The organism is Pseudomonas sp. SWRI81, assembly GCF_014268545.1.
In the GTDB taxonomy this organism is placed as follows: Bacteria; Pseudomonadota; Gammaproteobacteria; order Pseudomonadales; family Pseudomonadaceae; genus Aquipseudomonas; species Aquipseudomonas hamedanensis.
Genome location: NZ_JABWQS010000005.1, coordinates 1 through 113,619 on the forward strand (window position 1 = coordinate 1; position 113,619 = coordinate 113,619).

At 59.9% G+C, this 113,619-nt stretch carries 107 protein-coding genes and 1 pseudogene; 42 read left to right on the forward strand and 66 right to left on the reverse strand.

The window, feature by feature from the left end; all coding sequences use genetic code 11:
- Positions 1-627: transposase (locus HU765_RS04680; protein WP_186619223.1), on the forward strand; the 627-nt coding region annotated here is incomplete at its 5' end.
- A gap of 102 nt (positions 628-729) precedes the next feature.
- Here HU765_RS04680 and HU765_RS04685 read toward each other — a convergent pair.
- Both HU765_RS04685 and HU765_RS04690 read right to left on the reverse strand, forming a co-directional pair.
- The gene (locus HU765_RS04685; RefSeq protein ID WP_186549640.1) at positions 730-1,311 is read right to left on the reverse strand and encodes a mechanosensitive ion channel family protein; all 582 of its coding nucleotides are present in this window, start codon (positions 1,309-1,311) and stop codon (positions 730-732) included.
- The gene (locus tag HU765_RS04690) at positions 1,311-3,221 is read right to left on the reverse strand and encodes an ATP-binding cassette domain-containing protein (protein WP_186619224.1); all 1,911 of its coding nucleotides are present in this window, start codon (positions 3,219-3,221) and stop codon (positions 1,311-1,313) included. The genes HU765_RS04685 and HU765_RS04690 overlap by 1 nt, the downstream gene beginning before the upstream one ends.
- A 50-nt stretch (positions 3,222-3,271) precedes the next feature.
- On the opposite strand from HU765_RS04690, the gene HU765_RS04695 reads away from it, so the two are divergent.
- Entirely contained in the window at positions 3,272-3,733 is a 462-nt protein-coding gene (locus HU765_RS04695; RefSeq protein WP_186619225.1) for a TIGR02444 family protein, read from the forward strand.
- Here the strand turns inward: HU765_RS04695 and HU765_RS04700 are convergent.
- Positions 3,730-4,875 carry an AlgP family protein gene (locus HU765_RS04700; protein ID WP_186619226.1) on the reverse strand — a complete coding sequence of 382 codons (1,146 nt, stop codon included), beginning with the start codon at positions 4,873-4,875 and terminating at the stop codon, positions 3,730-3,732. The two genes, HU765_RS04695 and HU765_RS04700, sit on opposite strands and share 4 nt — an antisense overlap.
- Before the next feature lie 192 nt (positions 4,876-5,067).
- Here HU765_RS04700 and HU765_RS04705 point away from each other — a divergent pair, with 192 nt between their 5' ends.
- Positions 5,068-5,733 carry an FKBP-type peptidyl-prolyl cis-trans isomerase gene (locus HU765_RS04705; RefSeq protein ID WP_186549648.1) on the forward strand — a complete coding sequence of 222 codons (666 nt, stop codon included), beginning with the start codon at positions 5,068-5,070 and terminating at the stop codon, positions 5,731-5,733.
- A gap of 57 nt (positions 5,734-5,790) precedes the next feature.
- On the opposite strand, the gene rsd is transcribed toward HU765_RS04705, so the two are convergent.
- The 7 genes from rsd to HU765_RS04740 all read right to left on the reverse strand — a co-directional run bounded on the left by rsd (position 5,791) and on the right by HU765_RS04740 (position 12,177).
- Complete coding sequence (gene rsd, locus HU765_RS04710; protein ID WP_186549650.1) at positions 5,791-6,249, reverse strand: sigma D regulator; 459 nt, start codon at positions 6,247-6,249, stop codon at positions 5,791-5,793.
- Positions 6,250-6,433: 184 nt separating this feature from the next.
- The gene (locus HU765_RS04715; RefSeq protein ID WP_186549652.1) at positions 6,434-6,985 is read right to left on the reverse strand and encodes a disulfide bond formation protein B; all 552 of its coding nucleotides are present in this window, start codon (positions 6,983-6,985) and stop codon (positions 6,434-6,436) included.
- A gap of 206 nt (positions 6,986-7,191) precedes the next feature.
- Positions 7,192-8,430 carry a heme biosynthesis protein HemY gene (locus tag HU765_RS04720; protein ID WP_186549654.1) on the reverse strand — a complete coding sequence of 413 codons (1,239 nt, stop codon included), beginning with the start codon at positions 8,428-8,430 and terminating at the stop codon, positions 7,192-7,194.
- Positions 8,427-9,569, reverse strand: a complete 1,143-nt coding sequence (locus HU765_RS04725; RefSeq protein WP_186619227.1) for a uroporphyrinogen-III C-methyltransferase — start codon at positions 9,567-9,569, stop codon at positions 8,427-8,429. The genes HU765_RS04720 and HU765_RS04725 overlap by 4 nt, the downstream gene beginning before the upstream one ends.
- A 16-nt stretch (positions 9,570-9,585) precedes the next feature.
- Positions 9,586-10,353, reverse strand: coding sequence for a uroporphyrinogen-III synthase (locus tag HU765_RS04730; RefSeq protein ID WP_186619228.1), 768 nt, complete (start codon positions 10,351-10,353; stop codon positions 9,586-9,588).
- Positions 10,350-11,291, reverse strand: a complete 942-nt coding sequence (gene hemC / locus HU765_RS04735; protein ID WP_186619229.1) for a hydroxymethylbilane synthase — start codon at positions 11,289-11,291, stop codon at positions 10,350-10,352. The genes HU765_RS04730 and hemC overlap by 4 nt, the downstream gene beginning before the upstream one ends.
- 139 nt (positions 11,292-11,430) lie before the next feature.
- Complete coding sequence (locus tag HU765_RS04740; RefSeq protein WP_186549662.1) at positions 11,431-12,177, reverse strand: LytTR family DNA-binding domain-containing protein; 747 nt, start codon at positions 12,175-12,177, stop codon at positions 11,431-11,433.
- A 468-nt stretch (positions 12,178-12,645) separates the two neighbouring features.
- On the opposite strand from HU765_RS04740, the gene argH reads away from it, so the two are divergent.
- The gene (gene argH, locus HU765_RS04745; protein WP_186619230.1) at positions 12,646-14,040 is read left to right on the forward strand and encodes an argininosuccinate lyase; all 1,395 of its coding nucleotides are present in this window, start codon (positions 12,646-12,648) and stop codon (positions 14,038-14,040) included.
- 128 nt (positions 14,041-14,168) lie between these two features.
- On the opposite strand, the gene HU765_RS04750 is transcribed toward argH, so the two are convergent.
- Entirely contained in the window at positions 14,169-14,828 is a 660-nt protein-coding gene (locus tag HU765_RS04750; RefSeq protein WP_186619231.1) for a glutathione S-transferase, read from the reverse strand.
- Between the two features lie 124 nt (positions 14,829-14,952).
- Between HU765_RS04750 and HU765_RS04755 the strand changes: the two genes are divergently transcribed.
- From HU765_RS04755 to HU765_RS04765, 3 genes are all read left to right on the forward strand, one after another.
- The gene (locus HU765_RS04755; RefSeq protein ID WP_186619232.1) at positions 14,953-15,252 is read left to right on the forward strand and encodes a hypothetical protein; all 300 of its coding nucleotides are present in this window, start codon (positions 14,953-14,955) and stop codon (positions 15,250-15,252) included.
- Between the two features lie 256 nt (positions 15,253-15,508).
- Entirely contained in the window at positions 15,509-15,754 is a 246-nt protein-coding gene (locus HU765_RS04760) for a TIGR02647 family protein (RefSeq protein WP_186549670.1), read from the forward strand.
- Positions 15,755-15,935: 181 nt separating this feature from the next.
- Positions 15,936-18,779 carry a class I adenylate cyclase gene (locus tag HU765_RS04765; protein ID WP_186619233.1) on the forward strand — a complete coding sequence of 948 codons (2,844 nt, stop codon included), beginning with the start codon at positions 15,936-15,938 and terminating at the stop codon, positions 18,777-18,779.
- A 9-nt stretch (positions 18,780-18,788) separates the two neighbouring features.
- Here HU765_RS04765 and rnk read toward each other — a convergent pair whose 3' ends face one another.
- The 3 genes from rnk to cyaY all read right to left on the reverse strand — a co-directional run bounded on the left by rnk (position 18,789) and on the right by cyaY (position 20,016).
- The gene (gene rnk / locus HU765_RS04770) at positions 18,789-19,199 is read right to left on the reverse strand and encodes a nucleoside diphosphate kinase regulator (RefSeq protein ID WP_186619234.1); all 411 of its coding nucleotides are present in this window, start codon (positions 19,197-19,199) and stop codon (positions 18,789-18,791) included.
- Between the two features lie 261 nt (positions 19,200-19,460).
- Positions 19,461-19,679, reverse strand: a complete 219-nt coding sequence (locus HU765_RS04775; RefSeq protein WP_186549753.1) for a DUF1289 domain-containing protein — start codon at positions 19,677-19,679, stop codon at positions 19,461-19,463.
- A 4-nt stretch (positions 19,680-19,683) separates the two neighbouring features.
- Positions 19,684-20,016 carry an iron donor protein CyaY gene (gene cyaY, locus HU765_RS04780; protein WP_047596732.1) on the reverse strand — a complete coding sequence of 111 codons (333 nt, stop codon included), beginning with the start codon at positions 20,014-20,016 and terminating at the stop codon, positions 19,684-19,686.
- A 318-nt stretch (positions 20,017-20,334) separates the two neighbouring features.
- On the opposite strand from cyaY, the gene HU765_RS04785 reads away from it, so the two are divergent.
- Genes HU765_RS04785 through HU765_RS04810 form a run of 6 tightly spaced genes read left to right on the forward strand, consistent with a single transcriptional unit; the run spans position 20,335 to position 24,941 of the window.
- On the forward strand, positions 20,335-20,505 hold the full coding sequence (locus HU765_RS04785) for a lipoprotein (protein WP_186549676.1): 171 nt from the start codon (positions 20,335-20,337) through the stop codon (positions 20,503-20,505).
- A 9-nt stretch (positions 20,506-20,514) separates the two neighbouring features.
- Positions 20,515-21,762: a diaminopimelate decarboxylase gene (gene lysA / locus HU765_RS04790; protein WP_186549678.1), complete on the forward strand. Its 1,248-nt coding sequence runs from the start codon at positions 20,515-20,517 to the stop codon at positions 21,760-21,762.
- 3 nt (positions 21,763-21,765) lie between these two features.
- Positions 21,766-22,596 (forward strand): diaminopimelate epimerase, encoded by an 831-nt coding sequence (gene dapF, locus HU765_RS04795; protein ID WP_186549680.1) that lies wholly within the window; start codon positions 21,766-21,768, stop codon positions 22,594-22,596.
- A 13-nt stretch (positions 22,597-22,609) separates the two neighbouring features.
- On the forward strand, positions 22,610-23,335 hold the full coding sequence (locus HU765_RS04800; RefSeq protein ID WP_186549682.1) for a DUF484 family protein: 726 nt from the start codon (positions 22,610-22,612) through the stop codon (positions 23,333-23,335).
- Positions 23,336-23,337: 2 nt separating this feature from the next.
- A complete protein-coding gene (gene xerC, locus HU765_RS04805) occupies positions 23,338-24,237 on the forward strand; it encodes a tyrosine recombinase XerC (RefSeq protein WP_186619235.1) in 900 nt (299 codons plus the stop codon).
- The gene (locus HU765_RS04810) at positions 24,234-24,941 is read left to right on the forward strand and encodes an HAD-IA family hydrolase (RefSeq protein ID WP_186619236.1); all 708 of its coding nucleotides are present in this window, start codon (positions 24,234-24,236) and stop codon (positions 24,939-24,941) included. Before xerC ends, HU765_RS04810 begins: the two co-directional genes overlap by 4 nt.
- 176 nt (positions 24,942-25,117) lie before the next feature.
- On the opposite strand, the gene sutA is transcribed toward HU765_RS04810, so the two are convergent.
- From sutA to glnK, 4 genes are all read right to left on the reverse strand, one after another.
- Positions 25,118-25,444 carry a transcriptional regulator SutA gene (sutA, locus tag HU765_RS04815; protein WP_186619237.1) on the reverse strand — a complete coding sequence of 109 codons (327 nt, stop codon included), beginning with the start codon at positions 25,442-25,444 and terminating at the stop codon, positions 25,118-25,120.
- Between the two features lie 103 nt (positions 25,445-25,547).
- Positions 25,548-25,973 carry a secondary thiamine-phosphate synthase enzyme YjbQ gene (locus HU765_RS04820; RefSeq protein WP_186549690.1) on the reverse strand — a complete coding sequence of 142 codons (426 nt, stop codon included), beginning with the start codon at positions 25,971-25,973 and terminating at the stop codon, positions 25,548-25,550.
- A gap of 215 nt (positions 25,974-26,188) precedes the next feature.
- A complete protein-coding gene (locus tag HU765_RS04825; RefSeq protein WP_186549692.1) occupies positions 26,189-27,526 on the reverse strand; it encodes an ammonium transporter in 1,338 nt (445 codons plus the stop codon).
- A 37-nt stretch (positions 27,527-27,563) separates the two neighbouring features.
- Positions 27,564-27,902, reverse strand: coding sequence for a P-II family nitrogen regulator (glnK, locus tag HU765_RS04830; protein WP_002555808.1), 339 nt, complete (start codon positions 27,900-27,902; stop codon positions 27,564-27,566).
- Between the two features lie 393 nt (positions 27,903-28,295).
- On the opposite strand from glnK, the gene HU765_RS04835 reads away from it, so the two are divergent.
- Complete coding sequence (locus HU765_RS04835) at positions 28,296-28,556, forward strand: accessory factor UbiK family protein (protein WP_186549694.1); 261 nt, start codon at positions 28,296-28,298, stop codon at positions 28,554-28,556.
- Positions 28,557-28,669: 113 nt separating this feature from the next.
- On the opposite strand, the gene HU765_RS04840 is transcribed toward HU765_RS04835, so the two are convergent.
- Both HU765_RS04840 and HU765_RS04845 read right to left on the reverse strand, forming a co-directional pair.
- Positions 28,670-28,975, reverse strand: coding sequence for a HigA family addiction module antitoxin (locus tag HU765_RS04840; RefSeq protein ID WP_186549696.1), 306 nt, complete (start codon positions 28,973-28,975; stop codon positions 28,670-28,672).
- A 7-nt stretch (positions 28,976-28,982) separates the two neighbouring features.
- Positions 28,983-29,261 carry a type II toxin-antitoxin system RelE/ParE family toxin gene (locus HU765_RS04845; RefSeq protein WP_186619238.1) on the reverse strand — a complete coding sequence of 93 codons (279 nt, stop codon included), beginning with the start codon at positions 29,259-29,261 and terminating at the stop codon, positions 28,983-28,985.
- A gap of 323 nt (positions 29,262-29,584) precedes the next feature.
- Here HU765_RS04845 and HU765_RS04850 point away from each other — a divergent pair, with 323 nt between their 5' ends.
- Positions 29,585-31,078, forward strand: a complete 1,494-nt coding sequence (locus HU765_RS04850; RefSeq protein WP_186619239.1) for a YifB family Mg chelatase-like AAA ATPase — start codon at positions 29,585-29,587, stop codon at positions 31,076-31,078.
- Here the strand turns inward: HU765_RS04850 and HU765_RS04855 are convergent.
- The 3 genes from HU765_RS04855 to HU765_RS04865 all read right to left on the reverse strand — a co-directional run bounded on the left by HU765_RS04855 (position 31,075) and on the right by HU765_RS04865 (position 35,566).
- Positions 31,075-32,289, reverse strand: coding sequence for an aldose 1-epimerase family protein (locus HU765_RS04855; RefSeq protein ID WP_186619240.1), 1,215 nt, complete (start codon positions 32,287-32,289; stop codon positions 31,075-31,077). The two genes, HU765_RS04850 and HU765_RS04855, sit on opposite strands and share 4 nt — an antisense overlap.
- Positions 32,290-32,484: 195 nt before the next feature.
- Positions 32,485-34,461: a methyl-accepting chemotaxis protein gene (locus tag HU765_RS04860; RefSeq protein ID WP_186619241.1), complete on the reverse strand. Its 1,977-nt coding sequence runs from the start codon at positions 34,459-34,461 to the stop codon at positions 32,485-32,487.
- Between the two features lie 184 nt (positions 34,462-34,645).
- The gene (locus HU765_RS04865) at positions 34,646-35,566 is read right to left on the reverse strand and encodes a LysR substrate-binding domain-containing protein (protein ID WP_186619242.1); all 921 of its coding nucleotides are present in this window, start codon (positions 35,564-35,566) and stop codon (positions 34,646-34,648) included.
- Positions 35,567-35,724: 158 nt separating this feature from the next.
- Between HU765_RS04865 and HU765_RS04870 the strand changes: the two genes are divergently transcribed.
- Positions 35,725-37,119, forward strand: a complete 1,395-nt coding sequence (locus HU765_RS04870; protein WP_186619335.1) for a NorM family multidrug efflux MATE transporter — start codon at positions 35,725-35,727, stop codon at positions 37,117-37,119.
- A gap of 109 nt (positions 37,120-37,228) precedes the next feature.
- Here HU765_RS04870 and HU765_RS04875 read toward each other — a convergent pair whose 3' ends face one another.
- The gene (locus tag HU765_RS04875) at positions 37,229-38,902 is read right to left on the reverse strand and encodes a bifunctional diguanylate cyclase/phosphodiesterase (RefSeq protein WP_186549706.1); all 1,674 of its coding nucleotides are present in this window, start codon (positions 38,900-38,902) and stop codon (positions 37,229-37,231) included.
- A 263-nt stretch (positions 38,903-39,165) separates the two neighbouring features.
- Here HU765_RS04875 and rep point away from each other — a divergent pair, with 263 nt between their 5' ends.
- Both rep and HU765_RS04885 read left to right on the forward strand, forming a co-directional pair.
- Complete coding sequence (gene rep / locus HU765_RS04880; RefSeq protein WP_186619243.1) at positions 39,166-41,175, forward strand: DNA helicase Rep; 2,010 nt, start codon at positions 39,166-39,168, stop codon at positions 41,173-41,175.
- 58 nt (positions 41,176-41,233) lie between these two features.
- Positions 41,234-41,806: a xanthine phosphoribosyltransferase gene (locus tag HU765_RS04885; protein WP_186549710.1), complete on the forward strand. Its 573-nt coding sequence runs from the start codon at positions 41,234-41,236 to the stop codon at positions 41,804-41,806.
- Positions 41,807-41,936: 130 nt separating this feature from the next.
- Here HU765_RS04885 and HU765_RS04890 read toward each other — a convergent pair whose 3' ends face one another.
- From HU765_RS04890 to dadA, 6 genes are all read right to left on the reverse strand, one after another.
- Entirely contained in the window at positions 41,937-43,859 is a 1,923-nt protein-coding gene (locus HU765_RS04890) for an acetyl-CoA hydrolase/transferase family protein (RefSeq protein ID WP_186619244.1), read from the reverse strand.
- 136 nt (positions 43,860-43,995) lie between these two features.
- On the reverse strand, positions 43,996-44,409 hold the full coding sequence (locus HU765_RS04895; RefSeq protein ID WP_186619336.1) for a c-type cytochrome: 414 nt from the start codon (positions 44,407-44,409) through the stop codon (positions 43,996-43,998).
- Between the two features lie 181 nt (positions 44,410-44,590).
- A complete protein-coding gene (locus HU765_RS04900) occupies positions 44,591-45,139 on the reverse strand; it encodes a cupin domain-containing protein (protein WP_166221791.1) in 549 nt (182 codons plus the stop codon).
- Positions 45,140-45,227: 88 nt separating this feature from the next.
- Entirely contained in the window at positions 45,228-46,301 is a 1,074-nt protein-coding gene (gene alr, locus HU765_RS04905) for an alanine racemase (RefSeq protein ID WP_186619245.1), read from the reverse strand.
- 94 nt (positions 46,302-46,395) lie between these two features.
- A complete protein-coding gene (locus tag HU765_RS04910) occupies positions 46,396-46,749 on the reverse strand; it encodes a RidA family protein (RefSeq protein ID WP_016772564.1) in 354 nt (117 codons plus the stop codon).
- On the reverse strand, positions 46,721-48,025 hold the full coding sequence (gene dadA, locus HU765_RS04915) for a D-amino acid dehydrogenase (RefSeq protein ID WP_186619246.1): 1,305 nt from the start codon (positions 48,023-48,025) through the stop codon (positions 46,721-46,723). The genes HU765_RS04910 and dadA overlap by 29 nt, the downstream gene beginning before the upstream one ends.
- 154 nt (positions 48,026-48,179) lie before the next feature.
- Here dadA and HU765_RS04920 point away from each other — a divergent pair, with 154 nt between their 5' ends.
- A complete protein-coding gene (locus HU765_RS04920) occupies positions 48,180-48,668 on the forward strand; it encodes an Lrp/AsnC ligand binding domain-containing protein (RefSeq protein ID WP_010465173.1) in 489 nt (162 codons plus the stop codon).
- Positions 48,669-48,780: 112 nt separating this feature from the next.
- Here HU765_RS04920 and HU765_RS04925 read toward each other — a convergent pair whose 3' ends face one another.
- Positions 48,781-49,134 (reverse strand): YkgJ family cysteine cluster protein, encoded by a 354-nt coding sequence (locus HU765_RS04925; RefSeq protein WP_186549723.1) that lies wholly within the window; start codon positions 49,132-49,134, stop codon positions 48,781-48,783.
- A 146-nt stretch (positions 49,135-49,280) separates the two neighbouring features.
- Here HU765_RS04925 and HU765_RS04930 point away from each other — a divergent pair, with 146 nt between their 5' ends.
- The gene (locus HU765_RS04930; protein ID WP_186619247.1) at positions 49,281-50,591 is read left to right on the forward strand and encodes an FAD-binding oxidoreductase; all 1,311 of its coding nucleotides are present in this window, start codon (positions 49,281-49,283) and stop codon (positions 50,589-50,591) included.
- A 119-nt stretch (positions 50,592-50,710) separates the two neighbouring features.
- Here HU765_RS04930 and HU765_RS04935 read toward each other — a convergent pair whose 3' ends face one another.
- On the reverse strand, positions 50,711-50,953 hold the full coding sequence (locus tag HU765_RS04935) for a DUF1127 domain-containing protein (RefSeq protein WP_186619248.1): 243 nt from the start codon (positions 50,951-50,953) through the stop codon (positions 50,711-50,713).
- Positions 50,954-51,129: 176 nt separating this feature from the next.
- Between HU765_RS04935 and HU765_RS04940 the strand changes: the two genes are divergently transcribed.
- Entirely contained in the window at positions 51,130-52,557 is a 1,428-nt protein-coding gene (locus HU765_RS04940; protein WP_186549729.1) for a PLP-dependent aminotransferase family protein, read from the forward strand.
- 12 nt (positions 52,558-52,569) lie between these two features.
- Here the strand turns inward: HU765_RS04940 and HU765_RS04945 are convergent, their stop codons facing one another.
- From HU765_RS04945 to HU765_RS04960, 4 genes are all read right to left on the reverse strand, one after another.
- Complete coding sequence (locus HU765_RS04945) at positions 52,570-53,112, reverse strand: hypothetical protein (RefSeq protein WP_186619249.1); 543 nt, start codon at positions 53,110-53,112, stop codon at positions 52,570-52,572.
- Between the two features lie 15 nt (positions 53,113-53,127).
- Positions 53,128-55,548, reverse strand: a complete 2,421-nt coding sequence (locus HU765_RS04950) for a fimbria/pilus outer membrane usher protein (RefSeq protein ID WP_186619250.1) — start codon at positions 55,546-55,548, stop codon at positions 53,128-53,130.
- Positions 55,548-56,255 carry a fimbria/pilus chaperone family protein gene (locus HU765_RS04955; RefSeq protein ID WP_186619251.1) on the reverse strand — a complete coding sequence of 236 codons (708 nt, stop codon included), beginning with the start codon at positions 56,253-56,255 and terminating at the stop codon, positions 55,548-55,550. The genes HU765_RS04950 and HU765_RS04955 overlap by 1 nt, the downstream gene beginning before the upstream one ends.
- Before the next feature lie 164 nt (positions 56,256-56,419).
- Positions 56,420-57,082: a DUF1120 domain-containing protein gene (locus HU765_RS04960; RefSeq protein ID WP_186619252.1), complete on the reverse strand. Its 663-nt coding sequence runs from the start codon at positions 57,080-57,082 to the stop codon at positions 56,420-56,422.
- A 342-nt stretch (positions 57,083-57,424) separates the two neighbouring features.
- Here HU765_RS04960 and HU765_RS04965 point away from each other — a divergent pair, with 342 nt between their 5' ends.
- Positions 57,425-58,987 carry a phospholipase D-like domain-containing protein gene (locus tag HU765_RS04965; RefSeq protein WP_186619337.1) on the forward strand — a complete coding sequence of 521 codons (1,563 nt, stop codon included), beginning with the start codon at positions 57,425-57,427 and terminating at the stop codon, positions 58,985-58,987.
- 119 nt (positions 58,988-59,106) lie between these two features.
- Here the strand turns inward: HU765_RS04965 and HU765_RS04970 are convergent, their stop codons facing one another.
- Both HU765_RS04970 and HU765_RS04975 read right to left on the reverse strand, forming a co-directional pair.
- Entirely contained in the window at positions 59,107-60,252 is a 1,146-nt protein-coding gene (locus tag HU765_RS04970; protein WP_186619253.1) for an MFS transporter, read from the reverse strand.
- 260 nt (positions 60,253-60,512) lie between these two features.
- Positions 60,513-62,006, reverse strand: coding sequence for an aldehyde dehydrogenase (locus HU765_RS04975; protein ID WP_186549742.1), 1,494 nt, complete (start codon positions 62,004-62,006; stop codon positions 60,513-60,515).
- Positions 62,007-62,233: 227 nt separating this feature from the next.
- Here HU765_RS04975 and HU765_RS04980 point away from each other — a divergent pair, with 227 nt between their 5' ends.
- Positions 62,234-62,596 (forward strand): cupin domain-containing protein, encoded by a 363-nt coding sequence (locus tag HU765_RS04980; protein WP_186619254.1) that lies wholly within the window; start codon positions 62,234-62,236, stop codon positions 62,594-62,596.
- Between the two features lie 180 nt (positions 62,597-62,776).
- On the opposite strand, the gene rpmG is transcribed toward HU765_RS04980, so the two are convergent.
- Together rpmG and rpmB are read right to left on the reverse strand one after the other, a co-directional pair.
- Positions 62,777-62,932, reverse strand: a complete 156-nt coding sequence (gene rpmG / locus HU765_RS04985; RefSeq protein WP_016772554.1) for a 50S ribosomal protein L33 — start codon at positions 62,930-62,932, stop codon at positions 62,777-62,779.
- 11 nt (positions 62,933-62,943) lie between these two features.
- Entirely contained in the window at positions 62,944-63,177 is a 234-nt protein-coding gene (gene rpmB / locus HU765_RS04990; RefSeq protein ID WP_007920377.1) for a 50S ribosomal protein L28, read from the reverse strand.
- A 446-nt stretch (positions 63,178-63,623) separates the two neighbouring features.
- Here rpmB and HU765_RS04995 point away from each other — a divergent pair, with 446 nt between their 5' ends.
- Positions 63,624-65,210 carry an ABC transporter substrate-binding protein gene (locus tag HU765_RS04995; RefSeq protein WP_186619255.1) on the forward strand — a complete coding sequence of 529 codons (1,587 nt, stop codon included), beginning with the start codon at positions 63,624-63,626 and terminating at the stop codon, positions 65,208-65,210.
- Between the two features lie 131 nt (positions 65,211-65,341).
- Here HU765_RS04995 and radC read toward each other — a convergent pair whose 3' ends face one another.
- Entirely contained in the window at positions 65,342-66,016 is a 675-nt protein-coding gene (radC, locus tag HU765_RS05000) for a DNA repair protein RadC (protein ID WP_186619256.1), read from the reverse strand.
- 133 nt (positions 66,017-66,149) lie between these two features.
- On the opposite strand from radC, the gene coaBC reads away from it, so the two are divergent.
- From coaBC to argB, 4 genes and pseudogenes are all read left to right on the forward strand, one after another.
- Positions 66,150-67,358 carry a bifunctional phosphopantothenoylcysteine decarboxylase/phosphopantothenate--cysteine ligase CoaBC gene (gene coaBC / locus HU765_RS05005; protein WP_186619338.1) on the forward strand — a complete coding sequence of 403 codons (1,209 nt, stop codon included), beginning with the start codon at positions 66,150-66,152 and terminating at the stop codon, positions 67,356-67,358.
- Between the two features lie 5 nt (positions 67,359-67,363).
- Complete coding sequence (dut, locus tag HU765_RS05010; RefSeq protein ID WP_186619257.1) at positions 67,364-67,819, forward strand: dUTP diphosphatase; 456 nt, start codon at positions 67,364-67,366, stop codon at positions 67,817-67,819.
- A gap of 302 nt (positions 67,820-68,121) precedes the next feature.
- A pseudogene (locus HU765_RS05015) lies at positions 68,122-69,525 on the forward strand (phosphomannomutase/phosphoglucomutase); the annotation flags it as partial.
- 17 nt (positions 69,526-69,542) lie between these two features.
- A complete protein-coding gene (gene argB / locus HU765_RS05020; RefSeq protein ID WP_150593448.1) occupies positions 69,543-70,448 on the forward strand; it encodes an acetylglutamate kinase in 906 nt (301 codons plus the stop codon).
- Positions 70,449-70,644: 196 nt separating this feature from the next.
- Here the strand turns inward: argB and pyrE are convergent, their stop codons facing one another.
- A complete protein-coding gene (gene pyrE / locus HU765_RS05025; RefSeq protein ID WP_186619259.1) occupies positions 70,645-71,289 on the reverse strand; it encodes an orotate phosphoribosyltransferase in 645 nt (214 codons plus the stop codon).
- Between the two features lie 81 nt (positions 71,290-71,370).
- Here pyrE and HU765_RS05030 point away from each other — a divergent pair, with 81 nt between their 5' ends.
- Positions 71,371-72,150: an exodeoxyribonuclease III gene (locus HU765_RS05030; protein WP_186619260.1), complete on the forward strand. Its 780-nt coding sequence runs from the start codon at positions 71,371-71,373 to the stop codon at positions 72,148-72,150.
- 63 nt (positions 72,151-72,213) lie between these two features.
- Here the strand turns inward: HU765_RS05030 and gltS are convergent, their stop codons facing one another.
- From gltS to rph, 3 genes are all read right to left on the reverse strand, one after another.
- Positions 72,214-73,422, reverse strand: a complete 1,209-nt coding sequence (gene gltS, locus HU765_RS05035; protein ID WP_186619261.1) for a sodium/glutamate symporter — start codon at positions 73,420-73,422, stop codon at positions 72,214-72,216.
- A gap of 372 nt (positions 73,423-73,794) precedes the next feature.
- Entirely contained in the window at positions 73,795-74,163 is a 369-nt protein-coding gene (locus tag HU765_RS05040) for a DUF4870 domain-containing protein (RefSeq protein ID WP_016772541.1), read from the reverse strand.
- Between the two features lie 29 nt (positions 74,164-74,192).
- Complete coding sequence (gene rph, locus HU765_RS05045; protein WP_122594509.1) at positions 74,193-74,915, reverse strand: ribonuclease PH; 723 nt, start codon at positions 74,913-74,915, stop codon at positions 74,193-74,195.
- 268 nt (positions 74,916-75,183) lie between these two features.
- On the opposite strand from rph, the gene HU765_RS05050 reads away from it, so the two are divergent.
- The 6 genes from HU765_RS05050 to HU765_RS05075 all read left to right on the forward strand — a co-directional run bounded on the left by HU765_RS05050 (position 75,184) and on the right by HU765_RS05075 (position 80,487).
- Positions 75,184-76,047 (forward strand): YicC/YloC family endoribonuclease, encoded by an 864-nt coding sequence (locus HU765_RS05050; protein WP_186546019.1) that lies wholly within the window; start codon positions 75,184-75,186, stop codon positions 76,045-76,047.
- Positions 76,048-76,058: 11 nt separating this feature from the next.
- Positions 76,059-76,679 (forward strand): guanylate kinase, encoded by a 621-nt coding sequence (gmk, locus tag HU765_RS05055; RefSeq protein ID WP_186619262.1) that lies wholly within the window; start codon positions 76,059-76,061, stop codon positions 76,677-76,679.
- A 168-nt stretch (positions 76,680-76,847) separates the two neighbouring features.
- Positions 76,848-77,111, forward strand: a complete 264-nt coding sequence (rpoZ, locus tag HU765_RS05060) for a DNA-directed RNA polymerase subunit omega (RefSeq protein ID WP_008030604.1) — start codon at positions 76,848-76,850, stop codon at positions 77,109-77,111.
- 57 nt (positions 77,112-77,168) lie between these two features.
- The gene (gene spoT / locus HU765_RS05065; protein ID WP_007954439.1) at positions 77,169-79,274 is read left to right on the forward strand and encodes a bifunctional GTP diphosphokinase/guanosine-3',5'-bis pyrophosphate 3'-pyrophosphohydrolase; all 2,106 of its coding nucleotides are present in this window, start codon (positions 77,169-77,171) and stop codon (positions 79,272-79,274) included.
- Positions 79,275-79,298: 24 nt separating this feature from the next.
- Positions 79,299-79,679, forward strand: coding sequence for a RidA family protein (locus tag HU765_RS05070; protein WP_014340863.1), 381 nt, complete (start codon positions 79,299-79,301; stop codon positions 79,677-79,679).
- Between the two features lie 67 nt (positions 79,680-79,746).
- Positions 79,747-80,487, forward strand: a complete 741-nt coding sequence (locus HU765_RS05075) for a hypothetical protein (protein WP_186546024.1) — start codon at positions 79,747-79,749, stop codon at positions 80,485-80,487.
- Positions 80,488-80,625: 138 nt separating this feature from the next.
- On the opposite strand, the gene HU765_RS05080 is transcribed toward HU765_RS05075, so the two are convergent.
- The gene (locus HU765_RS05080; RefSeq protein ID WP_186619263.1) at positions 80,626-81,483 is read right to left on the reverse strand and encodes an SDR family oxidoreductase; all 858 of its coding nucleotides are present in this window, start codon (positions 81,481-81,483) and stop codon (positions 80,626-80,628) included.
- Between the two features lie 188 nt (positions 81,484-81,671).
- Here HU765_RS05080 and exbB point away from each other — a divergent pair, with 188 nt between their 5' ends.
- From exbB to HU765_RS05110, 6 genes are all read left to right on the forward strand, one after another.
- Complete coding sequence (exbB, locus tag HU765_RS05085) at positions 81,672-82,616, forward strand: tonB-system energizer ExbB (RefSeq protein WP_186619264.1); 945 nt, start codon at positions 81,672-81,674, stop codon at positions 82,614-82,616.
- A 6-nt stretch (positions 82,617-82,622) separates the two neighbouring features.
- Positions 82,623-83,051, forward strand: a complete 429-nt coding sequence (gene exbD, locus HU765_RS05090) for a TonB system transport protein ExbD (RefSeq protein ID WP_007920333.1) — start codon at positions 82,623-82,625, stop codon at positions 83,049-83,051.
- Positions 83,048-83,794, forward strand: a complete 747-nt coding sequence (locus tag HU765_RS05095) for an energy transducer TonB (RefSeq protein WP_186619265.1) — start codon at positions 83,048-83,050, stop codon at positions 83,792-83,794. Before exbD ends, HU765_RS05095 begins: the two co-directional genes overlap by 4 nt.
- 278 nt (positions 83,795-84,072) lie before the next feature.
- Complete coding sequence (locus tag HU765_RS05100; RefSeq protein WP_186546032.1) at positions 84,073-85,002, forward strand: hydrogen peroxide-inducible genes activator; 930 nt, start codon at positions 84,073-84,075, stop codon at positions 85,000-85,002.
- Positions 85,003-85,011: 9 nt separating this feature from the next.
- Positions 85,012-87,087: an ATP-dependent DNA helicase RecG gene (gene recG / locus HU765_RS05105; RefSeq protein ID WP_186619266.1), complete on the forward strand. Its 2,076-nt coding sequence runs from the start codon at positions 85,012-85,014 to the stop codon at positions 87,085-87,087.
- Between the two features lie 79 nt (positions 87,088-87,166).
- Entirely contained in the window at positions 87,167-88,567 is a 1,401-nt protein-coding gene (locus HU765_RS05110; RefSeq protein WP_186619267.1) for an aminoacyl-tRNA deacylase and HDOD domain-containing protein, read from the forward strand.
- A gap of 65 nt (positions 88,568-88,632) precedes the next feature.
- Here HU765_RS05110 and HU765_RS05115 read toward each other — a convergent pair whose 3' ends face one another.
- Both HU765_RS05115 and HU765_RS05120 read right to left on the reverse strand, forming a co-directional pair.
- Positions 88,633-91,251: a hypothetical protein gene (locus HU765_RS05115; protein ID WP_186619268.1), complete on the reverse strand. Its 2,619-nt coding sequence runs from the start codon at positions 91,249-91,251 to the stop codon at positions 88,633-88,635.
- Between the two features lie 187 nt (positions 91,252-91,438).
- On the reverse strand, positions 91,439-91,816 hold the full coding sequence (locus tag HU765_RS05120; RefSeq protein WP_186619269.1) for a helicase: 378 nt from the start codon (positions 91,814-91,816) through the stop codon (positions 91,439-91,441).
- A gap of 431 nt (positions 91,817-92,247) precedes the next feature.
- On the opposite strand from HU765_RS05120, the gene HU765_RS05125 reads away from it, so the two are divergent.
- A complete protein-coding gene (locus HU765_RS05125) occupies positions 92,248-92,520 on the forward strand; it encodes a hypothetical protein (protein WP_186619270.1) in 273 nt (90 codons plus the stop codon).
- Positions 92,521-92,635: 115 nt separating this feature from the next.
- Here HU765_RS05125 and HU765_RS05130 read toward each other — a convergent pair whose 3' ends face one another.
- The 18 genes from HU765_RS05130 to HU765_RS05215 form a co-directional block, all read right to left on the reverse strand.
- Complete coding sequence (locus HU765_RS05130) at positions 92,636-92,797, reverse strand: hypothetical protein (RefSeq protein WP_186619271.1); 162 nt, start codon at positions 92,795-92,797, stop codon at positions 92,636-92,638.
- 37 nt (positions 92,798-92,834) lie between these two features.
- Entirely contained in the window at positions 92,835-93,470 is a 636-nt protein-coding gene (locus HU765_RS05135; RefSeq protein ID WP_238344648.1) for an N-acetyltransferase, read from the reverse strand.
- A gap of 200 nt (positions 93,471-93,670) precedes the next feature.
- The gene (locus HU765_RS05140) at positions 93,671-94,258 is read right to left on the reverse strand and encodes a lysozyme inhibitor LprI family protein (RefSeq protein WP_346727510.1); all 588 of its coding nucleotides are present in this window, start codon (positions 94,256-94,258) and stop codon (positions 93,671-93,673) included.
- A 4-nt stretch (positions 94,259-94,262) separates the two neighbouring features.
- Positions 94,263-94,718 carry a cell division protein gene (locus HU765_RS05145; RefSeq protein WP_186619273.1) on the reverse strand — a complete coding sequence of 152 codons (456 nt, stop codon included), beginning with the start codon at positions 94,716-94,718 and terminating at the stop codon, positions 94,263-94,265.
- A 137-nt stretch (positions 94,719-94,855) separates the two neighbouring features.
- The gene (locus tag HU765_RS05150; RefSeq protein WP_186619274.1) at positions 94,856-96,220 is read right to left on the reverse strand and encodes a lysozyme inhibitor LprI family protein; all 1,365 of its coding nucleotides are present in this window, start codon (positions 96,218-96,220) and stop codon (positions 94,856-94,858) included.
- Between the two features lie 99 nt (positions 96,221-96,319).
- A complete protein-coding gene (locus tag HU765_RS05155) occupies positions 96,320-97,159 on the reverse strand; it encodes a tetratricopeptide repeat protein (RefSeq protein ID WP_186619275.1) in 840 nt (279 codons plus the stop codon).
- Positions 97,160-97,382: 223 nt separating this feature from the next.
- Positions 97,383-98,117: a hypothetical protein gene (locus HU765_RS05160; RefSeq protein ID WP_186619276.1), complete on the reverse strand. Its 735-nt coding sequence runs from the start codon at positions 98,115-98,117 to the stop codon at positions 97,383-97,385.
- Positions 98,114-101,149, reverse strand: coding sequence for a hypothetical protein (locus tag HU765_RS05165; protein WP_186619277.1), 3,036 nt, complete (start codon positions 101,147-101,149; stop codon positions 98,114-98,116). The genes HU765_RS05160 and HU765_RS05165 overlap by 4 nt, the downstream gene beginning before the upstream one ends.
- Entirely contained in the window at positions 101,149-102,150 is a 1,002-nt protein-coding gene (locus HU765_RS05170) for a sel1 repeat family protein (RefSeq protein ID WP_186619278.1), read from the reverse strand. Before HU765_RS05170 ends, HU765_RS05165 begins: the two co-directional genes overlap by 1 nt.
- A 38-nt stretch (positions 102,151-102,188) precedes the next feature.
- The gene (locus tag HU765_RS05175; RefSeq protein ID WP_186619279.1) at positions 102,189-104,225 is read right to left on the reverse strand and encodes a type VI secretion system tip protein VgrG; all 2,037 of its coding nucleotides are present in this window, start codon (positions 104,223-104,225) and stop codon (positions 102,189-102,191) included.
- A gap of 28 nt (positions 104,226-104,253) precedes the next feature.
- The gene (locus tag HU765_RS05180) at positions 104,254-105,255 is read right to left on the reverse strand and encodes a serine/threonine-protein kinase (protein WP_186619280.1); all 1,002 of its coding nucleotides are present in this window, start codon (positions 105,253-105,255) and stop codon (positions 104,254-104,256) included.
- Complete coding sequence (locus HU765_RS05185) at positions 105,252-105,980, reverse strand: PP2C family serine/threonine-protein phosphatase (RefSeq protein ID WP_186619281.1); 729 nt, start codon at positions 105,978-105,980, stop codon at positions 105,252-105,254. Before HU765_RS05185 ends, HU765_RS05180 begins: the two co-directional genes overlap by 4 nt.
- Complete coding sequence (tssM, locus tag HU765_RS05190) at positions 105,980-109,519, reverse strand: type VI secretion system membrane subunit TssM (RefSeq protein WP_186619282.1); 3,540 nt, start codon at positions 109,517-109,519, stop codon at positions 105,980-105,982. Before tssM ends, HU765_RS05185 begins: the two co-directional genes overlap by 1 nt.
- A gap of 14 nt (positions 109,520-109,533) precedes the next feature.
- Entirely contained in the window at positions 109,534-110,409 is an 876-nt protein-coding gene (gene icmH, locus HU765_RS05195) for a type IVB secretion system protein IcmH/DotU (RefSeq protein ID WP_186546071.1), read from the reverse strand.
- Positions 110,410-110,414: 5 nt separating this feature from the next.
- Complete coding sequence (gene tssK, locus HU765_RS05200) at positions 110,415-111,746, reverse strand: type VI secretion system baseplate subunit TssK (protein ID WP_186546073.1); 1,332 nt, start codon at positions 111,744-111,746, stop codon at positions 110,415-110,417.
- A 2-nt stretch (positions 111,747-111,748) separates the two neighbouring features.
- Positions 111,749-112,249, reverse strand: coding sequence for a type VI secretion system lipoprotein TssJ (gene tssJ / locus HU765_RS05205; protein WP_186619283.1), 501 nt, complete (start codon positions 112,247-112,249; stop codon positions 111,749-111,751).
- 5 nt (positions 112,250-112,254) lie between these two features.
- Complete coding sequence (gene tagH, locus HU765_RS05210) at positions 112,255-113,451, reverse strand: type VI secretion system-associated FHA domain protein TagH (RefSeq protein WP_186546077.1); 1,197 nt, start codon at positions 113,449-113,451, stop codon at positions 112,255-112,257.
- A gap of 18 nt (positions 113,452-113,469) precedes the next feature.
- Positions 113,470-113,610: a hypothetical protein gene (locus HU765_RS05215; protein WP_042561788.1), complete on the reverse strand. Its 141-nt coding sequence runs from the start codon at positions 113,608-113,610 to the stop codon at positions 113,470-113,472.
- Positions 113,611-113,619 lie beyond the last annotated feature (9 nt).

The window sequence follows — 113,619 nt, forward strand, 5'->3', positions numbered from 1 at the left end:
AAAAACGAAGGCGAAGATTTACGCCCTTGGACCCCACCTCCGGCAGTCTACGGCAAGCTGCAAAGCCTTTTACGACGCAGAGCTTCGCTGATACGGGCCAAAACCAGCCTGACCCAGAGCTGGGCAAATGACGCCAGTTTGAAAGGCGTGTTCGCAACTTTCATAAAGTCTATAGATCGGCTGGACTTGCTAGTTCAGAAGCAGCTCAAGGATGTCTTGCGTGAAGCTGGTTTACTGGAAGAGGTTGCCAGATGCCAAGCCATCGAAGGTATAGGTTTTCTAACTGCAACTGCTTTGGTCATGGCATACAACCGAGGCGACTTTACCAGCGGGGACTCTTATATAGCGTTCTTAGGCATGGACCTGAGAGTGAGTGACTCGGGTCAAAAAAATGGCCGTAGATATTTAACCAAGCGAGGATGCTCGGAGGTACGTCGATTACTGCATAACGCCGCCATGTCAGCCTGCCGATCAAATGCCTGGAAAGAGTTCTACAACCATCATCTCAGTTGCGGAAAAGCGACTACACAGGTGCTGGTGATGCTCGGCCGTAAACTTGCTCGAATAGCGTTCGCCCTGATGAAAAACCAGAGCGAATACCAATCGAAAGGGGGAGTTATGGCTTGATGACAACCATAGAATCTCCCACAGGAAAACGCATTTCAAATGTGGGAGCGAGCCTGCTCCGGGCGGCGTTCCGACGAAGGCGTCGGAACTGACGCCACGAAATTACTTCTCGAAGCCACTCGACGGAAACACATCCGTCCCGCGCCAGCGCCGCACCGAACGCTGGAAGAACAAGCTGTTCGGCACCTGCACCATCGCGCTACCCGTGCCCAGCTCTTCCGCCTCGATCAACGTGGTGTAGAGCAGATTGATCGCCACCACTCGCCCTTTCACGCCCGGCTTGTCCGTGGTGTCCACCAGTTCGACCACGTCGCCCAGGCGAAACGGCCCGACGGTGAAGATCAGAACCGCACAGAGCAGGTTCGACAGCACGCTCCACATCGCGAAGAACGCCACCGCCGCCACCGCGACGAACCCCGACAAGGCAGTCCACAGCACCGTCGCCGACACCCCGAGACGTTCCAGCACGAAGATCAGCGCGCTGCCCATGATCAACCAGCGCAGCACGCCACGCAGCGGCATCAGCAGCTGCGGCGGGAACGAATAGCGCTGGCCCAGGCCGGTCAGGACTCTGGCGACGAAGCGCTGGGCGAGGTAGCCCGCCAGCAGGATCAACAAAATCTGCACACCGAGCCAGATCGGCTCGACCCACATCGCTGGCAGCGGCAGCTTGAAGGCTTCCATCAGGACAACGCCTCCAGCTCCGCCTGCATGCTTTCCAGCGTCTCCAGCGCTTGCATCCACGCCTCTTCCAGCTCGGCTTCACGAATCTTCAGCCTGGCCTGCTCGGCCAGCAGATCACGCAATTCGTTCTTGCGCGCCGGTTCGTAGATATCGCTGTCGCCAAGGCTGGCATCGACCTTGGCGAGTTTTTCGTGGAGCTTGCCCAGTTCGGCTTCAAGCTTGTCGGCCTCGCGTTTATGCGGGGCGAGTTGTTGGCGCAACGCTGCTGCTGCCTGACGCTGAGCTTTCTTGTCGGTCTTGTCCGGGTTGACCGGCGTGTTGCTGACCGGCGCATTGCGCTGACGGTATTCCACCAGCCAGCGTGCGTAGTCTTCCAGATCGCCATCGAATTCTTCGACCTTGCCATCGGCGACCAGATAGAAGTTATCGGTGGTGCTCTTGAGCAAATGCCGATCGTGGGACACCACCAGCACCGCGCCGCTGAATTCCTGCAACGCCATGGTCAGCGCCAGGCGCATTTCCAGGTCAAGGTGGTTGGTCGGTTCGTCGAGCAGCAGCAGGTTCGGCCGTTCCCAGGCGATCAACGCAAGGGCCAGACGCGCCTTCTCGCCACCGGAGAAATTCAGCACCGGCTCATCGATGCGCGCGCCACGGAAGTCAAAGCCACCGAGAAAATCGCGCAGGGTCTGCTCACGCTCGCCCGGCGCCAGACGCTGCAAGTGCAGCAACGGGCTGGCCTTGGAATCGAGCGAGTCGAGTTGATGCTGGGCGAAATAGCCGACCACGGTGTTCTCGCCACGGGTCAGGCGCCCGGCCAGCGGTTCCAGCTCGCCGGCGAGGTTCTTGATCAGCGTCGACTTACCCGCACCGTTCGGCCCGAGCAGGCCAATCCGTGCACCCGGGGTCAGTTGCAGCTTGACCTTCTCCAGGATGGTTTTGTCGCCGTAGCCCAGGCGCGCATCGGACAGATCGATCAGCGGACTGGAGATTTTCGTCGACTCGCGGAAGACGAAATCGAACGGCGAATCGACGTGGGCCGCCGACAGCTCTTCCATGCGCTCAAGTGCCTTGATCCGGCTCTGCGCCTGACGGGCCTTGGTCGCCTGAGCCTTGAAGCGGGCGATGTAACTTTCCATGTGCGCACGTTGCGCCTGCTGCTTCTCGTAGGCCTGTTGCTGCTGGGCCAGACGCTCGGCACGGGCGCGTTCGAACGCGGTGTAGCCGCCACGGTAGAGCGTCAGTTTGCGTTGATCGACATGCGCCACGTGGTCGACGACTTCGTCGAGGAAGTCGCGGTCGTGGGAAATCAGCAGCAAGGTGCCCGGATAGTTTTTCAGCCAGTCTTCGAGCCAGATGATCGCATCGAGGTCGAGGTGGTTGGTCGGTTCGTCGAGCAGCAACAGGTCCGAGGGGCACATCAAGGCTTGCGCCAGGTTCAGACGCATCCGCCAGCCACCGGAGAAATCGCCGACCTGACGGTCCATCTGCTCGTTGGTGAATCCAAGCCCGGCGAGCAGCTTGCGCGCTCGCGCGTCGGCGGTGTAGCCGTCGGCGCTGTCGAGTTCGGCGTGCAGACGGGCCAGTGCGGTGCCGTCGTGGGCCTGCTCGGCGGCAGCGAGGTCGCGTTGCACCTCGCGCAGTCGCAGGTCGCCATCGAGCACATAGTCGACCGCCAGGCGCTCGAGGGTGTCAACCTCCTGGCGCATGTGCGCAATGCGCCAGTCGGCCGGCAGCAGGCAGTCGCCCGAATCCGGATGCAACTCGCCGCGCAGCAAGGCGAACAGGCTGGATTTGCCGGCACCGTTGGCGCCGATGAGGCCGGCTTTGTGGCCGGCGTGCAGGGTCAGCTCGGCGTCTTCTAGCAGACGTTGCGGGCCACGCTGTAAAGTCAGGTTCTGAAGTCGGATCATAATGGCGGCGGAGTCTACCAGCTTCGCTCACAACTGGCGCGAGTAGCACGATGTCCTCTGACCTGTGGAGCTTTGCCCTGAATGTCTACGCCCGACCGGGCGTCGAAAATGCCTGCCTGCAACTGCAAACGGCGGGGGCCAACGTCTGCCTGCTGTTGTGCGGCTTGTGGCTGGAACACCGTGGGGTCGCTTGCGATGAACAACGCGTGCGCCAGCTTCAGGCGCTGACCGAGCCCTGGGATCGCGACGTCGTGCAGCCACTGCGTGCAGTGCGCCTGCAATGGAAAGCCGCAGCCTTGGAAGATGCGCTGTTGCAAGGCATGCGCGAGCAAATCAAATCACTCGAACTTGAGGCAGAACGCGCGCTGCTGTCGCGGCTTGAGGGGATGGCGCAGGGGTGGGCGCGAAACGCCAGTGGTTCAGTGACCTGGATTGAAGGCCTGGCCGGCGCTGCGGCCAGCCCGAACCGCGACGCGCTGCAAGTGCTGCGCGTCGCGGCGACCGGCACTTAGGAAGCGCTGGCCGGGGTGCTGCTGACGCCCGACACAGCGGCTGGCGCTGGCGCCGGGGCAGTAGTCGAGTTGGCGGCGGGAGCCGGTGCTGCGGTCGAAGCCGAAGGCGCCGCAGTGGCTGGCTTCCCGGCTGGAGCCGGTTTGGCGGCTGCTGGCTTGGCAACCGCCGGCTTTTTCACGGCAGGCTTCGCGGCGGGCTTGGCTGCTGGCTTGGCGGCAGGTTTTGCCGCAACAGGCTTGGCGGCAGTCGCTGGTTTAGCCGCGGCGGCCGGTTTCGCGGCGGGCTTGGTTGCCGGTTTCGCGGCTGCTTTCACGGCGGGTTTTGCGGCTGGCTTGGCAGCAGGTTTTGCCGCTGCTTTTGCGGCCGGTTTGGCGGCAGCAGGTTTCGCAGCGGGCTTGGCCGCAGCGGTTTTCGCAGCAGGTTTTGCGGCGGGTTTGGCGACCGCTTTGGCGGCGGGTTTGGCGGCTGCGGCTTTCGCCGGGGCTGCTTTGGTAGCAGCGGGTTTAGCCGCTGGCTTGGCCGCGACAGTTTTGCTGGCCGGCTTGGCGGCAGCGGGTTTTGCAGCGCTTGTAGCAGCCGGTTTTTTCGCCGCCGGTTTGGCCACGGTTTTAGCCGTCGGTTTTGCCGCCACTTTCACCGGTGCCTTGGCAGCAGGCTTGGCCGCAGCCGTCTTCGCTACAGGTTTGGCAGCAGCCGGTTTGGCCACGGCTTTCTTCGCCGGTGCCGCCGCCGGTTTGGCCGAACGGGCGGACAATACTTTGCCCACGGCTTCTTGCACGCGGCCAACACCCTGGGCCAGTTTCAGGCTTTCCTGGGCATCGCGCTTGAGTTGCAGAATGTAGCTGCGCGTGTCGGACTGACGATCCTTCAGGGCATCGAGCAGCTCTTCCAACTCCTGCACGGCGGCCTTGGCTTTGTTCTGTGCCTTGGCTTTACCGGCGGTGGCTGCATCCTGCAATTTGGTGCGCGACTTGTGCAGTTTTTCTTGCGCCTTGCCGCGTTGCTTTTCCAGTTTGGCGAGCAGTTTTTCAGCATCAGCCAAGGCTTGGGAGCAAGCGTTTTCCAAATGCTCGAGCAGGCTGCCCGAGAGTTGTTGGAGTAAGTGCAACGGAGTATTTACAGGCTTCTTGGTGGCCGACATGGTTTACCTCCTGGCTGACGTGGGTGCGGCTCATACTAGACCTCTGCTGATACCGCCGCTAGGGCATCTTGACAGTATCGAAACCGTTGCGTTGCACCGAAGCGAAAATGTCATGCGCGAAAACAAAAGCAGTTCACCGTTGCAGCCGTTCGCGCTGGCATAATCCAGCGCATCTCAGGACGGAGAGTGCCGATGTCGCGCTACTTTTTTTTAACCCTCTGCCTGGTTTTTTCGGCGGCCCACGCCACTGAAAAAACCACGGCCAACGATGCTCACGACCTGGCTTACAGCCTCGGGGCCAGCCTCGGTGAGCGCCTGCGCCAAGAGGTCCCGCAGCTGCAGATCCAGGCGCTGATCGAAGGCCTGCAACAGGCTTATCAGGGTAAGCCACTGGCATTGAGTGAAGCGCGCATCGAACAGATTCTGGCCGAACATGAATCGCAAAATGCCGAACAGTCATCGCGCTCTTCAAGCGATGCGGCGATGGCAAACGAGCAACGTTTTCTCAGCGCGGAAAAAGCCAGACCCGGCGTGAAGGAACTGGCCGATGGCATCCTGCTGACTGAGCTCGCTCCGGGCACCGGCGCCAAGGCCGGCCCCGACGGAAAAGTGCAGGTGCTGTATATCGGCAGGCTGCCGGACGGCACTGTCTTCGATCAGAACACTCAGCCACAGTGGTTCAATCTAGACAGTGTGATCGCCGGCTGGCGCACCGCATTGCAGAACATGCCGGTGGGCGCCAAATGGCGACTGGTGATTCCTTCGGATCAGGCGTATGGCGCCGACGGTGCCGGCGACTTGATCGCGCCGTTCACGCCTTTGGTGTTCGAAGTGGAATTGCGCGGCGCGACCCATTGAGCAGGCAATAAAAAACGGTGCGCCTGGGGCGCACCGTTTTTTTGATCAGGGTTCGGATCAGGCCTGAACCGCCGCTTCTTCCTTGTGCGCGTTATGCAGCACTTCAATCAGGCAGTCTTCGAGCTCGAAGCGCTCGTGCAGCAGTCCGCCCAGCTCCTTGAACTTCTCGGCAACGCATTTGCCTTCTTCGCACAGATCGTTGAAGGCGAGCAGCTTCTCGGTAATCACATCGATACGTGGATAAATCGTATCGGCGAGTTCCAGGCCGCGCTTGTCATTGAACGCCTTGGCTTCGCCGGTGAGCTGTTCGTAGATTTCGAAGTGGCCGGCCGAGACGTAATCGACCAGCACACCGCAGAATTCCAGCAAAGGCTTGCGGCTCTCCGACAGTGCCTCAGGCTTGTCACCGAGCAGGTCATAGACCCTGATCAGTTCTTCACGCTCCTGTAACCAGCGGTCGATCAGCAGATGAACTCCACCCCAACGTTCCTGAGCATTCTGACAACTTTCGAGCATGGCGATCTCTCTTCCCTTGTGGGTCATGCTGCTCTACACCCGCGTCCCGCTTCTGATTTTGGCTTGTGGGGATGGTCGGGCAGAGCGTCATCGAGCAACATAATTCCAATGACACGTGCCGGCCAGATTATGCCCGCACGCCTATGGCTTCAAGGTACGCAGGAGATAAAGTTCATACAAGTGTTTAATCCCTCAGCAGCACCGGGTGCGACGCTTCGCCGCTGAACGGGCGTTGTAGAGCATTCCAGGCCAGCCGCAACAATTGGTACACCGCGAGTATCGAGACCGCGACAAAGAACAACAGGCTCCACTCCGGAATGCTCAGGTCAAACAATGTCCAGGAAATTTCCGCGCAGTCGGCACCGCCGTTAAACATCCGTTGCAAGGCGCACACCCACGGCAGGGCACTGAACAGCGGCTCGGCGGCGGGTGTGCATTTGACCATCTGCAACAGCGGATCACTCTGAATCAACACTTGCCGCCAGGCTGCCGTGGTCCCGCCAAGGCTGGCGCCCAGCGCACACAGCCAGTAGAGCCCAAGACCGGCACGCCGGGGGCCGTGCACCGCCGCCACACCACAGCAAATGCACAGCAGCGTAAGGAACAGGCGCTGCACCAGGCACAGGCTGCACGGCGTCAGACCGACCGTGTATTCAAGGTAATAAGAAGCTCCCAGAGCAAAGGCTCCTGCAATGAAAGCCATGAAGAACAAGGAGCGTGAGCAGGCCAACGACATGGCTTTTCCGTAACAGTAGAGACAGAGGGTTACGGTAGAGGAAAGCGTGTCAGCCTTTCAAGGCGAGGCCCTGCCGACAGTTCACCAGAGGTGTAGGGAAAACCCGACAGGTTCAAGAGGAATATGGGTAACGCACCGTAGGACTTTTTACCGAGCGCGCGACGAAGTTAAAAAGAATGTACGAGGGAGCCGCCTCCCTCGTCACTTCAGATGCGCGCGGAAACCGGCAGTGGCGCGGCCAGCAGGCGCTCATCCAGCAGACCCAGACCTTCCTGGAACAACTGATTGCTGCGTTCGGTATCGCCCAGCTGCGCCAGCAAGCGCGCCAGCTCCGCACAGGTCTCAGGATTGCGCTGCAACTGCAAGCTGCTCTCCAGATAGTCTCTCGCCTTGCCCCACAGACTGGCTTGCAGACACAGGCGTCCCAGGGTCAGCAGCAGACTCGGATCGGCCGGGTGTTCCTTGAGCCAGCCTTCGGCGGTTTGCAGTTGGCGTACCGGGTCGCTGCCACGGACCAAGCCGTAGAGACGCGCCAAATGGCTGTCGTACTTGCGTTTGAGGGCCGTACGCAGCACTTCTTGCGCCTCGACCTGAGCACCCAGCTGACGCAATTGTTCAGCATAGGCCAACACCAGCGGCGGCTCTTGACGCTGCGCCGCGGTGAGCTGCTCCCAGGCGCGTTTCAGCGATTGCAGACCCACCGTGCCATCGTCTTCACGCTGCGCCGCCAACGACAGGTTTTCACCCCAGGCGCGACGCTCCAGCTCGGCCAGTTCAGCCGGTGGCAGCACTTTGTCCTTGCGCAGTTCCGGCAGCAAGCGAATCACCGCCGACCACTCACCCCGCTGCTGATACAGCCGCTGCAACTGGCGCAAGGTCTGTGCGCTGCGCGGGTGCCGCTCATGCATGGCTTGCAGCGTCACCAGTGCGCCATCGGTATCGCCGCGATCGGTCTGCAATTGTGCATGGCTCAAGGCAATCGCCAGTTCAGCCTGAGGCTGACGCTCCAGTGCGCGTTCGAGCAGGCGGTCGCATTCTTCGTAATGACCTTGCTCGTTGGCCGCACGGGCCGCACCGAGGTAAAACAACAGCGGCTGCCGCTCGGCTTCCGCTGCACGGGTCAGATGCCGCTGCGCACTGGCCCAGCGCCCTTCCGCCAGATCCAGTTGACCGTGCTCGATTGCCACCTGCACGCGACGACTGCGGTTGCGCCGCGACCATGGATTGACCACGCCGGTGGAAGTCATGATCAGCTCGACCAGCGCCTTGATCCCCCAGAACAGCAGCCACAGCACCGCGACCACCGCCAGTGTCGCCCACAGGCTCGACTCGTAGCGGAAACTCTTGTACGCCACCAGCACGTAACCGGAATGCTCGGCAATCGCCAGGCCCAGCGCCGCGGTGGCGGCGATCACCAGAAACACGATCACATACAGGCGTTTCATGGCGTCGCCTCCTGCGCGGTATTGCCGGCAGGTCTGGCAAACGGTTTCACCGATTCTTCGGCGTTGACGTTACGTCGCTCCAAATACGCTTGCACCGCACTCAGGGTGCCGGCCAGATCGGGGGTGACGACTGTGACCGGCTCCTTGCTCAGCTCGCCGACCTGCTCAAGCATCACTTTGCTTTGCGCATTGTCCGGATTGAAGTTGCCCTTGAGCACATCACGCGCCTCGGCCAGCGCCTGGGTGTAGACCGCCGCCTGACCGTTGAGCGCCGCCCACTGCGCCTGCTCCAGCGCCAGACTCAGGGCCAGGCGGACCTGGCTCAGGCTCTGCCCGGCCAGCAGCGGCCGTACATTCTTGTCCGCGTTGAAGTCGATACGGATGTAGCGCGAAACCTGATCCCACCACTGCGCCCAGCGACTGGCGCCATCACCGTCAGCGGTCAAGCCCAGCAGCGACTCACCGCGGTCCTTGTACTCCGGAGCCAGTTCGGTGAGGTCGATAACCTGATCGCGCAGCGCACCGAGGCGCAGGAATAATCCGGTCCGGTCCGGCTGCTCAGTGCTGCGCAACGCGACAAGGGTTTTCGCCACTTGCTCACGAGCGGCGAAGGCGCCCGGATCGTTCTGTTCGCGGAGAATTTCGTCGGCGCCCTGCACCAGCGCCTGAGCGCTGCTGATGTCCTGCAACGCCGACAGACGCAGACTGGCGAGGCGCAACAGGTGCTCGGCCTCGGCCAGGCGCCAGTCCTTGCGACTGGCCCCCAGGACCGTTTCCAGACGCTGATTGAGGCGCTGCTGATCACCTTGCAGTTGCGTCACCAGACGTTGGCGCTCGGCAAGCTCGTCGGCGCCGGGCAACTGCGCGAGGCGCTCGGTCAGGCGCTGCTCGTTGAGCTTCAGACTCTGCGCCTGATCGTTCAAGGCCTGCACCTGAGCGGACTGCTGTTGGGTATTGGTTTGCAGGTGGCGTACCTGCCACACACCCCAGCCGCCGATCGCCACGCCAGCGGCGCCGAGCAGCACGGCGACTATGGCCAGTCCATTGCCCCGGCGCGGTTCTTTGGCCGGCGCTGGCGTTTCAACCTGGGCATCGGTCACAGGTTGCACATCATCTTTAGGCAAGGCTGTTTCGCTCACGTATCCATCCTTTGCATCAGAAAACGGGCGCGGGATGTTCCCGCAACGCCGTCAGCAAAGCCGCGGCACTGGCGCCACGACAATCCACAACTGTCTGGGCCCCGGCGGCACATGCCAGCTCGGCCACCCTGGGGCTTGGTACAAACAACGGCAACCGCGCAATCGTCGGCCAGACCTCCCCGGCCATTTCGCGCAGGTGCTCGAAACCCTGTCCACTGCTGACCACCAGCCCGTTCAAGCGTTCCGCTTCGATCCGCCGTGGCAGCTCGTTCGGGGCGTAGGCTGGCAGGTCGCGCCGGTACAACTCCAGATACTCGACACTAGCACCAAGCGCGCGCAGGCGCTCGGCGAGCAGTTCACGCCCGCCCTCACCGCGCAGGATCAACACCTGCGCACCGGGCTGGCTGATCGCCTCGCGCAGACGCGGCAGTTGCAGCAAGGCTTCGCTGTCGTCGCCGTCCGCCGGGAAGCTCACATCGAGACCGTACTCGCGAAGAATTTCTGCGGTCGCCGCGCCGACACTGAACCACGGCATCGCCAATGACGACGTGCCTGCGGACTTAAGCAGATCCACCGCGATCCGCGCCGCCGGTTTGCTGACCACAATCACTGCGCCGCAAGCCGGCAGCCGCGCAATCGCCTGGCGCATTGTGGCAGAGACCGGCAAAGGAGCAATTTCCAAAAGCGGCAGGCAACTGCTGAAAATCCCTTCTGCGGCCAACGTCGCGGCCAGCGCCGCACAGTCATCCGCAGGGCGCGTCAGCAGCAGGCGCCAGCCTTTCACTCGTGACCTGCCTCGCCGTAAACCGCTTTGAGGATGTCGTCGGCACCCTGGCTGAGCAAGGCTTCGGCAACCTTCACGCCCAACGCTTGGGCTTCGACCCGCGGCGCCCGGGCTTCGGCGCTGAGCAGCTTGCCGCCGCTGGGCTCGCCGACCAGACCACGCAACCACAACTGCTCGCCCTCAAGCACGGCGTAGCAGGCGATCGGCACTTGGCAGCCGCCATTTAAATGTTTGTTGAGGGCACGCTCGGCAGTGACGCGCGAGGCGGTATCGGCGTGATGCAGCGGTGCAAGCAAGGCGTGGATGTCTGTATCGGCGCTGCGGCACTCGATGCCGACCGCGCCCTGACCACCGGCCGGCAAGCTGTCATCGACACTGATTGCCGAGGTGATGCGGTCTTCGAACCCCAGGCGAATCAGCCCCGCCGCGGCAAGAATGATCGCGTCGTATTCGCCAGCATCGAGTTTGGCCAGGCGGGTGTTGACGTTGCCGCGCAGAAAGCGGATTTGCAGGTCCGGACGGCGCGTCAGCAATTGCGCCTGACGACGCAAACTGGAAGTGCCGACGATGGCGCCGGCCGGCAACGCGTCGAGGCTTTCGTAAGTATTGGAAACGAAGGCATCGCGCGGGTCTTCTCGCTCGCAGATGCAAAAAAGGCCGAGGCCTTCAGGGAAGTCCATCGGCACATCTTTCATCGAGTGCACGGCAATATCCGCTTCATTTTCCAGCAGCGCGGTTTCCAGCTCCTTGACGAACAGCCCCTTGCCACCAATCTTCGACAGCGGTGAGTCGAGCAGCTTGTCGCCGCGACTGACCATGGGCACCAGTGTCACCAGCAAACCCGGATGGGCTGCCTCAAGACGGGCTTTGACGTATTCGGCCTGCCAGAGGGCCAGCGCACTTTTACGGGTGGCGATGCGGATTTCGCGAGAGGACATGGATCAATCCGTACTGAATAGATACGGCGGATAATAACAGCTCAGCCAAATCCACTTTGACTTGAATCAGAAATGGCGTGGCCTCCCTGGCCTTAAATGCCTGATGAACAGTCGCAAGCGCCCCCGGCAATGACCGGAGTTACAGGCCCTGCATCATTTTGCGCACACCGGCCACATGCCGACGGCTGACGATCAGCGCATCGCCATTGAGGCCTTTGAGGAATAACTGGAAATGGCCCAGCGGTGTGCGTTGCAGGCGCTCGATACGGTCGCGGGCGACCAGCGCATTACGATGGATACGCACGAAGCGTTCGCCAAACTCGTCCTCCAGCGCCTTGAGCGGTTCATCCAGCAGCACTTCACCGGCTTCGTGGCGCAAGGTCACGTATTTGTGGTCGGCGATGAAGTAGACCACCTGATCCAGCGGGATCAGTTCAATACCTTTGCGGGTGCGGGCGCTGATATGGCTGCGCGGACCGTTGCCACTTTCGGCAGCGGGCCGGGTCAGGGCGGAGAGTTGCGCCCGGTTGGGACGGTCGGCCCGTTTCAGGGCGTCCTGCAAGTGTTCGGTTCGCACGGGTTTCACCACATAGCCCACGGCGCTGGCCTGCAGGGCTTCCACGGCAAATTCATCGGGACTGGTGCAAAACACCACGGCGGGCGGCGTTTCTCGTTCGCACAGTCGGGCAGCCACCTGCAGGCCATCGAGGCCCGGCATGCGGATATCGAGCAAGACGATATCCGGCTTGTGGCTGTCAATCAGCGCTAACGCCTCCTCGCCATTCGTGGCGCCGGGCTCCAGGACTGTATAACCCTCAAGTTCGCTCACCATTCGGCTGAGGCGCTCGCGAGCCAGGGGTTCGTCATCAACGATCAGGACATTCATATTGCGCTGGATTCCTGCGTGAGTCTCGCACAAGGATAGCGTAGACAGGTGAAGTGACGTCCGTCACCGCGATCCACGCTAAGACTAGCCCGAGCGCCAAAAAGTGCCGTACGTCGGCCAGCAATATTTGCCAGTGTCCGGGTCGTACTGCTCAGAGCCCGCTGTTTCCTGCGTTTCTCACGGGGTTGACGCAAGGACAACTCACCCGCCCCCTCTTTTTATAGTCAGTGGCAGACCTTCACATGATCCGCATTCGCACCGACCCTTCTGTCCACTGTAGACGTTCGTCGGAACGATATTGCTCAATCGAAAAATATCCTTTCGTAAATTCTTCGCAGGCAGCGCCGGACATGCCTGACACATCGCGAAAAAACCTGTCGACCGGTGTCAGCGACAGGATTGGCAACCCTGTTATTATCCGCGCCAGCGTTTCACGCCTTCTTTCTTCAAGCCGATACGAGCGAATTCATGAGCACTGACAAGACCAATCAGTCCTGGGGCGGCCGCTTCAGTGAACCCGTCGACGCCTTCGTCGCCCGCTTCACCGCCTCCGTCACTTTCGACCAGCGCCTGTATCGCCACGACATCATGGGTTCGATCGCCCACGCCTCCATGCTGGCCAAGGTCGGCGTGCTGACCGATGCCGAGCGCGACAGCATCATCGATGGCCTGAACACGATTCAGGGCGAAATCGAGGCGGGCCAATTCGACTGGCGTGTCGATCTCGAAGACGTGCACATGAACATCGAAGCGCGCCTGACCGATCGCATCGGCGTCACCGGCAAAAAGCTGCACACCGGGCGCAGCCGCAACGACCAGGTCGCTACCGATATCCGTCTGTGGCTGCGTGACGAAATCGACCTGATCCTCGCGGAAATTACCCGCCTGCAAAAAGGCCTGCTGGAACAGGCCGAGCGTGAAGCGGCGAGCATCATGCCGGGCTTCACTCACCTGCAGACCGCGCAACCGGTGACCTTCGGCCACCACATGCTGGCCTGGTTCGAAATGCTCAGTCGTGACTATGAACGTCTGGTCGACTGCCGCAAACGCACCAACCGCATGCCGCTGGGCAGCGCCGCACTGGCCGGCACCACCTACCCGATCGATCGCGAATACACCGCGCAATTGCTGGGGTTCGACGCCGTTGGCGGCAACTCGCTGGATAACGTCTCCGATCGCGATTTCGCCATTGAATTCTGTTCTGCCGCGAGCATCGCCATGATGCACCTGTCGCGCTTCTCCGAAGAACTGGTGCTGTGGACCAGCGCGCAGTTCCAGTTCATCGACCTACCCGACCGCTTCTGCACCGGCAGCTCGATCATGCCGCAGAAGAAAAACCCTGACGTGCCCGAGCTGGTGCGCGGCAAGACCGGCCGGGTGTTCGGTGCACTGATGGGCCTGCTGACCCTGATGAAAGGCCAGCCGCTGGCCTACAACAAGGACAATCAGGAAGACAAGGAACCGCTGTTCGACGCCGCCGATACCCTGCGTGACTCGTTGCGCGCCTTTGCCGACATGATCCCGGCGATCAAGCCTAAACACGCGATCATGCGTGAAGCGGCCCTGCGCGGTTTCTCCACCGCGACCGATCTGGCGGACTACCTGGTACGCCGTGGCCTACCGTTCCGCGACTGCCACGAAATTGTTGGCCATGCGGTGAAATACGGCGTCGACACCGGCAAGGACCTGGCGGAGATGAGCCTGGAAGAACTGCGTCAGTTCAGCGATCAGATCGAGCAGGACGTGTTTGCCGTGTTGACCCTGGAAGGCTCGGTGAATGCCCGCGACCATATCGGCGGGACTGCGCCGGCGCAGGTCAAAGCTGCTGTGGCGCGCGGTCAGGCGTTGCTCGCCAGCCGCTAAAAGCAAAAGCTTCGCGAGCAAGCCCGCTCCCACAGGGTATTTCTGTTGGTCACACATGTTGTGTTCAACAGAAAACTCCTGTGGGAGCGAGCCTGCTCGCGAAGGCTGACTTCAGAGCGCTATAAATTTCACTTCTTGGCAGCAACCATCGCCAAAAACGCCGGCATCGCCGCATCCTTGTCCGCGGCAATCTTCTGCACATGCGCGCTCTGCTCAAGCCGTTCCAGCAGTGCCTTCGCCCCTGGCATCTCGGCGAGCAAATCAATCCCGAACAGCTTCTGCCCGACCGCACACGCCAGCGGCACGCTGTAGAGGAAATACAAGTCGGCAATGCTCAGGCTGTCGCCCGCCACGTACGGGGCAAACTTGCCGTGACGGCCCAGCGCAGCAAAGCCCAGCAGCAACTCGGTTCTGGTCTTTTCCTTGATTGCCTCTGGCAGGGTCATGCCGAAGAATGCCTCGCCGTAACAGGCACGGCCCGGCAGTTCGATGTACAGCTCGATCTCCTTGGCGATCGCCAGCACTTGGGCACGAGCGAACGGATCGCTCGGCAACAATGGCGTGCCTCGCTGGGTCTGTTCCAGGTATTCAAGGATGATCGCCGTCTCGTTGATGAAGCCGGCATCGACGCCCAGCACCGGGACCTTGCCGCGCGGGCTGATGGCCAGTGATTCCAGGGTTTGCGTCGGGTAGAAGGTCACCTCTTCGAAGGGCAGGCCTTTTTCCAGCAGCGCCAGTTTGACCATGTTGTAGTAATTGCTGACAGCGAATCCGTAGAGCTTGAACATCACAGAGCCTCCAGGCCGTGCGGGGTGGGCAGCGCCTGTTTATAGATCGCGGCGGCGTTTCTCGCCAGCAGCATCACGCCGCTGAATGCAGGTAAACTGGCGCCCTTACCTAAAGGAGCCTGCCATGAGCGAGCCGACAGATATCGTCAATGATGATGACGAAGAAGCATTCACCGAGGCGACCCTGATCGAAGCCATCGAGAACCAGATCGAGAGCGGCAACCCGCCAGCGGCCAAAGCGACTTTTAACAAACTGACGCTGGTGGGCACGGAGCGCGACAAGATCCTTGAACTGATGGCGCATGTGTTGGCTTACGAGATTGACGCGATGCTGGATGAAGACCGTCCGTTCGACACTCAATGGTACGAAGCGGCGCTGCGTGCGCTGCCTGAGCTGCCTGAGCTGCCACCGGAAAAGCAGTAACGCCCCCGATCCTGTAGGAGTGAGCCTGCTCGCGATTGCATTCTTCCAGTCGACGGTGATGTGATTGAAAGAACGTAATCGCGAGCAGGCTCACTCCTACAAGGTTTGTTACGCATCCCTCCAGCCATCTCCTGCCGCCGGACTACACTGGAATCCGCCTCAAGACAAAATCCCTGAGCTGAGCACTGGACATGCCGCACCAGCGGGTTCACCTTAGGGGCGCTGTCGTCCAATTCCTAGAAAGTCTGGAGTCCTTATGTCGCTTACCCCTGAGTTGGTTGCCGAACTGGAAGTCCTTGCACTCTTTCCCCTGGACAGTTCCCAGGAAGGTCTGAAAATTCATCAGACCGCTGCCCCCAAACACATCGCCGCTGCCCAGCGCCTGTTTGATAAAGACCTCACTGATCAGCCCGATGGCGGCTATCTGACCAGCCTCGGTCGCGATGCCGCGCAAAACGTGCAGACCGTGCTGACGATTCTGAAAGAGCAAGAAACCGCCTGATCCCCCTGACTTTGCCCACGGGAACTCCTGCCACGGGATTTCCGCGGGCCCGCTTGGTCTGTGCGGGAAAAATCTGACAGCAAAAACCAAATTCAGCTTAAACGTCCCGCTGTGCTAAGGCTAAACTGCCTTCCATTCCGAGACCCTCTACGTCCGAGCCTGCGAGCCGGTTTGAGCTGACATGACGCGCACCCACGAAATCCGCCCCGACCTGGACGAGGGAATCGACCGCAAGGTACTCAGCCAGCTGCGCGCGCGTTTTCTCAAACTCAATGAAGGTCGCCTGGGCCGCGCGCTTGAAGGCTTGTCGACGCGCCAGCAAAGCGTGCTGACGCTGCTGCCGCTGTTCTTCCACGTCAATCATCCGCTGCTGCCGGGCTATGTCTCGGGCAGTACGCCGGCCGGCCTGTCGAATTACGAGCCGGACGCCGACACGCTGGCCGAAGCCCAACGCCTGACCCGTTCATTCGCCTACAAACCACGCCATGGCAGTAATCCGCCGCGGCCGATTCACGGCCTGTTCCTGATGGGCAGCCTCGGCACTCTCGCCCAAGCGGATCAGAGCGACATGGACGTGTGGGTGTGCCACGCGCCGGACCTGAGCGACAGCGAACTCGCCGAGCTGAGCAAGAAATGCCAATTGCTCGAAAGCTGGGCCGCGAGCCAGGGCGCCGAAGCCCACTTCTTCCTGATCGATCCGGCGCGCTTCGTCAAAGGCGAACGCGACACCCAGCTCAGTTCGGAAAACTGCGGCAGCACTCAACACTATCTGCTGCTGGACGAGTTCTATCGCACGGCGATCTGGCTGGCCGGGCGCACACCGATCTGGTGGCTGGTGCCGGTTTATGAAGAAACCGCCTACGACGCCTACACCCACACCCTGCTGTCCAAACGCTTTATTCGCGCTGACGAAACCCTCGACCTCGGGCCGATGGCGACGATTCCGCCGGGGGAGTTTATCGGTGCCGGTTTATGGCAGCTGTTCAAGGGCATCGAGTCGCCCTACAAGTCGGTGCTCAAGCTGCTGCTGACCGAGGTCTACGCCAGCGAGCATCCGCACGTGCAATGCCTGAGCCTGCGCTTCAAAAAAGCCGTGTTTGCCAATCAGCTCGATCTCGATGAGCTGGACCCGTACATGGTCGTGTACCGGCGTATCGAGGAATACCTGATTGTCCGCAACGAGCCGGAACGCCTGGAGCTGGTGCGCCGCGCGCTGTATCTGAAGGTCAACCGCAAGCTCACCGGCAATAGCCGCAGCCAGGGTTGGCAACGCGTGTTGCTCGAGCGTTTAGCCAGCGAATGGCATTGGGATCAGCGGCAACTGGCGCTGCTCGACAGTCGCAGCCAGTGGAAAGTCCGCCAGGTCAGTGCCGAGCGCCGTGCGCTGGTCAACGAACTCAACTACAGCTATCGCTTTTTGACCCAGTTCGCGCGCAGCGAGCAGACCGTCAGCCTGATCAACAAGCGCGACCTCAACGTCCTCGGCCGTCGCCTCTATGCGGCCTTCGAGCGCAAGGCCGACAAGGTCGAGTTCATCAACCCGGGCATTGCCCCGGACCTTGCCGAAGACACCCTGACCCTGGTGCAGTCGCGCAACAAAAAGGAACCGGGGCAAACCCAGTGGGGCCTGTACAACGGCAGCCTCACCGCGCTGGAGTGGGAACACTTCGCGCCGATCAAGCGCAGCCGCGAGTTGCTCGAACTGCTGACCTGGTGTCACCGCAACGGCGTCATCGACAGCAGCACGCGCCTGGCCCTGCACCCCGGCACCAGTGACCTGAGCGAATTCGAACTGTTCAACCTGCTGGGCAGCCTGCAACAGTGCATCGCCCTGCCCTTGCCGACTGTTGCCGAAGAGGCACTGCTGCGGGCGGCCGTGCCCAGCGAGGTGCTGATGCTGATCAATGTTGGCGTCGACCCGCTCAAGCATCACCGCGACCTGAACATTTTGATGACCACCGAGCGCACCGACTCGCTGAGCTATGCCGGCGTGCGCGAGAATCTTGTACTGACGCTGGATCAGGTCACGCTCAACAGCTGGAACGAAGTGCTGGTCAATCGTTTTGACGGCCCGCACGCCTTGCTCGACTGTCTGCGCGACTACCTCAACAACTTGCCGCGCGGGCCGTTGCAACCGTCACTGAAGGTGCGTTGCTTTTGCCACAACCGCGCGCAGTTCATTGCGCGCCGCGTCGAAGAAATCGTCGACACCGCCCAGACCCTGTTGCTCAGTAACTTGAATCACCGCTACTTGATCCAGGTGCAGCAGCACTATCACGTGCTGGAACTGGTGCCGGGCCAAGTCAACCATGTCGCCCTCGCCACCCTGCCGGCGCTACTCGATTATCTGGGCGAAGAACAGCCGCGCTACAGCCCGCTGCACCTGGACCCGATGGCGCTGGAAGATCAAGACATTGCGCTGATCCTGCCGATGGGCCAGCCGGAATGCATTCAGGTGTTCTTCCGGACGACCGAGCAGCAGGCCGAGCTGTACGTGCTGGATGAGTTCAATGCGCTGTGGCAACAGCGGCTGCCCTACCACGACGAGCAGAGTCTGCTGGTGCCACTGCAGCGCTTCCTGCAATCGATACAGTTCCGCCGCGAAGCCGTGCTGCCGATGGAGGCCGGCCCGGAGGCGAGGCTGGAGACTTTGTATTACCAGTTATTGCCATCCGGCCCGGGCCGGGCACGGCGGGTCGAAGCGCGACCGGCGCCGCAGACACCGGTGAACAAGCCGTTCTATGACGTGCAGGCAATCATCGGTAAAGCCGCACCGGGAACCGTGCAGGTCACCTTGTATTGCAATCAGCGGGAATTCAGCGAGCTGGAGCATGGCGACCAGCTGTTCAGCGTGGTCGCCCGCGAGATCGTCGAACAGCGCCGTGAAGCCGAACGGTATCGCTGCTACATCACCGATCTCGACCTGTCGGGCCTGCTCGGCGACGGGCAAAGTTCGAGCAATCTGTATCTGCGCTACAAGGCAGACCTGGAGCGCTCGTTGAATGAAGCGCTCGAACAGGTGTGAGGCAGGGGTTTACTCGGGAAAGGCGCCGCCGTTGACCGGTTGCGATTCCACTTCCAGCAAGGTCAGTTTCAACGACTTGCCGCCCGGAGCCGGCCAGTCGATGTGCTGACCGACCTTCAGGCCCAGCAACGCGCTGCCGACCGGCGCCAGAATCGAAATCTTGCCTGCGTCGGCGTTGGCGTCTTTTGGATAAACCAGCGTCAGGTGGTAATCCTTGCCACTGCCTTCTTCACGGCAATGCACGCGAGAATTCATGGTCACGACATCAGCGGGCACTTCATCGTGGCCGACCACGGTATCGGCGCGGTCCAGCTCGGTTTGCAGCGCAATCACGCCCGGCAACGTCTCATCGAGGCTGTCAATCAGGCGCTCCAGACGTTGCACGTCCAGACGGGTAAGGGTGATGGAAGGTGCGGTCATGATCCGGGCAGACTCCTTTCTTCTGCACAAAAAAAGCAAAACCCCGCCAAAAAAGACGGGGTTTTCACCGTGCCTCGGTGGTTTGAGGCGTCTGCGGACACTATCACAGCTCAAAAAATATACAAGCCACGCACTTTCAGGCTGTAGATATAACCCCCGTGGCGAGGGGATTTATCCCTGTTGAGTCGCGTAGCGGCTCCAAAAATCCTGACGACTGCTGCGCAGCCGAACGGGGATAAATCCCCTCACCACAGGATAGAGTCAGGCTTGAGATTTTCGTTGCGCAGCCTGCTGGCAGATCACGCGCCGGCGCTGGTCGTCCGCCGAACGCCATTCACGAATGTCTTCGACATGACGGAAACAGCCCTGGCAAACCTTCTGCTCATCCAGCCGGCATACACCGCTGCACGGCGACGGCACCGCCGGGCTGACGTTGCTGTAGAGCGGCTTGGGTGGCCGAACAGGAGCGGCGTCAGTCAGCAACTCACAGGCCCTCGAAATCGAATTCGACACCGGCCTGCTGTTTGACGATGCGCTCAAGCATCTCGCCCAATTGCTCCTCGCTCTTGTCGCACATCCAGCGCTCGCTTTCTTCGTCGTAGTCGAAGTGAAAACCACCGGACACCGCCGCCAGCCACAGCTGCCGCAGCGGCTCCTGGCGACTGAAGATCAACTGGCTGCCGTTTTCGAATTTGACGGTCAGCACACCGGCCGAGCTTTCCAGATCAATGTCCAGATCGCTTTCATCAAAGATGTCTTCCAGTTTTTCCTGGGTTTCATCGACCAGATCGTGGAAACGGGCTTCGGACAAACTCATTGCGGCAACCTCAAAAAATGTCTGATCAGGCTCAAGCAGCCGAAAGATACGGACGCTGCCGGCCGATTGCAAAGGATTACGACCGGGTGCCTGCCCCTCCATCGGCAACACCGTCCTGTGGGAGCGAGCCTGCTCGCGAAGGGGTCGGCAGACTCGCCGACTTCATCGCCTGACACTCCGCCTTCGCGAGCAGGCTCGCTCCCACAAGGGTTACGAGTATCTCGGCGAGCCCCGCCGGACGGGAGGGCCATCACATAGGCAAGCTGCCGGGTGGCCGGTATACTCCGGCGCAATTAACGCATTTTCAAGGATTTCGCCATGAAGCGCCTGATCTCGTCCCTTGCTGCGCTCGTCGCGGTTGCCTGCCTTGTATCGGCCTGCGGTCAAAAAGGCCCGCTGTACCTGCCCGACGACAGTCAAGACCCGGCCGAACAAGCCCAGTCTTCGCAGAAACAACCGTCCAAAGCACACAAGCACGACGTTTATTAAGGGATCGCCATGGACGCTTTTAACTACCGTGGCGGCGAGCTGTTTGCGGAAGGCGTGGCACTGTCCGCCATCGCCGACCGCTTCGGCACGCCCACCTATGTTTACTCGCGCGCACACATCGAAGCGCAATACCTGGCCTATGCCGATGCGCTGGCCGGCATGCCACACCTGGTGTGCTTCGCGGTCAAAGCCAACTCCAACCTCGGCGTATTGAATGTCCTGGCCCGTCTCGGCGCCGGTTTCGACATTGTTTCCCGTGGCGAGCTGGAACGTGTTCTGGCCGCTGGCGGCAGTGCCGACAAGATCGTCTTCTCCGGTGTCGGCAAGACCCGTGACGATATGCGCCGTGCGCTGGAAGTCGGCGTGCACTGCTTCAACGTCGAATCCACCGACGAGCTCGAGCGCCTGCAAGTGGTCGCCGCCGAGCTGGGCGTTCGCGCCCCGGTTTCGCTGCGCGTGAACCCGGACGTCGATGCCGGCACCCACCCGTACATTTCCACCGGTCTCAAAGAAAACAAGTTCGGCATCGCCATCGCTGACGCCGAAGACGTGTACGTACGTGCCGCGCATCTGCCGAACCTGGAAGTGGTCGGTGTCGATTGCCACATCGGTTCGCAACTGACCACGCTGCCGCCGTTCATTGATGCACTGGATCGCTTGCTCGACCTCGTCGATCGCCTCGGCGACTGCGGCATCCACCTGCGCCACATCGATCTCGGTGGTGGCCTGGGCGTGCGTTATCGCGATGAAGAGCCGCCATTGGCCGCCGACTACATCAAAGCCGTGCGCGAGCGCCTGAACGGTCGCGATCTGGCGCTGGTGTTCGAACCGGGCCGCTTCATTGTCGCCAACGGCGGCGTGCTGCTGACACAGGTCGAGTACCTCAAGCACACCGAACACAAGGATTTCGCCATCGTCGACGCGGCGATGAATGATCTGATCCGCCCGGCGCTGTATCAGGCCTGGATGGACGTCACGGCGGTCAAACCGCGCGACAGCGCTGCGCGCCACTACGACATCGTCGGCCCGATCTGCGAAACCGGCGACTTCCTTGCCAAGGACCGCGAACTGGCGCTGGAAGAAGGCGACTTGCTGGCGGTGCATTCGGCCGGTGCGTACGGTTTCGTCATGAGCTCCAACTACAACACTCGCGGCCGTGCCGCCGAAGTGCTGGTGGATGGTGATCAGGTTTTTGAAGTGCGTCGCCGCGAAACCGTGGCCGAGCTGTTTGCCGGCGAAAGCCTGCTGCCGGAGTAACCCATGCTGCTGCGTTTTACCAAAATGCACGGCCTGGGCAACGATTTCATGGTCCTCGACCTGGTCAGCCAGCACGCGCACATTCAGCCCAAGCACGCCAAACAATGGGGCGACCGGCACACCGGTATCGGTTTCGACCAGTTGCTGATTGTCGAAGCACCGAGCAACCCGGACGTGGATTTCCGCTATCGGATCTTCAACTCCGACGGTTCCGAAGTGGAACAGTGCGGCAACGGCGCGCGTTGCTTTGCCCGTTTCGTGCTCGACAAACGCCTGACCGCCAAACGTCAGATGCGCGTCGAGACCAAGGGCGGCATCATCGAACTGGACGTGCGTAACGACGGCCAGATCGGCGTGAACATGGGCGCACCGCGTCTGGTGCCGGCGGATATCCCGTTCGAAGCGCCAGCCCAGGCCAGCAGCTATCAGCTGGAAGTCGATGGCACCACGGTCGAACTGGCCGCCGTGTCGATGGGCAATCCCCATGCGGTCATTCGCGTGGACGACATCAACAGTGCACCGGTGCATGAACTGGGGCCGAAGATCGAACACCATCCGCGCTTCCCGGCGCGGGTCAATGTCGGTTTTCTTCAGGTCATCGATCGGCACCGTGCGCAATTGCGCGTCTGGGAACGCGGCGCCGGGGAAACCCAGGCCTGCGGCACCGGCGCCTGTGCCGCCGCGGTTGCCGCCATCACTCAGGGGTGGATGGATTCGCCGCTGTTGATCGACCTGCCCGGCGGGCGTCTGTCCATCGAGTGGGCAGGCCCGGGCCAACCGGTGTTGATGACCGGTCCGGCAGTGCGTGTATACGAAGGACAAGTGCGTCTTTGAGCGAGCGAAAATCATGACCGACAAGCCTCAGGTACCCGCCCGACAGACCGACGAATCAGCGTCCGAAAGCCTGGAAGCGGCAGCGGTTGCCGCCTACCTGGAGGCTCATCCGGACTTTTTCGTCGAACACGAAGAACTGCTGCCATCCCTGCGCATTCCGCATCGGCGCGGCGACACCGTGTCGCTGGTCGAGCGACAGATGACCCTGCTGCGCGACCGTAACATCGAGATGCGCCATCGCCTTTCGCACCTGATGGACGTCGCCCGTGACAATGATCGCCTGTTCGAAAAAACCCGCCGCCTGATTCTCGCGCTGATGGATGCGTCGAGCCTGGAGGACGTGGTGATCAGTGTCGAAGACAGCCTGCGCCAGGATTTCCAGGTGCCTTTTGTCAGCCTGATCCTGCTCGGCGACAACCCGGCTCCGGTCGGCCGCTGGGTGACCCACGCCGACGCGCAAACCGCCATCGGCGGCCTGCTCGCCGAAGGCAAAAGCGTCAGCGGCAGCCTGCGCGAGCATGAGCTGGATTTCCTCTTTGGCGAAGAACAGCGCCAGCAGATCGGCTCGACGGCGGTCGTTGCCGTCAGCCATCAGGGCATCCACGGCATTCTGGCCATCGCCAGCCGTGATCCGCAGCACTACAAGAGCTCGGTCGGCACCCTGTTCCTCAGCTACATCGCCGAGGTCATGGGCCGCGTGCTGCCACGGGTCAACAGCTCCCTGCGCTCGGTGCGCTGAGCATGGAACGGCAACTGGACGCTTACTGCGAACACCTGCGCAGTGAGCGCCAGGTGTCGCCGCACACGCTGTCGGCGTATCGCCGCGACCTCGACAAGGTTCTCGGCTGGTGCATCAAGCAGAACATCGGCAGTTGGGCTGCGCTGGACATCCAGCGTCTGCGCAGCCTGATCGCTCGGCTGCACGCACAAGGCCAGTCCTCGCGCAGCCTCGCCCGCCTGCTCTCAGCGGTGCGCGGGCTTTATCACTATCTGAACCGCGAAGGCCTTTGCGACCATGATCCGGCCACGGGTCTGGCGCCGCCGAAAGGCGAACGTCGCCTGCCGAAAACCCTAGACACCGACCGCGCGCTGCAACTGCTCGAAGGTGCGGTCGAGGATGATTTTCTTGCCCGGCGCGATCAGGCGATTCTGGAGTTGTTCTATTCTTCGGGGCTACGCCTGTCCGAGCTGACCGGACTCAATCTGGATCAACTGGACCTGGCCGACGGCATGGTCCAGGTACTTGGCAAAGGCAGCAAAACCCGGCTGTTGCCCGTTGGCAAAAAAGCCCGGGAAGCGCTTGAGCACTGGCTGCCGTTGCGCGCGCTGACCAACCCGGCCGACGACGCCGTGTTCGTCAGCCAGCAAGGCCGGCGTCTGGGTCCACGGGCGATCCAGGTGCGGGTCAAACTCGCCGGCGAGCGCGAACTGGGGCAGAACCTGCACCCACACATGCTCAGGCACTCCTTTGCCAGCCATTTGCTCGAGTCGTCCCAAGACCTGCGCGCGGTGCAGGAGTTGCTCGGCCACTCCGATATCAAGACCACGCAGATTTACACCCACCTCGATTTCCAACATCTGGCGGCGGTCTATGACAGCGCCCACCCAAGGGCCAAACGCATGAAAGGCGACGATTCATGAGCATTCAGTTGATCACCTTCGACCTTGACGACACCCTCTGGGACACCGCCCCGGTGATCGCCAGCGCCGAAACCGTGCTGCGCGAATGGCTGAGCGACCACGCGCCGAATCTGGGCGCGGTGCCGGTGGAACATTTGTGGGCGATTCGCGAGCGCGTGCTGGCGGGCGAGCCGGGCCTGAAGCACCGCATCAGTGCACTGCGCCGACGCGTGCTGTTTCATGCATTGGAAGACGCCGGGTATGAGCGCGACGAGGCGTCGGCCTTGGCGGACAAGGGTTTTGACGTGTTTTTGCATGCACGGCATCAGATCGAAGTGTTCCCCGAGGTCGAGCCGCTGCTGGAGGGTCTCGCCAATCACTACGCCCTCGGCGTTGTCACCAACGGCAATGCCGATGTGCGCCGGCTGGGGCTGGCGGATTATTTCAAATTTACCTTGTGCGCCGAAGACATCGGCATCGCCAAGCCGGATGCGCGACTGTTTCACGAGGCCTTGCAGCGTGGCGGCGTAAGCGCCGAAGCGGCGGTGCATGTCGGCGATCATCCCGGCGATGACATCGCCGGCGCGCAGCAGGCAGGCTTGCGTGCGGTGTGGTTCAACCCGGCGGGCAAGGTCTGGGAGGCAGAGCGCTTGCCGGATGCCGAGATTCGCAGCCTCACCGAATTGCCAGCGGTATTGGCGCGCTGGAATGCCACCTCGAATTAACACGCGCCCCCTGTAGGAGTGAGCCTGCTCGCGATAGCGGTGTGTCATTCAATTCGATGTATCTGACAAACCGCTATCGCGAGCAGGCTCACTCCTACAGGGAGATTGCGCTGGCTTTGCGGGCATGAAAAAGCCCGCAGCGACGGCGGGCTTTTTCAGCAAGCGAGCGACACGCCTCAGATAGGGCGGCTGCCGTACTTGTTGTCCGGCTTCTTGGGCGGATCGGCGACCACGTTGGCCTCCACTTCCTGCACCTTGCCACCGCGCGCAAGGAATTCTTCCATGGCCTTGGCCAGGGCGTCACGTTCCTTGTTCTTGGCCTCGATACTCGGCAACTCGTCGACCGATACCGCAGCCTTGGCTTTGCCTTTGACAGCCGGGGCCGGCGTATCGTCACCGCCATCGTCTTCGGCAACGTCTTCCGCTGCCGCTTCCAGGCCTTCCTCGGCCTCGTCTTCGTCGCCTACTTCGAGGTCGTCGTTTTCCAGATCATCGTCGCTCATGTTCTACCTCATGACTTGCCAAAAGCAGATTAGTTATAGACCAGCTTTGGCGACTGTCGTAAGCCGCCGTTAAAAAATCATTCCGCCGCTGCTGATCAGCGGCTTATGCCCCTTCACCGTGCAAGGTGGCGAGGACTTTACGGGCACCGCCATGATCTCGGTGCTCGCCCAGATAAACGCCTTGCCAGGTGCCCAGTGCCAGGCGACCCGCCGAAACCGGCAGGCTGATCTGGCAGCCCAGCACGCTGGCCTTGAAGTGCGCCGGGAGGTCGTCCAGGCCTTCGTCGTTGTGCTCATAGCCGTCTGTTCCTTGTGGGATCAGACGATTGAAAAATCGTTCGAAGTCGCGACGAACTGCCGGATCGGCGTTCTCGTTGATGGTCAACGACGCCGAGGTGTGCTGCAGCCACAAATGCAACAGACCGACCCGACAGGTCTTGAGTTCAGGCAAGCCGGCAAGCAACTCGTCCGTTATCAGATGAAAGCCCCGGGGCCTTGCCCGCAGGGTTATCAGAGTCTGTTGCCACATACAGTTCTCCGCTCGTTCGGGGCGCATTCTAGCGCGCTCTGAAAAAAAACAAAGGCCCTAATATTCCTGCAACGGTGTAAGCCATTGCCCGCAGAAAAACCCCCGTTGTAAAGACGACAAAAGCCGTAAGAAAAATCCTTTCAGCCGCCCTCTGACTGACAAATCGCAGGCAAAAAAATGCCCGGCAAGCCGGGCAATTTTTTTCCTGCGCGAGCTTACAGGTTGTAGCCGCGCTCGTTGTGTTGTGCCAGATCGAGGCCGACCGACTCTTCTTCTTCGGTTACGCGCAGACCCATGACAGCGTCCAGCACCTTGAGGATGACGAAGGTGACGATCGCGGTGTAGATCACCGTGAAGCCAACGCCTTTGATCTGAATCCAGACCTGCGCGCCGATGTCAGTCACGGTGCCGAAGCCGCCCAGCGCCGGTGCAGCAAACACACCGGTGAGGATCGCGCCGAGGATACCGCCAATGCCGTGCACGCCGAAGGCATCCAGGGAATCGTCATAACCGAGTTTGCGCTTCAGGGTAGTGGCGCAGAAGAAGCACACCACGCCTGCAGCCAGACCAATCACCAGTGCGCCCATCGGGCCCACGGTACCGGCGGCCGGTGTAATCGCGACCAGACCGGCAACCACACCGGAGGCAATGCCCAGTGCGCTTGGTTTGCCGTGGGTGACCCACTCGGCGAACATCCAGCCCAGTGCCGCAGCGGCAGTTGCAATTTGAGTCACCAGCATCGCCATGCCCGCAGTGCCGTTAGCGGCTGCAGCGGAACCGGCGTTGAAACCAAACCAGCCCACCCACAGCATGGCCGCGCCCATCAGGGTGTAACCGAGATTGTGCGGCGCCATTGGCGTGGTCGGGAACCCCTTGCGCTTGCCCAACACCAGGCACGCGACCAGACCGGCGATACCGGCGTTGATGTGCACCACGGTGCCGCCCGCAAAGTCGAGCACGCCCCAGTCCCACATCAGGCCGCCGTTACCGGACCAGACCATGTGCGCAATCGGCGCATAAACCAGGGTGAACCAGATGGCCATGAAGATCAGCATCGCGGAGAATTTCATCCGCTCGGCGAACGCACCGACGATCAGCGCCGGGGTGATGATCGCGAAGGTCATCTGGAAGGTAATGAACACCGCCTCAGGGAACAGCGCCGCCGGGCCGGTAATGCTCGAAGGCGTGACACCGGCGAGGAACGCCTTGCCCATGCCACCGAAGAACGAGTTGAAGTTGACGACGCCCTGCTCCATGCCGGTGGTGTCGAACGCAATGCTGTAGCCATAAATGACCCAGAGGATGCTGATCAGACCGGTAATGGCGAAGCACTGCATCATCACGGAAAGAATGTTTTTCGAGCGAACCATACCGCCGTAAAACAGCGCCAGGCCCGGAATGGTCATGAACAGCACGAGGGCTGTCGAGGTCAGCATCCAGGCCGTGTCGCCGGAATTGAGGACTGGCGCGGCCACTTCGTCTGCCGCCATGGCAAGGCCGGGCATTACGATGGACAACAGGGCGCCTAGCCCTGCGAATTTACGCAGAGTCATATTGTTTTCTCCTGGGGCGTTGGGTTTGTGGCGGCGCTTAGATCGCGTCGGTATCGGTTTCGCCGGTACGGATACGAATCGCCTGTTCCAGATTGACCACGAAGATCTTGCCGTCACCGATCTTGCCGGTGTTGGCAGCCTTGGTTATCGCCTCGATAACCCGATCCAGATCCTTGTCGTCGATGGCCACGTCGATTTTCACCTTGGGCAGAAAATCGACCACATATTCCGCGCCGCGATACAGCTCGGTGTGACCCTTCTGCCGGCCGAAGCCTTTGACTTCAGTAACGGTAATGCCCTGCACGCCGATTTCGGACAGCGACTCGCGCACGTCGTCCAGCTTGAACGGCTTGATGATGGCAGTGACTAGCTTCATGAAACTCTCTCCCGATTTGGTGGACTTGCCCCAGGAAAACAAACCCGTCTCAAGTCTAAGCGCAGTGCCTGGCTTTGTAACGCATCGTTGACGCCAGCTAACCGCATCAGACGAAACTCCCCGCTTCGTCTGCCGCACTGCATTCGTCACAGCGACTGCATCAGTGCATGGGTCGAAGGTGACTAAGCAGAAACCTTGCCATCTCGACAAAATCCTCTTATTTCAATCCCTTGGCGGCTGTCGCGCGCAATGCCGTGCCGAAGGCTCCGCAGTTACGCACAACAACGGTGCGCGGGTGCCCGTGCGCTTGCGCGAAAAGCGTGCATCTGGCTGCGGGATTGACTATAGACACTGCGTGATACACTGCCGGCCATTGTTTTCAGGACATTCACCATGCTCGCACCCAAAGACTTCCTCGACGCCCTGAGCGGCACCGCCTCCCGCCTCTTCAGCGGCGACACCCCGCTGCCGAAAGCCGAAATGGAAAGCCAGTTCAAAATGCTGCTGCAAAGCGCCTTCAGCAAACTCGATCTGGTCAGCCGGGAAGAGTTTGATAGTCAGATGGTGGTGCTGGCGCGCACGCGTGCACGGCTTGAGAGTCTTGAAGCCAAAGTGGCGGAGATGGAAGCGAAGCTGAATCCGCCGGCTGAATAACGGCCCAGTTCCCGGATATTGAGTTTGGTTAGTAAAAAAGGCGTCGAATAGACGCCCTCAAAGTGCTTCCCCCGGGCCGGTCTTCAGCCTCGGTGTACTGCCCGGATACGGAATCATGCGCAATGTGCCAGCCGCTCTACCTGATCACGGATTGCAGCTCCTCTTTCAATTTCAGCTTTTCGCAGATCGTACGTCGATTGCAGGTTCAGCCAAAATTCAGGAGTGGTGTCCAGACAGATAGAAAGTCTTAAAGCCATGTCAGCGCTGATGCCTCGGCGCTGTAGAACGATATCGTTCACCGTCGGAGTAGACACATTCAATGCTCGCGCCAACGCAGCGGCTGTCAGGTTCAGAGGCTCCAGATACTCCTCTTTGAGGATCTCGCCGGGATGGACCGGACGCATACCATTCTTGGTCATACTCACCTCAGTGATAATCGACGATTTCAACATCCTCGGGCCCATTCAGCCCCCAGACGAAGCAAATTCGCCATTGGGCGTTGATACGAATGCTGCATTGCCCCTTCCGATCGCCTCCCAAGGTCTCGAGCCGATTTCCGGGAGGAGATCGGAGATCAGCCAACGCAGCTGCTGCATCAAGCATCGTCAGCTTACGTTCCGCGACACTCAATATGGCTGACCAGAAACGGGTTTTACCGCTTCGGAACAGGTATTCGGTTTCAGAACATCTGAAGCTAACGATCATAATTTAAAGCTTAACGTTATGCATTAACCTTGAGTGTATTCGTGAAGATCATTGATGCAAACAGGTGATCCTGCGATTTCGGTGTTCTTTCAGGGCTTTCAGAAATGGACTACGCGTGGTGGCTAATCCTTACTGAACCCGTCGCTATTTCCTACACAAACTCTCCCTATTTCTGCTTGCGATGCCTTGCCGATTTCCTGGCATTTCTTGCAGCAACATCCTGAGAAGTTTTTGCGCGCCACCCGCCCCACTAAAACGACTATGCCCTACTACCCTTCAAAAACCCGCAGGAAGCGGCCCCCGATTCAGCTCAAGGAACGACCATGTCCCTCTCCATCGTCCACAGTCGCGCCCAGATAGGCGTGGAAGCCCCCGCTGTCACCGTCGAAGTCCATCTGGCCAACGGTCTGCCGTCGCTGACCATGGTCGGCCTGCCCGAGGCGGCGGTGAAGGAGAGCAAGGATCGGGTGCGCAGCGCGATTATCAATTCTGGACTGCAATTTCCGGCGCGGCGGATCACCTTGAATCTGGCGCCGGCGGATCTGCCCAAGGATGGCGGGCGCTTTGATCTGGCGATTGCCTTGGGGATTTTGTCGGCGAGTGTGCAGGTGCCGTGTCTGACGCTGGATGATGTGGAATGTCTTGGCGAACTGGCGTTGTCCGGTGCGGTGCGGCCGGTGCGTGGTGTGCTGCCGGCGGCACTGGCGGCGCGCAAGGCCGGTCGGGCGCTGGTGGTGCCGCGCGCGAACGCCGAGGAAGCGTGCTTGGCATCAGGACTGAAAGTGTATGCAGTGGATCACCTGCTGGAAGCGGTGGCGCATTTCAACGGGCATACGCCGGTGGAGCCTTACGTTTCCGATGGATTGATGCATGCTGCCAAACCCTACCCTGACCTTAATGAGGTGCAGGGGCAAACAGCCGCCAAGCGCGCATTGCTGATTGCGGCGGCGGGCGCCCATAACTTGCTGTTCAGTGGGCCACCCGGCACAGGCAAGACGTTGCTGGCCAGCCGCCTGCCCGGATTGCTGCCGCCGCTTTCCGAATGCGAAGCCCTGGAGGTCGCAGCGATTCAGTCAGTCGCTAATGGCGTACCGTTAACTCACTGGCCACAGCGCCCCTTCCGCCAGCCGCACCACTCCGCATCCGGGCCAGCGCTGGTCGGTGGCAGTTCGAAACCGCAACCCGGCGAAATCACCCTGGCGCATCATGGCGTGCTGTTTCTCGACGAATTACCCGAGTTTGATCGCAAGGTTCTGGAGGTACTGCGCGAGCCGCTGGAGTCCGGGCATATCGTGATTGCCCGGGCCAAGGATCGCGTGCGTTTTCCCGCGCGGTTCCAATTGGTGGCGGCAATGAATCCGTGTCCCTGTGGATATCTTGGCGAACCCAGCGGCAAGTGTTCGTGTACGCCGGACATGGTTCAGCGCTATCGCAATAAACTGTCGGGGCCGCTGCTGGACCGAATCGATTTGCACCTGACCGTGGCGCGAGAGGCGACCGCATTGAATCCGGCAGCGAAGCCCGGCGAGGACAGCGCCAGCGCTGCGGCGTTGGTAGCCGAAGCGCGAGAGCGCCAGCAAAAACGCCAGGGCTGCGCCAACGCCTTTCTCGATTTGCCGGGATTGAAGCGCCATTGCCGGTTATCCACAGCCGATGAAAAATGGCTGGAATCGGCCTGCGAGCGACTGATCCTGTCGCTGCGCTCGGCCCATCGTCTGCTCAAGGTCGCGCGCACACTGGCGGATCTTGAGCAGGTCGATGCGATCACCCGCGAGCACCTGGCCGAGGCACTGCAATACCGACCGGCGACACCTTAATGCTCGGTCAGATCAACCAATGGCGCTTGCCGCACTTCGGTTTCCCGCCCGGCCTGAATCTCGCTCACGCGCTTCAAGGCGTTATCTACAGCACCTTTGTCCGCCAGCAGGCTATAGCTGATCTGGAACTGTTTATGCTCCTTCGGTGCAATGGTCGGCACCAGATTCAGCGGGCGCTGATAGCGGCGGTTGTAGGAAAAACTGGTGCCCGGTTCCAGCCCCGTCACGTAGCCCTGCCCTTGTGTGTCGGTATTCTTCCACAGGGAAAACACCGGCAACTGCTGGGTATTGAAGCCAACAGAAACACCGAGGCTGCCCGCCTTGTTATGCAGAACAGTCAGGGTTTCGCCTTTGGCATCGGCATACGGCACGACGTTGTAGACCGTTTCGTCGTAGTCCTTGGTCGGCGCGCGATAAGTCTGCCAGTCAGCCAAATCGCCCTTGGCCTTGTCGTTGAACGGCGATACCTGCTTCACCGGCGCGGCAAACTTTGCACCCTGCTCGAGAAACGGCGTGCTGAAGTTGCTGTGATACAGCGCCTGGTATTCCTTCGGATAGTCGCCGTTGTTGGTCAGGGTGTCGTTGAGGGTGAAGCTTGCGCTGCCCGGCTCGGTGGCCAGTTCCGTCGCCACTTTGAAGTCGACTTTCTTGAACGCCTGCTCTTTCAGCTCGCCACGCAAGGTAATGGCATATGGCGGTTTTTCATCGATGTGCAAAGTGACAGTGCTGGCCGGAATGTTGGCGGCGCGACCGTGCAGTGTCAGCAGTTCACCGTTGTCCATGCCGGGATGGCCTACCCATTCGTAACCGCAACGGGTGACCAGTTCGTTGAAGCCTTCGAGCCAGCCCAGGCCACCGCGTCCGTTGAGTTCGATGAAGGCCGGATTGACCACCTCTTGCACCGGCGAGTCCCAGCCCATGCGCACATTGCCCACCGAGGCTTGCAGCACATTCATGCCCCGGGTCGGCACCACGGACAATTTCATCGCGCCGTTATCGATGTCGACAACACTGACACCTTCCTGACGACCGCCGTGCAGGGTGCGCAAGGTCACGGAAAACGGTTTGGTGGTTTTCACACCAAGCTGTTCACTGGTGATCGTCCAGTTTTTCGCGGGCGTATTGGCATCGAGCAAGACGTAGTCCCAGGCCATGGCATGGGAAGCAGCGGAGAATGCGCCGAGGGCGACAAAGAGTTTGAGCGGGGTCATGGCAGCAGCCTTTATTGGAGTTGTGCCATTTTTATAGCGCTGCGGAAACGTTTCAGCAAGTCCAAAGAAGCGGTGGGAGAAAAGCATTCGCGAGCAGGCTCGCTCCCACAGGGACATCGGGCCTTCACAACATTTGTGAATCACACCGAGAACTGTGGGAGCGAGCCTGCTCGCGATAGCTATTTCAAAGACGCATCAACGGAAGCGATCAACCTCGGAACGCAGATCCGCCGCCAGCTTCTCCAGCTCTTTAGCCGTCACCGCCAGGTTCGACACAACCTCACGCTGCTCACTGTTGGCCAGCGCAATGCTCTGCAAGTTGCTGCTCAACAACGTCGCAGTGCTGCTTTGTTCCTGAGTGGCGGTGGTGATCGCAGCAAATTGCTGGCCTGCCGAACGGCTCTGCTCGTCGATCCGCGCCAGCGCCGAGGCGACATTGGCGTTGCGCGACAGACCTTCTTGCATCAGCACGTTGCCCTGCTCCATGGTGCTGATCGCGTTGCCGGTTTCCTGCTGGATGCTGTGGATCATGCTGGAAATCTCGTCGGTCGCCTGACGGGTGCGCGAGGCCAGACTGCGCACTTCGTCAGCCACCACGGCAAAGCCGCGACCTTGTTCACCGGCGCGCGCCGCTTCGATCGCCGCGTTCAGGGCCAACAAGTTGGTCTGTTCGGCAATCGAGGTAATCACTCCGACAATGCCACCGATTTCCTGCGAGCGCTGCCCCAGCGTATTGATCACGCTGGCGGTGCTGTTCAGCGCGCCGGCGATTTGTTCCAGCGAGGACGACGCTTCTTCCATCGAGCTGCGCCCGATCTGCGTCTGTTGTGCGTTTTCCTGAGCCAGACGCTGGGTTGCGCCCATGTTGTCGGCGATGTTCAGCGAAGTCGCGCTGAACTCTTCCACCGCGCCGGCCATGCTGGTGATTTCGCCCGACTGTTGCTCCATGCCCTCATACGCACCGCCGGACAAACCGGACAGCGCCTGCGCACGGCTGTTGACCTCTTCCGAAGCGCGGCGGATGTGCTCGACCATGGTCGACAGCGCCTGGCTCATCTGGTTGAAGGCGCGGGACAGCTGACCGATCTCATCGTGGCTCGATACGTTCAAGCGCACGCTCAGATCACCAGCGCCCAAGGCCTCGGCCTGACGCACCAGATCACCCAGCGGAGCGAGTTTGCTGCGCAGCAACCAGACCACGGAGCCAACGGCCAGCAACATCGCCAGCAGGCTGCCGATAGCCAGTTGCGTACCGACGCTCCAGGTCACCGCGCGGATTTCGGCTTTCGGCATGCTCGCCACTACCGACCACGGTCCGCCCTCGAACGGCACCGCGACGCTGTAGAAGTCTTCGCCTTTATCGTTCCAGAACTCACCCTTGCCCGGGGTTTTCACCAGACCGTTGATGGCCGGGACGGCCTGGTCCAGCGACTCGACGCCGGCAATCGGCACCAGCCATTTGTTCTGCTCGTCAAGCAAGGCCAGCGAGCCGGTCTTGCCGATGCGGAAGCGCTTGAGATTGGCAAACTGGGCGTTTTGCGCATCGGTGTAATCGAAGCCGACGTACAGCACGGCGATGATCTTGCCGCCCGCATCGCGAACCGGGGTGTACTGCGACATGTAATAGCGTTCGAACAACAGGGAACGCCCGACAAAGCTCTGGCCCGCCATCAGCTTCGCGTAAGCCGGGTTGGCGTGGTCGAGCACGGTGCCGATGGCGCGGGTGCCGTCCTGCTTGGTGACGTTGGTGCTGACACGAATGAATTCTTCGCCGCTGCGCACGAACACCGTGGCCACGCCGGCCGTCATCTGCTTGAACTCGTCAACTTCCTTGAAGTTGTTGTTCAGCACTTCGTTGCCCAGACGCAGTCCCGGCGTCTGTACGCCGGCCACGGTGACTGGCTCTTCCGGGTGGACACTCAGGCCGCTACCGAAGCGTTTCTCGAACAAGCCGCTCAGGCGCAGGGTGCTTTCGCGCAGCGTGCCGTGGAACGTGCTCAGCTGGTCGGCCAGCAGCCGCGCCTCGCTGGCCAGATGTTCTTCACGGGTGGCGAGGTTGGCCGAATCCAGCGAACGCAGAGCGAACACCGTACTGCCACTGATGACAATCGCCAGTATTACAGCTAGCGCGAGGCCCAGCTGCGAGGCGATCCGAGCGCGAGGTTGAGACATGGACAGCTCCTGGCCGAGCTGCGGGATCCTCCTTGATCTCGACTCGGATTATTTTCTAATAGTGGGGGTGAACCGTAAAAACCGGCACGACGGTTCCACTTGCTCATAGTCGGCGGTAAATCCGAATACTTGAGCGCCTGACAGGGGTATGGCACAAGGCCGGCATTGTGCCGGCTCGAACGTTTCAGCTCAAGCGTGTCACCGCCGGCAGTTCCATGGCGCGGACCTCGCTTTGCAGGAAGTCGCTGAGACGGCGCAAACGTTCACCTCCCGGTCGGGTTTTTGGCCACACCAGGTAGTAATTCAATCCGCTGGCGACGGCGGTTGGCCACGGCAGGCTGAGACGTCCCTGGGCGACATCTTCGGCCACCATCAACAGATCGCCCATCGATACACCGTAACCGCGCGCCGCCGCGATCATCCCCAGCTCGAGGGTATCGAACACCTGTCCGCCCTTGAGCGACACCTGATCGGCCAGCCCCATGTGCTCAAGCCAGCTGCGCCAGTCACGGCGGTCCGGGGTCGGGTGCAGCAACTCGGTGGATGCCAGCCGCGCGACGTCCCACGGTTGGTCATTGAGCGGGTTCGGCGCGCCAACCGGGATCAGTTCTTCGGCAAACAACAGGCTGGCCTCCCAGTCCGGCGGGAAATGCCCGTCACTGAGCAGCACCGCACAATCGAACGGCTCATCGTTGAAGTCCACCGAATCCACGTCCATCCACGCGCTGGTCAGTTGCACTTCGTTGCCTGGCTGCAAATGCCGAAAACGGCTGAGCCGTGCCAGCAGCCAGCGCATGGTCAGGGTCGATGGTGCTTTCATGCGCAGAATGTCGTCTTCGGCACGCAAGGTATTGCAGGCCCGCTCCAGGGCTGTGAAGCCCTCGCGGATGCCAGGCAATAGCAGACGAGCCGCCTCGGTCAATTGCAGATGACGGCCGCTGCGATGGAACAGCCGACAAGCAAAATGCTCTTCGAGCGTACGAATGTGCCGGCTCACCGCGCTCTGGGTGATCGAAAGCTCTTCGGCCGCGCGGGTGAACGAGCTGTGCCGGGCGGCCGCTTCGAATGCGCGCAGGGCATACAACGGAGGAAATCGACGAGACATGCACAAGCTCCTGGGGCGGGATGCAGCCAACTTAGCAGAAAGTGCTCAGGATGAGTTTTAATCATGCCACCCATCCTTTTTATCCCTTTGTGCAAATCCCTCCACGCGCCGAGAATCGACGGTCTCCTGTTCCCTCTGCAAATTGAGTGGTGATGACTATGCAACATCCTGTGCGTACCGAACTCTGGGCTATCCTGCGGCTGGCAGGGCCGCTGATCGCTTCACAGTTGGCGCACATGCTGATGGTGCTGACCGACACGCTGATGATGGCCAGGCTCAGCCCCGAGGCGCTGGCCGGTGGCGGCCTCGGCGCTGCGACCTACTCGTTTGTGTCGATTTTCTGCATCGGCGTCATTGCAGCGGTCGGCACGCTGGTGGCGATTCGTCAGGGTGCCGGCGATATTCTTGGCGCAGCACGCCTGACTCAGGCCGGATTGTGGCTCGCCTGGCTGATGGCGCTAGGCGCAGGGCTGTTGCTGTGGAATCTGAAACCGGTGCTGTTGCTGTTCGGCCAGACCGAAACCAACGTCAACGCAGCCGGGCAATTCCTAATCGCCCTGCCCTTCGCCCTGCCCGGCTACCTGAGCTTCATGGCCCTGCGTGGTTTTACCAGCGCGATTGGCCGGGCCACGCCGGTCATGGTCATCAGCCTCGCTGGCACCGTGGCCAACTTTCTGCTCAATTACGCGTTGATCACCGGCCTGTTCGGCCTGCCGCAGCTCGGCTTGATGGGCATCGGTCTGGTCACGGCGATTGTCGCCAACTGTATGGCGCTGGCGCTGGCCTGGCACATTCGCCGGCATCCGGCGTATGACGCCTATCCATTGCGCGCCGGCCTGTCGCGGCCCAACCGGCAGTACCTGAAAGAACTCTGGCGGCTGGGCCTGCCCATCGGCGGCACCTACGCGGTGGAAGTCGGGCTGTTCGCCTTTGCGGCGCTGTGCATGGGCACCATGGGCAGCACACAAATGGGTGCGCATCAGATCGCTCTGCAGATCGTTTCGGTGGCATTCATGGTGCCGGCCGGGATGTCTTATGCCATCACCATGCGCGTCGGCCAGCACTATGGCGCCGGTCAACTGATCGATGCGCGCATGTCCGGCCGTGTTGGCATCGCCTTCGGCGCGGTGGTGATGCTCGGCTTTGCCTTGGTGTTCTGGCTGTGGCCGAATCAGTTGGTTGGCCTGTTCCTTGACCATAACGACCCGGCGTTTGCCGAGGTGATCCGCCTGGCGGTGAGCCTCCTGGCAGTGGCGGCATGGTTCGAATTGTTCGACGGCACGCAGACGATTGCCATGGGTTGTATTCGTGGTCTGAAAGATGCCAAGACCACCTTTCTGGTCGGGCTCGGTTGCTACTGGCTGATCGGCGCGCCCGCGGCGTGGTGGATGGCCTTCCACCTCGATTGGGGGCCGACGGGCGTCTGGTGGGGACTGGCGCTGGGCCTGGCCTGTGCGGCGGTGAGCCTGACGCTGGCGTTTGAATGGAAGATGAAGCGAATGATTCGGCGCGAGCCGCAGGCTCAAGGTTTCAACATCCCCCAGGCCGAATGAGCTCCCCCTGTAGGAGTGAGCCTGCTCGCGATAGCGGTGTATCAGTTAATGCAAATGTTGACCGTTGGAAAGCTATCGCGAGCAGGCTCACTCCTACAGGGGGTGGTGTTCAGCCGACGATCTCCAGAGCCGGCTGCTGGCTCGATCCCGACGTCAGGTATTCCACCAACTCCGCCAACGGCAACGGCCGGCTGATCAGGTATCCCTGCACCTGATCGCAGTCATAGCCGCGCAGCAGATCCAGTTGCTCCGGCGTCTCTACGCCTTCGGCCACCACTTCCAGTTGCAGGTTGTGCGCAAGGTTGATCATCGCGTGTACCAGCTTGCGGTTCTCTTCGCGCTGTTCCATGCCACCGACAAAACTCTTGTCGATCTTCAGCAAGGTGATCGGCAGGCTGTTGAGGTGCACGAACGAAGAAAACCCGGTGCCGAAATCGTCCAGCGAGAACCGCACGCCAAGGCGGCCGAGGGCGTCCATGGTCTGTTTGACCAGGTCGCTGCGGCGCATCACGGCGGTTTCGGTGAGTTCGAATTCCAGCCACTGCGCCTCGACACCGCGCTCGGCAATCAGTCGGCTGAGCGTCGGCAGCAACTGACTGTCCTGAAACTGCCGGAACGACAGGTTGATCGCCATGTGCAGCGCGGGCAGGCCGCGTTCGCGCAGATCCTGCATATCGCGCAGCGCCCGGGAAATCACCCAATACCCCAGCGGCACGATCAAACCGCTCTGTTCGGCCAACGGCACGAATTCGCTGGGTGGCAGCAAACCGCGTTCGCCATGGCGCCAGCGCACCAAGGCTTCGAGGCCGACGATCTGACCGTCGGCAAGATTCAGGCGTGGCTGGTAGTGCAGTTCCAACTCATCACGGCGCAAGGCCCGGCGCAGCTCGCTTTCCAGATCGGCCATGCTTCGCGCGTTGCGGTTGATGCGTTCGTTGAAGATATGAAAGGTGCAGCCCTGCGTGCTCTTGGCCTGCTGCATGGCGATGTGCGCGTGCCACATCAGCGGATCGGCACCGCCCTGCGCACGGGCATGGGCGATGCCGAGGCTGGAGCCGATCAGCAGGCTTTCGCCATCGACCCAATACGGTTCGGACAAGGCTTCGGTGATACGCTCGGCCATCCATTCGGCCCGCTGCGGCGCGCGGCGGGTGTCAATTAGCAGGGCAAACTCGTCGCTGCCCAGGCGCGCCAGTTGATCACCGGCCTCCAGCTGGCTTTTCAGCCGGGCGACGACTTGCAGAATCAGCCGGTCGCCCGCCTGATGGCCGAGGGCATCGTTGGCGTGACGGAAGTTATCCAGGTCGAGATGCCCGAGGGCCAGACCGCGTCCGTCGCCTTCCGCGAGACGGGCGGCCAGCAAGGTCTGGAAGCCCTGGCGGTTGGCGATGCCGGTGAGCGGGTCCTGTTCGGCAAGACGCTGCAAGGTGTTTTCCAGCACGCCGCGCTCGCGCACATGGCGCAGGCAACGGCGCAGCATGCCGGCATCGAGCGCGTCGAACGCCAGCCAGTCACTGACCCCGTCCGGCGCCGTGGCCGGTTCGTGATCCAGCAGCAACACCGTCGGCAAGCTGCAACGGCCCGGTGCCGGTTGCAACGCCGGGATGGTCAATAACACCGCATGGCGATTGTCTTCGAACAGACTGCTGACCGACTCCCAGCTCGGCGCGCTGATCAGCACCGCCGCACTCCCCAACGGAGCCAGACACTCGCGCAATAACGCTGTCCACGCTGGCTCTTCGGCCAGTAGCAGCAAACGCAAGGGTTCGACAGGCGTAGACAAGCTGACTCCCTAGACTCTGCAATGATGTGGGCGGCGGGCATTATGCCGTTGCGCTGGGCAATGACCAATGACAACGGTTATCACAACGTTATTTTGTGTCACGAACGAGAACATTAGCCGCAAAATCCTTGCGCATCCTGCGTGAAAGTAACAAAACCGGCAAATCTGAATCGCGTGGTACGTCACAAGTCGGACAGAGCAGCACAATTCGCTGAGCCTGTTAAAATGCCGGCCCATTTCGTCAACGACTCCCGAATCTTCGTATGTCCCGACTCAATCCCCGGCAGCAAGAAGCCGTGAACTATGTCGGCGGCCCTCTATTGGTGCTCGCCGGTGCTGGCTCCGGCAAGACCAGCGTGATCACGCGCAAAATCGCGCACCTGATCCAGAATTGCGGCATCCGCGCCCAGTACATCGTCGCCATGACCTTTACCAACAAGGCCGCGCGCGAGATGAAAGAACGGGTCGGCAGCCTGCTGCGTGCCGGCGAAGGGCGCGGCCTGACCGTCTGCACGTTCCACAACCTGGGCCTGAACATCATCCGCAAGGAACACGCGCGGCTGGGCTATAAACCCGGTTTCTCGATCTTCGACGAGACCGACGTCAAAGCCCTGATGACCGACATCATGCAGAAGGAATACGCAGGCGACGACGGCGTCGACGAGATCAAGAACATGATCGGCGCCTGGAAAAACGACCTGATCCTGCCGCCCCAGGCCCTGGAAAACGCGCGCAATCCCAAGGAACAGACCGCCGCCATCGTCTACACCCACTATCAGCGTACGCTCAAGGCGTTCAACGCGGTGGACTTCGACGACCTGATCCTGCTGCCGGTAAAACTCTTCGAGGAACACGCCGACATCCTCGAAAAGTGGCAGAACAAGGTGCGCTACCTGCTGGTCGACGAATACCAGGACACCAACGCCAGCCAGTACCTGCTGGTGAAAATGCTCATCGGCAAGCGCAACCAGTTCACCGTGGTCGGCGACGATGACCAGTCGATTTACGCCTGGCGCGGCGCGCGGCCGGAAAACCTGATGTTGCTCAAGGACGACTATCCGTCCTTGAAAGTGGTGATGCTCGAGCAGAATTACCGCTCCACCAGCCGCATCCTGCGCTGCGCCAACGTGCTGATCTCGAACAACCCGCACGAATTCGAAAAACAGCTATGGAGTGAAATGGGCCACGGCGACGAGATCCGCGTGATCCGCTGCCGCAACGAGGACGCCGAAGCCGAGCGCGTGGCGATGGAAATTCTCAGCCTGCACTTGCGCACCGACCGTCCGTACAGCGATTTTGCGATCCTCTACCGCGGCAACTACCAGGCCAAGCTGATCGAATTGAAGCTGCAACACCACCAGGTGCCGTATCGCCTGAGCGGGGGCAACAGCTTCTTCGGCCGTCAGGAAGTAAAGGACCTGATGGCCTACTTCCGCCTGATCGTGAATCCGGATGACGACAACGCTTTCCTGCGCGTGATCAACGTGCCGCGCCGCGAGATCGGTTCGACCACCTTGGAAAAACTCGGCAACTACGCCACCGAACGCAAGATCTCGATGTACGCCGCCACCGACGAAATCGGCCTCAGTGAACATCTCGACAGCCGCTTCACCGATCGCCTGTCGCGCTTCAAGCGCTTCATGGACAAGGTCCGCGAACAGTGCGCCGGCGAGGATCCGATCTCGGCCCTGCGCAGCATGGTCATGGACATCGACTACGAGAACTGGCTGCGCACCAACAGCTCCAGTGACAAGGCGGCGGACTATCGGATGGGCAACGTCTGGTTCCTGATCGAGGCGTTGAAAAACACCCTCGAAAAGGACGAAGAAGGCGAAATGACCATCGAGGACGCCATCGGCAAACTGGTCCTGCGCGACATGCTCGAGCGCCAGCAGGAAGAAGAGGACGGTGCCGAAGGCGTGCAGATGATGACCTTGCACGCCTCCAAGGGTCTGGAATTCCCCTACGTGTTCATCATGGGCATGGAAGAGGAAATCCTCCCGCACCGATCCAGCATCGAAGCCGACACCATCGAAGAAGAACGCCGTCTGGCCTACGTGGGCATTACCCGCGCGCGCCAGACTTTGGCGTTCACCTTCGCCGCCAAGCGCAAGCAGTACGGCGAAATCATCGACTGCGCGCCGAGCCGCTTCCTCGATGAGCTGCCGCCGGACGATCTGGCCTGGGAAGGCAACGACGACACCCCGACCGAAGTCAAAGCCGTGCGTGGCAACAACGCATTGGCCGATATACGCGCGATGTTAAAGCGCTAGAATTGACCACTTTTTTTCAAAGCCTGGCGCGCACCACGCGCTGAACGAGGACAGCTTCATGGAAGCACTGCACAAAAAAATCCGCGAAGAAGGCATCGTGCTTTCCGATCAGGTCCTGAAAGTCGACGCCTTTCTGAACCACCAGATCGACCCGGCCCTGATGAAGCTGATCGGCGACGAATTCGCCACGCTGTTCAAGGACTCGGGCATCACCAAGATCGTCACCATCGAAGCTTCAGGCATCGCCCCGGCGATCATGACCGGTCTGAACCTCGGCGTGCCGGTGATTTTCGCCCGCAAGCAGCAGTCCCTGACCCTGACGGAAAATCTGCTGTCGGCGACGGTCTACTCGTTCACCAAGAAGACCGAAAGCACCGTGGCGATTTCCCCGCGTCACCTGACCAGCAGCGACCGCGTGCTGATCATCGACGACTTCCTGGCCAACGGTAAGGCCTCGCAAGCGCTGATCTCGATCATCAAACAGGCCGGCGCCACCGTTGCCGGCCTGGGCATCGTCATCGAGAAATCGTTCCAGGGCGGCCGCGCCGAGCTGGACTCGCAGGGCTACCGCGTCGAGTCGCTGGCCCGGGTGAAATCGCTGAAGGATGGCGTCGTCACCTTCATCGAATAACCCGCACACCGCAGCCCCCCTGTAGGAGTGAGCCTGCTCGCGATAGCGTAGTGTCAGTCAATCATTTGGGTGACTGATGCACCGCGATCGCGAGCAGGCTCACTCCTACAGCTGGCTCTGGGGTGGTCAGTTATTGCGCGGTAGCTTTGAGGCCAGTGAGCAGCAAGCGCTGGAACAGTTCTTCTTTCAGGCCTTCCGGGTTTGTAAGCTGCATCCGCTCAAGATGTTCCGGAAACGCCGAGGCCTCCGGCGCGTCCAGCGCAGCCTTGCCCAGCTCCAGTATCTCGGTCAGCTTGAACTTGCTCTTCAGCCAGTTCAACGCTCGCAGCAGATCCCGTTCAATCGCGGTGAAATCACACCCCAGCGGATACTCTGGAAACAGGTTCGGATGCCGCGCGGCGATGGCTTGCAGACGTTGCGGTGTGTTGCCGGCGAAGCGCGGGTCGAGGCGGAAGTCCTTGGGCAGCTTGCCGACTTTCTGCGCCTGTTCGATCAGTCCCGGCTGGAAGCGTGAGTCGCTGATATTGAGCAGTGCTTCGATCACGGCCGCGTCAGACTTGCCGCGCAGGTCGGCGATGCCGTATTCGGTGATGACGATGTCACGCAGATGCCGCGGAATCGTGCAGTGGCCATATTCCCAGACGATGTTGGAACTGACGTCGCCGCCCGATTCGCGCCAGCTGCGCAGGATCAGCATGGACCGCGCGCCCTCCAGTGCATGGCCTTGGGCAACGAAGTTGTATTGTCCGCCGACGCCACTGAGTACGCGCCCGTCTTCGAGCTGATCGGCTACGCCGGCGCCGAGCAGGGTCATGGTGAACACGGTGTTGATGAAACGCGCATCGATGCGCTGCAAGCGCTTGAGTTGCTCCTGGCCGTACAGCTCGTTGATGTAGCTGATGCGGGTCATGTTGAATTCGCGCAGCTTGCTCTGCGGTAACTCACGCAGCCGCTCGTAGAAACTGCGCGGGCCGAGAAAGAAGCCACCGTGCACGGAAATACCGTCAGGCTGTGCGGCTTCGTCGAGGGTGCCGGCGTTGGCCTGCTCTTGGGTCGGCACGTCGGGGTAGACCTTGCGCCGAATGATCCCGGCATCCGCCAATACCAGCAGGCCGTTGACGAACATCTCGCTGCAGCCATACAAGCCTTTGGCGAAGGGCGCGGTACCGCCCTCGCGCTGGATCAATTGCGCCCACTGGCTGAGGTTTATGTCGTCGAGCAACGCCTGATACCCGACGTTATCGGCCTGGCGGGCAAGCAACGCGGCCGTCAACGCATCGCCCATCGAGCCGATGCCAATCTGCAATGTGCCGCCGTCGCGCACCAGCGTACTGGCGTGCAGACCAATGAAATGATCCTGAAGCCCCACCGGCATGTTCGGCGTGGAAAACAGCGTGCTGCTGTCCTTCGCATCGATCAGCAGATCGAAGGTGTCGATATCGACCTCGGCATCGCCGGGCATGTACGGCAGCTCGGTGTGTACCTGACCGACCAGCACAATGGTCTCGCCTGCTTCACGGCGCTTGGCGATCATCGGCAACAGATCGAGGGTGATGTCGGGGTTGCAGCTCAGGCTCAGGCGATCCGGGTGTTCGCTGCTGCTCGCCAGCAATTGCGCCACCAGGTTCAAACCCGCTGCGTTGATGTCGCGCGCGGCGTGGCTGTAATTGCTGCTGACGTAATCCTGCTGCGCCGGCGCGCTGTTGAGCAGGCTGCCGGGCTGCATGAAGAACTGTTCGATGCGAATGTTGGCAGGCAGGCTGTCGCGGTGCAGATCGGCGAGGAAATCGAACTCGGGGTAATCACCGAACACGCGCTCGACGAAGGGCTCGATCAAGCGTTTCTGCAAGCCGTCGCCCAGATTAGGCCGACCGAGGCACAGCGCCGTGTAGATCGTCAGCTGCCGCTCGGGCAGGTCTTTGATCCGCCGGTACAGCGCGTTGACGAAGTGATTGGGTTTACCCAGCCCCAGCGGCAGGCCCATGTGGATGTGCGCCGGCAACCGCGCCAGCACGTCGTCCACGGCCTGTTCGATCGAACACAACTGCACCATCTGAAGCCTCCCGCCCGTTCCGTTGATAGGGGTAGACCGAGATTGCCGCTACTTTGCTGCAAAGAACAGCCCGGTCGCAAAATAGCAGGTACAAAAAAACCGTCCGAAGACGGTTTTTTGTCGAGATAGCCGCCGATTACAGACCGGACATCTCTTTGATCGCGCCCTTGAGCTCTTCATCGGAGCAATCGGCGCAGGTGCCTTTAGGCGGCATGGCGTTGACCCCGGTGATGGCTTTGGCGAGGATGCCGTCCAGACCGCCCTGATCGTCGGCGCGCTCTTTCCAGGCGGCCTTGTCGCCGATTTTCGGCGCGCCCAGCAAGCCGGTACCGTGGCAAGCGTTGCAGTGCTTGGCGATCACGTCTTTAGGTGCCTTCGCACCACCGCCGCCGCCAGCCGTCGCGGCCACTTCCATGCCCTTGCATTCCTGCCCCTGAACACACACCTGGCCGACAGGCTCAAGGCGTTTGGCAATGTCGTCATTCGTCGCAGCTTGAGCGCTGACAGCCCACAGGGCCAGTACGGTTGCTGGTGCAGCCAGCATTTTCATAATTAGGTTCACGCGTTCACCCTCAATGGTGGCTATTCACGCCTGCGGCCACGGTTCGCAGGCGGGCGCAAGTATAGCGGGTAGCCCGCCACACTGAAACAACCCCATGGTTAAAGGGGTCTTGTTGCGCATCGGTGAAACGGTTCGGGTACCTGTGCCGTAATGGCCTGGCGCCTCTTGCTTAGAAATTCGCCGGCGTGGCTGCGCTGATTAGTCGCGCCGGCAAGTCGAACGGATTCCGGAAACGATGCGGCTTGGTACTTTCAAAATAGTAGCTGTCGCCTGCTTCGAGGATAAAAGTTTCCAGACCCACGACCAGTTCCAGTCGGCCTTCCACCAGAATCCCGGTTTCCTCGCCTTCGTGGGTGAGCATTTCTTCGCCGGTGTCGGCGCCCGGTGGGTAGATTTCATTGAGGAAAGCGATGGCGCGGCTCGGGTGCGCGCGGCCAACCAGTTTCATGGTCACGGCGCCGTCGGAGATGTCGATCAGCTCGTTGGCCTTGTAGACGATCTGGGTCGGTTTTTCCTGCAGGATCTCTTCGGAAAAGAATTCGACCATGGACATGGGAATGCCGCCCAGGACCTTCCTCAGCGAACTGATCGAAGGGCTGACGCTGTTCTTTTCGATCATCGAAATGGTGCTGTTGGTGACGCCCGCGCGTTTGGCGAGTTCACGCTGGGAAAGCCCTTTGAGCTTGCGGATCGATTGCAGTCGTTCACCGACGTCCAAGGCGGGAGCCTCCTGATGTTGTAAGAATATTGAGCGTTATCATGGCGACAGCGTTCAGTATTTACAACACTTGGCCCCCGTAGCGCCGTCAGCCCTCGGAATAGAGCCTTGGCACTCGGCGCAGGTTGCAGAAAATCTGGTAGGGGATGGTGTCGGCGCATTTCGCCACGTCGCTGGCGAGGATGTTTTTGCCCCACAACTCAACGGTCGAACCGAGGCCCGCTTCCGGCACGTCGGTGAGGTCGATGCACAGCATGTCCATCGACACCCGCCCCAGCAGACGGCTAAGTTTGCCGGCCACCAGCACTGGTGTGCCCGTTGGCGCCTGACGCGGATAGCCGTCGGCGTAACCCATGGCAACCACGCCGATGCGCATCGGCTTGTCGGTGATGAATCTGGCGCCATAGCCAATCGGTTCGCCGGCCGGCAGTTCGCGCACGCTGATGACTTTCGATTCCAGGGTCATCACCGGTTGCAGGCGTTCGGCGACAGCGTTGGCTTCTTCGAACGGTGTCGCGCCGTAGAGCATGATGCCCGGGCGCACCCAGTCGCTCTTGATCTCTGGCCAACCCAGCACGGCTGGCGAATTGCGCAGGCTGACCTCCGCGGCCAGGCCCTGACGCGCCGCCTCGAACACCGCCACCTGCTCGGCGCTGCTCTGCGCGTGCAGTTCATCGGCGCGGGCGAAATGACTCATCAGCACAATTTTCGCCACTTTGCCGCTGGCCAGCAGACGCTGGTACGCCGCCGGGTAATCTTTCGGATGCAGGCCGACTCGGTGCATGCCGGAGTCGAGCTTGAGCCACACGGTGAGCGGTTTGCTCAGCGCCGCCTGCTCGATCGCTTCGAGCTGCCACAGCGAATGCACCACGCACCACAAGTCATGCTCGACGATCAGCGCCAACTCGTCAGCCTCGAAGAAGCCTTCCAGCAGCAACACCGGCGATCGAATCCCGGCAGCGCGCAGCTCCAGCGCCTCTTCGATGCAAGCCACGGCAAAGCCATCCGCCTCGGCTTGCAGCGCCTGGGCGCAACGCACCGCGCCATGGCCGTAGGCGTCCGCCTTGATCACCGCGAGCGCCTTGGCGCCGGTGACTTCGCGGGCAATTCGGTAGTTGTGGCGCAGGGCTTGAAGGTCGATCAGGGCACGGGCAGGACGCATGGCGGCAGACTTCTAGGCGTTCATGGGAAGAAAAACCGGCGCCGCCTGACGAGGTGAACCGCCAACAGCGCCGGGAGAGGGATCTTTTGAAACGTTACGGCAGCGCGGCGACGATGGAGATCTCCACCAGAATGCTCGGCTTGGCCATCTTCGCTTCGACGGTGGCACGGGCCGGCGCGGCGCCTTTGGGCAGCCATTGATCCCACACGGCGTTCATCCCGGCAAAGTGCGCCTCGATGTCGTTCAGGTAAATGGTCGCCGACAGCAAATGCTGTTTGTCCGTCCCGGCCAGATCGAGCAGACGTTCGATGTTGGCAAGCACGTCACGGGTCTGCTGCTCAATCCCGGCGTCGAAGTCGTCGCCGACCTGCCCGGCCAGATACACGGTGCCGTTGTGGCTGACGATCTGACTCATGCGCTCATTGGTGAGCTGGCGCTGGATTGACATGTTTTGCGGACTCCTGGGTCTTGTTGCCGTAACGGGAAATATCGAGGCCTTCGGCACTGATCTGCGGCTTTTTCTTCGCCATCAGGTCGGCCAGCAAACGGCCGGAACCGCACGCCATGGTCCAGCCGAGCGTGCCGTGACCGGTGTTGAGGAAGAGGTTCTTGAACGGCGTGGCGCCAACGATTGGCGTGCCGTCCGGCGTGGTCGGACGCAGACCGGTCCAGAAACTCGCTTCGGCCAGATTGCCGCCCTGAGGATAAAGGTCGTTGACGATCATCTCCAGGGTTTCGCGCCGCCGCGGATTCAGCGACAGGTCAAAACCGGCAATTTCGGCCATGCCGCCGACGCGGATGCGGTTGTCGAAACGGGTGATCGCGACCTTGTAGGTCTCATCCAGAATGGTCGACGTCGGTGCCATGTCCGGGTTGGTGATTGGCACGGTCAACGAGTAACCCTTGAGTGGATAGACCGGAGCCTTGATGCCCAGCGGCTTGAGCAGTTGTGGCGAGTAGCTGCCAAGCGCGAGCACGTAGCGGTCGGCGGTTTCCAGCTTGCCGTCGATCCACACGCCGTTGATGCGATCACCGGCATGGTCGAGCTTCTGGATGTCCTGACCGAAACGGAATTCCACGCCCAGCTTGCGCGCCATTTCGGCGAGACGCGTGGTGAAGATCTGGCAGTCGCCAGTCTGGTCGTTCGGCAAGCGCAGGGCACCGGCGAGAATGTCGGTGACGCCGGCCAGCGCCGGCTCGACGCGAGCAATGCCGGCGCGGTCGAGGACTTCAAACGGCACGCCGGACTCTTTCAGCACAGCGATGTCTTTGGCGGCGTTGTCCAGTTGCGCCTGAGTGCGGAACAACTGTGTGGTGCCGAGGCTGCGGCCTTCGTAGGCAATACCGGTTTCGGCGCGCAATTCGTCAAGGCAGTCGCGGCTGTACTCGGACAGCCGCACCATGCGCTCCTTGTTCACCGCGTAACGGCTGGCGGTGCAGTTGCGCAGCATTTGCGCCATCCACAGGTATTGGTCGATGTCGGCAGTGGCCTTGATCGCGAGCGGCGCATGGCGTTGCAGCAGCCACTTGATGGCCTTGAGCGGCACACCCGGCGCGGCCCACGGCGAGGCGTAGCCCGGCGAGACCTGGCCGGCGTTGGCGAAACTGGTCTCCATGGCCGCGGCTGGCTGCCGGTCGACCACCACCACTTCAAACCCGGCACGGGCCAGATAGTAAGCACTGGCGGTACCGATGACGCCGCTACCCAAGACCATGACGCGCATTTTCAATCCCTCATCGCGGCTTTCCGCCGAGCTGTGTTGTTAGAGCAATGATGAGCGCAGTGTAAAAAAGAAATGCCAGTGCTTTTCACTATATAAGCGCCTATATTTGGCGACAATTCTCGGCAAAAACCCTTTTCACGGAGGCGCATCCCCTATGCGTACCAACACTCAGACCAAACGTGAGCTGGACAAGATCGACCGCAACATCTTGCGGATCCTGCAGGCGGACGGGCGAATCTCCTTCACCGAACTGGGGGAAAAGGTCGGCCTCTCGACCACGCCGTGCACCGAACGGGTTCGGCGCCTGGAGCGCGAGGGGATCATCATGGGCTACAACGCCCGGCTCAATCCCCAGCATCTGAAGGGTAGCCTGCTGGTGTTCGTCGAGATCAGCCTCGACTACAAATCCGGCGACACTTTCGAAGAGTTCCGACGCGCGGTGCTGAAATTGCCGCATGTGCTGGAATGCCATTTGGTATCAGGGGATTTCGACTATCTGGTGAAGGCGCGGATTTCCGAGATGGCTTCTTACCGCAAACTGCTTGGCGACATTCTTTTGAAACTGCCGCATGTGCGCGAATCCAAGAGCTATATCGTGATGGAAGAGGTGAAAGAGAGCCTGTGTCTGCCGATTCCGGATTGAAATTCGGCGGCGCCCCCTTCGAGCAGGCTCGCTCCCACAGGGGAACGCATTTCAAGGTGGGAGCGAGCCTGCTCGCGAATGGGGTCGACTCGGTCTGACGTGAACGCAACCGCTAAACCAACACCTGCCGATTCGCCGCCATATATTCGAAAATCTGCTGCTCCACCCGCGGATGAATCAACTCCACCGGCCGCCGCTCGTTCGGGCATGGCAAGGTCTTGGTCGTGCCGAACAACCGGCAGATCAACGGCCGCTCTTCATAGACCGTGCAGCCGTTCGGCCCCAGATGCACACAGTTGAGTTCTTCCATCGCGGCATCCTGCTCGGCGCGGGTCTTGCGCGGCAGGCGGGCCATTTCTTCCGGCGAGGTGGTCACCGGGCCGCAGCAGTCGTGGCAGCCGGGGACGCACTCGAACGAGGGAATCTGCTGACGCAGGGCGCGGATTTTCTGGCTGTTGCAGCTCATCGAAACGGTGACCGAATGGGAACAGGCGACAATTGTGCCGCAAAAGCCGCGATGCAGACACCGCAGGCCAGCCGGGTTGCCGTCTTTCGGGCGAGCGGCTTATGCTCCGTCAAATTTTCTCGACACTCAGCCGTTGGATGATGCCCATGACCGCCCGCGCCCAGACCACCGCGAGCCAACCCCACGTTGCCTCTTACTACGCCGCCAGCAGCCTGCCGCAGCCTGACCATCCGGTATTGCACGGTGAGGTAGTGGCCGATGTCTGCGTGGTCGGCGGCGGCTTTTCCGGGCTGAACACGGCACTGGAACTGGCCGAGCGTGGTTTGAATGTGGTCCTGCTGGAAGCGCACAAGATCGGTTGGGGCGCCAGCGGGCGCAACGGCGGGCAACTGATTCGCGGGGTCGGCCATGGTCTCGATCAGTTCGCCAATGTCATCGGTGCCGAGGGCGTGCGCACGATGAAACTCATGGGCCTTGAGGCCGTGGAAATCGTCCGCCAGCGCATCGAGCGTTTCCAGATTGCCTGCGACCTGACCTGGGGCTATTGCGACCTCGCCAACAAGCCCTCCGACCTCGAAGGTTTTGCCGAAGACGCCGAGGAACTGCGCAGCCTCGGCTATCGCCATGAAACCCGTTTGTTGCAAGCCGATGAGATGCACACCGTGGTCGGTTCCACGCGCTACGCTGGCGGCTTGATCGACATGGGTTCGGGGCATCTGCATCCACTGAACCTGGCCTTGGGCGAAGCGGCAGCGGCGCAGCAGTTCGGGGTAAAACTCTTCGAACATTCGGCGGTGACGCGCATCGATTACGGCCCGCAAGTGAAGGTACATACAGCGCAAGGCTCGGTGCGGGCGAAGACGCTGGTGCTGGGCTGCAACGCTTACCTCAATGAACTCAATCCGCAACTCAGTGGCAAAGTTCTGCCGGCCGGCAGCTACATCATCGCCACTGAACCGTTGAGCGATGATCTGGCGCACAGCCTGCTACCGCAGAACATGGCGGTGTGCGACCAGCGGGTGGCGCTGGATTACTACCGGCTCTCGGCGGATCGGCGCTTGCTGTTTGGCGGCGCGTGTCATTACTCAGGGCGCGATCCGAAAGATATTGCCGGGTACATGCGGCCGAAAATGCTTGAGGTTTTTCCGCAGCTCGCTGGGGTGAAGATCGATTATCAATGGGGCGGCATGATCGGCATCGGCGCCAACCGTTTGCCGCAGATTGGCCGGCTCGCTGACCAGCCGAACGTGTATTACGCCCAGGCCTATTCCGGGCACGGGGTGAATGCCACGCACCTGGCCGGCAAGTTGCTGGCCGAAGCGATCAGCGGGCAACACAGTGGTGGCTTTGATCTGTTTGCCAAGGTGCCGCACATCACCTTCCCCGGTGGCAAGCATTTGCGCTCGCCGTTGCTGGCGTTGGGGATGTTATGGCATCGGATGAAAGAGTTAGTCTGACAGAGTTGCGGTGGCTTTAAGGGCCCTATCGCGAGCAGGCTCACTCCTACAGTTGAAAACGCATCTCCCCTGTAGGAGTGAGCCTGCTCGCGATGAGGCCTGCATTAACGATACAGATCTCAGATCCGCCAGAACGGCTTCAGCCCTTCCTCCCGCGCCTGCTCCCGGGTCAGCCCGACATCCTTGAGCTGCTCCGGCGTCAGCGTCAACAAGGCCTTGCGCGTGTGCCGACGATGCCAGAACAGACCCCAGAGGCTCAGGCCGGACGGCGCGCTGCGCATCAGATTGCGCGCATCGTTGCGCTGCCCTGCCGCCAGTTCCTGACTGTGTAACGTCAGCCGCACATCGCTCAAGCCGTTCATTTTCGTTGCTCCTGTTTACTTGGGTAGCCAGAGATTCCATGATGCGCGGGCGAGCAAAACCATTACAGACGCAAACAAACTGTATTAACCCCATACAGATTTGCCGATTTGCAGACTGAATGATCGATTTTTGCCGCATCTGTATTGGTTTTAAGCCAACCCGCACCGAGGCAGTGATGACTCTGTATGTAAACCTCGCCGAATTGCTCGGCACCCGCATCGAACAAGGCTTCTATCGCCCAGGCGACCGCTTGCCGTCGGTGCGAGCCTTGAGCGTCGAACATGGCGTCAGCCTAAGCACGGTGCAGCAGGCCTATCGCATGCTCGAAGACAGCGGCCTGGCCACGCCAAAACCCAAGTCGGGCTACTTTGTGCCGGTCGGTCGCGAACTGCCGGAACTACCGGCCATTGGCCGCCCGGCGCAGCGGCCGGTGGAGATTTCGCAGTGGGATCAGGTACTGGAATTGATCCGCGCCGTCCCGCGCAAGGACGTCGTGCAGTTGGGTCGCGGCATGCCCGATGTCGGTTCGCCGACCATGAAGCCGCTTTTGCGCGGTCTGGCACGGATCAGTCGCCGGCAGGACATGCCCGGTCTGTATTACGACAACATCCACGGCAATCTCGAACTGCGTGAACAGATCGCGCGCCTGATGCTCGATTCCGGTTGCCAGTTGAGCGCCAGCGAGCTGGTCATCACCACCGGTTGTCACGAAGCGCTGTCCACCAGCATTCACGCGATCTGCGAGCCGGGCGACATCGTCGCGGTGGATTCGCCGAGTTTTCACGGCGCCATGCAGACGCTGAAGGGGCTGGGCATGAAAGCCCTGGAAATCCCCACCGATCCCCTCACCGGCATCAGCCTCGAAGCGCTGGAACTGGCGCTCGAGCAGTGGCCGATCAAAGTCATTCAGCTCACGCCGAACTGCAACAACCCGCTCGGCTACATCATGCCCGAGTCGCGCAAACGCGCCCTGCTCAACCTGGCGCAGCGCTTCGACGTGGCGATCATCGAAGACGATGTGTACGGCGAACTGGCCTACACCTACCCGCGGCCACGCACGATCAAATCGTTCGACGAAGACGGCCGGGTGCTGTTGTGCAGTTCGTTTTCCAAAACCCTGGCGCCGGGGCTGCGCATCGGTTGGGTCGCGCCGGGGCGATACCTCGAACGCGTGCTGCACATGAAATACATCAGCACCGGATCGACCGCGCCGCAACCGCAGATTGCCATCGCCGAATTCATCAAGGCCGGGCACTTCGAACCGCACTTGCGGCGCATGCGCATGCAGTACCAGCGCAATCGCGACGCGATGATCGACTGGGTCACCCGCTATTTTCCCGCCGGCACCCGCGCCAGCCGTCCGCAGGGCAGCTTCATGCTGTGGGTGGAACTGCCGGAAGGCTTCGACACCCTGAAACTCAATCGCGCGCTGCACGACCAGGGCGTACAGATTGCTGTCGGCAGCATCTTTTCCGCTTCGGGCAAGTACCGTAATTGCCTGCGCATGAACTACGCGGCGAAACCGACAGCACAGATCGAAGAAGCCGTGCGCAAGGTGGGCGCAGCGGCGATCAAGCTGCTTGCCGAGAACCCCGCCTTCTGACGCCGGAACGCCTCAGCGCAGGACAAACTTCAGTTCGCTGTCGAACCGGGTCAGGTCACTGACCCGCGTGTCGGCTGACGCAACGCCGGCCTCAAACTCCAGCTCGATTTCCATGCGCTGGCCTTCAACGCCTGCGTCCGCAATCGCTGGCACCAGGCGAACGCCCGGGCGCCAGACGCGCGCATCGGGTTCGTCTCCCTGTCCTTCGCCGAGCCATTGCACCGCTTTGCCATCGAGCCGCACCGCCAGCACCCGCACCTGAAGCGTTCCGGCGCCGAAGCGGTAATGCCCGGCGTCGGCTGCCGCACCCACCAGCTCCAGACGCATCAAGCGGCTCCGCTCGCACTGGACATGAGCCTGGGCCCGCCGCAGACCAAAACTCAACGGGTCACTGTGCACTGATTGCGCCAGCAATTGCCCGCGCGTCGTCGAGCCAAAATCGATGGCTGCCGGGCCGAGCCTGACCGTGCATTCGGCGTGCGCCGGCGCTGGAAAAACGAACATCAGCAAGCTCAACGACAACCCGCTCAACGCAACGGCTTTCAATCCTCGCATGGTGCTTTTCCCTTTTCAGACAGTGCGGCAGATGGCTGTGGCGGATTCATAGAACGTGTCGAGGTCACGCGCCTCGTCCATGGCGAACTCAAGGTTGCACCGTTGGCCGTCCGCCAACAGCACGTGCAATTGCAGGTCTGGCTGCACGTCCGACAGAAAAATCCGCCCGGCCTCCAGCACGCTGGTGACGTATTGCCCCTGCTCGTCGAACACGCCGACACCCTTCTGTATCAGTACGTTGTCTGCCGTGCGCGCTTGTAGAAGCACACGTCGCGCGGTGACGATGTCGAAGGCCAGATGTGCCACCGCGTTACGTCCGATCTCGATTTCCTGATAGGCGTTGTGCACGTCGACATTTCGCCCAAGGCTCGCCGTATCGAGTTCCACCCGCCCCTTGCTGTAGGCCGGCAGACTGGCCGCGACGGCATGGCCGGCGTAGTCCGTCCACACCGGGCCGCGCGGGGTGTTGAGCTTGATCCCGGCGCTGTCGCCCGCCTTGAGCAAGGCGAAGGTATCGCGTAAAGAATAGGGCGACAGCGTCACGCCTTGAGCATGTAGCAGCACCCCGCCACGCAGGCCCACGTCATAGCTCTGGTCGCCCGCCCCGCTGTGCGCGTAGCCGATGTCCAGTTGACTGTAACGTGGCAACAGACTGACCCGGGCGTTGTAGCCGACCCGGCCGTGATCCGGTCGCTCGGCGCCGACGCTATAGGCCAGGTTATCGCTCAATTGCTCATTGAATCGCAGACCGCTGCGCGTGCCGCTGAGCTGATCATTGCGAACGTAGCCGCGCATGGCCTGGCGAGCACCCAGGGGCAGGCTGACGCTCAGGTAGACCGCCATCCCCCGCGCATCGTCCTCGGAGTCCGCGACATCGCGCTCTACCGTCAAGGACACGCTGGTCCGGCGCAGTAGCTGCGACCAGGCCACCGCCACTCTGGAGGTGGTCGAGCCATCGAACATGGCCATTCGTGAGTAGCTCCCAGACAACCCGCCCAGCGCATGGCTGCTGACACTCAGGCTCGCCGTCAGCTGATCGCGTACCCGTTGCAAGGGCTGATCCTGGCGCGGATCCCAGGTGGTGTCCGACAACGCGCGGAAATCCCGGGTCTGGCGGGTCATTGCCAAACTGGCTGACAGCGTTTCGCCGAGCAGACCATTGGCCGTCCAGCGCATCTGCGTCCCAGCCAGCGCCTGATCTTGCACCCGGGAGACCACTTGCCGCCCGCCCAGCACCAGACGATCGCCGACGGCTGTTTGCACGGCCCAGCCCACGGCCTCATACCCCGTACCGAACATGGCTCCACCCGTGGCCTGCCAACGTGGACCCAAGCGCCAATCCTTACTCGCGGCGACAAATGACGGCGCACCACGCTCGTCCCCCGAATAACGCCGCACTTGCCCGGCGGCCAAGCCATAACCCGCCGTCCGCCCCGGCAGCGCACCGCGCAGTTGCGTTGCCGGCACAATAAAACGCCGCTGCTGGCCGCTCTCCTCGTGCACCGTGACTTCCAGATCCGCGTTCTGACTGAGCAACGGCAGCCCCACCAGGGTAAACGGCCCGCTGGGCACCACGGTGGTGTAGATAAGCGCGCCGCTCTGGGTGACTTCGATCCGGGCGGAGGAATAGGCAATGCCCTCGACTCTGGCACCGGCGCTGTCCTCGTCCAGTTCCATCAATGCCAGCTCCGGCTGCAATTGCAGGCCGTTGAAAGACTCGGCGGAAAACAGCGGCGAGAGCATGTTCAGTTGCCCTAATTGCAAGTTTGCCTGGTAACGTTCAAAGGTGTGCGAAGCATAGGCATTCAAGTGCTCGACGCGCCCCTCGCCGCCGGACTCGCTATACCCTTGGCGACTTCGAAACGCCCAATCTGCGGTGTTCAGGCCCAACTCGGCATTGAGGCTACGGTACTGCGAGGATTGCCCGGCATAGCGGCTACCGAGCATCAATGCGTCGTAGTTGATGAGACCCGCCGTACCGCCATTGGCAAAACTGCGCCGCGTCGGGCTATCAGGCAACAGGGCATCGGTGGGCACCAGCAGTTCGACGTGGCCACGGGCGGGATCGGCCTGCACAACGGCGTGGGTAAAACGCCGGGCAAACAGCTCGCATCCCGGCTCGGTTATTGCGCCGACGCGATCCAGGTGGCTGATGCCGCCACGCTCGAGCAACAAGGGCGAAAAACACAACTCGCCCTCGGCATCGAACGTCACCTGCAACCGCCCCTTGGGCACGCCATTGACCGCCAGTGTCACCGTCTGCGGGCCCTCGCGAAAGCGCGGCGCCTGGCTGAAATACTCGGCCAGGCGAGGATCCAGCCCGCGCGACCTGAGCAGATTCTGATCGAACTGCACGCTGGCCGGCGCCGCACTGCCCATCGATGAATAACCCAATGCGCCCGCCAGCAAGAGCCCGGCACCGCAACCCGGTCGCATCAGTCCGGTCCCAACGGGGCATCAAAGTGCGAAACGGCGAAACCGTAAGTGGTCACCGGGTACAGCCGTACCTTCGTCTGCGCCTGACCCGGCGCGGCAGGCCCGGTCAATGTCAGGGTTTCGCCGGGCAGGACGTAAGTGCGCCCCAAGTCCATCGCTTGCGGTTCCGGCAGCAACGTCACCGAGTGTCGCAGGCGTACAACATACGGGCTGGGATTGCGCACCTGGAGACGGTCGCCCTGGCGCGACCAGCGCAAATGCTTCCATGGCTCGCGTTCGACCGGCAGGTTCGCCGGCCGCAAAATCGCCGGGATATTCTGTCGCACGCTCAGATCCACCCGCGCCTTGCCCGTCGAATCCTGCGGCGCGATCCCTTCGAAGACCACACGTTTGAGACGCTCGGTCTTCAACGGCTCGGCGCTGCGCAGGATGAATCGCACCCGCTGGGTGGCGCCAGGTTCAACCCGGGCTACGGGCGGTGTGAGCAATAACAGGGACTCGGTGTCCTGCGGTACATCTTGAACCGATGTGTGCAGCAGCGCCGGATGTGACTCGCTGTTGGTGACATTGATTGCCGCCTCGCCCACTCCTTCCTCCAACACCATGACCGGTGTTTCCGGAACCATCCCCGCCGCCTGGCTCGCACCCGGCAGCCATGAAACAGCCAGCAGCACGCTGGCAATGACGTTGCGCACGAAGGCGTTCATCTCGTTTCCCACAGGCACGCGCGCAGCCGACATCGATGCCGGGCCACGGGCCAATTCGTTGTTTTGATTGAACGTAACAGGTCCGGAAAAACCCGGCGCCCGTCGAAAGTCACTGCGGTTTTTCAGCACTGCCAACCAAATGCATGGCAGCAGTGCGTGTCACGTCAGAGGTAGAGCAGCTCGAATGTCGCCGAACCGTTGAGGGCGATTTCGGAGGTGATCGGAAGGTCCTGTGAGGGCCCGATGACCGGCACCAGCGTCATGGGAAAGATGTGCACGACACCCGGTGTCGGGCCTGCAGCGAGGGACGCGCCCCACGAGTAGCGGAGGTTGCCACCCTCGGCGTTCTTGCCCACCAGTTTGGCCGCATCGGGGCTGTCCCAGTTGTCCATGCCCCCTTGCTTGTACATGACCATGGACGGCTGACCATCGACGGTGGGTGTACCGAAGCGCAGACCGTAGCCACCGATCTTGGCGCCGGCCACTTCGCCAATGCCGTAGATGTACATCGCCCAGTCCGTACCATCGACAACAATCCCGGGCAGCTGAGTACTCGCCTGGTTGTCATGCACTTTGATTGCCATGGGCGCGTTTGCCGAGCAATTGACGCTAAGCGTGATGTTGTGGTTTTGCAGCTCGGTCTGCCGGTCACGGTTCAGCGAACTGGCGGGAATATTGCCCAGCTCCACGGTATTTCCCCCGGAAAATCCAGGGATGCATGAGGTCGGGATGATGGTCCCGGTGATCGACAGATCCGCACTATCGGCCATGGCCAGTGTCGGTATCAGGGCGCTTGCGACAGCAATTGCACGAAAGGTTTTGCGCATGAAAATTCTCACTCCATAAGAATCGAAAGATGACAACCAAGTGGATTTCTTCTGCATGAAAAACGGAAATGTCCTTCTCTGCGTGGTCATTATTCCGATTACTTGCGCCCAGCGATGTAAGAGGAGGTAACAATGCATGTTGGAAAAATCGCTGCAACACGTAGCTGATCAGAGCCGGAAAATTCGTCAGTTTGTTGAATACCCTGCATCCGACCGACAGTCACAGACTACAAACCGCTCTGCCCTGCCCCACGGATCGACTGCCCTCGCCGCGAACAACACTTCATCACCGGCGTGCCATACTCCAGGCCCCACCCCTGAGCGGAGAAATCTGACTTGAGAATCGGACTCCCCCAGCCGCTGGTACCGTTGCTCTTGCTGCTACTTGCCGGTTGCGCGACTGTTGATGTCCCTCGGCAACCCAGCCAGGCTTTGCCGGCGAAAGAGTCAGCGTTCGGCCGTTCGATTCAGGCGCAGGCTGCCCCCTACAAAGGGCAATCGGGGTTTCGCCTGCTCTCTGACAGCGGCGAGGCATTTACCGCTCGGGCGGAGCTGATTCGCCATGCCCAGGTCAGCCTCGATTTGCAGTACTACATCGTCCACGACGGCATCAGCACGCGGATGCTGGTGGATGAAGTGCTCAAGGCTGCCGACCGCGGCGTGCGTGTGCGCATCTTGCTCGATGACACCACCAGCGATGGCCTCGATCAGATCATCGCCACGCTGGCGGCGCATCCGCAGATCCAGATTCGCTTGTTCAATCCGCTGCACCTGGGGCGCAGCACCGGCGTCACGCGGGCGGCGGGACGGCTGTTCAATCTGTCCGTGCAGCATCGGCGCATGCACAACAAACTGTGGCTGGCAGATAACAGCGCGGCCATCGTCGGCGGGCGCAATCTGGGCGATGAATATTTCGACGCCGAACCCAATCTGAATTTCACGGATATCGACATGCTCAGCATCGGCCCGGTGGCCGAGCAGCTCGGGCACAGTTTCGACCAGTACTGGAACAGCGCGCTGAGCAAACCGATCGACGAATTCCTCTCCAGCCAACCCACCGCCAGGGATCTGCAGAACACGCGTACACGCCTTGAGGAGTCGCTGGAAGAAACCCGCAAGCAGAACCACGCGCTGTATCAACAACTGATGAAATTCACCACCGACCCGCGCATGGACATCTGGCGCAAAGAGCTGATCTGGGCGTGGAATCAGGCGTTGTGGGACGCACCGAGCAAGGTGTTGTCCAAGGGCGAGCCGGATCCGCACCTTCTGCTGACCACGCAGTTAGGCCCGGAACTGACCGGGGTAAGCAAAGAGCTGGTCATGATTTCGGCGTATTTCGTGCCGGGCCAGCCAGGGCTCGTCTACCTGACCGGGCGCGCCGATGCCGGGGTTGCCGTGAGCCTGTTGACCAATTCGCTGGAGGCCACCGATGTGCCAGCGGTGCATGGCGGTTACGCGCCGTATCGCAAGGCCTTGCTGGAGCATGGGGTAAAACTCTATGAGCTGCGGCGCCAGCCTGGGGATAACTACGGCAGCGGCCCGCGAGTCTTCTACAGCCGCTCGTATCGCGGCTCGGATTCCAGCCTGCACAGCAAGGCGATGATCTTCGATCGACGCAAATCGTTTATCGGCTCGTTCAATTTCGATCCGCGCTCAGTGCTGTGGAACACCGAAGTCGGCGTCTTGGTCGACAGCCCGGAACTTGCCGAGCATGTGCGCGCACTGGCGCTGCAAGGCATGGCGCCGACCTTGAGTTACCAGGCAAAACTTGAACACGGCCAGGTTGTCTGGGTCACCGAGGACAACGGCCAGATGCATACGCTGACCAAAGAACCGGGGAGCTGGTGGCGGCGCTTCAATTCATGGTTCAGCACCCGCGTAGGCCTGGAGCGGATGCTGTAATCCCGGCTGACAGTACATCCCTGTGGGAGCGAGCCTGCTCGCGAAGACGGTTTCGTATCCGGCAAATGAGCTGACTGATACAGCGCATTCGCGAGCAGGCTCGCTCCCACAAACAGCAGTCAGGCGGGCTCGGTAACGCTGCCGAATGCCCCTTGGCGCAATAACAGCAGCACCAACCCGAACGCCCCCACCGCCATCAGCAGCGGCAACGCATGCCCGTTGATCCACTGACTTCCCGCCCCCGCCGCCAGCGGCCCGACCAGACAACCAACGCCCCACAGCTGGGCAATATGCGCATTGGCCCGCACCAGCACGTCGTCGCGATAACGCTCGCCAATCAGGATCAGCGAAAGGGTAAACAAGCCGCCGGCACTCGCACCGAACAGCACCCACAATGGCCAGATCAGCAGCGTATTGAGTAACGCCGGTATCGCCAGACTCGACAGCATCAACACCACCGCACAACCGGCAAACAGCGTGCGTCGCGACAGATAATCGGCCAGGGCGCCAATCGGCAACTGCAGCAGTGCGTCGCCGACCACCACGGTGCTGACCATCGCCAAAGCGATGTCCGCCGTGAAGCCCTGTTGCAGGCAATACACCGGCAACAAGGTCAGGATCATCGCTTCGAACGCGGCAAACAACGACACCGCCCAGGCAATCGCCGGCAACTCGCGGGCAAAGCCCCACAACTCGCTGAAGGTTACGCTGCTGGCCTCACTGCCGGGCGCGCCACTGCGCCCCAAGAGCAACAACGGCGAGACGGTCAGCAGACCGACCCCCACCCAAAAACCGTAATCATGTTCAGTGCCGAGCGCCCCCAGCAGCAGCGGACCGGACAGTTGGCTCAACGCGTAGCTGCTGCCATACAAAGCAACCAAGCGCCCGCGCCAGTTTTCGACCACCAGTTGATTGATCCAGCTTTCGCCCAGAATAAACACGATAGTCAGGATCACGCCGATCATCAGGCGCAGCACCAGCCAGATCGGGTAACTCGGCAACAGCGCCAGCAAGCCGATCGACAATGCTCCGGCCCACAGGCACAGACGCATCAGGTTCGCCGTGCCGAAATACGCGGCGAGGTGGCTGGAAACCTTCGCGCCCAGCAGCACCCCGATCGCCGGCATCGCCGCCATCACGCCGATGGCGAACGAGCCATAACCCCAGCCCTCCAGGCGCAACGACACCAACGGCATGCTGACCCCAAGGGCCAGACCGACACTCAAGACAGACGCCAACACGGCGAAATACGTCGCCCACCGCATGTTCCACGCTCCTGTGGATTGTTTTTATGCACACCACAAACCAGTGCGGGAGCGGGCCACTGTGGCGAGGGGATTTATCCCCGATCGGCTGCGCAGCAGTCGCAAAACCCGTGCACGCGGTACATCTGAAAATCCGCAATTTCAGGTTTCAGGACCGCTGCGCTGCCCATCGGGGATAAATCCCCTCACCACAGAGGCTCGCTCCCACAGGGGATCTCTGTATGGCTCGGGAGCTTTATTGAATCAAGCGCCCCGAACGGTTACAGCTTGATCCAAGTCGCCTTCAGCTCGGTGTACTTGTCGAACGCGTGCAGCGATTTGTCGCGACCGTTGCCCGACTGCTTGAAGCCACCGAACGGTGCGGTCATGTCGCCGCCGTCGTACTGGTTGACCCACACGCTGCCGGCGCGCAAGGCCTTGGCGGTCAGGTGCGCCTTGGAAATATCCTGAGTCCACACCGCTGCGGCCAGACCGTATGGCGTGTCGTTGGCAATCTGGATGGCTTCTTCGGCGGTATCGAAAGCAATCACCGACAGCACCGGGCCGAAAATTTCTTCCTGAGCAATCTTCATGGCGTTGCTCACGCCGTCAAAAATCGTTGGCTCAACGTAGGTGCCACCGGTTTCCTGAAGGATGCGCTTGCCGCCCGCGACCAGTTTGGCCCCATCGCTATGGCCGGATTCGATGTAGGACAGCACAGTGTTCATTTGCTGGGTGTCGACCAGCGCGCCGACGTTTGTCGCCGGGTCCAGCGGGTTACCCGGTTTCCAGGTTTTCAACGCCTCGATCACCATCGGCAAGAATGTGTCCTTGATCGAACGCTCGACCAGCAGACGCGAACCGGCGGTGCAGACCTCGCCCTGGTTGAAGGCGATGGCGCTGGCGGCGGACTCGGCGGCAGCTTGCAGGTCCGGCGCATCAGCGAAGACGATGTTCGGGCTCTTGCCGCCAGCTTCCAGCCAGACGCGCTTCATGTTCGATTCGCCGGCGTAGACCATCAGTTGCTTGGCGATTTTGGTCGAACCGGTGAACACCAGGGTATCAACATCATTGTGTAGACCCAGCGCCTTGCCGACGGTGTGGCCATAGCCCGGCAGCACGTTGAGTACGCCTTTCGGAATCCCGGCTTCAACGGCCAACGCAGCGATGCGGATGGCGGTCAGCGGCGATTTTTCCGACGGTTTGAGCACCACTGAGTTACCGGTCGACAGCGCCGGACCGAGTTTCCAGCAAGCCATCATCAGCGGGAAGTTCCACGGCACGATGGCAGCGACCACGCCCACCGGCTCACGCGTCACCAGACCCAATTGGTCGTGCGGGGTCGCCGCGACTTCGTCGTAGATCTTGTCGATCGCTTCACCACTCCAGCTCAGCGCCTGCGCTGCGCCCGGTACGTCGATGTACAGCGAATCGCTGATCGGCTTGCCCATGTCGAGGGTTTCGAGCAGCGCCAGTTCTTCCGCATGCTGTTTCAGCAGGCTGGCGAAGCGGATCATCGTGGCTTTGCGTTTGGTCGGCGCCAGGCGCGACCAGACGCCGGAATTGAAAGTGGCGCGGGCGTTTTCCACGGCACGGTCGGCGTCGGCGGCGTCACAGCTGGCGATTTTGCCGAGCAGACGGCCATCGACCGGGCTGATGCATTCGAAGGTTTCGCCGGAGACGGCGTCGGTGTATTCGCCATTCAAAAAGGCGCGGCCTTCGATTTTCAGATCGCGGGCGCGTTGTTCCCAGTCGGCACGAGTCAGGGTGGTCATTCGGGTGTCCTCCTCTTATTGAATACAAGCGCTGCGGCGCTCTTCAAGAATACTGCCCGGCCAGCCTGCACTTTCGGCCCAAGGCACCCGCCACCCTAAACCAGCGGCCGGGTTTGTTTCAATATATTTGACATAAGCCAGCGATACGGCCTTGCGGTGTTCATTTTAATAAACATAGACTTTGGCCCATTCCAGCCAACGCGCCGTCATTGCGGGAGAAAACAACAATGAACATCCAGAACGTCGTCGACATCAGCCTGGCCAGCAGCGAAGCCGAGCGCTATCGCCCGGACCCGACCAAAGTGCTCAAGGGCGACCCTGAGCAGGCGGTGTTTCACCAGTACGACAGCCCATGCGGGCAGATGGGTGTGGGTGTGTGGGAAGGCGCGGTGGGTCAATGGACGGTGAACTACACCGAACATGAGTATTGCGAAATTCTTCAGGGGGTTTCGGTGCTGCGTGACAGCGACGGCAATGCCAAGACCTTGCGGGTGGGCGATCGCTTTGTAATTCCGGCGGGGTTTCGCGGGACGTGGGAAGTGCTGGAGGCTTGCCGCAAGGTTTATGTGATCTTCGAACAGAAGACTTGAGAGGTGTGTTGGTTGATCTGACCCTATCGCGAGCAGGCTCACTCCTACATTTGGAATGCGTTCCCCTGTAGGAGTGAGCCTGCTCGCGATGAGGCCCCACCAGACACCGCATAATTCAAAGACAACAAAAAAGGCCCGCATCTCACGATACGGGCCTTTTTCGCAGTCAGGAAAAATCAATTACTTGATTTTGCCTTCCTTGTACATCACGTGCTTGCGAACAACCGGATCATATTTCTTGATCTCGATTTTGTCCGGGGTAGTACGCTTGTTCTTGTCGGTAGTGTAGAAGTGACCAGTACCGGCGCTCGAGATCAAACGAATCAATTCACGCATGATTAGCTCCCTTAAATCTTGCCATCGCGGCGAAGTTCGGCGAGCACGACAGTGATGCCACGCTTGTCGATGATACGCATGCCTTTGGCAGATACGCGCAGACGCACAAAACGTTTCTCTTCTTCAACCCAGAAGCGGTGATGCTGCAGGTTCGGCAGGAAACGACGACGGGTTTTGTTGTTTGCGTGGGAAATGTTATTCCCAGTCACCGGACCCTTACCGGTAACTTGACATACTCTCGACATGCCTCAGCCCTCTAAAACCACATGCCCAACCCGGCATGGGTTGGCCGCTTAATCTCTCAGTCATTTGGCGCCAGGCGCCGCGTTTCTTTAGAGGTCTTACCGGCTACACCTACAGTGAAGGAACCGGGCCCCTAGAAAAGAGCGCTGCTTTATACCAGAAAGACCGGAGAGCAACAACAATCGGTGTGCAATCAATCGGCAAAAAGGCGTTTTTTCCCGCTGCGAGCGCCTTGGACAAAGGCCGTAACCGGTTTTGACCACTCGTCGCAGAAATCCCATCTTACAGGCGCTTCAGACTTTTCATCACGCCGTTATCGAGCGGAACCGCATCAGCATGCCCCTGAAAATGCAAAAAGGGGATAGTCATTTGCAATCCAGAGCTCTAGGGTAGGACTTTTCCAGACTGCACTTGCAGATGGGCCTTCGATCTGTAAAGGAAACCGACCATGCGCCTCGCTGCCCTACCCCTGTTGCTCGTCCCGCTCCTGCTCAGCCCATTGGCCCAGGCCGCCGCGTTGAGCGTCTGTACCGAGGCCAGCCCTGAGGGGTTCGATGTGGTGCAGTACAACTCGCTGACCACCACCAATGCCTCGGCTGACGTGTTGATGAACCGCCTGGTGGATTTCGATACCGCCAGCGGCAAGGTCGTACCGAGCCTGGCCGACAGTTGGGAGGTCAGCAGCGACGGCCTGGCCTATGTCTTCAAGCTGCGTCCAAAGGTGAAGTTTCACACCACCGATTACTTCAAACCGAGCCGCGAGCTGACCGCCGAAGACGTCAAATTCAGTTTCGATCGTATGCTCGACCCGGCCAATCCTTGGCACAAAGTCGCGCAGAGCGGCTTCCCCCATGCGCAGTCGATGCAACTGCCTGCGCTGATCAAGAAGATCGATGCGCTCGACCCGCTGACGGTGCGTTTCACGCTTGATCACCCGGACTCGACTTTCCTCGCGACGCTGAGCATGGGTTTCGCCTCGATCTATTCGGCCGAATACGCCGACAAGCTGATCAAGGCCAACGCCACGGACAAGCTCAACAGCCAGCCGATCGGCACCGGGCCGTTTGTGTTCAACCGGTTCCAGAAAGACGCGGCGATCCGCTACAAGGCCAACCCGGATTATTTCGGCGGCAAGCCCTCGGTCGATCCGCTGATTTTTGCCATCACCCCGGACGCCAACGTGCGCCTGCAAAAGCTGCGGCGCAATGAATGCCAGATCGCCCTGTCGCCAAAACCCTTGGACGTACAGGCGGCGCTGAAGGAGCCGACGTTAAAAGTCGAAAAGACTGACGCATTCATGACTGCTTTCGTCGGCATCAACAGCCAGCACCCGCCGCTGGACAAGCCGGAAGTACGCCAGGCGATCAACCTCGCGTTCGACAAGGCCAATTACATCAAAGCTGTGTTCGAAGACACCGCCGAAGCAGCCAACGGCCCTTACCCGCCGAACACCTGGAGCTACGCCAAGAACCTGCCGGGCTACCCGCACGACGTAGCCAAAGCCAAGGCGCTGCTGGCCAAGGCCGGTTTGAAGGATGGCTTCCAGACCACCATCTGGACGCGTCCGTCAGGCAGCCTGCTCAACCCGAACCCGAGCCTCGGCGCGCAGATGCTGCAGTCGGATCTGGCCGAGATCGGCATTCAGGCGGAGATCCGTGTGATCGAATGGGGCGAGCTGATTCGTCGCGCCAAGGCTGGCGAGCATGACCTGCTGTTCATGGGCTGGGCCGGCGACAACGGCGACCCGGACAACTTCCTCACGCCGCAGTTTTCCTGCGCGGCGGTGAAGTCCGGCACCAACTTCGCGCGGTACTGCAACGCCGATCTGGACAAACTGATCAGCGCCGGCAAGACCACCAGCGAACAAGGCGTGCGCACCAAGCTGTATGAACAGGCACAGGCGCAGATCCAGCAGCAGGCATTGTGGCTGCCGTTGGCGCACCCGACAGCGTATGCACTGACGCGCAAGGATGTGCAGGGTTACTCGGTGAGCCCGTTTGGCCGGCAGGACTACTCCAGGGTCAACCTCAAATAACCTGCCCTGCACAAAACCTGTAGGAGTGAGCCTGCTCGCGATAGCAATCTTCCAGTCACCGCATGGGTTGACTGAAATACCGCCATCGCGAGCAGGCTCACTCCTACAGGGGACCGCGTTGCATTCGAGAGCTACATCCAGCCGCACTCCGCCATCGACAGCGGCTCGCCATCGCCAATGATGAAATGATCGAGCACCCGCACATCGATCAGCTCCAGCGCCTTTTGCAACCGTTTGGTCAGCACACGATCCGCCTGACTCGGGTCGGTATTACCGGACGGATGGTTATGACAGAGAATTACGGCCGCCGCGTTATTGGCCAGCGCCCGCTTCACCACTTCCCTTGGATGCACACTGGTGTTGTCGATCGAGCCGCGAAACAGCGCTTCGAAGTTCAACACCTGATGTTTCGAATCCAGGAACAGGCAGCCGAACACCTCGTGCGGCTCATGCCGCAGCATGGCTTTGAGGTAGTCGCGTACGACCTGAGGGTTTTCCAGCGCGGGCTTCTGTCGCATTCGTTCTGCCAGATGCCGCCGCCCCATTTCCAGCACCGCCTGTAACTGCGCATATTTCGCCGGCCCCAAGCCCAGCTGCTCGCTGAACGAGCCAAGATCGGCGTCGAGCAGAACACGCAGGCTGCCGAATTGGCTCAAAAGGTGTCGCGCCAGATCCACAGCGCTTTTGCCGGAGACTCCGGTACGTAGAAATATCGCCAGTAATTCGGCGTCCGAAAGGCTTCCCGAGCCCTGTTCCAGCAGTTTCTCCCGCGGCCGCTCCGCCGCGGGCCAATCACGAATACTCATACACATTCCCTGTCTGTGGGCGCCGCTGTTCCGTAGCGGTCGCTGTGATATCTTAGCCCATCTTTTTTGCGGTCGATTCAACCCTGGGGAGGGGCATCGCACTGCAGTCATCAACGAAATGAAAGGCAGACCTATGCAGCGGCTGTATCGGAAACGCATCGTTCTGGGCGTCGGCGGCGGCATTGCGGCCTACAAGAGCGCCGATCTGGTTCGCCGCCTGATCGACCAGGGCGCCGAAGTACGCGTGGTCATGACCCATGGCGGCGCCGAATTCATCACCCCGCTGACCATGCAGGCCCTGTCCGGCCACCCGGTCCATCTGGACTTGCTCGACCCGGCCGCCGAAGCAGCGATGGGCCACATCGAACTGGCCAAATGGGCCGACCTGGTGCTGATCGCCCCGGCTACCGCTGACTTGATCGCCCGCCTCGCCCAAGGCATCGCCAACGATTTGCTGACCACGCTGGTGCTGGCCACCGACGCCGTCGTCGCCGTTGCGCCGGCAATGAACCAGGCCATGTGGCGCGACCCGGCGACCCAGGCCAACCTGCAAGTCCTCCAAAGCCGTGGCCTGAAGACCTTCGGCCCGGCCTCGGGCAGCCAGGCCTGCGGCGACATCGGCATGGGCCGCATGATGGAAGCCACCGATCTGGCGCTGCTCGCCGCCGATTGCTTCCAGCGTCTGGCCCTGACCGGCAAGCATGTGGTCATCACCGCCGGCCCGACCCAGGAAAACATCGACCCGGTGCGCTACATCACTAACCACAGCTCCGGAAAAATGGGTTTCGCCCTCGCCGAAGCGGCTGTGGAAGCCGGCGCCCGCGTCACCTTGATCAGCGGCCCGGTGCATCTGCCGACCCCGGATCGCGTTACGCGCATCGATGTAGTCAGCGCCCGCGACATGCTCGCCGCCTGTGAGTCGGCGATCCCGTGCGACGTCTTCATCGCCTCCGCTGCGGTGGCGGACTACCGCCCGGAAGTCGTCGCCCCGCATAAACTCAAGAAAGATCCTACGAGCGGTGACGGCTTCGTCCTGCAAATGGTGCGCAACCCGGACATCCTCGCCACCATCGCGACCCGTCCCGACCGTCCGTTCAGTGTCGGCTTCGCTGCCGAGACCGAACACCTGCTCGACTACGCTGCACGCAAGCTGAAAGACAAGAATCTCGATCTGATCGTCGCCAACGACGTGGCCAACCCGAGCATCGGTTTCAACAGCGAAGAAAACGCCTGCAGCGTCATCGACCGTGAGCTGCACGCCACGGTTTTCGCCCAGACCAGCAAGAGCAAAATCGCTCGCCAACTGGTCACTTTTATCGCCGAACGTCTGAACCAGGTTTAATTTACATGCACGCTTTGCAAGCCAAGATCCTCGACCCACGCATCGGCACGCAATTCCCGCTGCCGCAATACGCCACCCCGGGCTCCGCCGGCCTCGACCTGCGCGCGATGCTGGAACAGGACATCGTGATCAAACCGGGTGAAACCGTGCTGATTCCCACCGGCCTCTCGGTGTACATCGGCGATCCGAACCTCGCGGCGCTGATCCTGCCGCGCTCGGGCATGGGCCACAAACATGGCATCGTCCTGGGCAACCTGGTCGGCCTGATCGACTCCGATTATCAAGGCCCACTGATGGTGTCCTGCTGGAACCGTGGCCAGAGCGATTTCACCATGACCGTCGGCGAACGTCTGGCGCAACTGGTGCTGGTACCGGTGGTGCAGGCGCATTTCGAAATGGTTGAAGAGTTTGTCGAGACCGAGCGCGGCACCGGCGGTTTCGGCCATACCGGCACCAAATAACCGGATAGAAATTATTGTGGTGAGGGGATTTATCCCCGATGGGCTGCGAAGCGGCCCCAAGATTTTGGGTCTGCTGCGCAGCCCAACGGGGATAAATCCCCTCGCCACTAAAAATGCGCTACATCGGCAGCAGGCTTTAACGCCGGAAATCAAGGTTTTGCTGGCCGCAAGCCACGCCAGCCGAGGTGTCATGGCCCTTTCATACCACGAACTCTCTGTGGAAAACGCCGTCATACCCTTCAGTTTGAGCCTGCCGTCGAACGTTTCGCCGGTCTGTCCCGCCCTTTCGAGATGGAGCATTTCCGCAGATGAGCACCCCCGCCAAGATTGCCCCGAAGCTGCCTGACAGCATTTTCCGCGCCTACGACATTCGCGGCACCGTGCCGGAATACCTCAACGGTGAAACCGCTTACTGGATCGGCCGCGCCATCGGCTCGCAGAGCCTGGCCCAGGGCGAGCCGAACGTGTCGGTCGGTCGTGACGGCCGCCTGTCCGGCCCGGAGCTGGTCGCGCAACTGATCCGCGGAATCGCCGAAAGCGGTTGCCACGTCAGCGATGTCGGCCTGGTGCCGACGCCGGCGCTGTACTACGCCGCCAATGTGCTGGCCGGCAAGTCCGGGGTCATGCTGACCGGCAGCCACAACCCGTCGAACTACAACGGCTTCAAGATCGTGATCGCCGGCGACACCCTCGCCAACGAGCAGATCCAGGTGCTGCACGAGCGCATCAAGAACAATGACCTGAGCAGCGGCCAGGGCAGCGTCACTCAGGTCGAAATCCTCGACCGCTACAACACCGAAATCGTCCAGGACATCAAACTGACCCGCCGCCTGAAAGTCGTGGTCGACTGCGGCAACGGCGCGGCCGGCGTGATTGCTCCACAACTGATCGAAGCGCTGAATTGCGAAGTGATCCCGCTGTTCTGCGAAGTCGACGGCAACTTCCCGAATCACCATCCGGACCCGGGCAAGCCTGAGAACCTCGTCGACCTGATTGCCAAGGTCAAGGAAACCAACGCCGATATCGGCCTGGCCTTCGACGGCGACGGCGACCGCGTCGGCGTGGTGACCAACACCGGCAGCATCGTCTACCCGGATCGCCTGCTGATGCTGTTCGCCCGCGATGTGGTGGCACGCAATCCGGACGCGGAAATCATCTTCGACGTCAAATGCACCCGTCGCCTGGTGCCGCTGATCAAGGAATACGGCGGTCGGCCGCTAATGTGGAAGACCGGTCACTCGTTGATCAAAAAGAAAATGAAACAATCCGGCGCGCTGCTGGCCGGTGAAATGAGCGGGCACATCTTCTTCAAGGAGCGCTGGTTCGGTTTCGACGACGGCATCTACAGCGCCGCACGTCTGCTGGAGATCCTCAGCAAGGAAAAATCCACCGCGGAAGAGCTGTTTGCCACCTTCCCGAACGATATTTCCACGCCGGAAATCAATATCCATGTGACCGAAGAGAGCAAATTCAGCATCATTGATGCACTGCACGATGCTCAGTGGGGCGAAGGCGCCGACCTGACCACCATCGACGGCGTGCGGGTCGATTACGCCAAAGGCTGGGGCCTGGTGCGCGCCTCCAACACCACACCGGTGCTGGTGCTGCGTTTCGAGGCCGATGACGAGGCTGAATTGCAGCGCATCAAGGATGTGTTCCACACCCAACTGAAACGCGTTGCACCTGATCTCCAACTACCGTTCTGATCCACCCGGAGCCCTGAATGACCCTCGAACGCGAAGCCGCCGCCAACACTGCCAAGGTCCTGTCCGAAGCGCTGCCTTACATCCGACGCTATGTCGGCAAGACTCTGGTGATCAAATACGGCGGCAACGCGATGGAAAGCGAGGAGCTGAAAACCGGCTTCGCCCGCGACATCGTGCTGATGAAAGCCGTGGGCATCAACCCTGTGGTCGTGCACGGCGGTGGTCCGCAGATCGGTGATCTGCTCAAGCGCCTGTCGATCGAGAGCCATTTTGTCGACGGCATGCGCGTCACCGACGCGGCGACCATGGACGTGGTGGAAATGGTGTTGGGCGGTCAGGTCAACAAAAGCATCGTCAACCTGATCAACCGCCACGGCGGCAGCGCCATCGGCCTGACCGGTAAAGACGCCGGACTGATTCGCGCCAAGAAGCTCACCGTTACCCGCCAGACCCCGGAGATGACCCAGCCGGAAATCATCGACATTGGTCATGTCGGCGAAGTGGTCGGGATCAACACCGAGCTGCTGAACCTGCTGGTCAAAGGCAACTTCATCCCGGTGATCGCGCCGATCGGCGTGGGTGAAAACGGCGAGTCGTACAACATCAACGCCGACCTGGTGGCCGGTAAAGTCGCCGAAGCCCTGAAAGCCGAGAAGCTGATGCTGCTGACCAACATCGCCGGCCTGATGGATAAATCGGGCACCGTGTTGACCGGCCTGAGCACGCAGCAGGTCGACGACCTGATCGCCGACGGCACGATCTACGGCGGCATGCTGCCGAAGATCCGCTGCGCACTGGAAGCGGTCCAGGGCGGCGTGGGCAGTTCGTTGATCATCGACGGTCGCGTACCGAATGCGATCCTGCTGGAAATCTTCACCGACACCGGTGTGGGCACGCTGATCAGCAATCGCAAGCGTCCATAAGCGCCAGCGCCAACAAAAAGACCCCGCTCAGTCTGACTGAGCGGGGTCTTTTTATTGCCTGCAACTTTGGTGACATACCCTCTTTTGTGGCGAGGGAGCTTGCTCCCGCTGGTCTGCGTAGCGCCCCGGAAGGCGGGTGAGCGCTGCGCACTCAAGCGGGAGCAAGCTCCCTCGCCACACAAGCTCATACCACAGTTCAGACGCCGAACTGGGCGCGGTACGCTTCCACGGCCGGCAAGTGCTGCTTGAGCTGCGGATCGTCGGCGAGAAATTCCAGCACTTGATTCAGCGAAACAATGCTGATCACCGGGATACCAAAATCGCGCTCCACTTCCTGGATCGCCGACAGCTCGCCGTTGCCACGCTCCTGACGGTTCAGAGCGATCAGCACGCCGGCGGCCTTCGCGCCGTCCTGGGAAGCGATGATCTGCATCACTTCACGGATGGCGGTACCGGCGGTGATCACGTCATCGATGATCAATACGTCACCGGTCAGCGGCGCGCCGACCAGGCTGCCGCCTTCGCCGTGGGCCTTGGCTTCTTTGCGGTTGAAGCACCATGGCAAGTCACGCCCATGATGTTCGGCCAGCGCAACGGCAGTGGTCGCTGCCAGCGGGATGCCTTTGTAGGCCGGGCCAAACAGAACGTCGAAAGGGATACCGCTTTCGGCGATGGCAGCGGCGTAGAAACGCCCCAGTTGCGCCAGGGCCGAACCCGAGTTGAACAGGCCGGCGTTGAAGAAGTAGGGACTGGTGCGTCCGGACTTCAGGGTGAACTCACCGAAGCGCAAAACCCCGCGATCGATGGCAAAACGAATGAAATCGCGCTGATACGCTTGCATGAAAAAACCCCAAATACCACGGATTTAGCTAATTAGCTTGACGCCGTGTATCATACACGCACGCGATTTTTGGGGCCATTTATGCGGATCATCAGTGTGAACGTCAATGGTATTCAGGCTGCAGTCGAGCGTGGTTTGCTCAGTTGGCTGCAAGCACAGAATGCCGACGTCATCTGCCTGCAGGACACCCGTGCCTCCGCCTTTGAACTGGATGACCCAGCCTTCCAACTGGATGGCTACTTCCTTTATGCCTGCGATGCTGAAGTCCCTGCCCAAGGTGGCGTGGCTTTGTATTCGCGGTTGCAACCGAAGGCTGTCATCAGCGGTCTCGGTTTCGAGACGGCCGACCGCTACGGGCGCTACCTGCAAGCAGATTTCGACAAAGTCAGTATTGCCACCTTGCTGCTTCCTTCGGGGATGAACGGCGATGAGGACTTGAACCAGAAGTTCAAGCTCATGGACGATTTCGGCAAGTACCTGGACAAGCAGCGACGCAAACGTCGCGAGTACATTTATTGTGGCTCGCTGTATGTGGCGCAGCAGAAGCTGGACATCAAGAACTGGCGCGACAGCCAGCAATCTCCAGGCTTCCTGGCGCCGGAACGCGCCTGGATGGACGAGATTGTCGGCAACATGGGCTATGTCGATGCCCTGCGCGAAGTCAGCCGTGAAGGCGACCAGTACAGCTGGTGGCCGGACAACGAACAGGCCGAGATGCTCAATCTGGGCTGGCGCTTTGACTACCAGATTCTGACACCTGGCCTGCGGCGCTGTGTGCGCAGCGCACGCCTGCCGCGTCAGCCTCGGTTCTCGCAGCATGCGCCGCTGATCGTCGACTACGACTGGACGCTGACCATCTAAGTCGTATCGCAGCCATTAAAAAAGCCCGCACCGTAAGATGCGGGCTTTTTTATGCGCCTCGTACTAGACGGAGGCAAAAAATGGCAAGGTCAGATAAAGCTTGATCACGATAACGTTGATGATGTCGATGAAAAAGGCGCCCACCATCGGCACCACCAGAAACGCGATCTGCGACGGCCCATAGCGCTGCGTCACTGCTTGCATGTTGGCAATGGCCGTCGGCGTGGCACCCAGACCGAAGCCGCAATGCCCCGCAGCGAGCACGGCGGCATCGTAGTTACCGCCCATCACCCGGAACGTTACGAAAATCGCGAACAGCGCCATGACCAGCGCCTGCACGGCCAGAATAATGAAGATCGGCAATGCCAGCGCCGCCAGATCCCACAACTTCAGCGACATCAGAGCGATCGCCAGAAACAGCGAGAGGCTGACATTGCCCAGCACAGAGACTTCACGTTCGAATACCTGATACAAGCCAAGCGCTGATAGCCCGTTACGCAACACCACGCCTACAAACAGAACACAGACAAAGGTCGGCAATTCGAAGACAGTACCGTGAAGCAAGCCATTCAACAGGTTGCCCGCGAGCAGGCTGACGGCAATCAGCGCCAGCGTCTCGACAAAAGAAAATGGCGTGATCGAGCGTTCCTTGTTCGGCTGCTCAAAACCTTTTGGCAGTCGCGGTGCTTGTTGCGGACTGCCGCCCGGAACTTGCACGCGCTTGATCAGCAACCGGGCAACGGGCCCACCGATGAGACCACCCAGGACAAGACCGAACGTCGCGGAGGCAAGCGCCAGTTCCGAAGCCGAGGCCAAGCCATATTTCTCGCTGAATACCGTGCCCCATGCAGCGCCGGTGCCGTGGCCACCGGCAAGCGTGATCGAGCCAGTCAGCAAGCCCATCAACGGATCGAGCCCGAGCAGGGTTGCCAAGCCGATTCCCATGGCGTTCTGCACCACCAGCAATCCAATGACCGCCAGCAGGAAGACCCCAACAATGCGGCCACCCTTTTTCAGACTGGCAAGGTCCGCACTCAATCCAATCGTGGCGAAGAAAGCCAACATCAACGGTGTTTGCAAGGACGTATCGAAGCGCACCTCAATATCAAAGGTGCGCAATATCAACAGGAGCAAGGCAACCACCAGGCCGCCCGCTACCGGTTCAGGAATATTGTAACTTCGCAAAAAGCCAACACGCGAAACAAGTCCGCGCCCGAGCAGTAATACCAAAGAAGCGGCCACGAGCGTGCCGTAAAAATCGAGCTGAATCATGTGGATTATTCTTTGCTGAATATTCACGAGGCGAGCGTTTACCTGAGCTCGACTGGTGAATTGGCTGATTGTCTCAACACTGATTTCCGGGAAATTCAATAACCGTCGATGGCTTGAACATATCGAAATGTTTCAATCGAAACATTGCACGAACAACTTTAACAACCCTCTCGCGCTAATAACAAGGACAGGTATAAGCACTTGCTCGTTCAGTTGTGACCAAAGGTGTAATGGCGAAACATGGATTAATAATTAGCAAACCGCACATCGCCAAGAGATTATTCCTACAACAAAAAAACAATTATTCAGTTGCACAAACAAAAATGCCCCGACAAGTCAGGGGCATTTTTAATATTACAAATCAGCGGACCGTTACTTGATCAATCGCCAAGTGAACGGATATCGGTAAGGAAAACCTTCGTTGGCTTTGACACCTGCAATAATCGTCAGAACCAAAGCAGCAATCGCGAGCAAACCAAACAGGAAGAAACCAATGATCAAAAGCATGAGCAGGAAGCAGATCATCGAAGCAATCGCGACAGTGATCTGAAAATTCAGCGCTTCTTTGCCCTGCGCATCGATGAACGGATCTTTCTCGCGCTTCATCTGCCACAGAATCAATGGTCCGATCAGATTGCCGAACGGAATCCAGATCCCCAGCAAGGCGGACAAGTGACAAAACATCGCCCACTGGCGAACCTCTTGGCTCGGCTTGGGCAGTAACTCTTGCTCATCACTCATCGCACTCTCCTTGTAGACGTGAAAACTGCTCAGTCAGCCAGCGCCGCCTTTTGCAGTTCAAAGATCTCGTTCATGCCTTTTTTCGCCAGCTCCAGCATCGCGTTCAAGTCTTCCGGCTGGAACGGCGCACCTTCAGCGGTGCCCTGTACTTCGATGAAACCACCAGTGCTGGTCATCACCACGTTGAGATCGGTCTCGGCAGCGGAGTCTTCCAGGTAATCCAGATCCAGTACGGCTTCGCCCTGGTACATGCCGACCGATACCGCGCCAATCATTTGCTTGAGCGGGTCGCCGCCTTTAAGGCCGCCGCGCTTCTTGATCACTTTCAAGGCATCAACCAGCGCAACCATGGCACCGGTGATGGACGCGGTGCGGGTGCCGCCATCCGCCTGGATCACGTCGCAATCGACGTACAGGGTCACGTCGCCGAGCTTCGACATGTCCAGCGCCGCTCGCAGCGAACGGCCGATCAGGCGCTGGATTTCCAGCGTGCGGCCGCCCTGCTTGCCACGGCTCGCTTCGCGCTGGTTACGTTCGCCAGTGGCGCGCGGCAGCATGCCGTACTCGGCAGTCAACCAGCCTTGGCCCTGGCCTTTGAGGAAGCGCGGCACACCGTTTTCGACGCTGACGGTGCAGATGACTTTGGTATCACCGAATTCGACCAGTACGGATCCCTCGGCGTGTTTGGTGTAGTTGCGGGTGATGCGGATCGAGCGGAGCTGATCGGCAACGCGACCACTTGGACGTTTCATAGGGACACCTGTACTGAGGACGGAAAACTGCCAAGCATTATAGAGCGCTGCACCGCGCCTGGGCACTTGTTAAAAACGCTGGCCGACGGCCGAAGGCCCTGAGTCGCGCATAACCGACGGGCTGCAGCGCTTTGTCACACCGTGTGTTTGGGCGCATTCGCCGCACTGCGCTACAATCCTGCGCCTTTGCTGCCAGTCGGCTTAAATTCACTGAAATCGCGCCTGCGGAACACCCTGCTGCGCCGATCTGCATTGCGAGGTCACCGCCATGGTGCACAGCATGACCGCCTTCGCCCGCGTCGAGAAAGCCGGCGCTCAGGGCACCCTGAGCTGGGAACTGCGCTCGGTCAACAGCCGCTATCTGGAACCGCACCTGCGCTTGCCGGAGTCGTTTCGCGACCTGGAAGGCTCGGTGCGTGAAGCGCTGCGCCAGGGGCTGTCGCGGGGCAAACTGGAGTGCACGCTGCGCTTCACCGAAGAAAGCACCGGCAAAACCCTGCAAGTCGATCGCGAGCGCGCCGCGCAACTGGTCGACGCCGCGGAAACCGTCGCCGGGCTGATCAGCAATCCCGCCGCACTGAATCCGCTGGAAGTGCTGGCCTGGCCCGGCGTGCTGGTGGGCGATGCGACTGACCCGCAGGCATTGAACGCCGACGCGCTGGCCCTGTTCAATCAAGGCCTCAGTGAGTTGAAGGCCGGCCGCGAGCGCGAAGGCTCGGAGCTGGCACGGCTGATCAATGAGCGCCTGACCTCCATCGAAGCGGACGTCGTGACGCTGCGCGAACTGGTGCCGCAGATGCTTGCCACTCAGCGCCAGAAAGTCCTCGACCGCTTCGCCGACATGAAGGCCGAGCTCGATCCGCAGCGCCTGGAACAGGAAATGGTCATGCTCGCGCAAAAGAGCGACGTGGCCGAAGAACTGGATCGCCTGAGCACCCACATCATCGAAGTTCGCCGGGTGCTCAAATCCGGCGGTGCGGCCGGGCGACGCCTGGACTTCCTGATGCAGGAGCTCAATCGCGAAGCCAACACCCTGGGCTCCAAGGCCTTCGACCCGCGCAGCACCCAAGCCGCCGTCAACCTCAAAGTGTTGATCGAGCAGATGCGCGAACAAGTGCAGAATATTGAGTAAGGCACCCTGACATGAACCACCACACCGGCACCCTGTACATCATTTCCGCGCCATCGGGCGCGGGCAAAAGCAGTCTGGTCAAAGCGTTGACCGACGCCAATCCAGAGATCCGCGTTTCGGTCTCGCACACCACCCGCGCCATGCGTCCGGGCGAAGTGGACGGCGTGAACTACCACTTCGTGACCCGCGAAGAGTTCGTGAAAATGGGCGAGCACGGTGATTTCCTTGAGCGCGCCGAAGTCTTCGGCAACTTCTACGGCACCTCGCAGAGCCGCCTGCAACAGACGCTGGACGAAGGCCACGACCTGATTCTGGAAATCGACTGGCAAGGCGCCGAGCAAGTGCGCAAGCTGATGCCGCAGGCGCGCTCGATCTTTATCCTGCCGCCGTCGCTTCAAGCCCTGCACCAGCGCCTGACCAACCGCGGCCAGGACAGCGACGAGATCATCGACGGCCGGATGCGCGAAGCCGTCAGCGAGATGAGTCATTATGTCGATTACGACTACCTGATCATCAACGACGATTTCGCCCACGCGCTCGACGACCTGAAGGCGATTTTCCGCGCCAATCAGCTGCAACAGAAACGCCAGCAGGTACGTTTCGGCAAATTGCTGGCCGAATTGCTCGGTTAAAACAGCACTTCCCAAAATGCCCGCAAGCGCTTTACATTGGTGCTTGCAGCGCGTTGAAGGGCTTGGTCAAAAAATCAGCGCTTCCCTAATCGCTGGTGATTTTTTAAACTGCTCAGTCCGCTCGCCCAACCGGGCAGCGCGCATATTGCATTCGCTCCGAGGAATACCATGGCCCGCGTAACCGTTGAAGACTGCCTAGAACACGTGGAAAACCGCTTTGAGCTGGTCATGCTCTCTACCAAGCGTGCCCGTCAACTGGCCACCGGCGGCAAAGAGCCATTGGTCCAGTGGGAAAACGACAAGCCGACCGTTGTCGCGCTGCGTGAAATTGCTGAAGGCCTGATGAGCTACGAGTTCATCGCCGAGCAGGAAATCGTCCAGGATGAACCGCTGTTCGCAGCGTTCGAGGACGAGTCGAACGAGGCCGTCTAAGCCTATGCCTGGTCGACGTAGCACGGCACGGGGTCAAAGCTTTCGGCAGGAATCATCATGCCGAGCATAGACGCCCTCGCCGATCGCTTATCGACCTACCTCGGCAACGACCAGGTCAACCTGGTCCGCCGAGCGTACTTCTACGCCGAACAAGCCCATGACGGTCAACGCCGTCGCAGCGGTGAGGCGTACGTCACGCATCCTCTTGCCGTGGCGAATATTCTTGCCGACATGCACATGGACCATCAAAGCCTGATGGCCGCAATGCTGCATGACGTGATTGAAGACACCGGTATTGCCAAGGAAGCGCTGCAAGCGCAGTTCGGTGAAACCGTGGCCGAACTGGTCGATGGGGTCAGCAAACTGACTCAAATGAACTTCGAGACCAAGGCCGAAGCCCAGGCGGAAAACTTCCAGAAAATGGCCATGGCCATGGCGCGCGACATTCGCGTGATCCTGGTCAAGCTCGCCGACCGCCTGCACAACATGCGCACGCTGGAAGTGCTGTCCGGCGAAAAACGCCGGCGCATCGCCAAGGAAACCCTCGAAATCTACGCGCCCATTGCCAACCGCTTGGGCATGCACGCGATCCGCATCGAGTTCGAAGACCTCGGCTTCAAGGCCATGCACCCGATGCGTTCTGCGCGGATTTACCAGGCGGTCAAGCGCGCCCGGGGCAACCGCAAGGAAATCGTCAACAAGATCGAAGAATCCCTCGGCCATTGCCTCGCCATCGACGGCATCCAGGGCGAAGTCAGCGGTCGGCAGAAACACCTCTACGGCATCTACAAGAAAATGCGCGGCAAGCGTCGGGCCTTCAACGAAATCATGGACGTCTACGCGTTCCGGATCATCGTCGACAAGGTCGACACCTGCTACCGCGTTCTGGGTGCTGTACATAATTTGTACAAACCGTTGCCGGGGCGCTTCAAGGATTACATCGCGATTCCCAAGGCCAACGGCTATCAGTCGCTGCACACCACGCTGTTCGGCATGCACGGTGTACCGATCGAGATCCAGATCCGCACCCGTGAAATGGAAGAAATGGCCAACAACGGCATCGCCGCCCATTGGCTGTACAAATCCAGCGGCGACGAGCAGCCCAAAGGCACTCACGCCCGCGCCCGGCAATGGGTCAAAGGCGTGCTGGAAATGCAGCAACGTGCCGGCAATTCGCTGGAATTCATCGAGAGCGTGAAGATCGACCTGTTCCCGGACGAGGTCTATGTGTTCACGCCCAAAGGCCGGATCATGGAGCTACCGAAAGGCTCCACGGCGGTCGATTTTGCCTATGCGGTGCACACCGACGTCGGCAACAGCTGCATTGCCTGCCGGATCAATCGCCGCCTCGCACCGCTGTCCGAACCGCTGCAAAGCGGCTCAACGGTGGAGATCGTCAGCGCCCCGGGCGCACGGCCGAACCCGGCATGGCTCAACTTCGTGGTCACCGGCAAGGCGCGTACGCACATTCGCCACGCACTGAAACTACAGCGCCGCTCGGAGTCCATCAGCCTCGGCGAACGCCTGCTGAACAAGGTCCTCAACGGTTTCGATAGTGCGCTGGAGCAGATCCCGGCCGAACGCGTCAAAGCGATGCTCACCGAATACCGCCTCGAACTGATCGAAGACTTGCTCGAAGACATTGGCCTGGGCAATCGCATGGCCTACGTGGTCGCCCGGCGCCTGCTCGGCGAAGGCGAGCAACTGCCAAGTCCGGAAGGCCCGCTGGCCATTCGCGGCACTGAAGGTCTGGTGCTCAGTTACGCCAAATGCTGTACGCCGATCCCGGGCGACCCGATTGTCGGTCACCTGTCGGCGGGCAAAGGCATGGTCGTGCACCTGGACAACTGCCGCAACATCAGTGAAATCCGGCACAACCCGGAAAAATGCATCCAGCTCTCGTGGGCCAAGGATGTCACCGGCGAATTCAACGTCGAACTGCGCGTCGAACTGGAGCACCAGCGCGGCCTGATCGCCCTGCTGGCCAGCAGCGTCAACGCCGCCGACGGCAATATCGAGAAAATCAGCATGGACGAACGCGATGGCCGCATCAGCGTCGTGCAGTTGGTGGTCAGCGTCCACGACCGTGTGCACCTGGCTCGCGTGATCAAGAAGTTGCGCGCCCTGACAGGAGTGATCCGCATCACTCGCATGCGTGCATAACTCAAACCTAACAAGGAGTCCTACATGACCAAGACTGTTATCACCAGCGACAAGGCCCCGGCCGCCATCGGCACTTACTCCCAGGCGATCAAGGCAGGCAACACCGTGTACATGTCGGGGCAGATTCCTCTGGACCCAAAGACCATGGAACTGGTTGAAGGCTTCGAAGCCCAGACTGTCCAGGTGTTCGAGAACCTCAAGGCCGTGGCCGAAGCCGCTGGCGGTTCGTTCAAGGACATCGTCAAACTGAACATCTTCCTCACCGATCTGAGCCACTTTGCCAAGGTCAACGAGATCATGGGCAAGTACTTCGACCAGCCCTACCCTGCTCGCGCCGCCATTGGCGTGGCTGCCCTGCCGAAGGGTGCGCAGGTTGAAATGGATGCCATTCTGGTCATCGAGTGATGCGCACGGCGCGGCCTTCAACCGTCGCGCCGACTGCTGCAAGAAAAGGTTTTGAAAGGATTCCACCATGCGCAAAGCGCTAGCTCTCTCGCTGCTCGCCCTCTTCCTTGGCGGCTGCGCCAGCGACCCTGCCGACCGTGACATCAGCGGCACATGGATCAACCAGGTGGCGATCGATGCCGCTGCCAAGGGCGGCCCCCTGCGCGAAGCGCTGCAGGCCTATGGCCCGAACCTGGAGTGGGACGTCAACACCAAGGCCGGTCAGGCCCGCTACACCAACGGTTTTGAAAACGTCGAAGGACGGCTGCTGGGCGAACAGTCCGGTGCCTGGAAAGTCGATTTTTACGGCAGCTCTGCCAGCGAATTGAAACGCGACGGCAACCACCTGCAGCAAGCCGCCAGCGACAACGAACCGGAACAGCTGTTCGACCGCGCACAGATCCCGGTACCTGAAGGCGCGCCGATCGGTGCCAGTTTCGAACGAGCGCTCTACTCGGCGTATCTGGGCGGCAACTGGACCATCGCCAGCGGTCAGGGCGAAGGCGGCACCGTACAGTTCCAGGCCGACGGGCAAGTGACCGGCCTGCCGGGCGCGGATCGGTATGCCTTGTGCCTGGCCGGTGACTGCGCGTCGATGAGCAATGGCAACGACAGCATGTGGTTGCAGCTCAATGGTCAGGGCAATAACTGGATCTTTGTGCGCAAGGGCAAGGAGCTGGAAATCCTGCAAGCAGTCAATACCGCGCTGGCGGATGAGCAGCCGCAGTTTGCGGCGGGTGAGCGCAAGTGGTTGCTGGAGAAGCAGTAACCGTCTCTGAATTCGCAGAAATCCCCCTGTAGGAGTGAGCCTGCTCGCGATAGCGGTGTATCAGTCAATATCGATGTGTCTGATACACCGCTATCGCGAGCAGGCTCACTCCTACAGGGGTTTTGCGAGGCCAGAAAGTCAGCAGCGACCTTCAAGAATCGCTGCGTAACCTTCCCGGTAACTCGGATACTTCGGCACCCACCCCAATGCTTTCGCCCGCGCATTGCTGCAGCGCTTGCTGCCGGTGCGCCGTACGCTGGCGTCGTCGGCCCATTCAGTCACGCCCAGATACTCGCGCAACCAGCCCACCACCTCAGCCAACGGCGCCGGCGCATCGTCGACACCGATGTAGAATTGATCAAGCGCCACACCCTGCCGATCTTTCTCCAGCAGAAACGCCAGCAACCCCGCCGCGTCATCGGCATGAATCCGATTGCCATACAGCGGCGGCTCGACCGCCACGCGATAACCGCGACGCACTTGGGTCAGCAGCCATTCGCGGCCCGGGCCGTAGATACCGGTCAGACGCAACACGCTCGCCGGGATGCCGCTGTTGAGCGCGACCTGCTCGGCCTCGAGCATCAAACGCCCCGAATAACCGGCCGCGACGGTCTCGGAGGTCTCATCGACCCACGCGCCGTCCTGCTGGCCGTACACACTGCTGCTGGAGACGAAGACCAGTCGCTCAGGCACTTGCCCATAGTCGCCCAACCAACTCAGCACATTCTGCAAGCCTTGAACGTAGGCCTTGCGGTAGCCCTCTTCGTCGTGATCGGTCGCCGCAGCGCAATAAACCACATGATCAACGGCGCCTACCGGCCAGGTCGCCGGGCATTCCTCGTTGAACAGGTCGCCGGCAACGCCGATCACACCCTCCGGCAGCCTGGAAACGTCCCGGCGCAGGCCGTAAACGTCCCAACCGGCTGCCAGCAATTGCGTGGCCAGACGACTGCCGACATCACCACAACCGGCAATCAAAACAGAAGGCGCGGACATCAAAAAACTCCCATCAGAAAGGCACAGACTAGCGCTGGCGCAGGACGAACGGCTAGCCATCAAGGAAAAAAAGTTACTCTATTACTTTTGTTAACAAGAATTACTTGCAATAATGCATGCCACTTTTGTTCTCGGCCTCACGAGGCCTGGAAGAGCAATAACGTTTTTCAATCTCAGGTCCGGCCAGCATGACACGTAATCAAACTCCCGCTTCGCCAACCACTCGACCTCGCGCCTGGAGCGCTGTCGCGGCATTGTTGCTCAGCCTGATGCTGGCACCGACCGCCGCTTTCGCCGACGCCCAGGCACCCGCGACGCCAGCCGCCGCCGAACAGAGCGCACCGGCTGCTGCACCGGCGGCCACCGATCCGGTGCAGGCTGTCGATGCGGCAGACGCACCTGAAGTCCTTGAAGCCGACAACACCTTGGGTATGGCCCACGACCTGTCGCCATGGGGCATGTACCAGAACGCCGATATCATCGTGAAAATCGTGATGATTGGCCTGGCCATCGCCTCGATCATCACCTGGACTATCTGGATCGCCAAAGGCTTCGAGCTGATGGGTGCCAAGCGCCGTCTGCGTGGCGAGATTGCCGCACTGAAAAAAGCCACCACCCTCAAAGAAGCCAGCGCCACCGCGGGCAAGGAAGGCACTCTGGCCAACCTGCTGGTGCACGACGCGCTCGAAGAAATGCGCCTGTCGGTCAACAGCCGCGAAAAGGAAGGCATCAAGGAACGCGTCAGCTTCCGCCTCGAGCGCCTCGTCGCTGCCTGCGGTCGCAACATGAGCAGCGGCACCGGCGTCCTCGCTACCATCGGTTCCACCGCGCCGTTCGTCGGTCTGTTCGGTACCGTATGGGGCATCATGAACTCCTTCATCGGCATTGCCAAAACCCAGACCACCAACCTTGCCGTCGTAGCGCCGGGTATCGCTGAGGCGTTGCTGGCCACTGCCCTGGGTCTGGTTGCAGCAATCCCTGCCGTGGTCATCTACAACGTCTTTGCCCGCTCCATCGCCGGTTACAAGGCGCAGGTCTCCGATGCCTCGGCAGAAGTCCTGCTGCTGGTCAGCCGCGACCTCGACCACCAGCCTGAGCGCAGCTCGCAGCCGCACATGGTTAAAGTGGGGTAATCGGCCATGGGCCTGCATTTGAAAGAAGGCGCAGACGACGATCTGGCCGAGAACCACGAAATCAACGTCACGCCGTTCATCGACGTGATGCTGGTGCTGTTGATCATCTTCATGGTGGCCGCACCGTTGGCCACTGTGGACATCAAGGTCGACCTGCCGGCCTCGACCGCCAAACCGGCGCCGCGGCCAGAAAAACCGGTGTTCCTCAGCGTCAAGGCTGATCAGCGTTTGTACATCGGTGACGACGAAGTGAAAGCCGAAACCCTTGGTGCAGTGCTCGACGCCAAAACCCAGGGCAAGAAAGACACCACCATCTTCTTCCAGGCCGACAAAGGCGTGGATTATGGTGATCTGATGAGTGTGATGGACAAATTGCGCTCGGCCGGTTACTTGAAGGTCGGTCTGGTCGGACTTGAGACGGCAGCCAAGAAATGATCACGACGCGCCATAAGCTGACGCGTTACAGCGGTAGCCTGGCCGTGGTGCTGGGCGTTCATGCGCTGGCCATCGCGCTGGCGCTGAACTGGACCAGCCGCCCGCCCATCGAGTTGCCCCCACAGGCAATGATGGTCGAGCTGGCTCCGGTGCCTGCCCCGCCACCGCCGGCTCCGCCGAAAGTCGTCACACCGCCGCAGCCACCGGCTCCGGTTGAAGAATTGCCGATTCCGAAACTGGCCGAAGCACCAAAAGCGGAAATCGCGGTACCGAAACCCAAGCCGAAGCCCAAGCCCAAACCGCCGAAGCCAGTGGAGAAGAAGCAGCCCGAGCCGCCGAAGGAGAAGCCTTCCGAAGAGAAACCGGCCGACACCCAGCCGACCCAGGCACCCACGGAGAAATCCGCCCAGCCTGCGCCGGGTCCGTCGCCAGCACAATTGGCGGCCAAGGCCAGTTGGCAAGGCACCCTGCTCGCGCATTTGGCCAAGTACAAGAAATACCCGGCCAGCGCTCAGGCACGGGGCAAGGAAGGCTTGAACCGTCTGCGCTTCGTGGTCGATGCCGAAGGTAACGTGCTGTCGTTCGAACTGGTAGGGCGCTCCGGCAACGCCGATCTGGACCGGGCGACCCTGGAAATGATCCGCCGCGCCCAACCGCTGCCCAAGCCACCGGCTGACATGCTGAACAACGGCTCGATCGAAATTGTTGCGCCGTTTGTTTATTCGCTCGAACGCCGCCGCTAAGCAACACCGCAATACCCTGTAGGAGTGAGCCTGCTCGCGATAGCGGTATGTCAGACGATGATTTTCTGCCTGATACACCGCAATCGCGAGCAGGCTCACTCCTACAAGGGATCTCTGCAGCCGGGAGATAGGATAATAAAGGCACCGAAAGGTGCCTTTTGCGTATCTGCCAGCGGCAAACCCACCTAGGCAGGTGTCGCACTCAGCCCTCAGTCTGATAACGTGCGTCTATCGATTGCAGCCGGTATGCTTGGCGCGCATCTTCATGGACGCTTGCTATGACCCTCACAGAATTACGCTACATCGTTACCCTCGCCCAAGAGCAGCATTTCGGCCACGCGGCCGAGCGTTGCCACGTCAGTCAGCCGACGCTGTCGGTGGGCGTGAAGAAACTTGAAGACGAACTCGGTGTGCTGATTTTCGAGCGCAGCAAAAGCGCCGTGCGCCTGACCCCGGTCGGCGAAGGCATCGTCGCTCAGGCGCAGAAGGTCCTCGAACAAGCCCAGGGCATCCGCGAACTGGCCCAGGCTGGCAAAAACCAGCTGACCGCACCGCTGAAGGTTGGCGCCATCTACACGGTCGGCCCGTACCTGTTCCCGCACCTGATTCCACAACTGCACCGGGTCGCCCCGCAGATGCCGTTGTACATCGAAGAAAACTTCACCCACGTGCTGCGCGACAAACTGCGCAACGGCGAGCTCGACGCGATCATCATCGCCCTGCCGTTCAACGAAGCCGACGTGCTGACGCTGCAGCTCTACGACGAGCCGTTCTACGTCTTGATGCCGGCCCAGCACCCGTGGACGCAGAAAGAAACCATCGACGCCGGCCTGCTCAACGACAAGAGCCTGCTGCTGCTCGGCGAAGGCCACTGCTTCCGCGACCAAGTGCTCGAGGCCTGCCCGACTCTGACCAAGGGCAACGACGGCGCCAAACACACCACGGTCGAATCCAGCTCGCTGGAAACCATTCGCCACATGGTCGCGTCCGGTCTGGGCATCTCGATCCTGCCGCTGTCGGCAGTGGACAGCCATCACTACGCCCCGGGCGTGATCGAAGTGCGTCCACTGTCAGCCCCGGTACCGTTCCGCACTGTGGCGATTGCCTGGCGTGCGAGCTTCCCGCGGCCCAAAGCCATCGAAATTCTCGCCGACTCCATTCGCCTGTGCTCGGTGGCCAAACCCGCCGCGCCGGTTAAAGCCGGTTAAGCCACGGTCATGACGGAGCTGTCGCAAGTGTCGGTGACGGCACTCAAGGGTGTCGGCGAGGCCATGGCCGAAAAACTGGCCAAGGTCGGCCTGGAGAATTTGCAGGACGTGCTGTTTCACCTGCCGCTGCGTTATCAGGATCGCACCCGTGTGGTGCCGATCGGCGCGCTGCGGCCGGGGCAGGACGCCGTGGTCGAAGGCACCGTCAGCGGCGCCGACGTGGTCATGGGCCGCCGCCGCAGCCTCGTTGTGCGTCTGCAAGACGGCACCGGCGGCCTCAGTCTGCGCTTCTACCATTTCAGCAACGCGCAGAAAGAAGGCCTCAAACGCGGCACGCGGGTGCGCTGCTACGGCGAAGCCCGGCCCGGCGCCTCAGGTCTGGAAATCTACCACCCGGAATACCGCGCGATCACCGGCGACGAACCACCGCCGGTAGACGAAACCCTGACCCCGGTCTACCCGCTCACCGAAGGCCTGACCCAGCAGCGTCTGCGTCAGCTGTGCATGCAGACGCTGACCCTGCTCAAGCCGAGCACCCTGCCCGACTGGCTGCCGGCCGAACTTGCGCGCGACTATCAACTGGCGCCGCTGGCCGACGCGATCCGCTACCTGCACAACCCGCCCGCCGATGCTGATGTCGATGAGCTCGCCCTCGGCCATCACTGGGCGCAGCATCGTCTGGCCTTCGAAGAATTGCTCACCCATCAGCTATCGCAACAGCGTCTGCGTGAAAGCCTGCGTTCGCTACGCGCGCCGGCGATGCCGAAAGCTACCAAGCTGCCACCGAAATACCTGAAGAACCTCGGCTTCAGCCCGACCGGCGCGCAGCAACGGGTCGGCAACGAAATCGCCTATGACCTCAGCCAGCACGAACCGATGCTGCGGTTGATTCAGGGTGACGTCGGCGCAGGTAAAACCGTGGTCGCCGCGCTCGCCGCGTTGCAAGCGCTGGAGGCCGGTTATCAGGTCGCGCTCATGGCACCGACCGAGATTCTGGCCGAACAGCACTTCATCACCTTCAAGCGCTGGCTCGAACCGCTGGGCATTGAAGTCGCGTGGCTGGCCGGCAAGCTCAAGGGCAAGAACCGCGTCGCCGCGCTGGAACAGATCGCCAGCGGCACACCGATGGTGGTCGGTACACACGCGCTGTTTCAGGACGAAGTGCAGTTCAAGAATCTCGCACTGGTGATCATCGATGAACAGCACCGTTTCGGCGTGCAGCAGCGTCTGGCGCTGCGGCAGAAAGGCGTTGGCGGGCGCATGTGCCCGCATCAACTGATCATGACCGCCACACCAATTCCGCGGACGTTGGCGATGAGTGCCTACGCCGATCTCGACACCTCGATCCTTGACGAACTGCCGCCCGGTCGAACGCCGGTCAACACCGTGCTGGTCACCGACACCCGCCGCGTCGAAGTCATCGAGCGAGTGCGCAGCGCCTGTGCCGAGGGCCGACAAGCGTATTGGGTGTGCACGCTGATTGAAGAATCCGAAGAGCTGACCTGTCAGGCCGCCGAAACCACGTTTGAAGACCTCACCGCCGCCCTTGGCGAATTGAAAGTCGGGCTGATCCACGGGCGCATGAAACCGGTCGAGAAAGCCGCCGTCATGGCCGAATTCAAGGCCGGCAACCTGCAACTGCTGGTCGCGACCACGGTGATCGAAGTCGGCGTCGACGTGCCCAACGCCAGCCTGATGATCATCGAAAACCCCGAACGCCTCGGCCTCGCGCAGCTGCACCAATTGCGCGGCCGCGTCGGCCGGGGTAGCGCCGCCAGCCACTGCGTGCTGCTCTACCATCCGCCGCTGTCGCAGATCGGTCGCCAGCGCCTGGGCATCATGCGCGAAACCAACGATGGTTTCGTCATCGCCGAAAAGGACCTGGAGCTGCGCGGCCCCGGCGAAATGCTCGGCACCCGCCAGACCGGCCTGTTGCAATTCAAGGTCGCCGACCTGATGCGCGATGCCGATTTACTGCCCGCCGTGCGTGACGCCGCGCAAGCATTGCTGGAGCGCTGGCCGACCCACGTCAGCCCGTTGCTCGACCGCTGGCTGCGGCATGGGCAGCAATATGGCCAAGTGTGAGCACGGTCGCAGTTTCTGACAGAACCTTCCGAGCAAGCTGGTTATACTCCTGCCATTGTTTCAAAAACGGATACAGACCATGACTGACGCAGCTCTCGCCCCCGAATCCCCGCACGCGCCGTCTGTTATTCGGCTGTTGCTCGGCAAGCTGGGTATCGCCTACGAAGAAGTGCTGGAGCACCACGGCCTCAACGCCTCGCGCAAGGTGCAAGCGGTGTTGCTGGACGATGCCGTGGGCGCGCTGATGGTGCTGTTTCCGCAAAGCCAGTTGCTTGATCTCAATCGCCTCGCCGAGCTGACTGGCCGTCGTCTCACTGCAGTGTCCACCGAGCGCCTGGAAAAGATGCTCGGCAAACACAACCTGAGCCTGCTGCCGGGCCTCCCCGCGCTGACCAGCTCGCCGTGCCTCTATGAAGAAAGCCTGCTGCGCGAGCCGAAGTTGCTGATCAACTCCGGCGAGCCGGGCCTGTTGCTGGAAATCAGCAGCGAAGACTTCAAGACCATGCTGACCAAGGCCAGCGCCGCCAACTTCGGCGAAGCCCTGAGCAGCATTCGCCCCAACCTCGACCGCCCGGACGATGACCGCGAGGAAATCACCCAGGCCGTGCAGGCGTTCACCGCGCGGCGCATCCAGCAGCGTCTGGAAGCGACCATCGAAATTCCGCCGCTGGCTGAAACCGCACAAAAAATCATCAAGCTGCGCGTCGACCCCAACGCCACCATCGACGACATCACCGGCGTGGTCGAAACCGACCCGGCGCTGGCCGCACAAGTGGTGAGCTGGGCCGCATCGCCGTACTACGCTTCGCCGGGCAAGATTCGCTCGGTGGAAGACGCGATCGTTCGCGTGCTGGGGTTTGATCTGGTGATCAACCTGGCGCTGGGCCTGGCTCTCGGCAAGACCCTGAGCCTGCCGAAAGACCACCCGCAGCACACGACGCCGTACTGGCAGCAATCGATCTACACCGCCGCCGTCATCGAAGGCCTGACCCGCGCCATGCCGCGCACCCAGCGCCCGGAAGCCGGCCTGACGTATCTGGCCGGCCTGCTGCACAACTTCGGCTATCTGCTGCTGGCCCACGTGTTCCCGCCGCACTTCTCGCTGATCTGCCGCCATCTGGAGGTCAACCCGCACCTGTGCCACAGCTACATCGAGCAACACCTGCTGGGTATCAGCCGCGAACAGATCGGCTCGTGGCTGATGCGCTACTGGGACATGCCGGATGAGCTGGCCACCGCCCTGCGCTTCCAGCACGACCCAAGCTACGACGGCGCCTACGCCGAATACCCGAACCTCGTCTGCCTGGCCGTGCGCCTGCTGCGCAGCCGCGGCATCGGCTCCGGGCCGGATGAAGATATTCCCGATGCCCTACTCGAACGCGTCGGCCTGAGCCGCGACAAGGCCAACGACGTCGTCAGCAAAGTGCTTGAGGCTGAAGTGCTGTTGCGGGAACTGGCTTCGCAGTTCAGTCAGGGCTGAATGCAAAGCGGGCAAGCAACGCCTTTTGGAGCGAAGCTTGCCCGCGATGTGCCAACCGGCGCGGCTTATGCCGACTCGTCCAGATAACGGATCGCCCAGCCTTTCTCATATCCCGTATCCGTGACGAACACTCCGCCCACCACGATGCGCCCGTCGTCCATTACGGCCATGCCGTGAGGGTATTCAAATCCGTCGTTTTCATTGAAAACGGTGAATCCCGTGCCGAAGAATGAGGTGTCTGGGGAGCCATCCGCCAGGAAACGTGCGGTGACTGCACTGAGATCATCGTCAAGTGCGCCGACACCACTGCCGCCGCAGACGATGATTGAGCCATCCGCTCGCGGCACGCAGTGCAGCCATCTGACGCCTTGGGAGACGGGTAAAGAGATTAGTGGTTGCCCACCATTGAACACTCGATTGTAAGAGCCGCTGAAATTGAGCACTGCAATCAAGCCCTGAGGGACGCCCTCCACCGCCGCACCGCCGGCCACAACGATTTTGTCAGCGACTATTTTCGCAACGTCCAGGCTGATCCATTGGGTATGGACGATGTCTACCACTCCGTTGTTGCCAAAACCTGTGTCAATCTTGCCCGTGGTATCAAACCGAATGACGTAGCCGCCATGAACACTCGCGGCGAAATAATTACCGCAGACCACCACTCCACCGTCGGTATGGGCTGCCACGGATTGCCCGACGGTGTCCGCAGATGAAATGCCTGCAAGCTCCACAAAAGCAAAGCCTGCGCCATTGAATGTCGTGTCAGGTAAACCGTTCGAATCGAATCTCAGAACGATACCTTTACTGCGGCCGGTAACATCCTCAACAGTACTGACGACGACAATTTTTTCGTCCGCTTGTTGAGCGACAGTCCCTGCTGTGCCAGCCGCCGCAGCAGCGCTTGGAGATTCTTCCGCCAATCCGGTATGTCCGCCGCCTCCCATCTCCTCGTAAGCCAGGTAAAGCACACCTTGTTCTGCGAAAGACGTCTCCAGTTGCCCGTCCTCGCGCTGTCTGACTAGCGCCAGGCCCGCTGAGTAATTTTCGCCTTCCGCGGTGTACTGAGCCACAACCAGCCAGCCGCCATCGCTAAGTGGCGTAAAGCCGAGGATGCGGCTCATGAAGAAGTCATCTTTCAGCCTGATCTCGACATAGCCGCTGTTCTGCCCGCCGAAGGCTCTGTCGAGTGCACCGTTTTCAAGCAGACGGACGATTTGCGTAGGCGCGCCGGCCGTCGAGAGGCGAACGGCAACCAGCAGTTTTTTTTGCGGCAGCGCCAGCAGCGCCCGCACGTCGTACCCTGTGAACCCGGGAAATGGAAATCTCTGGATGCCGCCGTCGCCGAACGTCGGGTCGTTGCTTCGAGTCGCGGAGCCGGCCAGGTAGCGCACGACCCGTCCTTTCACTATGGATGGATCAGCAAAATTCGACAGCCCGATACAGACGACGATCCGACCGTCGTCCAGCACTGCCAGACCTCGCGCACCGGCGTCCCCAGCGCTGTCTTCAAACAGCGCATGTCCCGTACCGTTGAAGGCCGTGTCTGGTTTTCCGTCAGCGAGAAAACGCGCCGTCACCACGGCCGTTTCACCCTGACCGACAACGATGATCGAACCACCCAGTTGCGAGCATTGCGCCCACGCCAACCCTTTTACCAACGGTGAAAAAACCGGTTTGCCACCATTGAACACAAGATTGGCAGCACCGCTGGCGGTAAATGCGGCGCTCAGGCCACCGCGGACACCGTTACGCAAGGCTTGGCCTGCAACAACGATCCGGCCATCGCTTTCACGCACCGAGACAGATTGCAGATAGTTCTCGCCCTCGTCGTCGGGAATCAGCACAGCCAGGCCATTGTTGAATTGATTGTCCAGCGTGCCACTCGCATCCAGACGCGCCACAAAAATTCCGTTGCCTCCCGATCCGTCCCGATATGAACCGCAGAGCACCACTTTGCCATCGGCTTGAACGGCGATGCCGCTGGCGGTGTTCGAGATGGCGCCGATATCCAATTCGACATAACCGGTACGATTGAAAGATTGATCGAGCAAGCCATCCGCCAGCAGGCGTATGACCATAGCCACTGGTGGCAGTGGCGACTCATCCTTGAACACGGGATGGAGCAAGATCATCGTGCCATCCGCCTGCACGATCACTGCCTGCGACGAAGCCTGCGCAGTCTGAGAGGACCTGGTGCTCGGGTGACTCGCCTCGCGCGGCGTGCTGGCGGGCTGGGGAACGCCATAATAGGAGATAAACCGCACGCCTTCGGTGCCAAACGACTTGTCCGGTTCACCGGTATTTTTCAGGCGGACCAGTGCCAGGCCAACGTCATTTGAAGTGTTCGAGAAATACTGAAGGTGCAGCAGCCAATCGCCACCCTCAAGCGCCTCGATACCCGATACATGACTGATTCGAGCACCATTCAACGCTATTTCAACGAAACCTTTGCCTGCTGTACCGAACGTCGCGTCCAGCGAGCCATCCTCATTCAGTTTTGCAATGGCAACCGGAGCATCCGCTCCGGTGACAGGTATCGCAACCAAGAGTTTTTTATCGGGAAGCGCTAGAACGGCCCCCGCTTCGTCGCCCGTGATGCCAGGTAGCGGTAAGGCCAACACGCCGCCCTGAGCAAATGTCGGATCAAGGGACTTGGGGGTCGAAAAACTTTTTGCCAGTGCCATGAGCTTGCTCCATCAAGTCAGTGAAGTCCCTGTACGGGAACCGGAACCTGAGTAGAGCATCGCTATTGCAGGCAAAACACCTGACAGAAATGACAGTTCAAGCGTCTTTACGAGCCTGAATTATGGCTTCACGAGACAAAGCACGCTGTCACTCAGGACGCATGCCTGGACTTGGTCAATCCATTTCTTACGCTTTCGCCTTCCTCGGCTTCAAATACTTCATCAATCCCTGAAACCACATCACCAGCGCCGGGTTGCCCTTAAGCTGAATCGACTTGTCCTGAATCCCCTGCATAAACGCCAACTGCTTGTTCTTCGCCTGCATCGTCGCAAAGCCATAACCCGCATCTTTAAACGCAATCGCAAACGCCGGCTCCGCCACCACGCCGGACTTGCTGGTGATGCGCTGATCCTTGATCACGAAATGCCGTGCCACTTTCCCGTCCAGCGTCTGTAGCTGAAACACCAGATCCTTGTCACCCAACTGCTGCTGGAACGCCGGATTGGTCCGGCTGGCCTTGGCCATCAACAAACCCATCATCCACAGAAGAAAACGAAATTTCATGCGCACAGCCTCAAAAGGAAAATGAACGGCCGAGGCAGTGTAAGGGATTCGGACGATAACGCCAGTATCTGCTGTCAGTGGAAGATGATGCAGGCAATTTCCTGCACGATGACCGCCAAGTCACGATAAGTATTTTTGTCCCTGATCGTTCCCACGCTCCCGCGTGGGAATGCATCCCGAGACGCTCCGCGTCTCACCCTTCACCTTTCCTACACCTGAAGAAACACATCCCTGTAGGAGCTGGCGAAGCCTGCGATCTTTTTACCTTCCGGCCCGCAAACCTATGGGAAATTTCCTGCAACTGCCGGGCTGTCTGTGAACCAGGCGAGTTGGCTGGCTAGCGATAGGCTCTGTTTGTCGCCGCAAAATCGGTGGCCGGATGTGCAAGTCCGAACTCGGGAAGATCAATTAACTGCCCAGGATTTACACCGATGACCGATGAAACATTCATTACTGAAGCAACCTCGCCCTACGAATCCCCAAATTCGAAGAAATTCCACGATGCCGCCGAACGTGCCCTCGACCATCACTTCAAACCGCCCACCGAACCCCACCCCAAACGCGAAACCGGCCTAGAGCCGTGTAGATCGTCGGCCAAGTCGCAGGCGATGACGGCCCTGAGCAGAATGGCGGATGGGGTGCGATTGATGGTGGAAGGGACGCTTGATCATATTGAGGTGAAGAGCGCGGCGGCGAAGCCGTAGCGGGATTTGCGGATGAAAAAAAGGGGACGTTAAGTCCCCTTCCAACAATGTCTGTAAAAATCCAGACATAAAAAAGCTGCCAACGAGGGCAGCTTTTTACAAAGTTCCGAAAGCTTCAACCGGCCAGTCGACCGACAGGCTCAAAATGAATGCCTTTTGACAGTGCAGCATCCAGAAAGCGGCTGCGCTTACCGGTGCGTTTGGCCAAGACTTCACGAGCTTCAGCCTGGAACCGGGCAGCCATCAAAGGCTTGGGTTCGTGTTTGGACTTTTTCATGGAAACCTCTCGGGTCTCGAAATTTGACTGGATAGTATTACCGCTCAACCGCAATAACAAGCCGGCCCGTCGGATCAAAGCCAAACCCTAAATTCTCGTATAGGGGTATAGCGCCGACTGCCGGCTCTTGAACTTCAATTTCTGTACAGCCAATCAAGAGAGCGTAGTTTTCAATCGCGGTTAATGCCAAAGCAGCCACTGTGCCCCGCAACGGATGGGATCTTTCCGGCTTGCCCTCCAGAATCACGATCTTGATGCATAGTTTGCTCTTGCGCGGTGACGCATAACACAACCCACACAATTCGTGGTTGAACCAAAGCGAGACATCAAAGCCACGGGGGTCAGCCTGTTTCCATTGATGCACATCGTGCCACGGGTACAGCGTAGCCTCATCACCCCAAAGCTCGGCAGCTTCGATGGCAAAGGGAGTAATAGGCTCATACCGAATTTGAGTAGTTTCGATACCTCGGATTTTTAGATTCTGGCTTTCACGCGCCATATCTTCCGCAGCCTTGCGCGCCTCAGATCGCCAGATCTGATAGCGATACCCGTTACCTCGAATCTTGGACATGGACAACCACTGGCAATCTTCAAAGGCCATGAGGGTAGCGCCGTTTCCAAGCTTCTGAATATAAACAGAAATAACCTGACACTGATTACTTGGTCCGAGCATTCCGCAGCCTTCGAGCCTCAACCGCCGACGCAGTCGCTCATCAGCAGGACGTAAAAGGCTAGTGAAGCAACGCTTGACCACGTTGAAGTACCGAACGTGGCAACCGCCTTAGTTGTTTAGAAACTTCACTGTGGGCAGTCAGTGGTACTAGCGGAAGAGCAGAGATAAACGCAGGCGAAAACTTCGAATCGAAAACTCCTTTAACGATTCATAGGTAACTGAAAGCGCATCCGCACCCTGCAATTCGCAAAATTCTCACGGAACAAACGCTCGCTCATTTTGCAGTGCCCATCCGCGTATTGCTTCCAAAGCGGATCATCGAGCTCTTCCCCTCCCAGCCGCTCAATCGAGGCCGCTAAATTTCTCTCACGATCCTTCCCTGCAGTCGCAGACGCCGCTTTGTAAAAACCGTCCAGCGGTAAGCCCGTTTGTAGAGCAATCAATTCACCCAAACGGGCGTTGGTCGTTTGCACAAGGCACCCGAGCTTCTCGATCGGCGCCTCAGCGCCCGGCAAAGCGGCTTGATAGAGTTCTTCACAAAACGACTCTTTGAAGCGCACCCACTGCTTCTGGACATCTTTCAGATGGTTCTGCTCCGCTGGAACCAGACTAGTCAGCGCTTTCCTGTATTGCTCATTCAAGACAGCATCGACTTTCTCGAAAGTTTGCTGACCGCAAATGATCAAGTCCGGATTGGAAAAGCTGTCTGGGTTGCAGGCTTCTCCAGCAAACAATGCGGAGGAAGAAGCAGAGATCAAGCAACCGAGAAGAATCGAAAATACTTTCACGCTGTCACTCCTTCCCTTGACGGTCATGTCTGTACAGCCAAAACAGCGGCGGCAACAACACCAACAGCGCAAAACCATCAAGCCACACGTGCGACCAGACCTGCTGTTGCGCCGAGAGCCACATGTCCTGCGGCGCCCATAACAGGATTCCCGCGATCAACCAGCCCCACACTGCCGGGATTTTCAAGCGATTGCCCAGGTGCACCAGCGCGAGCATGTACAGCGAATAACTTTGCAGCGTCGCGCCGAACAGCGCGAGCCACCAGACCTGTTGTTCGTGGCCGGCGGCGGGTACCGCATCGGCACCCCAGAACGACAGTTCGAGGAGTTGCAGGTAGCCATCGAGCAAGCCGGAGTCACCGGCCCAGGTCAGGGTAAGACCGGCGAGGATGTGCGTGATCGCAGCGGCGTATAGCCAAAGCACCAATGCTGGGCGAAGCGAGGAAGAGGGGGCTGGCATTCCGTGTCCTGAGCGCGTTCCTTGGGGGTGGGGAGTTTAAAGGAAAAGCGGGGGTGTCAGATGCTCAAAAATTAAACGTTTTACCCTGCCTGATTCAGGCTCGGTGCGTGCGAAAAAGCATCAAGCATTAGCCTGCTTCAAATGCAGTGACTTGCCTTGATCGGCTCTGTGCCGAGCGAGCCTAATCGTTTCAACTGCTCCATCGCTTGGGGATCTTTGTCGGCCGCCATTTGATAACAAGCCAGTGCGCGTGACATATCCTTTGTCCCTAAGTCTCCCGCCTCGAACGTAGAAGCCAGATAAATCATCGCTTCCGTTGAACCCATCTTAATTGCGCGAATGACCTGCTCTTCTGCCTGCTTGGGATGAAGGCAAGGACCGTTGTAGTCGGTGGAGTTTCCGATGCAAAAAAACGTGGCATAGGCCAACGCGCCGCGCGGTATTTTCGATGCAGCTTTGAACAGCGCCTCGACCTTAGGGGTTTCCAATTGAGATGCCATTTGCGAAAGACTAAGGCTTGCCGCCGACAGGCTCGCCTGTGCATCACCCGACTCTGCAGCACACACAAAATTTTCCAGGGACGCTTCAATCAACTCCGCAGTCAGCCGGTATTGCTCGAGAGACCCTAGCCCACCCAACGCTTCTGCACGCTGATAACAGAAGTTCTCGGCGCGGCTCATTCCCGGGCTCTCTGTTGCGACAAGATCCTTCTCACTGATCGACCAATCCTCAATCCCCTCAAGCACCCAGCACGCCTGACGAGAGAAGTTGAAGATTTTCACATTGCTGTTGCCTGCCCTTTTATCCACCACATTGACGTGACTGTCATCGACCTCTTCGATTTCGACTCCAGGTGTCTTGCCGGGCGTGATTGCAGCCATCAGCGGATAGTTGAAAGTAGCTCCACTGACTCCCGAGGTCGAAGGCTCAAAGGTACTTCGATCCTTCCCCGCTACCGGTTTCAACACCAGCGACTTGACCGTCATAGCAGTGAGCCGACGTTGTGATTCGCTGTTGGCGGAAAACGCTTTCAGAAAAGGAGCGAACTCCTCCGACGGGCAAGCGCCGCTGGCAGGGGACATCGAAGCGCTCTTATCGGATGCAAGCGCAGGGGCGATCTTGTCCAGATACAGCGAGCGCTCGCGGCTCATTCTGGCGATGCAAGAGTTGACGGCGAATACATGCGCCGGCATCCCCGTCTCGATCTCGAACGCCTCCAAAGGGCAGTTCGCATCGCGCAACTTCAGCCATGCACGCTGCGACTCTTTGACCTTCGCTGCGAACTCTGCGCCCAACGCTGGATCTGCTCGATAGCCAGACTCAAGCCGCGACATCAATTGCTTGTAGCTGAGGTTCAACTGCGCATCGGCAGATTTCTTTTCCGCCTCCGAGCAGGGCAACATTTCCAGACTTGAGGTGACGTGGTTGCAGTCGTCCTGCGCATAGACCAATGAAACTGGCAGCAGCAGCGCGGCTAGCAGGGTAAAAACAAAACGGTTCACTGTGTTCATCCTTGAGTCATTCAGGCTTTGCGTTTGGCAAATGGAACACGTACGGCTGTGGTGCGTATGCCGGCCAGCATCGCGGCTTCCCTGGTGCTGTTATTTTGCCCGCTCAGCAACGCGCGCAGGTACTTTGCCGGCCTTACCTTCCGCGATCATAGCGTCAGAGTATTTTTTGTAATACTGCGCAGCCTCGGAAGTTTTTTTCAAATTCCACAAAGAGTCCGCGATATTCAGCATCAGCACAGTCCGCTTACCGACTACTTCGATACCCCGGTAAATCTTCAGCGCGGACGAATCATCACCTGCTTGTGCCAGATAGAAGCCAACATCGTTCAAGGCCTGGACGTTTTTAGGGGCTGGATAGCAACTCATATAAGAGTCGGGACCCATGAATAGCTGGGCTTTTACAGCAAGCCCTTTCGCAGATGCATTAGCTATCGTCGCCACTGACTTCATTAAGTTACCAGGGGAAATCGTTTCCAACTTTGGCGCGATCACCTCTCCCCCATCAGCCAACCAATTTCCATCCTTCCAACTTCCAGAACAAGCTTCAGCAGGACGTGATAAAAGTACGCAACCAGTATCCATTGAAACCATATCGCAATAGTTATTCTCGGTGGCCTCCACATCTTGCCCCTTGCTTAGCTCTCCAAATACAGTCCGCTGAACCATCGCATATTTTCTGTTGGGTGAAAGAGAATCAGAGTTAATGCCTACGCCAATGGAAGATTCGACCCCAGTCTCGTATAAATCATAGCTGCTATTCATCTTGGTAAAGGTGGCACGCTTCCAAACAGCGGCATTTTGATCCCAAGTAGAAAACTTGAGCGCCGTACCATCGTCACCCGTCAGACTTGAATCTGCGGCATTACAAAAAGACCCGATTGAAAACAGCAGACATGTACCGATAAAAAACTTAGCTTTTAACACTTTCACAGCCCTGCCTTTAAGAGGCGATCTTGTTTTCTTCAAAAGCTAGCGATCCCTATCATATAGGTAAATAGCTAGCCATTTACATAATCGATAAAGATCATAACAGGCGAACATATTTATGCATCGAATTGAATAAACGAGACAGATCTATTCTTAGTTTAGCCTAAAAAAGCAGCCACCAACCGCCAATGGATCCGCCCGCGCTCCTATTAAGAAAAATATCCGTTCAGAACAACTTGTTCATAGCAGACTGATCATATCTTACGAATGAGCTGTTAAGCTTTTCAGACGAAACATCAAGATAAAGCGGATTAACTAAATCTTTTGGCGAATAAACGGGGAACACGTAGTGAGTGCTAAATGAGTGTCTACTACTATCTTTCTTTACAATACTTTCAGGGGGAGAAAACTTGAGTTCATCTGGAGTGCGGTAGATCCGATATAGCTTCATTTCACCGACAACCGAGTCTTCAACCTCAATCGATTGAGGCGGCGTCGCCAACAATGAGTTTATAGCAACCTTGTTGGTTGAATTCTTCCACTTATCTGAAAATTCAGACACTACTTCCTCATACTCGTCCGCTAACGGGCGCTCCAGGCCACAAACCGCCTTATTTATTAGAATGCCGTTCCGCTCATTGCGAATGTTTGTGTAAACGCAATCGATGAGAATCTCCGCGCCATGCCTAGTCAAAGTAAAATAGGCTTCATAAGGAGCACGTGACGCCAAATTTTCATAATGGAGGGCCTTACCTCCATTAAATTCAACCAGCTGTCTAGTTGTTTCGCCTTGGCTGCCAACTACGCCTTCTATTGTTTTACTACCACCTGACCAAGTAACGGTAAGAGACTGGGCGTCGACATCGGCTGAATACACGTCATGCGGCTCGGCGACTGCGACATCTGCCAATACGAAAGATACAATAGCCAACCCTACGTGCAATTTAATCTTCATACTCATTTGGTCTCCGGCGCAATTGATGTGGCCTTCAGTATCGCTTCGAATTTCACGGCATAACTCGCGATCAGTGCTTTTTGGTCAGAACCGTTGATTACCTTTCGCGCCCCTTCATAGTCCTTGGCACTATTATTTACATAATCGCCGAGTTTTTTCCCAGTAAATATACCTTCTTTCATACCCCATATCATGATGGGCACGGAGTTTTCAAACCCGGCGGCCTCATCGGGATGTTCGACAAAATCAATTCCGAAATAATCTTTCGCCTTTTGATAGTTATTTTTCCAAGTCAAATGAACGAGACCACGCCCCCGGTATTTGTAACCGTCCCCTTGTACCGTGTTACCGTTGCTTATCGCCGTTTGTCTGCGTGTTGCGTTATCTGCAAGCACAGGGTCATATTTATCGAAATAGGCAACCGGCCCATACTCGGGAGCAGCACTAAAATACTCACCAATCATAAACTGATAAGCCTCGTGACGCGCCGTTGCGAACATATAAGACAATTCATAGACGGTATAAACTTCTTTGGTTTTATCTAGATATTTATTAATGTTCTCTGCAATCTTGCGCAAATTAGACTTGGACGCGGCAGAAAGCGGAGGCGCATCAGCCTGAAACGAAGCATGTTGCTCAGCATACATGGCTACAAACCGCTCGACATCTATAAATTCGGAGCGACTCATGAAGTTACTCAGCATTTCAATAGGATGAAAATGCCAAACCAAGGCCGTACTCATGGTGGCCTTGTCTTTCAGATCCTCCCAAAACACATACTTAGTGATTCGTTCTTTTTCGTGCTTCAAGCTTTTCGGAGTGTCTTCTAGAATTACATCAAGTCGATTCCATTTGGCAGCATCTGCTCCTTCTTTCCATTCCGTAGGATGACGGGCGATCAGCTTGGCCCAGTTCGCTCTTGTCTCTGCATTTTTCAATGCAACGGCAAGCTCTGCAGGGTCAACTTCCTTATCGTCATTGGTATCCATCTTCAGGAATAGCTCTTTGAAGAACTCCGGCATGCTATCCGGATCAAGAAATCCATCTGCCGTTGCGTTTGCTTCCTCAACAATAGTGAAGCCAAGTTTTTCCCAGTCGTGCTGCGTGATTAGTTTGGTTTCTTTTTTATTTACCAGCCCGGCTAAGGGCAAGCCGTCTTCGATGATGGAAACCTGATAATAATCCTCAGCGCCTTCTTTGATGGCGCGGGCTTTGTTCAGATCAACGGCATGCGCTTTCTTGAGCGAAGTCAAATCTGTCGCTGGCGCATTTGTTTTCAGATTTGTTCCTGCTAACAAGTGAAGATATTGTTTACCGACTTTCAATCCCGCGCTATTCTTCAAAAAGTCCGTTACATGGGTTTCTGCTGTGAAGATCTCGACATGAACCTGATGTTTGCTTGAAACACTACCGTCCTCTCCAGACACATTTTCCGTTAGACCAAGATAGCCAATCGGATCGCCAGCCTTGATCCCCGTACCCGTGAGCTCGACGGAATCAAAACTTGTTGGAATGACATCCCAAGCGACAAATTCATTCTCCACGAATGCCCAAAAACTAGTTGTCACCTCACCCGCGCCCGCAAGGTCGCCACTGATTTTCGTGCATTTCGCCATTCGTCGGGTAACTCCCGACACCGTCAGGTTCAATACATCTTTACTTTCAAACTCAACAACGCTTCCCGGATTAAGCTGCATTGTTCCTTTTCTGGGGCCTGCGGGCTGCCCATTCTGCAGTGAAGCCGGTTCTTGATACAGATCCAGCTTTTTGATAGCAGTACCTTTTACCTTCCCCTGCCAATATTTTGGTTTATTACGCTCAGGAATCGGGTCGGCACGCCATATACGCTTTTGCTGCGAGTTCTTAAATGGCTCACTATTTTTCAGGTAAGCAAACCAGACCACACTGCCTGACAAGCGCACTTTTTGTGCGTTGTTCTTGACGCTTCCGGAAAGAATCTTACCCTTGGCATAGGTAATATCCCCTGTGGTTTTTTCCTCCAATACTTCAAGTTTGGTCCCGCTAGTCAACTTTCCTGGAGAGGGCCAGCCGGATGCTTCGGGAAAGCTATCGTAGGCCTTAAAATCGTCAACCTGCATTGTCACCTTAGGCTTAGGAGTTTCCTCCTCCGACAGCGGATAACGCTTATAAGGCAGCAAATGCATATAAAGGCTGAAAAAATTCAGCTTATTTTGCTTACCCTTGTTTGGTCCATCTTCAGGATTAGGCTCGGATTTATACTCATGGCGTACAAGACAAAACGAATTGGAATACTTCAGTTTTTTTTCATTCTCGCCAAATGTCGACTCCAAATAATCTTCATTGAGACGATATGCCACGACCTCGCCATCGGCCATGCAGCGAATCGGTTCATTCAAAATGCATTGAGGGGCGCTGGCATCGCTGATGTGAATGCCACCGTGCCAGAATTTGTTGCTGCCCAGCAAATAATGCCCGGCACTCTCGTTTTCGAGAGCCTTGTAAACCTCATCCGCATCAGAAAACTGCTTACCGTCAGCTTTTCTGAATGGATATTGGAAGCTCATCAGCGGAGCGGGGCCTGCCGGTACAGGGGCCGGCACGGGAGTAGGTGCTGGTGCTGGCTGAGCACCTCTGAATTGGGGCCTCGGGCGTAAAAATTTTTCAGGCATTGGCCAGTAACCACTACCCGCCCCATATTTGGCAGATTTCGGTCCGTTTGAAGACTGTGAACCGAAGAAATTTCCCCTATCTCGAACAGGCGACCCGGAGATGTCTTCGATGACCCCCGTGTGTCCATGAAAGTTTATCCACAGCGCAATATCGCCAGGCTGTACTTCCGCAAGCGGGATCACATCAAAATAAGTAGTGTCGGTATTCAACCCTGATGTTGTGAGGTAAGGGATCGTATACCCCGCATCCTTCAGCATTCGATACAGAAGCCCGGAGCAGTCGATTTCCTTCTTGCCATCGTTATCATGGTCAGTCTCGCCCTTGAAAGGGCCGTACTCGTAACCAGTGCGATATTGCTGCCTTTGTTCAAGTAGTCCTGTGCTCATCAAAAGCTTCCTGCTTCAAAACATTGAATAGAGTTATCGCTGACGACGCCTCGGGCTGCCAAGCGCTCAACCAAAGCGGTAGCCGTCTTGGGATCGGTTTTCTGAATATTCCGGTAACACGCCATCGCGCGTGGCAAGTCAGCCGCTACGAGGGCTCCCGCTTCGTACACTTCACCTAATCGAATCAGTGCGTTAGTCGAACCTAGGCGGGCGGCACGCTCCAATGTCGCTATTGATTCTCTGGGATTAATACAACCGTGACTTTCGTCGTATTCACCTTCATCGCAATAAAAATCTGCGAGAGTCAAGCCGGCATCCGGCACTTGCTCTGAAGCTTGAATCAATAACGCCACGATTCTGGAATTCTCCAAGCGTGGCGCCTGCCCAGAAAGGCTGATTCCCGCAGCAGCAAATGCTGCTCGCGCCGAACCCTTCCGGGCACCATCTAAATAGCTATCCAATGCCGCGGCGTATAAATAGATTCCTGATTCGGCAGACGCTTTATTGACCAGTCTGTCAAATATGACGCCTTTTTTGAGTTCTACCTCACCGGGCGTTAGTTTCTCAGACTGAGTGATCTCTTCCATGACCGAATCGATTGCCCAATCCTCCACTCGACTTAGAGTCCAGCAATCACCATGTTTGAAGACGAAAATCTTTAAAAAATGGCCCGCCTCATCACGCACGACCACTCTGTCAGGCATCTTGGTTTCAATAGTGAAACCCAACTTGGCAGCATTTTCCGGACGCAGCACCTTCAACTCATCAACGGAAATCGAGCCCAAGCTCCGTTCGACAACCTTCGGTATTTTCCCGTCCGCAACGATGTGAACATGCTTCACAGGAGTCGCAATAAACGCTTTCTGTGTCTCTGGCTCAGATGCGAAAACTGTTACGAAATCAGCAAAATTGCCGCTTGGACATTGGGCGGTGCTGGACGAAGAAGCAAAGGCCTCCGAAGTCATCCCCCAGCACAACAAAACAATCGAAAACCACTTCATCTGCCTTACGTACCCGTTTGTTGTCATCACGACACTCATCACTCAGAAAACACAAAAAAAGCCTTCGGCTTAACCTTCTCAGGCACCGCATTCAACAACGCCTGATCCATCAAACTCCCCGCCTTATCCTTATCCGCCGCCCCCGGCAGCACCGGCGGTTTGATCCCAATCCCAGTCCCCGACCCAGCCGAACCACCCGCATTGATCTTGATCACCGGCCCAACCACCGTAACCCCACCGCCATCCAGCTTGATAAAGCTCCCACCCCCAAGGATGGTCAGCTCCGTCCCCGCCTCGATAACAATCTTGTCCCCAGCCTTAAGGTGAATCTCTTTCCCCACACTGGTGAGCTGCGCAGTCCCCAGCTTCACATGCTGGTTCTGCCCAATCGTCAAATGATCATCCAGCTTCGCTTCCACCTTGCGGTCAGCAATCGTGGTGCGGTGTTCTTCGGCCTTCAGCTCGGTGTAGCTGTTCTTAACCACCGTGTCATGACGTTCATTGCCGACCCGAATTTTCTGGTCATGCTCAACGTTCTCATCCCAATCGCGCTGCGCATGGATGTAGATCTGCTCCGCACCTTTCTTGTCTTCAATGCGCAGTTCGTTGTAACCACCGCCGCCCGGTGAGCTAAGCGTTTTGAACACGCTGCGAGTCTTGTTCGCCGGCAGGGCGTACGGCACCGGGTTTTCCTTGTGGTACAGGCAGCCGGTGACGAGGGGTTGGTCGGGGTCGCCTTCGAGGAAGGTGACAAGGACTTCCATGCCGACGCGCGGGATGGAGATGGCGCCGTAGCGGTCGCCGGCCCAGGAGCTGGAGATGCGTAGCCAGCAGCTGGTTTTGTCGTCGGCGAGGCCTTCGCGGTCCCAATGAAACTGGACTTTGATGCGGCCGTATTGGTCGCAGTGGATTTCTTCGCCTTTGGGGCCGGTGACCATGGCGGTCTGGCTGCCGAGCACGCGGGGTTTCGGGTGTTCGAGGGCCGGGCGGTAGAACACGTCCCACGGGGTGGCGAGGAAGCGGTTGCGGTAGCCCTGGTGGAAGTCGTCTTTTTCGTCGGTGGTGTCGCTGGTCACGCCTTCTTCGAGGACTTGCGGCTGTTTGCCTTCATGGAAGATTTCGGTGAGCAGCCACAGGTCGTTCCACTCGCTGCGCGGGTGGTCGGACATTTCCATGAAGTGGCCGCTGACCAGTTTGGTCTGGTCGCCGCGACCTTCGGCCTGACGATAGTCGGCACGGTGGCGTTCGAGGGCGCGCTGGCTGAGGAACTTGCCGCGCGCGCGGTCAATGAAGCGGCCGGGGTAGTCGTAGTCTTCCAGATCCGGCTCGGTGCTGTCGCCATCGGGCTTGTACGCCGCTTCCATTTGCAGACGCGGTTTTTCGAAATCGTAGTCACGGCGCGTGGTGCGGCTGGTGCGGGTTTCCAGGCGTAGCTTGAAGGCTTTGATCACCGGCTCGTCGGCGACCATGCCGCTGCCCTGCACATAAGCAGTTGGCTGCCCGAGGTTCTGGAATACGGTCTGGTCGTCGCCGAACACCAGCAGGTGCGCTTTTTCGCTGTGCTGGAAGTGGTAATGAATGCCTTCTTCTTCGCACAAGCGCTGGACGAAATGCAGGTCGGTTTCGTCGTACTGCACGCAGTAGTCGCGATCCGGGCACGGCTGGCTGAGCTGGAAGCTGTAGGCGTTGCTCTTGATGCCGTGTTCTTCGAGGATCAGCGCAATGATTTTCGGCGCCGACATCTGCTGGTAGATGCGCTGGTTGGTGCGGTGATGCAGGTATTGCAGTTGCGGCACGATCGAGACTTTGTAGCGGGTCAGGCGCTTGCCGGCATCGCCCTGGGCGACGCGGTAGATCTGCCCGTGAATGCCCGAGCCTTGTGGATCGAATGCGAGGAACGCCTGCTTGTGCAGCAGTTGCTCAAGATCCAGATCCGGATTTTCGCTGACCAGTTCGAGGTCGAAGCGATACGCCTGGCTGATGCCTTCGGTGCCGGTGAACGACAGCACTTGCAGGTCGCCGACGTAGTCTTCGACCTTGAGGCTGAAGTGGGTTTCGTTAGCTGAGTTGAACATCGTGTGCTCCCTGTTCGAATGTCATCCGTTACGCCCGAAGTCGCAGACGTTGCAGCCAGGACGAAGTGGCGCCCAAGGCGTCACGCAATTGTGCGGCAGTGATGGTTCGCTCTGCCGGGTTGAAGCTCAGCGCGGTCTGCAGCGCTGACCAGCCGTGTTTCGCTAGATTTTTCGGTGCGTACAGCTCGCGCTCCAGGTGCTCGTCGCGGGCCTGGGTCGAGGGCAAGCGGCGGAACGGGTGTTTGCCGCTCGCCAGTTCATAGATTACACAGGCCACGCCGTACACGTCCGCGCTGGCCGACAACGGTTGGCCCTCAAGCAGTTCGGGGGCGGCGTAGCCCGGGGTCCAGGCGTTGAAGCGCTCACGGCTCAGGTGCGGCAGGCCGGGCAAGGTGCCCTCTTCTGCCTGCCCCAGACCGAAGTCGAACAGGCGCAGGCCGTCTTCGCTGAGCATGACGTTGCTCGGTTTCAAATCACCGTGCAGCACGCCGCGACGGTGGGCGTAGGCCAGCGTGTCGAGCAGCGGCAGGACGATGTCGCGCAGTTCTTTCCACGGCAGGCCGAGGGGCCGCTCGCAGAGCAATTTGTCCAGGGTCAGGCCACGCATGTATTCCATGGTGATGAAGGCCCGCTGGCAGTCGGTGTCGACTTCAAAGGTGTGCGCACGCACGACGTTGTCGTGGCGCAGGCGCCGGGTCAGGGCGAACTCGCTGTAGAGCAAGGCACTGGCGTCCGGCGATTCGGCAAATTCTTCGCTGAGAATTTTCAGCGCAACGTAAGGGTCGGGATCGCCAAACTGCTCGTGCAGCAAATCCCGCGCCCGGTAAACGGCGCCCATGCCACCGGCCCCGAGCAAGCGCTCGAGGTGGTAGCGACCCGCGAGTACATCCGGCAGCGCGCCGATGCTGGCCTTGGTCGGCGCCAGCAGCGGTTCGGCCTTGTTGCCCTTGGCGAAGGCGAAGTAGGTCAGGTTGTTGGCCTGTTCTTCGCTGATCAGCAGGTCATCGATGGGCGATTCGAGTTCACTCATTGGCGGATCACCACGGCAGTCAGGTTGTCACGCGCAGCGCCACGCAGGGCGCCGTCGAACAAACGTTCCAGCGCCACGTGCGGCGCGCTGAGGCTGAGGGCGTTGCCGAGGGCATCGCTGCTCAGGCCCTGATACAGACCATCGCTGCAGAGCAAAAACGCATCGCCCGGATAGACCTCGAGTTCGAGTACATCCAGGGTCAGTGTTTCGGCGGCGCCAACGGCTCGGGTCAACGCCTGAGCCGCCGGGTGCGCTGCCGCTTGCTCGACGCTCATTTGCTGCTCGTCGATCAGTTGCTGCTGCAGCGAATGGTCCTTGGACAGCTGATACAGCCGCTGCCCGCGCCACAGGTAGCAACGACTGTCGCCGGCCCAGATGCAGGCCGCGCGATTGCCTTCCACCAGCAATGCCACGACGGTGCTGCCCATGATGCTGTCGTGGCGTCCGGCGGTGACCGTCAACTCCTGCCCCAAACGCCGGTTCAGCCAGTGCAGGCACTGGCGGATGGCTTTGAGGCGTTCGTCGAAGTCCTCGTGTTGCGGCAACTCAGCCAGGCTGGCGACGATCAACTGGCTGGCGATGTCGCCACCCTGATGACCGCCCATGCCGTCCGCGACCACCCACAGCCCATGCTGCGGGGAGTCGAGGAAGGCATCTTCGTTGCGCGCCCGCACCTTGCCCGGGTCGGTACGCGCCGCGCTGCGCCAGGGACTGGCCACCAGCATCAGAGCTGCACCGGCATACGGAAGGTGCGCAGCACGCCCAGGTCAAACGGGTTCGGCGAGCGCTGGCTGGTCAGCAGGTAGTTGGCGCGCAAGCCACCTACGTCCGCCTTCAGCACCAGCACGTCGCGACCGGTCAGGTACTCGGTCTGCATCAGGTCGAACAGACGGAACAGCGACCAAGGGCCGGAGTTCTTCTCGATACCGATCGGGCGCCCGGCCATCTTGTCCATGACCAGGCTGGTGCGACCGTCTTCAGCATCGGTCGGCCACTTGAAGGTCATTGGCAGGATCGGGCCGTGACGGTATTCCATGGTCTTGTCGCCGAACTTGAATTCGGAACGGCTGACCGCCGGATCGAGGGTGTACGGCTCCAGCTTGAACTGCACGGTCGGCTCGGCCGGGTTGATCGAGAAGAAGCTCTGACGAATCGTCAGCGCAGCGGCCATCTGGTCGAGGTAGACCTTGGACACCGGCAGGCTGTGACCGTCGACGCTGCGCATACGGTAGTTGCCCGGATCGCCGCTGACGAACGGACGCATGTAGCTGTCGAAGAAACGGTCGACAATGCCCTGCGCCTTGAAGAACTCGCGGAAATCGCTGATCGAAACATCGCTGGTGCTGCTCGCGCTGAACGGATAACGCTTGCTGATGGTCTTGCCATACACGCTGTACAGCTCGTTCTGATAACGACCGTTCAAGTATTGGTAGGCATCGTTGAGTACCAGGCGCCACGAGTCTTCGGCCAGCACGTTGAACCACACGCTCAGCGGACGCGGCAGGCGACCGGACGCGTTGCGCAGGTTGGTCAGCGCATCACGCTGGCCGCTCATGCGCGTCTTGGCCATTTCAAACGCAGCCTGTTCCGGCGTGCTGGAGCGAGCCAGACCGGCCAGTTGCAGTTGCAGGTCGTTGAGCGCATTGAAGGCTGGCGTCAGGTCAGCGCCCGGGCCGTTGTTGTCATCGAGCAAACGATGCAGCGGCTCGAAGCGGCGTTGCAGGGATTTCTTCGCAGTGTCCGGCAGGTTCTTCGCCACGTTCAGCGCCGAAGCCTTGTCGGCGGCAGCAGCGGCAAGTTTGCCGACCTTGCCCAGTTTGCCCTTCTGCCCGGCCAGCGCATCGGCGGCTTCGCCGGCTTCATCGACCGGATCGGCCGCGGCTTCGAAGCGAGTGTTTTCACGCACTTCGGTGAGCAACGCGAGTACCGGCGAGTTGGCCGAAGTCAGGCCCGCCAGTTGCTCGGCGCCTTCGCCGGCGTCGCTGATCGGCGGCAATGCCACCTGCCCAACAGCTTCGCTCCAGTAGTTGGCGTAGTCGCGGAAGTACAGTTGCTCCAGCTCGACCATCAGGCGACGCAAGTCCATGTCGCTGATGCCCGCGCCTTCGCCCAGCACCCAGTTGTCACGCAGGATATCGGTGACCAGCGCCGCGCCCTGTACCGAGAAATACTGCTGATAACCCTGCTGGGTGTAGAAACCCGGGATCACGTATTCGGTGCCGATGAACAGCGAGCCTTGTGGGCCCAAGTGTTGGCTGAAGCGATAGTCCGGCAGGTTGCGCGCCTGCTCGCGGAGCATGCGGTAAACCACGTTGGCCAACGATTCGCTGCGCAGAACCTGACGTGCCTGTGTCACCAGTTGGTCGTTCAACGGATAAATGAACGGCTGCTTGAGCAAGCGCTCGAGGTGAGTGTTCAGACCGTTCTGCACCGCGGTGTTGCCGGTGTAGCGCTGCGACCAGTCAGTGGCGATCCAGTCCTTGAGCCACGCCGCATCGCGACGGTCCTTCATGTTCAGCATCAGGTACGCACGCAGGCTGTTGAGCAGGCGATCGCGGTCCTTCATGTTGGCGCGAATCTGCCCTTCGAGCAGGGTAGCCACCCGTGGCAACAGTTGCGCTTCAAGCTCACGCTCGTAGGCAGTCTTGACCACCGGATTGATGTCTTCGCCCTGATACAGGCCGCCACGCTCGTGGTACGACACGTCGCTTTTGCTCGGGAACACCTGGGTCGCGGCGTAACTCGTATCCAGGACTTTCAGCACGCCCATGGCGTCATCGCGCGGCGACACAGCCGAGCGTTGCTGAGTCCAGTTCTGCGCCAGCGTGCGCAGGTTTTCCAGACGCTCGTAGTTAGCCGAGAAACCACCGGCCCAGAGCATACCGAACAGCGCCAGTGCTGCCAGTGCGCCGACGTACAACGCACGCTGGCCCCAATGAATGCGGCTGCGCTCGCGCTTGTCCAGACCGGCCAGATCGGCTTCGGGGAAAATCACCTGGCTGAGCAAGTGGTGGATGAAACGCGAACGGCCGCTGCGCAGGGTCGGCAGCACACCGGCGTTCATGCCGAGGCTGGCGCCGATGCCGGCGGTGGTCGAATCCATTTCCTGGGTCAGGTGCGGTGCGCTGGTCAGGTAGAAACCGCGCAATTGCGTGGCGCGTTGATAACGGTTGCCAGTGAACGCCATGTCGACGAACAGGCACAGGCGCTCGCCGATCTGCCCGAGTTGATGCGGGAAGTCGAGGATGCGCCCACGGCGCTGAGTGTCGCGCTCGGAGTGCATGCGCATGATCACTTGGCTGTTCAAGCGTCGCAGCAGCTCTTCGAACTCGTTGCGCAGAACCGCCACGTCGGTGCCGACCTGATCCTTGCGGAAACTGGTGCCGAGCACTTGATCGCTTTCTTCGCGGGTCAGCTGATCGAAGAACTCGTCGAAGCCCAGCAGCTTGTCAGCCTTGCTCAGTACCAGATACACCGGCACGTCGACGTGCAGTTTCTGATGCACGTCTTGCAGGCGACTGCGCACCTGACGCGCCAAGGTGTCGATGTCCTGCTCGCTGCCGCCGGTGAGGGTTTCCACCGGAATGGTCACCAGCACGCCGTTCAACGGACGACCGCGACGACGCTTGCGCAGCAGCTCCAGCAGAGTGGTCCAGGCGCTGCCATCAACTTCGGCGTCCGGCTGAGTGGTGTAGCGCCCGGCGGTGTCGATCAGCACACCGTGGTCGGCGAAATACCAGTCGCAATGACGAGTGCCGAGGGTGTCGCGGGTCAGCTTGCGGTCGATCTTGTTGATCGGAAATTCCAGGCCGGAAAAATCCAGCAGGCTGGTCTTGCCCGAAGCCTGCGGACCGATCAGCAGGTACCACGGCAAATCACTGCGCCAGCGCTCGCTGCGGCCGCGATACAGACTCGACGTTTTCAGGGTTTTCAGTGCGTCCTTGAAACGCGCCTTCAGCTCCTTCTGCTCTTCGTCGATCAGCTCTTCGCGGCGAATGCGGTCCTGGCCATCCTCGCTTTCTTCCTCGGCTTTCTTGCGGATACCGGCGCGCCAGCTGACGAAGACCATGGTCAGGCCCCAGATCAGGAACAGCACGCTGATGGTCAGCAGGCGCGAGGTCGCGCTTTCCCAGAACTTGTAATCATCGACCGCCAACAACGGGCCGACGAACCACACCAGCAGCGCCACGAACAGCACCAGCAGCAAGGTCCAGACCCAGGTCTGGCGCAGGAAGGCGCCGACTTTCTTGAAAAACTTTTTCATCACACGTCCCTGTTTTACGGCTGCGCCTGCGGTTGCACCGCGGCTGGATCAAGCGGCTGATAAGGTTGCAGAACGGTGTCGCGCTGCTCGCCCAAGACCCAGGCGAAGCCCGAATACATCACCACCAGGCAAACGAGGGTGAAGAGCACCACCATCCACGCCGGCACGATGCGCACCAGATTGCGGCGCTGATCGTTGAGGCCTTCCCAGTGCGGCGACAACTCGCGCGGCACGTCGCCACGCAGCTGACGAATCTGCCGATACAAGGCGTCGCGGATGCCTTCGAGCTCAAGCATGCCGCGCGCCTGGACGCGGTACTTGCCCTCGAAACCGAGGGACAGGCACAGGTACATCAATTCGAGCATCGGCAAGTGCTTGACCGGGTTTTTCGACAGCCGATCGAGCAGCTGGAAAAACTTCTCGCCGCCGAAGGTTTCGTTGTGGAAGCTGCTCAGCAGGCTCATCTGCGACCACTCGCTTTCGTTGCCCCACGGCGTGGTCACGACAGCTTCGTCGACCACGGTGCAGAGCACGTAACGCGCGGCCATCACCTGGCTGCTTTCGGCGCCGTTGTGCAAGGCGCGCACTTCGAACAACTTCAGCCCGGCGGTCAGGCGCTCGTTGAGCGCATACAGATCTTCACGGGTTTCGCTGTGCTTGAGGCGCACCACTTCCGAGAGCAGTTCGGACGAGGCCGCGACCAGCGAATTGAGGCTGATGTTGAACGCCTCTGCCGGGCGCAGGCGCGCGGCGTAGATCATGCGTTCTTCCAGTTGCTCGAAACGCGGCGGCGCGGCGAAGTCGGTCAGCGGACTCGACGCCGGTCCGTGGCCCTGACGGTCGAGCAGAACGGTTTTGTCGTCCTGGTTGTAATCCGTTTCCTTGATCATGTCGGTCAGTTCCTGATGGCCCAGAATTTCAGTTCAAGCTCGGCGAATTCGCCGGACACGTGGAACGCGAAACCGCCGGAGCGCTCGAGTTGTGCCAGGTCTTCGGAACTGAGTTCGAGGATGAAATAGGTTTTGTTCGAGTGGAACGCGATCTGCCGCGGGGCCACCGGCAACGGTTTGACCTTGATCCCCGGCAGGTGCAGGTTGACCAGTTGGCGGATGCGCTCCACCGGGCCGACCTTGAGGTGCGCTGGCAAGCGGTGGCGCAGTTCTTCGGAGTCGCAGTTGGCACTGGCCGCCAGCACGAACGAGGCCGAGCCGAGCAGTTTGTGGTCGTGCAACGGCGACACAATGATGCCGTACTGACGCGCCTGCAGAATCAGTTCGATGGCGTGCTGTTCGAGCACCATCGACAGCACCTGACGAATCGCTTCCATCAGTTTGCGGAAGCTGCCGCCCTGGTCCGCGTGGGAATAGCGGCTGTCCAGACGCGGGCGTTTGCTCTCGCCGGAGAAGGTCGCCAGATCGCCGAGCATGGTCAGCAGCGTGCGGTACAACTCTTCGGGATGCACCTGCTCAAGGCCGAGGTAATGGCGCAGCAGCAGTTCGGTGCGGTTGATCAGTTGCAGCATCATAAAGTCGCCGACTTCGGCACCGCCAACCTTGCCGTTGGAGCGAATCCGCTCGGCAATGGTGTCGCCACGGTGGCTGAGCATGCTGATGACTTCTTTCAGGCACGACAGCAGATAGCTGGAAGCGTGGGCCTGAATGTAGGTCGGGACGAAATCCGGGTCGAGGCTGATCACGCCATCGGGCGTGGTGTCGAGCACGTCGCAGATCTTCAGCTTCACGTAAGCCTGATCGCTCTGCTGCTCGCCGAGCAACAGTTTGAAGTCCGGGCGCCCACAACTGACCTGACTGGCGGAATCGTCGCCGGCGTTGGAATCAGCCACCTCGGCGTCATACGCGGTGTAACGCGCCAGCACGTCGGATTGCTCCGGGCGACGGGCCTCGATGTGGTTGCCGGTGACCAGTGGCAGCGCCAGATAGATCGGCGTGTTGCCGGTGTTCGGCGGCACGTCCAGCGCCAGCGGTTCGGTGTTGCCACCGAGTTCGAACAGGCTGCCGTCCGGCAGAATCCCCGAGGCTTCACTGATCACCAGTTTGCCCATGTTGAGGAACTGCAAGTCGATCTCCAGATTGAGAAAACCCCAGGTGTAGCCACCGAGCAACTGGGTGCGGGTTTTCATCTGGTGATCGTAATAACGATCGTTGTGCTGGAAGTGCTGCGGTCGCAGCAGCATGCCTTCCTGCCAAATGACTTTATGGGTGTTCATGATCAGTCATCCGCCTTGGCGAGCACTTGTTGGGTATTGCGGATACCGGCCTGATCGAGGGTCAGATCAGCCTCGGTGAGTTCCAGCGGAGTGATCTGCACGGTGTAGCGCCATTGCGTTTCCGGCAGGTCACGGTAGGCAGCGAGGACGCCCACGTAACGGCTGCCCTCCTCCACGCTGAGCTTCATTTCCACGGTTTCACCCGGGCGCAGTTCGAGTTCTTCGCTGGCCACCAGATCCGGGTTGAGGGATTCCTTGGCGCGCTCGTAGAGGCTGAAGAAGTCAGCATTTTCGAAGGTCACCGGGTGCTTGAGTTCGAACAGGCGCACGACAATCGGCGACGGACGACCGTTGAGGTCCGGGTTGAGCTGATCGCTGCCGGTCAGCTTGAGGTTGAGCTTGGTCACTTTCGAGTACGGCGACAGCGACGAGCAACCGGCAAGCAGCACCAGTACGGTGAGCGCAGTCAGCGTCTTGAAAAAAGCGGTCGAGCGGCGAGACATGCGCATCATCCTTGGTGGTCGGTGTGGAGGGTGGAGATCAGGCGGATCTGTTCTTCGTAGGCCTGGGCGAAGTCGCGGGCCAGCAGACGCTCGCTCCAGTCATCGTCCTGACGCAGGGCCTGGTGATAGCGGCCGAACGCTCTCCAGCGCCCGCCCGAAGTAGCGATCAACGGCTTGTTGTCGCGCTCGAAACGCAGGGTCAGTTGCTCCGGCGAGAAGTGCTCCAGGGTGCCGCGTACGGCGGCGCGGCTGGCGGTCAGCAAGGCCACTTGGTGCGCCTGCAAATCACGGAATGCGCGGGAAATCGCTTGCTCGGCCGGCAGGTGCCCAGGCTTGCTTGGCTGCAACAGAATCTCCAGTGCTTCGCTCGGATCGACGGCGAATTTCAGCGGGTTTTTGTTGGTGCCTTGTACGGTGGTCTGGGCCAGACGCAGCTCGTTTTTCAGCTCCGAGCGGGTGCGCAGGCTCTGCTGCAAACCACCGATGCTCTGCCGCAGCAGACGCGCGGCGTTGAGCGCCAAGGCTTCGCGTTCGTCGTGGCTGAGGCCTTTGACGTCCACGCCCAGCGCCGCACCGAAATGCTCCCAGAAACCTTCACTCTGGCGCTCAACGGCTTTGGGCGCCGGAGCAGGCTCAGGTTCGACGGGGGCAGCGATCAGCTCCGGCACCATCAGGCTTTCCATGTCGATGCGTGCGTAATCGGCGCGCTGACGGGAGTCTTCCGGCTTGGTATTGGGCGCCAGCAGCTCGTCGATTTCCGAGTACACGCGCTCTTGCTGTTCGAGGGCATTGAGCGGGTCGAGGTCGAGGAACGCGTCGTCCGGAATGATGCTGCCGGCAGGCCGCGGGCGACCGACCTCGCCGTCAAAGGTGGCTGGATCGCGCACCAGGCGTGCGCGTATCTCGAAGTCGCCGAGAACGTAAGTGCTGCCGTGCTCGATGCGCACCGGCTCGCCCTTGTGCAGGCGCGCGCCGCTGCCGCCGTCCTGGACACCGTTGCTGCTGGTGTCGGTGAGGAAGAACGAGCCCTCGCGGTAACTGACAATCGCGTGGTGATTGGACAGGTGACGCTTGCGGTCAGGGATGATCCAGTCGCAGTCCTCGCCCCGCCCGATCACGCCGCCGGCCTGTTTGAAGGTCCGCTGGCACGACTCGGTGGGCACGAACTGCTTGGTGTTCAGCATTTCGAAAACCAATTCCATGTTTGATGCTCCTTGCGGTCACTTGCCGCGATTGACCGCTTGCGGATCACCCAACGGGCGATAGTCGGTGTCGTTGAATTTGTAATTGCCGCTACAGCCGCCAAGGCCGCATAGAACGACGAGGGTCAGCAGGACAGCGTGCCAGTGACGAACAGACATCAGAGGGTC

Bases quoted from the DNA above. Each gene is read 5' to 3' on its own strand.
- cyaY (WP_047596732.1), bottom strand. From the start codon at position 20,016: ATGAGTTTGTCCGAAGCCCGTTTCCACGATCTGGTCGATGAAACCCAG.
- spoT (WP_007954439.1), top strand. From the start codon at position 77,169: ATGCCGAGCATAGACGCCCTCGCCGATCGCTTATCGACCTACCTCGGC.
- sutA (WP_186619237.1), bottom strand. From the start codon at position 25,444: ATGAGCGACGATGATCTGGAAAACGACGACCTCGAAGTAGGCGACGAA.
- alr (WP_186619245.1), bottom strand. From the start codon at position 46,301: ATGCGTCCTGCCCGTGCCCTGATCGACCTTCAAGCCCTGCGCCACAAC.
- HU765_RS05115 (WP_186619268.1), bottom strand. From the start codon at position 91,251: ATGGCACTGGCAAAAAGTTTTTCGACCCCCAAGTCCCTTGATCCGACA.
- HU765_RS05175 (WP_186619279.1), bottom strand. From the start codon at position 104,225: ATGTTCAACTCAGCTAACGAAACCCACTTCAGCCTCAAGGTCGAAGAC.
- gltS (WP_186619261.1), bottom strand. From the start codon at position 73,422: ATGATTCAGCTCGATTTTTACGGCACGCTCGTGGCCGCTTCTTTGGTA.
- pyrE (WP_186619259.1), bottom strand. From the start codon at position 71,289: ATGCAAGCGTATCAGCGCGATTTCATTCGTTTTGCCATCGATCGCGGG.
- HU765_RS04920 (WP_010465173.1), top strand. From the start codon at position 48,180: ATGCGTACCAACACTCAGACCAAACGTGAGCTGGACAAGATCGACCGC.
- HU765_RS04835 (WP_186549694.1), top strand. From the start codon at position 28,296: ATGCTCGCACCCAAAGACTTCCTCGACGCCCTGAGCGGCACCGCCTCC.
- HU765_RS05125 (WP_186619270.1), top strand. From the start codon at position 92,248: ATGACCGATGAAACATTCATTACTGAAGCAACCTCGCCCTACGAATCC.
- rnk (WP_186619234.1), bottom strand. From the start codon at position 19,199: ATGACCGCACCTTCCATCACCCTTACCCGTCTGGACGTGCAACGTCTG.
- HU765_RS05095 (WP_186619265.1), top strand. From the start codon at position 83,048: ATGATCACGACGCGCCATAAGCTGACGCGTTACAGCGGTAGCCTGGCC.
- dapF (WP_186549680.1), top strand. From the start codon at position 21,766: ATGCTGCTGCGTTTTACCAAAATGCACGGCCTGGGCAACGATTTCATG.
- HU765_RS05040 (WP_016772541.1), bottom strand. From the start codon at position 74,163: ATGAGTGATGAGCAAGAGTTACTGCCCAAGCCGAGCCAAGAGGTTCGC.
- HU765_RS05180 (WP_186619280.1), bottom strand. From the start codon at position 105,255: ATGAGTGAACTCGAATCGCCCATCGATGACCTGCTGATCAGCGAAGAA.
- HU765_RS04850 (WP_186619239.1), top strand. From the start codon at position 29,585: ATGTCCCTCTCCATCGTCCACAGTCGCGCCCAGATAGGCGTGGAAGCC.
- HU765_RS04705 (WP_186549648.1), top strand. From the start codon at position 5,068: ATGTCGCGCTACTTTTTTTTAACCCTCTGCCTGGTTTTTTCGGCGGCC.
- xerC (WP_186619235.1), top strand. From the start codon at position 23,338: ATGGAACGGCAACTGGACGCTTACTGCGAACACCTGCGCAGTGAGCGC.
- argH (WP_186619230.1), top strand. From the start codon at position 12,646: ATGAGCACTGACAAGACCAATCAGTCCTGGGGCGGCCGCTTCAGTGAA.
- rpoZ (WP_008030604.1), top strand. From the start codon at position 76,848: ATGGCCCGCGTAACCGTTGAAGACTGCCTAGAACACGTGGAAAACCGC.
- HU765_RS05170 (WP_186619278.1), bottom strand. From the start codon at position 102,150: ATGAAGTGGTTTTCGATTGTTTTGTTGTGCTGGGGGATGACTTCGGAG.
- HU765_RS04700 (WP_186619226.1), bottom strand. From the start codon at position 4,875: ATGTCGGCCACCAAGAAGCCTGTAAATACTCCGTTGCACTTACTCCAA.
- HU765_RS04765 (WP_186619233.1), top strand. From the start codon at position 15,936: ATGACGCGCACCCACGAAATCCGCCCCGACCTGGACGAGGGAATCGAC.
- rsd (WP_186549650.1), bottom strand. From the start codon at position 6,249: ATGCTCGAAAGTTGTCAGAATGCTCAGGAACGTTGGGGTGGAGTTCAT.
- HU765_RS04940 (WP_186549729.1), top strand. From the start codon at position 51,130: ATGACTCTGTATGTAAACCTCGCCGAATTGCTCGGCACCCGCATCGAA.
- lysA (WP_186549678.1), top strand. From the start codon at position 20,515: ATGGACGCTTTTAACTACCGTGGCGGCGAGCTGTTTGCGGAAGGCGTG.
- HU765_RS04890 (WP_186619244.1), bottom strand. From the start codon at position 43,859: ATGGTGCAGTTGTGTTCGATCGAACAGGCCGTGGACGACGTGCTGGCG.
- HU765_RS05215 (WP_042561788.1), bottom strand. From the start codon at position 113,610: ATGTCTGTTCGTCACTGGCACGCTGTCCTGCTGACCCTCGTCGTTCTA.
- recG (WP_186619266.1), top strand. From the start codon at position 85,012: ATGACGGAGCTGTCGCAAGTGTCGGTGACGGCACTCAAGGGTGTCGGC.
- HU765_RS04800 (WP_186549682.1), top strand. From the start codon at position 22,610: ATGACCGACAAGCCTCAGGTACCCGCCCGACAGACCGACGAATCAGCG.
- HU765_RS05145 (WP_186619273.1), bottom strand. From the start codon at position 94,718: ATGCCAGCCCCCTCTTCCTCGCTTCGCCCAGCATTGGTGCTTTGGCTA.
- HU765_RS04975 (WP_186549742.1), bottom strand. From the start codon at position 62,006: ATGACCACCCTGACTCGTGCCGACTGGGAACAACGCGCCCGCGATCTG.
- HU765_RS04785 (WP_186549676.1), top strand. From the start codon at position 20,335: ATGAAGCGCCTGATCTCGTCCCTTGCTGCGCTCGTCGCGGTTGCCTGC.
- dadA (WP_186619246.1), bottom strand. From the start codon at position 48,025: ATGCGCGTCATGGTCTTGGGTAGCGGCGTCATCGGTACCGCCAGTGCT.
- HU765_RS04855 (WP_186619240.1), bottom strand. From the start codon at position 32,289: ATGACCCCGCTCAAACTCTTTGTCGCCCTCGGCGCATTCTCCGCTGCT.
- rph (WP_122594509.1), bottom strand. From the start codon at position 74,915: ATGAAACGTCCAAGTGGTCGCGTTGCCGATCAGCTCCGCTCGATCCGC.
- HU765_RS04755 (WP_186619232.1), top strand. From the start codon at position 14,953: ATGAGCGAGCCGACAGATATCGTCAATGATGATGACGAAGAAGCATTC.
- HU765_RS04820 (WP_186549690.1), bottom strand. From the start codon at position 25,973: ATGTGGCAACAGACTCTGATAACCCTGCGGGCAAGGCCCCGGGGCTTT.
- tagH (WP_186546077.1), bottom strand. From the start codon at position 113,451: ATGGAATTGGTTTTCGAAATGCTGAACACCAAGCAGTTCGTGCCCACC.
- HU765_RS04750 (WP_186619231.1), bottom strand. From the start codon at position 14,828: ATGTTCAAGCTCTACGGATTCGCTGTCAGCAATTACTACAACATGGTC.
- gmk (WP_186619262.1), top strand. From the start codon at position 76,059: ATGAACCACCACACCGGCACCCTGTACATCATTTCCGCGCCATCGGGC.
- HU765_RS05070 (WP_014340863.1), top strand. From the start codon at position 79,299: ATGACCAAGACTGTTATCACCAGCGACAAGGCCCCGGCCGCCATCGGC.
- HU765_RS05030 (WP_186619260.1), top strand. From the start codon at position 71,371: ATGCGGATCATCAGTGTGAACGTCAATGGTATTCAGGCTGCAGTCGAG.
- tssJ (WP_186619283.1), bottom strand. From the start codon at position 112,249: ATGTCTCGCCGCTCGACCGCTTTTTTCAAGACGCTGACTGCGCTCACC.
- icmH (WP_186546071.1), bottom strand. From the start codon at position 110,409: ATGATCAAGGAAACGGATTACAACCAGGACGACAAAACCGTTCTGCTC.
- HU765_RS05100 (WP_186546032.1), top strand. From the start codon at position 84,073: ATGACCCTCACAGAATTACGCTACATCGTTACCCTCGCCCAAGAGCAG.
- radC (WP_186619256.1), bottom strand. From the start codon at position 66,016: ATGAGTATTCGTGATTGGCCCGCGGCGGAGCGGCCGCGGGAGAAACTG.
- HU765_RS04695 (WP_186619225.1), top strand. From the start codon at position 3,272: ATGTCCTCTGACCTGTGGAGCTTTGCCCTGAATGTCTACGCCCGACCG.
- HU765_RS05080 (WP_186619263.1), bottom strand. From the start codon at position 81,483: ATGTCCGCGCCTTCTGTTTTGATTGCCGGTTGTGGTGATGTCGGCAGT.
- HU765_RS04910 (WP_016772564.1), bottom strand. From the start codon at position 46,749: ATGTCAATCCAGCGCCAGCTCACCAATGAGCGCATGAGTCAGATCGTC.
- rpmB (WP_007920377.1), bottom strand. From the start codon at position 63,177: ATGTCGAGAGTATGTCAAGTTACCGGTAAGGGTCCGGTGACTGGGAAT.
- HU765_RS04720 (WP_186549654.1), bottom strand. From the start codon at position 8,430: ATGAAACGCCTGTATGTGATCGTGTTTCTGGTGATCGCCGCCACCGCG.
- HU765_RS04950 (WP_186619250.1), bottom strand. From the start codon at position 55,548: ATGCGACCGGGTTGCGGTGCCGGGCTCTTGCTGGCGGGCGCATTGGGT.
- HU765_RS05110 (WP_186619267.1), top strand. From the start codon at position 87,167: ATGACTGACGCAGCTCTCGCCCCCGAATCCCCGCACGCGCCGTCTGTT.
- HU765_RS04760 (WP_186549670.1), top strand. From the start codon at position 15,509: ATGTCGCTTACCCCTGAGTTGGTTGCCGAACTGGAAGTCCTTGCACTC.
- HU765_RS04925 (WP_186549723.1), bottom strand. From the start codon at position 49,134: ATGAGCTGCAACAGCCAGAAAATCCGCGCCCTGCGTCAGCAGATTCCC.
- coaBC (WP_186619338.1), top strand. From the start codon at position 66,150: ATGCAGCGGCTGTATCGGAAACGCATCGTTCTGGGCGTCGGCGGCGGC.
- HU765_RS04860 (WP_186619241.1), bottom strand. From the start codon at position 34,461: ATGTCTCAACCTCGCGCTCGGATCGCCTCGCAGCTGGGCCTCGCGCTA.
- HU765_RS04840 (WP_186549696.1), bottom strand. From the start codon at position 28,975: ATGACCAAGAATGGTATGCGTCCGGTCCATCCCGGCGAGATCCTCAAA.
- HU765_RS04930 (WP_186619247.1), top strand. From the start codon at position 49,281: ATGACCGCCCGCGCCCAGACCACCGCGAGCCAACCCCACGTTGCCTCT.
- HU765_RS04960 (WP_186619252.1), bottom strand. From the start codon at position 57,082: ATGCGCAAAACCTTTCGTGCAATTGCTGTCGCAAGCGCCCTGATACCG.
- dut (WP_186619257.1), top strand. From the start codon at position 67,364: ATGCACGCTTTGCAAGCCAAGATCCTCGACCCACGCATCGGCACGCAA.
- HU765_RS05130 (WP_186619271.1), bottom strand. From the start codon at position 92,797: ATGAAAAAGTCCAAACACGAACCCAAGCCTTTGATGGCTGCCCGGTTC.
- HU765_RS05075 (WP_186546024.1), top strand. From the start codon at position 79,747: ATGCGCAAAGCGCTAGCTCTCTCGCTGCTCGCCCTCTTCCTTGGCGGC.
- HU765_RS05160 (WP_186619276.1), bottom strand. From the start codon at position 98,117: ATGAGTATGAAGATTAAATTGCACGTAGGGTTGGCTATTGTATCTTTC.
- HU765_RS05050 (WP_186546019.1), top strand. From the start codon at position 75,184: ATGGTGCACAGCATGACCGCCTTCGCCCGCGTCGAGAAAGCCGGCGCT.
- HU765_RS05185 (WP_186619281.1), bottom strand. From the start codon at position 105,980: ATGCTGGTGGCCAGTCCCTGGCGCAGCGCGGCGCGTACCGACCCGGGC.
- HU765_RS04955 (WP_186619251.1), bottom strand. From the start codon at position 56,255: ATGAACGCCTTCGTGCGCAACGTCATTGCCAGCGTGCTGCTGGCTGTT.
- exbB (WP_186619264.1), top strand. From the start codon at position 81,672: ATGACACGTAATCAAACTCCCGCTTCGCCAACCACTCGACCTCGCGCC.
- HU765_RS04810 (WP_186619236.1), top strand. From the start codon at position 24,234: ATGAGCATTCAGTTGATCACCTTCGACCTTGACGACACCCTCTGGGAC.
- HU765_RS04715 (WP_186549652.1), bottom strand. From the start codon at position 6,985: ATGTCGTTGGCCTGCTCACGCTCCTTGTTCTTCATGGCTTTCATTGCA.
- HU765_RS05165 (WP_186619277.1), bottom strand. From the start codon at position 101,149: ATGAGCACAGGACTACTTGAACAAAGGCAGCAATATCGCACTGGTTAC.
- HU765_RS04740 (WP_186549662.1), bottom strand. From the start codon at position 12,177: ATGAATGTCCTGATCGTTGATGACGAACCCCTGGCTCGCGAGCGCCTC.
- glnK (WP_002555808.1), bottom strand. From the start codon at position 27,902: ATGAAGCTAGTCACTGCCATCATCAAGCCGTTCAAGCTGGACGACGTG.
- HU765_RS04980 (WP_186619254.1), top strand. From the start codon at position 62,234: ATGAACATCCAGAACGTCGTCGACATCAGCCTGGCCAGCAGCGAAGCC.
- tssM (WP_186619282.1), bottom strand. From the start codon at position 109,519: ATGAAAAAGTTTTTCAAGAAAGTCGGCGCCTTCCTGCGCCAGACCTGG.
- rpmG (WP_016772554.1), bottom strand. From the start codon at position 62,932: ATGCGTGAATTGATTCGTTTGATCTCGAGCGCCGGTACTGGTCACTTC.
- HU765_RS04895 (WP_186619336.1), bottom strand. From the start codon at position 44,409: ATGAAAATGCTGGCTGCACCAGCAACCGTACTGGCCCTGTGGGCTGTC.
- HU765_RS04935 (WP_186619248.1), bottom strand. From the start codon at position 50,953: ATGAACGGCTTGAGCGATGTGCGGCTGACGTTACACAGTCAGGAACTG.
- exbD (WP_007920333.1), top strand. From the start codon at position 82,623: ATGGGCCTGCATTTGAAAGAAGGCGCAGACGACGATCTGGCCGAGAAC.
- HU765_RS04885 (WP_186549710.1), top strand. From the start codon at position 41,234: ATGGAAGCACTGCACAAAAAAATCCGCGAAGAAGGCATCGTGCTTTCC.
- HU765_RS04865 (WP_186619242.1), bottom strand. From the start codon at position 35,566: ATGTCTCGTCGATTTCCTCCGTTGTATGCCCTGCGCGCATTCGAAGCG.
- HU765_RS04690 (WP_186619224.1), bottom strand. From the start codon at position 3,221: ATGATCCGACTTCAGAACCTGACTTTACAGCGTGGCCCGCAACGTCTG.
- HU765_RS04870 (WP_186619335.1), top strand. From the start codon at position 35,725: ATGCAACATCCTGTGCGTACCGAACTCTGGGCTATCCTGCGGCTGGCA.
- HU765_RS04685 (WP_186549640.1), bottom strand. From the start codon at position 1,311: ATGGAAGCCTTCAAGCTGCCGCTGCCAGCGATGTGGGTCGAGCCGATC.
- HU765_RS04825 (WP_186549692.1), bottom strand. From the start codon at position 27,526: ATGACTCTGCGTAAATTCGCAGGGCTAGGCGCCCTGTTGTCCATCGTA.
- tssK (WP_186546073.1), bottom strand. From the start codon at position 111,746: ATGAACACCCATAAAGTCATTTGGCAGGAAGGCATGCTGCTGCGACCG.
- rep (WP_186619243.1), top strand. From the start codon at position 39,166: ATGTCCCGACTCAATCCCCGGCAGCAAGAAGCCGTGAACTATGTCGGC.
- HU765_RS04970 (WP_186619253.1), bottom strand. From the start codon at position 60,252: ATGCGGTGGGCGACGTATTTCGCCGTGTTGGCGTCTGTCTTGAGTGTC.
- HU765_RS04945 (WP_186619249.1), bottom strand. From the start codon at position 53,112: ATGCGAGGATTGAAAGCCGTTGCGTTGAGCGGGTTGTCGTTGAGCTTG.
- HU765_RS05120 (WP_186619269.1), bottom strand. From the start codon at position 91,816: ATGAAATTTCGTTTTCTTCTGTGGATGATGGGTTTGTTGATGGCCAAG.
- argB (WP_150593448.1), top strand. From the start codon at position 69,543: ATGACCCTCGAACGCGAAGCCGCCGCCAACACTGCCAAGGTCCTGTCC.
- hemC (WP_186619229.1), bottom strand. From the start codon at position 11,291: ATGTCCTCTCGCGAAATCCGCATCGCCACCCGTAAAAGTGCGCTGGCC.
- HU765_RS04995 (WP_186619255.1), top strand. From the start codon at position 63,624: ATGCGCCTCGCTGCCCTACCCCTGTTGCTCGTCCCGCTCCTGCTCAGC.
- HU765_RS05135 (WP_238344648.1), bottom strand. From the start codon at position 93,470: ATGCTCGGACCAAGTAATCAGTGTCAGGTTATTTCTGTTTATATTCAG.
- HU765_RS04845 (WP_186619238.1), bottom strand. From the start codon at position 29,261: ATGATCGTTAGCTTCAGATGTTCTGAAACCGAATACCTGTTCCGAAGC.